Annotated in this window: 122 protein-coding genes, 1 tRNA gene, 1 rRNA gene and 5 pseudogenes; 115 read left to right on the top strand and 14 right to left on the bottom strand. The window is 54.0% G+C overall.

Annotated features, from left to right (window positions below; all coding sequences use genetic code 11):
- Nucleotides 1–98 precede the first annotated feature (98 nt).
- The 7 genes from rrf (at nt 99) to DXA70_RS06720 (ending at nt 5563) form a co-directional block, all read left to right on the top strand.
- A 5S ribosomal RNA gene (gene rrf / locus DXA70_RS06750) occupies nt 99–214 on the top strand.
- A gap of 64 nt (nt 215–278) precedes the next feature.
- A complete protein-coding gene (locus DXA70_RS06745; RefSeq protein WP_128118005.1) occupies nt 279–797 on the top strand; it encodes a GrpB family protein in 519 nt (172 codons plus the stop codon).
- A gap of 108 nt (nt 798–905) precedes the next feature.
- A complete protein-coding gene (locus tag DXA70_RS06740; protein WP_128118004.1) occupies nt 906–1694 on the top strand; it encodes a helix-turn-helix transcriptional regulator in 789 nt (262 codons plus the stop codon).
- 90 nt (nt 1695–1784) lie between these two features.
- Nucleotides 1785–2522, top strand: a complete 738-nt coding sequence (locus DXA70_RS06735; protein ID WP_128118003.1) for a YkgJ family cysteine cluster protein — start codon at nt 1785–1787, stop codon at nt 2520–2522.
- A gap of 166 nt (nt 2523–2688) precedes the next feature.
- The gene (locus DXA70_RS06730) at nt 2689–3720 is read left to right on the top strand and encodes an ABC transporter substrate-binding protein (protein WP_128118002.1); all 1032 of its coding nucleotides are present in this window, start codon (nt 2689–2691) and stop codon (nt 3718–3720) included.
- A 108-nt stretch (nt 3721–3828) separates the two neighbouring features.
- Complete coding sequence (locus tag DXA70_RS06725; RefSeq protein ID WP_128118001.1) at nt 3829–4776, top strand: ABC transporter permease; 948 nt, start codon at nt 3829–3831, stop codon at nt 4774–4776.
- Nucleotides 4769–5563, top strand: a complete 795-nt coding sequence (locus tag DXA70_RS06720; RefSeq protein WP_128118000.1) for an ABC transporter ATP-binding protein — start codon at nt 4769–4771, stop codon at nt 5561–5563. Before DXA70_RS06725 ends, DXA70_RS06720 begins: the two co-directional genes overlap by 8 nt.
- Nucleotides 5564–5644: 81 nt before the next feature.
- Here the strand turns inward: DXA70_RS06720 and DXA70_RS06715 are convergent.
- Nucleotides 5645–6732, bottom strand: a pseudogene (locus DXA70_RS06715) (sugar kinase).
- Between the two features lie 174 nt (nt 6733–6906).
- Nucleotides 6907–7827 (bottom strand): radical SAM protein, encoded by a 921-nt coding sequence (locus tag DXA70_RS06710; protein WP_128117999.1) that lies wholly within the window; start codon nt 7825–7827, stop codon nt 6907–6909.
- Between the two features lie 138 nt (nt 7828–7965).
- Between DXA70_RS06710 and DXA70_RS06705 the strand changes: the two genes are divergently transcribed.
- From DXA70_RS06705 to DXA70_RS06695, 3 genes are all read left to right on the top strand, one after another.
- The gene (locus tag DXA70_RS06705; RefSeq protein ID WP_128117998.1) at nt 7966–9972 is read left to right on the top strand and encodes a fructose-1,6-bisphosphatase; all 2007 of its coding nucleotides are present in this window, start codon (nt 7966–7968) and stop codon (nt 9970–9972) included.
- Between the two features lie 302 nt (nt 9973–10274).
- On the top strand, nt 10275–11558 hold the full coding sequence (locus tag DXA70_RS06700; RefSeq protein WP_128117997.1) for a UDP-N-acetylglucosamine 1-carboxyvinyltransferase: 1284 nt from the start codon (nt 10275–10277) through the stop codon (nt 11556–11558).
- 6 nt (nt 11559–11564) lie between these two features.
- On the top strand, nt 11565–12353 hold the full coding sequence (locus tag DXA70_RS06695; RefSeq protein ID WP_128117996.1) for an MBL fold metallo-hydrolase: 789 nt from the start codon (nt 11565–11567) through the stop codon (nt 12351–12353).
- Between the two features lie 89 nt (nt 12354–12442).
- Here the strand turns inward: DXA70_RS06695 and DXA70_RS14295 are convergent, their stop codons facing one another.
- The 5 genes from DXA70_RS14295 to DXA70_RS06675 form a co-directional block, all read right to left on the bottom strand.
- On the bottom strand, nt 12443–12865 hold the full coding sequence (locus DXA70_RS14295; RefSeq protein ID WP_243001187.1) for an ATP-binding protein: 423 nt from the start codon (nt 12863–12865) through the stop codon (nt 12443–12445).
- Nucleotides 12865–13416, bottom strand: coding sequence for a hypothetical protein (locus DXA70_RS14290; RefSeq protein WP_243001185.1), 552 nt, complete (start codon nt 13414–13416; stop codon nt 12865–12867). Before DXA70_RS14290 ends, DXA70_RS14295 begins: the two co-directional genes overlap by 1 nt.
- A 21-nt stretch (nt 13417–13437) precedes the next feature.
- A complete protein-coding gene (locus DXA70_RS06685; RefSeq protein ID WP_128117995.1) occupies nt 13438–14364 on the bottom strand; it encodes a DnaD domain protein in 927 nt (308 codons plus the stop codon).
- A 16-nt stretch (nt 14365–14380) separates the two neighbouring features.
- Nucleotides 14381–14755, bottom strand: a complete 375-nt coding sequence (locus DXA70_RS06680) for a hypothetical protein (RefSeq protein ID WP_112147540.1) — start codon at nt 14753–14755, stop codon at nt 14381–14383.
- 67 nt (nt 14756–14822) lie between these two features.
- Nucleotides 14823–14898, bottom strand: a tRNA-Gly gene (locus tag DXA70_RS06675).
- A 161-nt stretch (nt 14899–15059) separates the two neighbouring features.
- Between DXA70_RS06675 and DXA70_RS06670 the strand changes: the two genes are divergently transcribed.
- The 5 genes and pseudogenes from DXA70_RS06670 (at nt 15060) to DXA70_RS06655 (ending at nt 19800) form a co-directional block, all read left to right on the top strand.
- Entirely contained in the window at nt 15060–15908 is an 849-nt protein-coding gene (locus tag DXA70_RS06670) for a PHP domain-containing protein (RefSeq protein ID WP_128117994.1), read from the top strand.
- 112 nt (nt 15909–16020) lie between these two features.
- Nucleotides 16021–16281, top strand: coding sequence for a TIGR03905 family TSCPD domain-containing protein (locus DXA70_RS06665; protein WP_128117993.1), 261 nt, complete (start codon nt 16021–16023; stop codon nt 16279–16281).
- Nucleotides 16282–16376: 95 nt separating this feature from the next.
- Nucleotides 16377–17627, top strand: a pseudogene (locus tag DXA70_RS14285) (ATP-dependent Clp protease ATP-binding subunit); the annotation flags it as partial.
- 281 nt (nt 17628–17908) lie between these two features.
- Nucleotides 17909–18730: an AAA family ATPase gene (locus tag DXA70_RS14280; RefSeq protein ID WP_243001184.1), complete on the top strand. Its 822-nt coding sequence runs from the start codon at nt 17909–17911 to the stop codon at nt 18728–18730.
- A 71-nt stretch (nt 18731–18801) separates the two neighbouring features.
- On the top strand, nt 18802–19800 hold the full coding sequence (locus DXA70_RS06655) for a diacylglycerol kinase family protein (RefSeq protein ID WP_128117992.1): 999 nt from the start codon (nt 18802–18804) through the stop codon (nt 19798–19800).
- Nucleotides 19801–20064: 264 nt separating this feature from the next.
- Here DXA70_RS06655 and DXA70_RS06650 read toward each other — a convergent pair whose 3' ends face one another.
- Nucleotides 20065–21303, bottom strand: a complete 1239-nt coding sequence (locus tag DXA70_RS06650) for a tyrosine-type recombinase/integrase (protein WP_128117991.1) — start codon at nt 21301–21303, stop codon at nt 20065–20067.
- Nucleotides 21304–21573: 270 nt separating this feature from the next.
- Here DXA70_RS06650 and DXA70_RS06645 point away from each other — a divergent pair, with 270 nt between their 5' ends.
- From DXA70_RS06645 to DXA70_RS14265, 61 genes and pseudogenes are all read left to right on the top strand, one after another.
- Nucleotides 21574–21822 carry a hypothetical protein gene (locus tag DXA70_RS06645; RefSeq protein WP_128117990.1) on the top strand — a complete coding sequence of 83 codons (249 nt, stop codon included), beginning with the start codon at nt 21574–21576 and terminating at the stop codon, nt 21820–21822.
- Nucleotides 21819–22268, top strand: a complete 450-nt coding sequence (locus DXA70_RS06640) for a hypothetical protein (protein ID WP_128117989.1) — start codon at nt 21819–21821, stop codon at nt 22266–22268. Before DXA70_RS06645 ends, DXA70_RS06640 begins: the two co-directional genes overlap by 4 nt.
- A 447-nt stretch (nt 22269–22715) precedes the next feature.
- The gene (locus DXA70_RS06635) at nt 22716–22946 is read left to right on the top strand and encodes a hypothetical protein (RefSeq protein ID WP_128117988.1); all 231 of its coding nucleotides are present in this window, start codon (nt 22716–22718) and stop codon (nt 22944–22946) included.
- A gap of 98 nt (nt 22947–23044) precedes the next feature.
- Nucleotides 23045–23281 carry a hypothetical protein gene (locus DXA70_RS06630; RefSeq protein WP_128117987.1) on the top strand — a complete coding sequence of 79 codons (237 nt, stop codon included), beginning with the start codon at nt 23045–23047 and terminating at the stop codon, nt 23279–23281.
- Nucleotides 23282–23335: 54 nt separating this feature from the next.
- Complete coding sequence (locus DXA70_RS06625; protein WP_128117986.1) at nt 23336–23740, top strand: hypothetical protein; 405 nt, start codon at nt 23336–23338, stop codon at nt 23738–23740.
- A gap of 52 nt (nt 23741–23792) precedes the next feature.
- The gene (locus tag DXA70_RS06620) at nt 23793–24155 is read left to right on the top strand and encodes a hypothetical protein (RefSeq protein ID WP_128117985.1); all 363 of its coding nucleotides are present in this window, start codon (nt 23793–23795) and stop codon (nt 24153–24155) included.
- A 55-nt stretch (nt 24156–24210) separates the two neighbouring features.
- Complete coding sequence (locus DXA70_RS13620; protein ID WP_158565143.1) at nt 24211–24348, top strand: hypothetical protein; 138 nt, start codon at nt 24211–24213, stop codon at nt 24346–24348.
- A 148-nt stretch (nt 24349–24496) separates the two neighbouring features.
- Nucleotides 24497–24682 (top strand): hypothetical protein, encoded by a 186-nt coding sequence (locus DXA70_RS06615; RefSeq protein WP_128117984.1) that lies wholly within the window; start codon nt 24497–24499, stop codon nt 24680–24682.
- A gap of 193 nt (nt 24683–24875) precedes the next feature.
- A complete protein-coding gene (locus DXA70_RS06610; RefSeq protein ID WP_128117983.1) occupies nt 24876–25103 on the top strand; it encodes a hypothetical protein in 228 nt (75 codons plus the stop codon).
- A 65-nt stretch (nt 25104–25168) separates the two neighbouring features.
- Nucleotides 25169–25390: a hypothetical protein gene (locus DXA70_RS06605; RefSeq protein ID WP_128117982.1), complete on the top strand. Its 222-nt coding sequence runs from the start codon at nt 25169–25171 to the stop codon at nt 25388–25390.
- Nucleotides 25391–25454: 64 nt separating this feature from the next.
- The gene (locus DXA70_RS06600; protein WP_128117981.1) at nt 25455–26276 is read left to right on the top strand and encodes a DUF6353 family protein; all 822 of its coding nucleotides are present in this window, start codon (nt 25455–25457) and stop codon (nt 26274–26276) included.
- Complete coding sequence (locus DXA70_RS13615) at nt 26273–26437, top strand: hypothetical protein (RefSeq protein WP_158565142.1); 165 nt, start codon at nt 26273–26275, stop codon at nt 26435–26437. Before DXA70_RS06600 ends, DXA70_RS13615 begins: the two co-directional genes overlap by 4 nt.
- A 67-nt stretch (nt 26438–26504) precedes the next feature.
- Entirely contained in the window at nt 26505–26729 is a 225-nt protein-coding gene (locus tag DXA70_RS06595) for a hypothetical protein (RefSeq protein WP_128117980.1), read from the top strand.
- 60 nt (nt 26730–26789) lie between these two features.
- Nucleotides 26790–27575 carry a DUF6353 family protein gene (locus tag DXA70_RS06590; protein ID WP_128117979.1) on the top strand — a complete coding sequence of 262 codons (786 nt, stop codon included), beginning with the start codon at nt 26790–26792 and terminating at the stop codon, nt 27573–27575.
- Between the two features lie 98 nt (nt 27576–27673).
- Nucleotides 27674–28000, top strand: a complete 327-nt coding sequence (locus DXA70_RS06585) for a hypothetical protein (RefSeq protein WP_128117978.1) — start codon at nt 27674–27676, stop codon at nt 27998–28000.
- A 68-nt stretch (nt 28001–28068) separates the two neighbouring features.
- The gene (locus DXA70_RS06580; protein WP_128117977.1) at nt 28069–28677 is read left to right on the top strand and encodes a hypothetical protein; all 609 of its coding nucleotides are present in this window, start codon (nt 28069–28071) and stop codon (nt 28675–28677) included.
- Nucleotides 28678–28697: 20 nt separating this feature from the next.
- Nucleotides 28698–29378, top strand: coding sequence for a DUF6353 family protein (locus tag DXA70_RS06575; RefSeq protein WP_128117976.1), 681 nt, complete (start codon nt 28698–28700; stop codon nt 29376–29378).
- Nucleotides 29321–29683 (top strand): annotated as a pseudogene (locus tag DXA70_RS06570) (DUF6353 family protein); the annotation flags it as partial. The gene DXA70_RS06575 and the pseudogene DXA70_RS06570, both read left to right, overlap by 58 nt.
- 123 nt (nt 29684–29806) lie before the next feature.
- Nucleotides 29807–29974: a histidine kinase gene (locus DXA70_RS06565; protein WP_128117974.1), complete on the top strand. Its 168-nt coding sequence runs from the start codon at nt 29807–29809 to the stop codon at nt 29972–29974.
- A complete protein-coding gene (locus DXA70_RS06560) occupies nt 29955–30470 on the top strand; it encodes a hypothetical protein (RefSeq protein WP_128117973.1) in 516 nt (171 codons plus the stop codon). Before DXA70_RS06565 ends, DXA70_RS06560 begins: the two co-directional genes overlap by 20 nt.
- Nucleotides 30467–31018 (top strand): hypothetical protein, encoded by a 552-nt coding sequence (locus tag DXA70_RS06555; RefSeq protein WP_128117972.1) that lies wholly within the window; start codon nt 30467–30469, stop codon nt 31016–31018. The genes DXA70_RS06560 and DXA70_RS06555 overlap by 4 nt, the downstream gene beginning before the upstream one ends.
- A 156-nt stretch (nt 31019–31174) precedes the next feature.
- Complete coding sequence (locus tag DXA70_RS06550; protein WP_128117971.1) at nt 31175–31555, top strand: hypothetical protein; 381 nt, start codon at nt 31175–31177, stop codon at nt 31553–31555.
- A 29-nt stretch (nt 31556–31584) separates the two neighbouring features.
- On the top strand, nt 31585–33504 hold the full coding sequence (locus tag DXA70_RS15375) for a DUF5906 domain-containing protein (RefSeq protein WP_347553509.1): 1920 nt from the start codon (nt 31585–31587) through the stop codon (nt 33502–33504).
- 41 nt (nt 33505–33545) lie between these two features.
- Complete coding sequence (locus DXA70_RS15370; protein WP_347553508.1) at nt 33546–35591, top strand: hypothetical protein; 2046 nt, start codon at nt 33546–33548, stop codon at nt 35589–35591.
- A 5-nt stretch (nt 35592–35596) separates the two neighbouring features.
- Nucleotides 35597–36247, top strand: coding sequence for a hypothetical protein (locus tag DXA70_RS06540; protein ID WP_128117970.1), 651 nt, complete (start codon nt 35597–35599; stop codon nt 36245–36247).
- A gap of 15 nt (nt 36248–36262) precedes the next feature.
- Complete coding sequence (locus DXA70_RS06535; RefSeq protein WP_128117969.1) at nt 36263–36802, top strand: hypothetical protein; 540 nt, start codon at nt 36263–36265, stop codon at nt 36800–36802.
- 13 nt (nt 36803–36815) lie between these two features.
- Nucleotides 36816–37199, top strand: coding sequence for a hypothetical protein (locus DXA70_RS06530; RefSeq protein WP_128117968.1), 384 nt, complete (start codon nt 36816–36818; stop codon nt 37197–37199).
- Between the two features lie 125 nt (nt 37200–37324).
- Nucleotides 37325–37735: a DUF3846 domain-containing protein gene (locus DXA70_RS06525; protein WP_128117967.1), complete on the top strand. Its 411-nt coding sequence runs from the start codon at nt 37325–37327 to the stop codon at nt 37733–37735.
- A gap of 565 nt (nt 37736–38300) precedes the next feature.
- Entirely contained in the window at nt 38301–39515 is a 1215-nt protein-coding gene (locus tag DXA70_RS06520) for a hypothetical protein (protein WP_128117966.1), read from the top strand.
- Nucleotides 39516–39520: 5 nt separating this feature from the next.
- Nucleotides 39521–39808 (top strand): hypothetical protein, encoded by a 288-nt coding sequence (locus DXA70_RS06515; RefSeq protein ID WP_128117965.1) that lies wholly within the window; start codon nt 39521–39523, stop codon nt 39806–39808.
- Entirely contained in the window at nt 39792–40070 is a 279-nt protein-coding gene (locus tag DXA70_RS06510) for a hypothetical protein (protein ID WP_128117964.1), read from the top strand. Before DXA70_RS06515 ends, DXA70_RS06510 begins: the two co-directional genes overlap by 17 nt.
- 88 nt (nt 40071–40158) lie before the next feature.
- Nucleotides 40159–40368 carry a hypothetical protein gene (locus tag DXA70_RS06505; protein WP_128117963.1) on the top strand — a complete coding sequence of 70 codons (210 nt, stop codon included), beginning with the start codon at nt 40159–40161 and terminating at the stop codon, nt 40366–40368.
- A complete protein-coding gene (locus tag DXA70_RS06500) occupies nt 40365–40598 on the top strand; it encodes a hypothetical protein (RefSeq protein ID WP_128117962.1) in 234 nt (77 codons plus the stop codon). Before DXA70_RS06505 ends, DXA70_RS06500 begins: the two co-directional genes overlap by 4 nt.
- Nucleotides 40595–40891 (top strand): hypothetical protein, encoded by a 297-nt coding sequence (locus DXA70_RS06495; protein ID WP_128117961.1) that lies wholly within the window; start codon nt 40595–40597, stop codon nt 40889–40891. The genes DXA70_RS06500 and DXA70_RS06495 overlap by 4 nt, the downstream gene beginning before the upstream one ends.
- A gap of 264 nt (nt 40892–41155) precedes the next feature.
- Entirely contained in the window at nt 41156–41887 is a 732-nt protein-coding gene (locus tag DXA70_RS13755; RefSeq protein ID WP_199522858.1) for a dATP/dGTP diphosphohydrolase domain-containing protein, read from the top strand.
- Nucleotides 41884–42051, top strand: coding sequence for a hypothetical protein (locus DXA70_RS13610; RefSeq protein ID WP_158565141.1), 168 nt, complete (start codon nt 41884–41886; stop codon nt 42049–42051). Before DXA70_RS13755 ends, DXA70_RS13610 begins: the two co-directional genes overlap by 4 nt.
- Nucleotides 42052–42118: 67 nt before the next feature.
- Nucleotides 42119–42337: a hypothetical protein gene (locus DXA70_RS06485; protein ID WP_128117960.1), complete on the top strand. Its 219-nt coding sequence runs from the start codon at nt 42119–42121 to the stop codon at nt 42335–42337.
- Nucleotides 42338–42610: 273 nt separating this feature from the next.
- Nucleotides 42611–42892, top strand: a complete 282-nt coding sequence (locus tag DXA70_RS06480; protein ID WP_128117959.1) for a hypothetical protein — start codon at nt 42611–42613, stop codon at nt 42890–42892.
- Nucleotides 42889–43134, top strand: a complete 246-nt coding sequence (locus DXA70_RS06475; protein WP_128117958.1) for a hypothetical protein — start codon at nt 42889–42891, stop codon at nt 43132–43134. The genes DXA70_RS06480 and DXA70_RS06475 overlap by 4 nt, the downstream gene beginning before the upstream one ends.
- A 1-nt stretch (nt 43135) precedes the next feature.
- Entirely contained in the window at nt 43136–43285 is a 150-nt protein-coding gene (locus tag DXA70_RS13605; RefSeq protein WP_158565140.1) for a hypothetical protein, read from the top strand.
- Between the two features lie 5 nt (nt 43286–43290).
- Nucleotides 43291–43755, top strand: a complete 465-nt coding sequence (locus tag DXA70_RS06470; protein WP_128117957.1) for a hypothetical protein — start codon at nt 43291–43293, stop codon at nt 43753–43755.
- Nucleotides 43752–43934 carry a hypothetical protein gene (locus tag DXA70_RS06465; protein ID WP_128117956.1) on the top strand — a complete coding sequence of 61 codons (183 nt, stop codon included), beginning with the start codon at nt 43752–43754 and terminating at the stop codon, nt 43932–43934. Before DXA70_RS06470 ends, DXA70_RS06465 begins: the two co-directional genes overlap by 4 nt.
- Nucleotides 43931–44191 carry a hypothetical protein gene (locus tag DXA70_RS06460; protein WP_128117955.1) on the top strand — a complete coding sequence of 87 codons (261 nt, stop codon included), beginning with the start codon at nt 43931–43933 and terminating at the stop codon, nt 44189–44191. Before DXA70_RS06465 ends, DXA70_RS06460 begins: the two co-directional genes overlap by 4 nt.
- Nucleotides 44188–44931, top strand: a complete 744-nt coding sequence (gene thyX, locus DXA70_RS06455; RefSeq protein ID WP_128117954.1) for an FAD-dependent thymidylate synthase — start codon at nt 44188–44190, stop codon at nt 44929–44931. Before DXA70_RS06460 ends, thyX begins: the two co-directional genes overlap by 4 nt.
- A gap of 2 nt (nt 44932–44933) precedes the next feature.
- Complete coding sequence (locus DXA70_RS06450) at nt 44934–45188, top strand: hypothetical protein (RefSeq protein WP_199522857.1); 255 nt, start codon at nt 44934–44936, stop codon at nt 45186–45188.
- A 25-nt stretch (nt 45189–45213) separates the two neighbouring features.
- Nucleotides 45214–45555: a hypothetical protein gene (locus tag DXA70_RS06445; protein ID WP_128117953.1), complete on the top strand. Its 342-nt coding sequence runs from the start codon at nt 45214–45216 to the stop codon at nt 45553–45555.
- Nucleotides 45548–45943: a hypothetical protein gene (locus tag DXA70_RS06440; protein ID WP_128117952.1), complete on the top strand. Its 396-nt coding sequence runs from the start codon at nt 45548–45550 to the stop codon at nt 45941–45943. Before DXA70_RS06445 ends, DXA70_RS06440 begins: the two co-directional genes overlap by 8 nt.
- A 143-nt stretch (nt 45944–46086) precedes the next feature.
- Nucleotides 46087–46407 carry a TFIIB-type zinc ribbon-containing protein gene (locus tag DXA70_RS06435; RefSeq protein ID WP_128117951.1) on the top strand — a complete coding sequence of 107 codons (321 nt, stop codon included), beginning with the start codon at nt 46087–46089 and terminating at the stop codon, nt 46405–46407.
- A gap of 871 nt (nt 46408–47278) precedes the next feature.
- On the top strand, nt 47279–47599 hold the full coding sequence (locus tag DXA70_RS06430; RefSeq protein WP_128117950.1) for a hypothetical protein: 321 nt from the start codon (nt 47279–47281) through the stop codon (nt 47597–47599).
- The gene (locus DXA70_RS06425; protein WP_128117949.1) at nt 47541–48101 is read left to right on the top strand and encodes a hypothetical protein; all 561 of its coding nucleotides are present in this window, start codon (nt 47541–47543) and stop codon (nt 48099–48101) included. The genes DXA70_RS06430 and DXA70_RS06425 overlap by 59 nt, the downstream gene beginning before the upstream one ends.
- A complete protein-coding gene (locus tag DXA70_RS14275; RefSeq protein ID WP_243001182.1) occupies nt 48098–48916 on the top strand; it encodes a hypothetical protein in 819 nt (272 codons plus the stop codon). Before DXA70_RS06425 ends, DXA70_RS14275 begins: the two co-directional genes overlap by 4 nt.
- Entirely contained in the window at nt 48898–50862 is a 1965-nt protein-coding gene (locus tag DXA70_RS06420) for a helix-turn-helix domain-containing protein (RefSeq protein ID WP_243001180.1), read from the top strand. The genes DXA70_RS14275 and DXA70_RS06420 overlap by 19 nt, the downstream gene beginning before the upstream one ends.
- 29 nt (nt 50863–50891) lie before the next feature.
- Nucleotides 50892–51161 carry a hypothetical protein gene (locus DXA70_RS06415; protein WP_243001178.1) on the top strand — a complete coding sequence of 90 codons (270 nt, stop codon included), beginning with the start codon at nt 50892–50894 and terminating at the stop codon, nt 51159–51161.
- A gap of 352 nt (nt 51162–51513) precedes the next feature.
- A complete protein-coding gene (locus DXA70_RS06410) occupies nt 51514–51861 on the top strand; it encodes a hypothetical protein (protein ID WP_243001176.1) in 348 nt (115 codons plus the stop codon).
- On the top strand, nt 51848–52048 hold the full coding sequence (locus DXA70_RS06405; RefSeq protein ID WP_128117947.1) for a hypothetical protein: 201 nt from the start codon (nt 51848–51850) through the stop codon (nt 52046–52048). The genes DXA70_RS06410 and DXA70_RS06405 overlap by 14 nt, the downstream gene beginning before the upstream one ends.
- A gap of 182 nt (nt 52049–52230) precedes the next feature.
- Complete coding sequence (locus tag DXA70_RS06400) at nt 52231–52674, top strand: hypothetical protein (protein ID WP_128117946.1); 444 nt, start codon at nt 52231–52233, stop codon at nt 52672–52674.
- A gap of 1 nt (nt 52675) precedes the next feature.
- On the top strand, nt 52676–52906 hold the full coding sequence (locus tag DXA70_RS06395; protein ID WP_128117945.1) for a hypothetical protein: 231 nt from the start codon (nt 52676–52678) through the stop codon (nt 52904–52906).
- Nucleotides 52884–53489: a hypothetical protein gene (locus DXA70_RS06390; RefSeq protein WP_128117944.1), complete on the top strand. Its 606-nt coding sequence runs from the start codon at nt 52884–52886 to the stop codon at nt 53487–53489. The genes DXA70_RS06395 and DXA70_RS06390 overlap by 23 nt, the downstream gene beginning before the upstream one ends.
- Nucleotides 53422–53775: a hypothetical protein gene (locus DXA70_RS06385; protein ID WP_128117943.1), complete on the top strand. Its 354-nt coding sequence runs from the start codon at nt 53422–53424 to the stop codon at nt 53773–53775. Before DXA70_RS06390 ends, DXA70_RS06385 begins: the two co-directional genes overlap by 68 nt.
- Nucleotides 53776–53960: 185 nt before the next feature.
- Nucleotides 53961–54821: a hypothetical protein gene (locus tag DXA70_RS14270; RefSeq protein WP_243001174.1), complete on the top strand. Its 861-nt coding sequence runs from the start codon at nt 53961–53963 to the stop codon at nt 54819–54821.
- Nucleotides 54758–55705 carry a terminase TerL endonuclease subunit gene (locus DXA70_RS14265; RefSeq protein ID WP_243001172.1) on the top strand — a complete coding sequence of 316 codons (948 nt, stop codon included), beginning with the start codon at nt 54758–54760 and terminating at the stop codon, nt 55703–55705. The genes DXA70_RS14270 and DXA70_RS14265 overlap by 64 nt, the downstream gene beginning before the upstream one ends.
- A gap of 3 nt (nt 55706–55708) precedes the next feature.
- Here DXA70_RS14265 and DXA70_RS06375 read toward each other — a convergent pair whose 3' ends face one another.
- Both DXA70_RS06375 and DXA70_RS06370 read right to left on the bottom strand, forming a co-directional pair.
- Nucleotides 55709–56074, bottom strand: a complete 366-nt coding sequence (locus DXA70_RS06375) for a hypothetical protein (RefSeq protein WP_128117942.1) — start codon at nt 56072–56074, stop codon at nt 55709–55711.
- A 23-nt stretch (nt 56075–56097) separates the two neighbouring features.
- Nucleotides 56098–57150 (bottom strand): hypothetical protein, encoded by a 1053-nt coding sequence (locus DXA70_RS06370; RefSeq protein ID WP_128117941.1) that lies wholly within the window; start codon nt 57148–57150, stop codon nt 56098–56100.
- A 121-nt stretch (nt 57151–57271) separates the two neighbouring features.
- On the opposite strand from DXA70_RS06370, the gene DXA70_RS06365 reads away from it, so the two are divergent.
- The 33 genes and pseudogenes from DXA70_RS06365 (at nt 57272) to DXA70_RS06215 (ending at nt 92696) form a co-directional block, all read left to right on the top strand.
- On the top strand, nt 57272–57892 hold the full coding sequence (locus DXA70_RS06365) for a hypothetical protein (protein WP_128117940.1): 621 nt from the start codon (nt 57272–57274) through the stop codon (nt 57890–57892).
- Nucleotides 57893–58020: 128 nt separating this feature from the next.
- Entirely contained in the window at nt 58021–59172 is a 1152-nt protein-coding gene (locus DXA70_RS06360; protein WP_347553507.1) for a phage portal protein, read from the top strand.
- Entirely contained in the window at nt 59165–60928 is a 1764-nt protein-coding gene (locus tag DXA70_RS06355; protein WP_128117938.1) for a phage major capsid protein, read from the top strand. The genes DXA70_RS06360 and DXA70_RS06355 overlap by 8 nt, the downstream gene beginning before the upstream one ends.
- A 104-nt stretch (nt 60929–61032) precedes the next feature.
- Nucleotides 61033–61248, top strand: coding sequence for a hypothetical protein (locus DXA70_RS06350; RefSeq protein WP_128117937.1), 216 nt, complete (start codon nt 61033–61035; stop codon nt 61246–61248).
- A 101-nt stretch (nt 61249–61349) separates the two neighbouring features.
- Nucleotides 61350–61973 (top strand): hypothetical protein, encoded by a 624-nt coding sequence (locus DXA70_RS06345; RefSeq protein ID WP_128117936.1) that lies wholly within the window; start codon nt 61350–61352, stop codon nt 61971–61973.
- Nucleotides 61974–61984: 11 nt separating this feature from the next.
- Nucleotides 61985–62650, top strand: coding sequence for a hypothetical protein (locus DXA70_RS06340; protein ID WP_128117935.1), 666 nt, complete (start codon nt 61985–61987; stop codon nt 62648–62650).
- Between the two features lie 28 nt (nt 62651–62678).
- The gene (locus DXA70_RS06335) at nt 62679–63140 is read left to right on the top strand and encodes a hypothetical protein (RefSeq protein ID WP_199522856.1); all 462 of its coding nucleotides are present in this window, start codon (nt 62679–62681) and stop codon (nt 63138–63140) included.
- Between the two features lie 58 nt (nt 63141–63198).
- Nucleotides 63199–63792: a hypothetical protein gene (locus tag DXA70_RS06330; RefSeq protein ID WP_128117934.1), complete on the top strand. Its 594-nt coding sequence runs from the start codon at nt 63199–63201 to the stop codon at nt 63790–63792.
- Between the two features lie 9 nt (nt 63793–63801).
- On the top strand, nt 63802–64188 hold the full coding sequence (locus tag DXA70_RS06325; RefSeq protein ID WP_347553506.1) for an HK97 gp10 family phage protein: 387 nt from the start codon (nt 63802–63804) through the stop codon (nt 64186–64188).
- Nucleotides 64185–66059, top strand: coding sequence for a hypothetical protein (locus DXA70_RS06320; RefSeq protein ID WP_128117933.1), 1875 nt, complete (start codon nt 64185–64187; stop codon nt 66057–66059). The genes DXA70_RS06325 and DXA70_RS06320 overlap by 4 nt, the downstream gene beginning before the upstream one ends.
- A 134-nt stretch (nt 66060–66193) precedes the next feature.
- On the top strand, nt 66194–70573 hold the full coding sequence (locus DXA70_RS06315; RefSeq protein WP_128117932.1) for a hypothetical protein: 4380 nt from the start codon (nt 66194–66196) through the stop codon (nt 70571–70573).
- On the top strand, nt 70549–71466 hold the full coding sequence (locus tag DXA70_RS06310) for a hypothetical protein (protein ID WP_128117931.1): 918 nt from the start codon (nt 70549–70551) through the stop codon (nt 71464–71466). The genes DXA70_RS06315 and DXA70_RS06310 overlap by 25 nt, the downstream gene beginning before the upstream one ends.
- A gap of 105 nt (nt 71467–71571) precedes the next feature.
- Nucleotides 71572–71934 (top strand): hypothetical protein, encoded by a 363-nt coding sequence (locus DXA70_RS06305; RefSeq protein WP_128117930.1) that lies wholly within the window; start codon nt 71572–71574, stop codon nt 71932–71934.
- Nucleotides 71931–72089 (top strand): hypothetical protein, encoded by a 159-nt coding sequence (locus DXA70_RS13600; protein WP_158565139.1) that lies wholly within the window; start codon nt 71931–71933, stop codon nt 72087–72089. Before DXA70_RS06305 ends, DXA70_RS13600 begins: the two co-directional genes overlap by 4 nt.
- 31 nt (nt 72090–72120) lie before the next feature.
- A complete protein-coding gene (locus tag DXA70_RS06300; protein WP_128117929.1) occupies nt 72121–72936 on the top strand; it encodes a hypothetical protein in 816 nt (271 codons plus the stop codon).
- 133 nt (nt 72937–73069) lie between these two features.
- Nucleotides 73070–74356: a phage tail protein gene (locus tag DXA70_RS06295; RefSeq protein ID WP_128117928.1), complete on the top strand. Its 1287-nt coding sequence runs from the start codon at nt 73070–73072 to the stop codon at nt 74354–74356.
- Between the two features lie 10 nt (nt 74357–74366).
- The gene (locus DXA70_RS06290) at nt 74367–75482 is read left to right on the top strand and encodes a hypothetical protein (RefSeq protein ID WP_128117927.1); all 1116 of its coding nucleotides are present in this window, start codon (nt 74367–74369) and stop codon (nt 75480–75482) included.
- A gap of 91 nt (nt 75483–75573) precedes the next feature.
- The gene (locus DXA70_RS06285; RefSeq protein WP_128117926.1) at nt 75574–78297 is read left to right on the top strand and encodes a hypothetical protein; all 2724 of its coding nucleotides are present in this window, start codon (nt 75574–75576) and stop codon (nt 78295–78297) included.
- 84 nt (nt 78298–78381) lie between these two features.
- Nucleotides 78382–78891, top strand: a complete 510-nt coding sequence (locus DXA70_RS06280) for a hypothetical protein (protein WP_128117925.1) — start codon at nt 78382–78384, stop codon at nt 78889–78891.
- Between the two features lie 81 nt (nt 78892–78972).
- Nucleotides 78973–79635: a hypothetical protein gene (locus DXA70_RS06275; protein WP_128117924.1), complete on the top strand. Its 663-nt coding sequence runs from the start codon at nt 78973–78975 to the stop codon at nt 79633–79635.
- 245 nt (nt 79636–79880) lie between these two features.
- Entirely contained in the window at nt 79881–80135 is a 255-nt protein-coding gene (locus tag DXA70_RS15365) for a hypothetical protein (RefSeq protein ID WP_347553505.1), read from the top strand.
- A 75-nt stretch (nt 80136–80210) separates the two neighbouring features.
- Nucleotides 80211–80669: a hypothetical protein gene (locus tag DXA70_RS06265; RefSeq protein WP_128117923.1), complete on the top strand. Its 459-nt coding sequence runs from the start codon at nt 80211–80213 to the stop codon at nt 80667–80669.
- A gap of 6 nt (nt 80670–80675) precedes the next feature.
- Nucleotides 80676–81089, top strand: a complete 414-nt coding sequence (locus DXA70_RS06260) for a D-Ala-D-Ala carboxypeptidase family metallohydrolase (RefSeq protein ID WP_128117922.1) — start codon at nt 80676–80678, stop codon at nt 81087–81089.
- Nucleotides 81090–81093: 4 nt separating this feature from the next.
- Nucleotides 81094–81411 (top strand): hypothetical protein, encoded by a 318-nt coding sequence (locus DXA70_RS06255; protein WP_128117921.1) that lies wholly within the window; start codon nt 81094–81096, stop codon nt 81409–81411.
- A gap of 12 nt (nt 81412–81423) precedes the next feature.
- Complete coding sequence (locus DXA70_RS06250) at nt 81424–81699, top strand: phage holin (RefSeq protein WP_128117920.1); 276 nt, start codon at nt 81424–81426, stop codon at nt 81697–81699.
- Nucleotides 81700–82242: 543 nt separating this feature from the next.
- On the top strand, nt 82243–82530 hold the full coding sequence (locus DXA70_RS06245) for a co-chaperone GroES (protein WP_022256782.1): 288 nt from the start codon (nt 82243–82245) through the stop codon (nt 82528–82530).
- 57 nt (nt 82531–82587) lie between these two features.
- Nucleotides 82588–84228: a chaperonin GroEL gene (gene groL / locus DXA70_RS06240; protein ID WP_128117919.1), complete on the top strand. Its 1641-nt coding sequence runs from the start codon at nt 82588–82590 to the stop codon at nt 84226–84228.
- A 166-nt stretch (nt 84229–84394) separates the two neighbouring features.
- Nucleotides 84395–85993 carry a penicillin-binding protein 2 gene (locus DXA70_RS06235; RefSeq protein WP_128118007.1) on the top strand — a complete coding sequence of 533 codons (1599 nt, stop codon included), beginning with the start codon at nt 84395–84397 and terminating at the stop codon, nt 85991–85993.
- 101 nt (nt 85994–86094) lie between these two features.
- Nucleotides 86095–86343, top strand: coding sequence for a preprotein translocase subunit SecG (secG, locus tag DXA70_RS06230; RefSeq protein WP_022257266.1), 249 nt, complete (start codon nt 86095–86097; stop codon nt 86341–86343).
- A gap of 199 nt (nt 86344–86542) precedes the next feature.
- Nucleotides 86543–86860 (top strand): annotated as a pseudogene (locus DXA70_RS15360) (ribonuclease R); the annotation flags it as partial.
- Between the two features lie 215 nt (nt 86861–87075).
- Complete coding sequence (locus DXA70_RS06225) at nt 87076–88659, top strand: VacB/RNase II family 3'-5' exoribonuclease (protein ID WP_243001170.1); 1584 nt, start codon at nt 87076–87078, stop codon at nt 88657–88659.
- 226 nt (nt 88660–88885) lie between these two features.
- A pseudogene (locus DXA70_RS06220) lies at nt 88886–90657 on the top strand (oleate hydratase).
- Between the two features lie 266 nt (nt 90658–90923).
- Nucleotides 90924–92696 (top strand): bifunctional UDP-sugar hydrolase/5'-nucleotidase, encoded by a 1773-nt coding sequence (locus DXA70_RS06215; RefSeq protein WP_128117918.1) that lies wholly within the window; start codon nt 90924–90926, stop codon nt 92694–92696.
- A gap of 94 nt (nt 92697–92790) precedes the next feature.
- On the opposite strand, the gene DXA70_RS06210 is transcribed toward DXA70_RS06215, so the two are convergent.
- From DXA70_RS06210 to rpmB, 4 genes are all read right to left on the bottom strand, one after another.
- Nucleotides 92791–93627, bottom strand: a complete 837-nt coding sequence (locus tag DXA70_RS06210; protein WP_128117917.1) for a sugar phosphate isomerase/epimerase — start codon at nt 93625–93627, stop codon at nt 92791–92793.
- 29 nt (nt 93628–93656) lie between these two features.
- The gene (locus tag DXA70_RS06205; protein ID WP_128117916.1) at nt 93657–94445 is read right to left on the bottom strand and encodes a hypothetical protein; all 789 of its coding nucleotides are present in this window, start codon (nt 94443–94445) and stop codon (nt 93657–93659) included.
- Nucleotides 94446–94460: 15 nt separating this feature from the next.
- Nucleotides 94461–94637 (bottom strand): DUF4250 domain-containing protein, encoded by a 177-nt coding sequence (locus DXA70_RS06200; RefSeq protein WP_022257260.1) that lies wholly within the window; start codon nt 94635–94637, stop codon nt 94461–94463.
- A 74-nt stretch (nt 94638–94711) separates the two neighbouring features.
- Complete coding sequence (gene rpmB, locus DXA70_RS06195) at nt 94712–94900, bottom strand: 50S ribosomal protein L28 (RefSeq protein ID WP_005932647.1); 189 nt, start codon at nt 94898–94900, stop codon at nt 94712–94714.
- Between the two features lie 195 nt (nt 94901–95095).
- Between rpmB and DXA70_RS06190 the strand changes: the two genes are divergently transcribed.
- From DXA70_RS06190 to DXA70_RS06165, 6 genes are all read left to right on the top strand, one after another.
- Entirely contained in the window at nt 95096–95674 is a 579-nt protein-coding gene (locus DXA70_RS06190) for a site-2 protease family protein (protein WP_243001169.1), read from the top strand.
- 94 nt (nt 95675–95768) lie between these two features.
- Nucleotides 95769–96494 (top strand): segregation/condensation protein A, encoded by a 726-nt coding sequence (locus DXA70_RS06185; protein ID WP_128117915.1) that lies wholly within the window; start codon nt 95769–95771, stop codon nt 96492–96494.
- Complete coding sequence (gene scpB / locus DXA70_RS06180; protein WP_128117914.1) at nt 96491–97039, top strand: SMC-Scp complex subunit ScpB; 549 nt, start codon at nt 96491–96493, stop codon at nt 97037–97039. Before DXA70_RS06185 ends, scpB begins: the two co-directional genes overlap by 4 nt.
- On the top strand, nt 97036–97770 hold the full coding sequence (locus tag DXA70_RS06175) for a DUF2953 domain-containing protein (protein ID WP_243001167.1): 735 nt from the start codon (nt 97036–97038) through the stop codon (nt 97768–97770). Before scpB ends, DXA70_RS06175 begins: the two co-directional genes overlap by 4 nt.
- A gap of 112 nt (nt 97771–97882) precedes the next feature.
- Nucleotides 97883–98293: a GerW family sporulation protein gene (gene ytfJ, locus DXA70_RS06170; protein WP_022257255.1), complete on the top strand. Its 411-nt coding sequence runs from the start codon at nt 97883–97885 to the stop codon at nt 98291–98293.
- 123 nt (nt 98294–98416) lie between these two features.
- Nucleotides 98417–99206, top strand: a 790-nt coding sequence (locus tag DXA70_RS06165) for a pseudouridine synthase (protein WP_147341636.1), incomplete at its 3' end; no start/stop codon positions are given.

The raw sequence follows: 99206 nt of genomic DNA, 5'->3' as shown, positions 1-99206 counted from the left end.
AAAAAATGTGAGCAGTGATTATTCAGTTTTGAAGGCACGTCCTTCTAAGAAACACTGGACAAACAGTAGACCGTATGGGATACTGAGCCAGTCATATGGTCGGTGACGATGACGGTGAGGTTCCACCTGTTCCCATTCCGAACACAGAAGTTAAGCTCACTCGTGCCCAAGATAGTTGCTGGAAACGGCGCGTGAAAATAGGTAGTCGCCGACTTATAGGAAGCCCCTGAGGAAGAAATTCTTCAGGGGTTTGTTTTTGCAGAGAAAGGGATGAAGATATGAGAACGACACATGTTGTGGTACTGCCCTACGACCCTGCGTGGAAGGCGGATTTTGCGGCCATCCGGCAGGAACTCGCGTCTGCCCTCGACGGGCTAGCCATTGCCATTGAGCATGTTGGCAGCACTTCGGTGGAGGGACTTTCCGCTAAGCCCTGCATCGACATTGATGTGGTGATGCCGGATCGCGCTGTCTTTCCGCAGATCGTGGAGCGGCTGGCGGCCATCGGTTACACCCATGAGGGAGATCTTGGCATCCCGGACCGGGAGGCGTTCTGCTACACCGGCAAGCCCCATTTGCGGCTGCACCATCTGTACGTTTGCCCGGCAGATTCCGAGGAGCTGCACCGCCATCTGGTGTTTCGGGATTTTCTGCGCACCCACCCGGAGGCTGTGGCGCGCTACAGCGCCTGTAAGGAGGACGCTGCGCGCCGTTTCCCGGAGGATATCGAGGGCTATATGGCGTGCAAAGGCCCCTGCATCGAGGCACTTTACAAGCTGTGCGGCTTGAGCGAGTGACCGTGAAAATCCGGCGTAAGAGAGCGGATTCTACTCCCCGTCGGTTGCACAATGGGCGGGGGTGCGGTACACTCAGGGTGCCGAAGGGCAGAAAGAGAGGACACCGATATGAGCGAAACGACGGAAGTGAACCGCGCAGCCTTTGGACAGTTTTTGAACCAGCTGCGCCGGGAGAAGGGCTGGACCCAGAAAGACCTTGCCGAGCGGCTCTATGTCTCCGATAAGGCGGTCAGCAAGTGGGAGCGGGGCCTCAGCCTGCCGGACGTGGCCTTACTGCTGCCGCTGGCAGGGGCATTGGGCGTGTCGGTAACAGAACTGCTGGAGGGGCGCCGGGCCGTGCAGGAGCAGCGCTACAGTGCCGCAGAGGTGGAGGCGCTCATCCGCAGGGCGCTGGCGTTCCCGGTGGAGCCGCCCGAGCGCCAACAGGCCCGGGTGAAGCGGTATCTGCCCGTATACCTCATCTGCTGCGTGCTGGGCGTGGCAGAGGCGCTGGCGGTCTGGCTGCTGGGGCTGGCTCCCACCGAGATGGGGCAGACCTGCCTCGTGCTGGGCGTGGGGTTTGGCGTGATCTACGGGGCGTATGCCTTTTTCTGGATGGCGGAGACCCTGCCCCGCTACTATGATGAAAACCGCATTGCCCAGTTTGCACAGGGGGCTATGCACATCCACATCCCGGGCGTCTACTACAACAACCGCAACTGGCGGTATGTGCTGCGGGCGTTCCGTGTCTGGTCTATGGCGTCTATGCTGCTGCTGCCGCCATCTCTGGCGGTGGCGGGGCAGCTGGACCCGCACTTGGGCGGCAAGGCGACCGTTGCAGCATTTGCAGTGTACATCCTGAGCCTGTTCGGATGCATCGTCGTGCCCGCCAAGCGGCATGAAAAAGACGAAGAATGATCCAAAAACGAAGGGAGCGGAAACGCTCTCTTTTTTGCTGGCCTTTTTTGTGCTACAATGGAGCAAAACCATTGGAAAAGAGGAAACACCATGCTCAAAGATTCCCAGATCGACCTGTGCGGACAGGTGGATTTTACCCGCACGCAGCCACTCCTTGCCCGGGACGAGGCGTTTTCCTTTGCTTGCAATGGCTGCGGGAACTGCTGCCGTGGGCGGGAGGATATCGTCCTCTCCGGGTTTGATCTGTGGCGGATCGCGGCCCGTCTCCGTCTGCCGCCCCGCATTGTAGCGCATGGCTACTGCCGGGAGAGCATCGGGCAGGTGAGCCGTCTGCCGGTTCTCCGGTTGGCCCCGTTGAAAGCACAGCACAACAACTGCCCGTTTTTAACGGAGAACCACTGCGCCATCCACGATGCCGAGCCGCTGGTCTGTGCCCTTTATCCGCTGGCGCAGGAGATCAGCCGGGCAGGGGAGGTGAGCTATTTCTTGCAGCCGACCTCCTGCGGCGGGCCGATGTTTTCTGCCAAGGTCGAGGATTATCTTGCCCGATACGATGTCCCTGCCCGGGAGGCTGTGGATGTCTGCTGGGCACAGACCTGCATGACGCTGGAGGACACTGTGGAGGAGCTGAATACGATCCTCTCGCCGGTATTGGCGCGGCGGCTGGAAGCAAAGCTCTGGCAGGCGCTTTATTACGATTATGAATTTGCCCAGCCATTTCTGCCCCAGCTGGAGCGGAATCTCCGCTGGCTGGAGGGGGAGTGCGCCAAACTCCGGGGGTATCAGGAGCAGCTGAACACAAAATGTATCGAAAAAAATGATAGATAAATTCGTTTTGATTGATAATTGGGGCCGAACACGGGTTGTTTTTGAGAGTAAAGTGTGCTATACTTCACGCATGTGAAGCGGAGCTCGCACAGCCCGCTTCCTCAAACGCAAGCAAGCGCGGCAACCTGTTGAGCCGCGGAATTTAAATTGAGGGAGAGAATCTATCATGCGTAAAATTTCTCGTCGTTCGTTCCTGGCTGGCGCTGCGCTCTGCGGCGCGGCTGCTGCCCTGACCGCCTGCGGCGGCTCCTCTGCATCCTCCACGGCTGCTTCTTCTGTGGCCGCCTCCTCCGCGGCAGCTGGTTCTGCTGCTGCCGCTGGCGACAGCTACACCGTTGGCATCTGCCAGCTGGTGGAGCACGCTGCACTGGATGCCGCTACCCAGGGCTTTGAGGATGCTCTGAGCGCGGAATTCGGCGAGAATGTCACGTTCGATTTCCAGAACGCACAGAACGATTCCGCTACCTGCGCTACCATCGCCAACGGCTTTGTTTCCGCAGGCGTAGACCTCATCATGGCCAATGCAACGCCCGCTCTGCAGGCGGCACAGGCTGCTACCAATGAGATCCCCATTCTGGGCACCTCTGTTACCGAGTACGGCGTGGCGCTGGGCCTGACTGATTTCACCGGCACTGTGGGCGGCAATGTTTCTGGTACTTCTGACCTGGCTCCGCTGGATCAGCAGGCTGAGATGATCACGGAGTGGCTGCCGGAGGCTACCAAGGTCGGCCTGCTGTACTGCTCCGCTGAGGCAAACAGTCAGTATCAGGTCGATGAAGTCAAGAAGTATCTGGAGGACAAGGGCATCACTGCTACCCAATACTCTTTCTCTGACTCCAACGATCTGGCTTCTGTCTGCCAGAAAGCTGCTGACGAGAACGACGCCGTGTATGTTCCCACCGATAATACCGTTGCGGCCAACACCGGCATTGTGGACGGTATCTGCCGCCCGGCCAAGAAGCCTGTCTTCGCGGGGGAGGAGGGCATCTGCTCCGGCTGCGGTGTGGCTACCCTGTCCATCAGCTACTACGATCTGGGCTACACCACCGGTGAGATGGCGGTCAAGATCCTGAAAGGCGAGGCCGATATTGCTACCATGCCCATTGAGTACACCACTGTGACCAAGAAGTACAACAAGACCCTCTGCGATGATCTGGGCCTGACGGTTCCCGAGGGATACGAAGCAATCGAGGGCTAACCTCTTACTGAAATGAGAAATATGGCGGAGGAGGGCTGAAAAGGCTTTTCTCCGCTTTTCCCGTATAAAACGGGATGTGAAAAAAGTGCACGTTTAGGAGGAATTATTTTGGAAACACTTGCAAGACTGGCAAACCTGCCCGGTGCGCTGCCCGGCGCCTGTGCGCAGGGCCTTATCTGGGGCATTATGGCCATTGGCGTTTACCTGACCTATCGCATCCTGGATGTGGCGGACCTGACCGTGGATGGCTCCTTTGGCACGGGCGGCGCGGTTTGCGTCATGTGCCTGCTCTCGGGCCAGAACGTCTGGGTCTCTCTGCTGGCGGCTCTGGTGGCAGGCCTGGCAACGGGCTTTGTCACCGGCCTGCTCCACACTTTCATGGGAATCCCGGCCATCCTGGCAGGCATCCTGACCCAGCTGGCCCTCTACTCCATCAACCTGAAGATCATGGGCAAGGCAAACCAGTCCATCAATGTGGATAAATATGACCTTCTCATCTCCCTGCGCTGGGTCAAAGAGACTGCCCTCCACAACCCCATCATTATGGTGCTCATCGTCACGGCCGTGGTCATCGGCATCCTGTATTGGTTCTTCGGTACCGAGCTGGGCTGCGGCATCCGCGCCACCGGCTCCAACCCCGCAATGTCCCGGGCACAGGGCATCAACACCAACTTTAACGTCGTGCTGGGCCTGGCCGTTTCCAATGGTCTGGTGGCCCTGTCCGGCGCGCTGCTGAGCCAGTATCAGGGCTTCTCGGATGTCAGCATGGGTCGTGGTGCCATCGTCATTGGTCTGGCTGCTGTCATCATCGGCGAGGCGCTGTTTGGCCGTATCTTCCACAACTTTGCCCTTAAGCTATTCGCAGTCTCGCTGGGTGCCATCATCTATTACATCGTCATCCAGCTGGTGCTGACCCTTGGCTTTGACGCAAACCTGCTCAAACTGCTCAGCGCTTCCGTCGTTGCCATCTTCCTGGCGGTGCCGTATTGGAAAGGTAAATACTTTGCAAAACCCGCAGCCAAGAAAGCACAGAAAGAGGGTGCCAAGAATGCTTGAGATCCAGAATGTTTCCAAAACCTTTAATGCCGGGACCGTCAATGAGAAGACTGCACTGAACGGCCTGAACCTGAAATTGAACGAGGGCGATTTTGTCACCGTCATCGGCGGCAATGGTGCCGGTAAATCCACCATGCTGAACGCTGTGGCCGGTGTCTGGCCCGTGGACGAGGGCAAGATCCTCATTGACGGCGTGGACGTCACCAAACTGGGCGAGCATCAGCGCGCTGCCTACATCGGCCGCGTGTTCCAGGACCCCATGACCGGCACGGCGGCCACCATGCAGATCGAAGAGAATCTGGCACTGGCTGCCCGCCGCGGCAAGCACCGCACCCTCCGCATCGGCATCACCAAGGCGGAGCGGGAGCAGTACCGTGAGCTGCTCAAGACGCTGGATCTTGGCCTGGAAGACCGCCTCACGGCCCGCGTAGGCCTGCTCTCCGGCGGCCAGCGTCAGGCGCTGACCCTTCTCATGGCTACGATGAACAATCCCAAGCTCCTGCTGCTGGATGAGCACACCGCTGCGCTGGACCCCAAGACGGCCCTCAAAGTGCTGACCCTCTCGGCCAGGATCGTGGAGGAAAACCACCTGACCACCATGATGATCACCCACAACATGAAAGACGCCATCAAGTACGGCAACCGTCTGATCATGATGCACGAGGGCCATATCATCTATGATGTGGCAGGGGAGGAGAAGAAGAACCTCCACGTCTCGGATCTGCTGGCCAAGTTCCAGATCGCATCCGGTGGCGAGTTTGCCAACGACCGGATGATCCTCTCTTAAAAAATTCTGATGCATAACAGAAAAGCTCCTGCCCGGCCGGACAGGAGCTTTTCTCGTATCAGTTATCGTACACCAAAAGCATCAGCGTTTGATGTCGTAGTTCATGTTCATCAGGTTGCGGATGGAGCTCACATCGTCGGTGATGTTGGCATCGCCGTGGATGGTGTGCTTAATGGCGCTGCTGGCTACGGCAAAGTTGATCATATCCATGGCACGGTAGTTGTGGAGCATGGCGTAGATCAGGCCGCTGGCAAAAGCGTCACCGCCGCCCACACGGTCCAGGATGTTAAAGGTGAACAGCTTGCTCTCAAAGGTGTGGCCGTCGTACCACATAAAGGCTTTCAGGCTGTTCTCGCTGCCGCTGTGGGCATAGCGGACATGGCGGGCGATGCACTTCAGGTTGGGGTAACGCTCGATGAAGTGCTGGAAGATCTCATCCTGCTGCTCGTAGCTGGGCTGCAGGGGCACGCCGTCTTTCCAGTCGCCCTTGGAGTGGTCGTTCTCGTCTTTCCACAGGTGGTAAGGCTCAATGCCCAGCAGCACGTCCACATAGGCAGGCACTCGGTGCAGAAATCCCGGGCCTCGTTCCAGGTCCACATGGTGCTGCGGAAATTGCCGTCAAAGCTGACGGTCAGGCCCTTTTTCTTGGCCACTTTCAGCATATCGATGACGAGGCCGCGGCAGTTGGGAGCCAGGGCCGGGGTAATGCCGCTCAGGTGCAGCCAGTCAAAACCGTCCAGCAGAGCATTCAGATCCACCTGAGAAAAATCGTACTCGGTAATGGCGCTGTGTTTGCGGTCGTAGATGACCTTGGAGGGGCGGATGCCGTAGCCCGTCTCCAGATAATAAGTACCCAGACGGTTCGAAGGGGTCTCATCCGGCTCGGTGAGGATCATCGGGGTGCAGTGCACATCGTTGGAGCGCAGCCAGCGCACGGCGCTCTTGCCCAGGCTGTTGTTGGGCACCACGCTGAAGAACGTGCTGTCCACGCCCAGGTTTGCCAGTGCCAGCGCGATGTTGGCCTCGCTGCCGCCGTAGCTGGCCTCAAAGTTGGAAGCCATGCGCAGCTTTTCGTAGTTCGGCGGGGTCAGGCGCAGCATGATCTCGCCGCAGGTGATAAACTTCTGTCCGGCGGTCTCCTTGCCAAGGATCGGATTGAAATGTTCCATAACGCTCCTCCTAAAAGACGGTTTTGGATCAAGGGCCCGGACAGCTTCTTCACGGGAAAGCTCTCTGAGCACACATTGTTGTATCCATTATAGCGCGATTCCCGTCGGAATGCAAGTTGAAACCAGAAGTTGCGAGAGAAAATAACAGAAGATTTTTGTGCACGTTGCTAATGCTTATACTCCGGTCAAGTCAAAGCTGGGTGTATACTCCTCTTTTGCACTGCTCTTCTGCTGCATGTAGCCAGCCGTCAGCCCCTTGTCCATGGCGTAATTGACCACCCGGCGGTACTCGTAGGTGGTAATGCGCCGCCCGATGCCGTGCTCTGCTGCCTTGTAGAACGGCGTGTACTGGCTCATGACGCTGGGCAGGAAACACCCGGGGTCAGCGGTGTTCCAGGCGGCCATCTGGTCCAGCACCGCAAAACTGTCGTCGATATGGCCGGGCAGGGCCAGGTGCCGCAGGATGACACCCTTTTGCAGGATGCCCTCTTCGTCAAAGACCGGGTGCCCGGCCTGGGCCATCATGGCTTCGATGGCAGGTTTGGCCTGGGCAAAGTAGTCCGGCGCGGCAGAGAGCTCTGCCGAGAGGGCAGAGGAAACGTATTTCAGGTCGGCTAGCCAGATATCGATATAGCCTTTCCAGGCCTCCACACTCTCCACCGTCTCGTAGCCTCCGGTGTTGCAGACGATGGGCAGCCGCAGGCCCTCAGCCCGGGCCAGATCCAGCGCGGTAATGATCCAGGGCCGCCATTGCCCGGGGGTGACCAGATTGATGTTGTGGGCTCCCTGGGCCTGTAAGTTGAGGAAAATTTCAGCCAGATGCTCCACGGTGATCTCCTTGCCCAGCCCCTCGGCGCTGATGGGATAGTTCTGGCAGAAGCAGCACTTGAGGGTGCAGCCGGAGAAAAAGACGGTGCCGCTGCCTTTGGTGCCGCTGATGCAGGGCTCTTCCCAGAAATGCAGGGCCGCCCGGGCGACTTTTAAAGTATTGCCTGCCCCACAGAAACCGCATTGTCCGGCGGCGCGGTCGGCTTTGCACCGCCGGGGGCAGAGAGTGCAGGCGTCCGGCGGGGTGACAACGATGTTTTTGGGCATATTATCCAAGTCCTTTGCAAAATCTTTTACGCTTTTCTAAACGCTATTATACCATTTCCAGAAGCAAAAGTGGTATACTAAGAGATAATATTGCATGTGATGCAAGAATACTACATATTTGGACATCTGGAGGACATCATGCGTACCGAAACCGAAGAGATCCGGGACAATCTGAAATATTTATCCCTGCTTGCACGGGATTACCCCTCGCAGGCTGCGGCGGCCAGCGAGATCATCAGCACCGAGGCTCTGCTCAAGCTGCCCAAGGGTACCGAGCATTTTATGAGCGATCTGCACGGCGAAAACGAAGCCTTTGTACATATCCTGAACTCTGCCTCCGGCGTCATCCGCGAAAAAGTGGATATCGTGCTGGGGGATACGGTCCCTGAGTCTGACCGTGCCGAGCTGGCAACGCTGATCTATTACCCCAATGAGAAACTGCCCCAGCTCAAGGCCAAGTGCGCGGACGAGGAGGCGCTGGAGCAGTGGTATACCGAGACGCTGCTCCGCCTCATTGATCTCTGCCGTCTGGTTTCTTCCAAGCACACCCGGGAGCATGTGCGTGCCTGCCTGCCCTCCAGCTGCGGTTATATTCTGGACGAGCTGCTCCACGCCCATTTTGAGGACCACGATAAAGACCTCTATTATGGCCAGATCGTGGGCAGTATTATTGAAAATGGCCGCGCAGACCGTTTCATTGTCCGCCTGTGTGAGCTCATCAAGCGGCTGGCCGTGGATAAGCTGCACATTGTGGGCGACCTGTTTGACCGCGGCCCCCGCCCGGATATCATCCTGGACCTGCTCATGCGCCATCACAATGTGGATATCCAGTGGGGCAACCATGATGTGGTCTGGATGGGCGCCGCCGCCGGCAGCCCCATCTGCATCTGCACGGTCCTCAAGACCACGCTGGCCTACCACAACCATGCCATGCTGGAGGACTGCTATGGCATCAACCTGCGCCATCTGCAGCGGATGGCCGAGCAGTTCTACGGCAACGACGACCTGACCATCTGGATGCCCCACACCGATGCGGCCCGCGGCCCCTACACGGAGGGAATGCTCCACCGGTGCGCGGTCATGCACAAGGCTGTCACCATCCTGATGCTCAAGATGGAGTGCAAGGTCATTGACCGCAACCCGGATTTCAAGATGCAGGGCCGCGATTACCTCCGCTGCATCGACTGGGAGAAGAAGACCGTCCGGATCGGGGACAAGGAGTATCCCCTGCGGGACACTTCGTTCCCCACGGTGGACCCCAAAGACCCCGCCGCCCTCAACGACGATGAGCGGCTGGTGCTGCACAAACTGGTGGAGTCGTTTCGCCAGAGCCAGAAGCTGCAGGAGCATGTGGAGTTCCTCTACGCCAAGGGCAGCGTTTACCACATTGAAAACGGCAACCTGCTCTACCATGGGGTGGTGCCCATGACCCAGAAAGGCACCTTTGCGGTGGAGCGGTTCGAGGGGCACCCCTATTCCGGCCGGGCCCTCATGGATTACTGCGATGAGCGGGCCCGCCGCGGCTACTTTGCCCCGGAGGGAAGCGCCGCCCGCCGCAGCGGACAGGACTTTTTGTGGTACCTGTGGTGCGGCAAGCTTTCGCCGCTGTTTGGCCGCAGTGCCATGACGACATTCGAGCGGCTGTATGTGGAGGATAAAAGCACCCACACCGAAAAGAAAGACCCCTATTATACATGGTATAATGAGGAAGCCGTCTGCCGCCGCATTCTGGCGGAGTTTGGCCTGCCCGGCACCAGCCACATCGTCAACGGCCATGTCCCCGTGCAGGAGAAAAACGGTGAGAGCCCCATCAAGGGCGGGGGACGTCTCGTGGTCATCGACGGCGGCTTCTGCCGCGCCTATCATGAGAAGACGGGCATTGCGGGCTATACACTGGTCTACTCCAGCCGCACCATGTCCCTGCGTACCCATCAGCCGTTCGTCAGCGCGGAAAAGGCCGTGAATGAGAACATCGACATCATCTCCCAGAAGAACATTCTGGAAACGGAGAATCATCGCATCCTCGTGGAGGAGACCGATGAGGGAGAAAACCTCCGGGAGCGGGTGCACGACCTCAAACAGCTGGTCCGCGCCTACCAGCTGGGCTGGATCAAGGAGACCCGCAGCGAGGATCAGGTCTGGTAAAACGCAGTCTCTGTCCGGCGGAACCGGCCCGGGAAATTGTAAAATTTTTGAAAAAAGAGACAAAAAAACGGAATATCTTCATAGATTCTGGGCAAAACAGAAAATAACGGACAGAATGGCGCGGGGGCTTTGCTTTTTCCGTATTCTCGTGTATAATAGGGTAGCTGCAGTTGTTGCGGCTTTATTTTCCTGCCTGAAAACTCGCGGCACGCGGGTCCACGCAAGAAACTGCGGCATGTACTTTGGAAATGCACCTTATAGGGCCTGTCACGAAGCGGGCCCACGACAAGGAGATCATAAAATTGGAAAAATTTGTTGTTACGGGCGGCAAAGCCCTGCATGGTGAGGTTACCATCTCCGGCGCAAAGAACGCGGCAGTGGGCATCCTGCCCGCCACCATTCTGGCAGCCGATGTCTGCGTCATTGAAAACCTGCCGGATATCAGCGATGTGGCCGTCAGCCTCAAGATCCTGAGCACCCTGGGCGCACAGGTCAAGATGCTGAACAAGAACACCTATGAGATCGATACCACCCACCTGACGAGCACCAATGTCCCGGATGACCTGTCCCGCCAGATGCGCGCCAGCTATTACTTCCTGGGTGCACTGCTGTCCCGTTTCGGCAAGGCACAGGTGGCCATGCCCGGCGGCTGCAACCTGGGCCCCCGCCCCATCGACCAGCACCTGAAAGTTTTCAGCGCCCTGGGCGCAGAGGACAGCGTGGATTACGGCATGATCACCGTCCGTGCCAAGGAGCTCAACGGAGCGCATATCTTCTTTGATAAGGTCAGCGTGGGCGCTACCATGAACGGGATGCTCTCCGCTGTCATGGCCAAAGGCCAGACCATTCTGGAAAACTGCGCCAAGGAGCCCCATGTGGTCGATCTGGCCAACTTCCTGAATATGTGCGGTGCGGATATCCGTGGCGCCGGTACCGATGTCATCAAGGTGCGCGGCGTGGAGAAGATGCACGGCTGCACCTACAGCATCATCCCGGATCAGATCGAGGCCGGCAGCTATATGGTGGCTGCCGCTGCCACCGGCGGCGATGTCCTCATCAAGAACGTCACTCCCAAGCATCTGGAGCCGATCACCGCAAAGCTCCGCCGTGCAGGCGTGGAAGTGGAGGAATTTGACGATTCCGTCCGCGTCCGCCGCACCGGCGATATCCTGCCTTTGAAGATCAACACCATGCCGCACCCCGGTTTCCCCACCGACATGCAGCCGCTCATGGGCGTGCTGCTCAGCGTGGCTAAGGGAACTTCTACCGTGACGGAAAGTGTCTGGGACAACCGCTTCCGCTATGTGGACGAGCTGCGCAAGATGGGCGCGAATGTCCAGGTGGATGGCCAGGTGGCCGTGTTTGAGGGTGTCGAGAAGCTCAGCCCGGCCCCCCTCCGTGCGACCGACCTGCGCGCGGGCGCTGCCATGGTGGTGGCTGCCCTGATGGCCGACGGCACCAGCGAGGTGGAAGAGATCGGCTATATCGAGCGCGGCTACGAGAATATCGTGGAAAAGCTGCGCGCGCTGGGTGCTGATATCGAGAAAGTGGAGCGGGTGCCCGCTGCACTGGAACAGGCCATGTGATCCGCAATGTCTGAATTTATCTCGTTGTATTCCGGCTCTTCCGGCAACAGTAGCGTGGTGCGCTGCGGCGACCATTACCTTATCATTGATATGGGCAAAGGCGTGCGCACCACCGGCGCTGCCCTCAAATCGCTGGGGCTGAACATTGCGGACTGTGACGGCATCCTCGTCACCCACGAGCACAGTGACCACGTCAAGGGCCTTTCCACGTTCCTCAAAAAGAATCCGCTCCCGGTCTACGGCGGTGCGGATACACTGGATTTTCTGGACGCCAACGGCATCGTCCCGCCCACCTGTGAGCTGAACACCCTGTCCAGCCGGGAAGAGGACATTGGTGCCTTTGGGGTGCAGGCATTCCCCACCAGCCACGATGTGCCCTGTGTGGGCTACCGCATCCATACCCCGGACGGAAAGACCATGACCATTGCTACCGACCTGGGCGTCCTGACGCCACCGGTGCATGAGGCGCTGTCCGGCTGTGACCTGGTTGCACTGGAGAGCAATTACGATCTCCACATGCTCCGCAGCGGCCCGTATCCCTATTACTTACGCGCCCGGATCGAATCGGCCCGGGGGCACCTCTCCAACGATGAGTGCTCCGCCAAGCTGTTGGAGCTCGTTCAGGAGGGCTGCAAAAAGTTTGCCCTGTGTCATCTCTCGCAGGAGAACAACACCCCGATGCTGGCGCTGCAGACCGTTTTCAACACCCTTGGTGCCGCGGGTGTCGTGCCCGAAAAAGACTGTGTTGTGCAGGCCCAGCGCCGCAATGAAGTCAGCCCGGTGCTGGAGTTTTAAATGGGATCAAAGAACCCCGCCAAAGCAGGTTTTACACTTGCCGTGGCGGGGTTTTCTGCATCTTGTTTGTCCGGGAGTTTGTGCCGGAATTACTCGCTGGCTTTCTGCGCACGGATGTCTTCGCCCACAAAGTTGAACGGGACAAAGGCGGACAGGCGGCTGGAGATCTTCTCGGTGTAACGCTTTTCCAGCAGGGAACCGTCGGTGATATTGGTCGTCACAATGGTAGGCAGGCCTGCCCCCAGGCGGTTGTTGAGCAGGCTGTAAAATGTGGTGATGAAATAGGGTGTGACAAACTCGGTGCCCAGATCATCCAGGATCAATAAATCGGCAGTGGCGGCGGTGCGCAACAGGGTATCGGCATCGCCGGAGGGGTCAAAGCGGGAAGCCTCCATCTTGCCAAAAAAGTCCGGGCTGGAAACATAAATGACATCGTAGCCCTTGTCCAGCACGATGCCGGCAATGGCAAGAGCCGCGTGTGTTTTGCCAAGGCCTGCATTGCCCACCAGCATCAGGCTTCATTCTCAGCAGGAGAGAAGTCCTCCGCATAATTTTTCAGGCCTGCCAGCAGCTGGCCCATGTAAGTACGGACATTCAGCCCCAGAGCGGGGTCAATGACATTGGGGTAATAGCTCAGCTTCATGGTATCAAAGCTGGAAATGGACAGGCTGGAAAGCCCTTCGATCTCTTTCCGGCGGAGGGCCTGCATCACCTTGTGGACACAGCTGCAGGTGCGCCCGTCTACCACGCCAGTGTCCTGGCACTTTTTGCAGGTGAATCTTGGCTCCAGCGCATCGGCCGGGCGTCCGCTGGCGGCCAGCAAGGCGGCCAGTTTCTGCTTTGCCTCCGTCAGGGCGGCGTTGGCGGCGGTGCGGTCTTTGCCGGAAGCACCGGCCAGCGCACAGCGGATGCCGCGCACCCGCACTTCTTCCTCCGCATGGCGCAAAGCCGGGATCACGGCTTCCGTCTCCGCGCGGGCGTCTTCCGCCAGTGCCCGGGCGGTCTGCCGCCGGGCTGCAATGGTGCGCAGGGCTTCCTGATACAGTTCGTTTTTGGTACGCATAGAGTGACCTCGTTTCCGCGCTTACGGCGTGGATTTCTTTTTCAGGCGGTTGAGCGACGCGGTGAGGGAAGAGTTCTTGAGAAAATCGTTTCCGCTGGGGGCGGTACGGTCCACCCGGATGTTCCGGCTGGCACCGATCTCCGCCACCGGGCCGCGCACATCGTGAATGGTGCGCAGACCTTTGGCATTCCAGGTCTTGAGGATGCTGTTCCAGTACCACAGGTCCCGCTTGGGGCCGGCCTGCACGGCCACTTCCTGCACCATGGCGTCATCGTAGCCGTAGACCTCATACCAGCGGGCAATGGCTTTCCGTCCGCCCAGGGTGAGCTCGCTGTCCGGGATGCCCAGCAATCCGCTGACATACTGCTCCCGCTGGGCCCGGAGGGCCAGCAGTTTCAGGTGAGCATCCGCCTGTTCGCCGGTCTCCACGCCCTCAGCCCGCCAGACTTTCAGCTCGTGGGTCACAGCGGCCATCGTCCGCTTGCCCTTGCTGGCCACATAGGCCACGCAGAGCATGACGGTTTCCGGGGCAAAGCCATCCTGCAAATACAGGTGGACGATCTTTTCCATCTCGCTGTGGGTCAGCGGCCGGGCAAAGCCGGTCTGTGCACAGTCGATGAGGCTGGAGATCATCGGGTCGGTGCGGGAAGCCGCGGCGATCTCCTGCCAGGTCATGGGGGCGGGGGCGCTGGGCTCCTCGCCCGGGGCAGCGTTCTCCTCGTACCGTTCCAGCAGGCCGGCACCCGCCCAGAATGAAAGGGCGCTCTCTGCCGTCATCCGGCTGCGGAGCTTCAGGTCCGCACACAGCTTGTCCGGGTCTGTGATACCCGTTGCCAGCACATACAGCGCCACGCGGACATTATATTCCTCCGCGATGCCCAGCTTGGAAAATACCAGCTGCGGCACCGGAATGGTATCGCCTTTGAGCTCTTTTAAACGATAGATCATGGGTCCCTCACAGTCATCAGGATTGGCCGGAGGCTTCTTCCTCCGGTGTCGGCGGCGTCCAGGGTTCACAGTCCAGCAGAGAGGGGTGCTGCTTCCAGCGCTCCAGGTCGGCTTCGTAAGTCTCTGCCAGGTATTTGGCTGCCGCAGCCCGGCCCTCGTCGGAGAGAGGGTAGACCTCCCGGCGGCGGAGGGCAGGGTCGGTGAATTCCAGCGCCCAGGGGTCCGGCCAGACGTCCACCGTGAGGATGCTCTCTTCTTTTTCGGCTCCCTCGCCGCCCTCCGGGTCCGGTACCTTGCGCTTGCCGGGGGTCAGCAGGTAGCGCATCCCATCCTCGTTGCCGCTGAACGAGTTTTTGTTTTTAAAGTAGTGCAGCAGAGGAACAAAAATCATACAAAACGCCTTTCCGCGAAATGCCAAAAAGAAAACCGCGCTGTTCAACACGAATCAGCGCGGTGATTGGAGCAGGATACGGGACTCGAACCCGCCGCCTACTGCTTGGGAAGCAGTCGCTCTACCGGATGAGCTAACCCTGCGAGTGCTTATTTAGTTTAGCAAAGCACAGCGGATTTGTCAACTGTTTTTCCGCTCGATTTTTGTCAGCAGGAAAAACTCTTGCACTTTTGGGTGCAAACGGGTATGATATGGGGTGAACAAAAGAACCGAATTTGTAGGCTTCTTTAAAGGAGTGGAAAACATGCCTGGCGATCTTCACAATCATTCAACCTGTTCGGATGGCTCGGTGCCCATCCACCGCCTGCCCCTTATGGCAGCACGGGTGGGGCTGGACACCATGGCTATTTCGGACCACGATACCCTCCTCAGCGTCCAGTACTGCTACGACCATCCCACACAGGATGGCGTGCGGCTCATCCCGGCCACGGAGCTGACGGGCTACGACTACGAGCGCAGCCACCGGGTGCACCTGTTGGCGTTCTGGCCCGACCCGGAGAGCAAAGCCCTGCGGGAACACTGCGATATCATGCGCCAGCGCCGCAACGAGTGCTGCCTGCAGAGCGCTCGGGAGATCGAGGCGCTTTACCCGCAGTTCCGCACCGAGCAGGCGTTGGAGTACGCCAAGGACAGCGGCGTGCTCTACAAGAGCGGCATCATGCAGGCCCTGCATGAGCTGGGCCTGTGTGACGGGATCTATACCAGCCTGTACCACTATCTCTTCGGGTGGAACCCCCGGGGCATCGTGCTCCACTCGCCGGAATACCGCCCGGTGCGGGATGTACTGGCTACGGCCAAAGCAGCCGGGGCAGTCGTCGTTTTTGCTCACCCGACGGTCTATCAGAGTATGCCGCTGGTGCGGGAGCTGGTCAAAGAGGGGATGATCGATGGCATTGAGGTGGAGCACCCCCGCAACAGCCCGGAGGACAAAGCCGAGTGCGCCGCCCTCTGTGAACAGTACGGCCTCATCCACACCGGTGGCAGCGATTTCCATGGAGCCAACCACGGCCATCCAAACCCTGTGGGGGCCTGCATCACATCCGATGACCAGATCGCCCGCATTGAGGAGCTGGCCCATCAGAGAAAAAAATAACGCTCGGGGAGCTGGTTGTTGACCTTTTTAGCGGCTTATAGTATACTACTTTGTAAACGACACCATGGCAGGGTCAAGCCATGTGGATTTGAAAAAGAGAGGATATTTTGCAATGAGCAAATCGTTTCACTTCCCCAACGTGGGCACCTGTTCCAAGCAGACCAACATCGTCCTGAACGACGACCACACCATTGAGTCCGTCGAGGTCGTTGGCGGCTGCAACGGCAACCTGAAAGGCATCAGCCGCCTGCTCAAGGGCATGAAAGCAGAAGACGCCATCGCCCGTATGGAGGGCACTACCTGCGGCCCCCGTCCCACCAGCTGCCCGGATCAGATTGCCAAGAATCTGAAAAAGGCTCTGGCCGAGATGTGATCTCAAATTTTCATCAATGTATGAACGCACCGTGCACTTGCTGCATGGTGCGTTTTTTGCTGTTACGACAGGAATGACTGATTTTTTCTCTGGAAATGGGGCTATACTTCTGCTGGATACCAAAATGGAGGCAGAGGGAGCACATGAGCATTTGGGAAGCATTCGGCAAGGGCAGATACAAAGGGTTCTCCCGGGAGGCAGGGCTGCTGCTGGACGAGGCGGTAGAGCTGGCCGGGGGGCTTGGCTGCAAAAAAGCGGATACTGGCCATCTGCTGCTGGCAATGCTCCAGACCGACCACGGCCCGGCGGCGAAGTTCCTGGCCGGGAAAAATATCTCGGAGCTGGCCGTCCGGCGTCAGCTGGGGGCCGACCGGGAGGGCCCGGCGCTGCATCTGGACCGCAAAGCGCTGGCGCCAGACCTCAAACGCGCCATGGATTACGCGCTCATCGGGGCACAGAATGCTCATCTGGCGAAAGCGGAACCGGAGCACCTGCTCTGCGCCATGTTGGAGGATACCGATTGCGCGGCCGGGGTGCTGCTGGCTTCCATGGGGGTCCAGCTTGCGGAGGCGGTGCGGGAATGCCGCCAGCTGTCCGGCCAGTTCATCCTGCCTCTGCAGCCTCGCGCGGCTTCGGCCATGCCGCGGGGCAGCCGCGCCAGCGATAAATACTGCCGTGACCTGACCCGCCGGGCGGCAGATGGGGAGCTGGACCCGGTGTTCTGCCGGGAAAAAGAGCTGGACCGGATGGTGGAGATCCTGTGCCGCCGCCAGAAAAATAACCCCTGCCTCGTGGGGGAGCCCGGCGTGGGGAAGACTGCGCTGGCAGAGGGGCTGGCCCAGCGCATTGCCAACAAAAATGTGCCCCGGATGCTGCAGGGGAGGCGGCTGCTGGCGCTGGATATGGCCAGCCTGGTGGCAGGCACCAAGTACCGGGGCGATTTTGAAGAGCGCTTTAAAAACCTGCTGGAAGAACTTGTCCGGGATGGCAGCGCGATTCTGTTTGTGGACGAGTTCCACACCATCGTGGGGGCAGGAGCTGCCGAGGGAGCCATTGATGCGGCCAGCATCCTGAAACCGGTGCTGGCCCGGGGCGAGCTGCAGCTCATCGGGGCCACCACCAATCAGGAATTTCGCACCCATATCCAGAAAGACGCCGCCCTCGAACGCCGCTTTGGAAAGGTGCAGATCGAAGAGCCTACTCCGGAGCAGGCTGTTGGCATTCTGGAGGGGCTGGCACCCCGCTATGAGCGGTATCACAGTGTCAAGCTGCCGCCTGAGACCCTGCGGGAAGCCGTGGAGCTCTCCGTGCGGTATCTGCCGGGGCGCTGCCTGCCGGATAAGGCCATTGACCTTGTGGATGAGGCCTGCGCTGCCGCCCGCATCCGGGCAGAACGGGAGCACCAACCGGCCCGGTGCTTACCCGGGAAGAGGTGGCCCTGGTGGTGGCACGGGCCAGCGGCATCCCCGCCGAGCGGGTGGGCGAGAAAGAACGGGAGCGCCTTGCCCGGCTGGAAGCCCGACTCAATGAGGAAATCGTGGGCCAGCAGCGGGCTGTGGCCGCCGTGGCCGGAGCCATCCGCCGTAGCCGCACCGGGCTGGGGGAGCCGGGCCGCCCCATCGGAGCCATGCTGTTTCTGGGGCCCACCGGCGTGGGCAAAACAGCCCTTGCCAAGGCACTGGCTTCCAGCTGGTTTGGCAGCGAGAAAGCGCTCCTCAAGTTCGATATGTCAGAGTATCAGGAGCAGCACACCGTGGCCCGCCTGCTGGGCGCGCCTCCGGGCTATCTGGGCCACGACGAAGGCGGACAGCTGACCGAGGCCGTCCGCCGACGCCCCTACAGCGTCGTGCTGTTTGATGAAATCGAAAAGGCACACCCGGATATCCAGAATATCCTGCTGCAATTGCTGGAAGATGGCCAGCTGACCGACTCCATGGGCCGCAAGGCGGATTTCCGGAATACCATCGTGCTGCTGACTTCCAACCTTGGTGCACGCTTTCTGGCCGGGCAGAGCGCGCCGCTGGGTTTTGCGGCGGGGAGTGAGGCAGCCTTTGAAAAGCAGTCGGAGCAGGCCGTGGCAGAGGCAAAAAAGTGGTTCCGCCCGGAGCTCATCGGGCGGCTGGATGAGATCATCGTGTTCCGCCCTCTGGGAGAAGACAGTCTGTGCACCATTGCGGAAAAGCTGCTGGGCCAGCTGGAGACCCGTGCGGCCCGCAGCGGCTATCAGTTGACCCATACCGCCCGGGTAGGCCCGGCGCTGGCGGCAAAAGCCCGCTCACCCTACGGAGCGCGAGAGCTGCGGCGGCAGGTGGACCGGGCAGTGGAACAGGCCCTTGCCAACGAGATCGCCTCGGGAACAGCAGCTCCTGGCCAGCACTGGACGGCGGACTGTACCGCTGATGGCTGTGTAACTCTTCAGGAAACGGATCCCGTGAGTGCGGTTTTGTAAAGGCTGCCTCTTGCAATTGTGTGCGGTTTTGGCTATCATAAAAGAAGCTTTTACGCACACAGGAGGAAGCCATGCGTTATCTGTTTATCTTGAATCCTGCCGCTGGGAAGCAGGACTGTACCGTCCAGCTCATTCCGCAATTGCAGCAGGCTGCTGTCCGGGCAGGCATCCCGGTGGATGCGGTTGCCACCTGCAAAACAGAGTATGCAGGCCATGCCAAGGCACTGGCTCGCGCCGCGGCTGAAGAGGCCGCGAAAGCAGGGGAGCAGCTGCACATCTGGACGGCAGGCGGCGATGGTACTCTGGTGGAGGCACTGACAGGCGTGCAGGGCTTTGCCAACGCCGCCGTGGGCTGCCTGCCCTACGGCAGCGGCAACGACTTCCTGCGCACCTACGGCACCCGGGAGGAGTTTACCGACCTCGACGCCCAGCTGGAGGGCGGGGAAGTGACCATCGACACGATGCAGACCAATCTGGGCCTTTCCGCCACCATCTGCGCGGCGGGGCTGGACGCCCAGGTGGCCTATGGCATCCCGAAGTTCCGGCGTATCCCCCTGTGCGGCGGCGAGATGGCCTACGCTCTCTCCATTGTGGAGCAGCTCTGTGGGCAGATTGGCCGCAAGATCGAGTATGATATCGACGGCGAAAAACTGACCGTCGATTGCCTCATGTGCGCGATCTGCAATGGCAAGGCCTACGGCGGCGGTTTCCTTGCGGCCCCGGAGGCCGTCCCGGACGACGGTTGGATGGATGTCGTCATCATCCGCAAGGTGGGGCGGCTGACCATTGCAAAGCTGCTGGGGATGTATAAGCGGGGCGGGCATTTCGTCCACGGCCAGCTCACCGAGCAGGCAAAGCCCTATTTCATCTACCGCCGGGCAAAACAGGTGACCCTCCGCCCTGTGGATGGCCGCGGGCCCATCGTTGCCACCGCCGACGGTGAGTGCGCCCCCTGTGACCGGGTGGAGATCGCCCTCCACCCGCAGAGCGCCCGCATCCTGCTGCCCAAAGCAGCGTATGAGCGGTTCTGTGCTCAGAGAGAAAACGCTGCCTCGGCGGTAACGCGGTAAAGCGTTCCGAAAGAAAATAGAGAACAGTCCCTGTCCTGCGGAAAAGAACTTTCTGCCAGGACGGGGACTGATTTTTTACGCTGAAAAGCAGCTTTTTGAGAGGACACAAAAACTTAACCCTGAATATTAGTGCATTGGATAAACGTAATTAACATTAACACGTTGATTTGAAAGCCAATGGACTGGATAAATGAGCGACAAACTTGTGCAACTCATACACTAACTGTACATGAACCGAACCACTGATTTTTGGGAGAGTGCTAATCAGGGAATCTTTTCGAGCTCCGTTCTGAGCCATTCGATGCTGCGGTCTGTGTAAACGCGCTCTGTAAGGTCTTGAATCCGATGACCGACGAGACGCTTGATGGCGTATTCATCAACCCCGGCTTCTTTGGCATGTGTAACAAATGTTTTACGGCAGTCATGAGAGTGATGCGGCGCGATACCGAGGGCCTTAACAGTTTGATTAAAGTGGCGAGCATAGAATTCATAGCGGGGGTAGCGATAAGAACCATCAGCGCTGGGAAGATAGAATGGATATTCATAATGGTTGGTTTTAGCATTAAGGTATCGTTTTTGCACGATGCCAAAAATCCGAGGATGAATAGGAACGATGCGATTTTGGCCTGCTTCGGTTTTGGAGCCTCCGACCATGGTTCGGTTTTCAAGGTCGATATCTGAGAATTTGATATGTAAAAGTTCCGAAGCACGCCATCCACAATAGCATTGCACCAGCATAAGTTCTACTGTAGGGTCAGATCCGAGAGCATTCCAGAGAACCTGCATCTCCTCATCCGTGAAGCTGACATGGGGGATGACATGGTTGACTTTTTCTTGGAAAGCCTCACCTGGAATTTTAAAAAGGCGGGCATAGTTTTTGTCGGTCAATTCATTTTCAACGGCAAAGTCAAATAGAAGATTAAGCGTTTTTTTCAAAGTGTTTTGTGTAGACGGGGTTGTGATGTGCCTTTTTCCACTTTTGTCTACGAACTGACCGTTAACGATAACGTTTTTCAACTGGGGGATACGAACTTCCCGGACAGTTATGTTATAGATGGAGTGAGCATATTTCCAGGCACTTCGGGTCGTTATGACATTTCCACTGCATACTTTTTTGGAGTAGGAGACCATCCATTTGTCATAAAGAGCCTGCATGGTAATGGATTTATCAAGGTCAAATGGATTCTTGTTGTAATCGAGCAGTGCCTGGTATGCGTCGTTATAGGTTTCAAAATAGGCCTGCGGTTGGAGCAGTTTACAGATAGGTTTTCCCTCATCTGTTTTAGCAATGGTGACCATAGCACGGAATGGTCTGCGGAGATTGCGATTCTTGATCTCGGTGATTTGACCGAAGCCATTTGGGAGACGGCGGCGCTTGTTACGCTTTCGAGGCTTTAGGGTGGAAGTTGTCTCTTGCTGTGTTTGGAGTGGAAAACCACAATGAGGGCAGGCAAGAGCTTTATCTGAAACCTGTAGCTGACACTCAGGGCAGGCGACTAACATATTTATCACATTCCTTTCTTAATGATTATAAGATTGTATAAGTACAATAAAATGTATTTTTGAATAAAAACTGCATTAAAAAGCTCGGGAAACCGGGCTTTTTTGCTTTTTAATTCTATTCTAGATTAAACGATTCACTTTACCTTGTCAATGGTTCATGTATAGAAAAAATAAAAGCATGACGCAGACGTCTATTTTTTCCACTAACATCCTTGTAGTGCCAAGATGTGACAAAAAGTACTTGGAAATTCTAAAAAGGAGTTGGAACAAATGGATAAACCTAAATTAGGAACTGGATCGGTGCCTGTACGAGTGGCGGCCATGGCATACGGGAAAGAGGCATCGTGGATAAGAGCCGGAATTATTGCTGGCTGGTTGCCGATTGGAGAGGCGACACGGAATGGCGTCAAAATCACTAGCATCGAACAGATGAATTCTAAGTATGGACGAATAAACTATTATATTTCGCCCAAGCTCTTATACGAACAGACCGGGTACGTATGGGAGGGTAAGAAATGAGGCATGAGAAGCCGGAGTTGTCTCCCAAAAATCCCTACCATCTTTCCCGGCACCGTTACTACGAGCTAAAACATTTCTGCTTCCAGTATAAGGAGTGGAAGAAAGCACTGGCTCTGCTGGACGGCTGGCAGTCGCACGGAGATGAGGTAGGAGGCATTATCAAAGGGAACATGCCCTCCGATCCAACAGAGCACTATGCCATGCTCCGGGCATACTACTCCCAGCACATCGAGCTCATCAACGACTGTCTGGCGATGCTGGAACCTGCCATTGCACCGTACATTTTGAAAGGCGTAACGGAGGGCCTCTCGTACAATCAACTCCGGGCACGCGGGTGCCCTGCGGCTCCGAGATGTACTACCAGCTCTATCATAAATTCTTCTGGCTTCTCAGCAAAGAACGTGGGTGACGCGAAAAATACAGGCTCCTTTATGGAGGTGAGATAAATGGCAGCGATAGATTGGAGCAAAGTGGATTGGACCAATAACGAAGACAATAATCTTATCCGTACATTTCTTGCAGATTCTGATAATATCATGAATTGCAGCCAATGCCCGTATAAGATGAAGTATCCGAGTTGGGACGCACTGCCTTGTGGACAATACCATTGTTGGGTTGAGTTGTCTTGCTAAAGGAGAGAGCCGTGGAGAAATCTGCGGCTCTTACTTTTTGTCCGGGCGCGAAAAATACAGCTCCCTTTATGAGAAAGGTGGTAGATTTTATGTTTAGTCTGATTATCGCAATTCGGGCTGGTGTTCAATGAAAACATTTGACCGGAAAACGGGCTCAAGGAAACTTGGGCTCTTTCTTTTTCTATTCTAGGTTAGACGCGAAAAACTTTGCCTGCTTTATGGAAGAGATGTCTTCCGAACAACGAAAGGAGATTGATATTTATGACGAAAACTGTGAAGAGAAGATATGACAGAGGTTATGTCGATGCTACGGATAAGTTGAGGGTGTTTATCGAGAGCCGGAGCAAAGTGATGTTTGTTGAACATGACTACGCTTCGAGCGAGACGGCACGCTCTGCTTACAACCAGGCAATCGACCGAATCCGCTGCCGTGGAATAGTACGGGTGATCGTATCGAATGGCGAACTCTTTATGATTCGCAAAGACATCTGAGAAGCGGAGAGCTTACGAGCAATCGTGGGCTCTTTTCTTTTTTCCAGAACGCAGACGACCGTTTTCATCACTACAGTATTATAAAGGAGAAATGAACTATGAACTGGTACTTTGCTTATCTGATTTTTGCGATGCTTGTCGGGGTCCTTGTGGGGATGACCATCTGCTGGCACGCGGGCGACCGCAACCATGCCGTGGGCGAGCTGATCATTGGGGAGCCGGACAGCGAGGATTGGCCTTACCTTTCCTTGAGCCTGGACGAGGAGGTGAAAGACTTTGAAGAAGAGGAGTACGTGGTGCTGAAAGTGAACAAGCTTGACCTGACGCGAAAATAACGGCCCCTATCATGGAGGAAACTCCAGATTTACTTTGTAAAGGAGAAATTCAAAATGGAAAACTACGAAAACAAGGAATTGCTGAAAGACGCGGCGAAGAAATCGCTGGAGAGTCTCAAAGATTTAAAGCCTGGCACAGAAGACTACGACAAGGCGGCAAACATGGCGTTGAAGCTGTATGATATGCAGCTCAAGGATGAGGCGCAGGAAAACGACAAAAACCTGAAAGAGGACGAAGAAGTGCGGAAAGTGCACGAAATGGAACTCAACAAGGAAAATTCGGAGAAAGCGCGCAGACTTGACTGGGCAAAGATCGGCGTAAAGGCGCTGACGGGTGTCGTCACGGTTGGTATGACGGTATACTGGTCGATCTGCGAGGCTGGCGGCGTAACGCAGCTGTCGAGAGCAATTGGTGAGGGAGTACGTGAATTGAAGCGAGGCTTTACGGAAAAAGAGTAAAGGAGGAACCGAGGAGGGTTCGTAGCGAAAGCTGCGGACTCTCTTTATTTTTATGCGATATCACGAGATACCACCCGAAGAGTGGACGAGCTATTACGGGAGCGTCTACCGCTGCAACCACCCGGTCTACCGCGTCTGCACGCTTTACAAGGAGCATGACAGGGGATTGTGCGTGATCCAGCAGCGATACAACGAGAAGACCAAGGCGACCTACTGGAGCGCCATTGACCCGTGGCTGACCGATAAAATTTACCTGCATGACGGTTTCAAGGAATATTTTGACAGCCACGCCAAACGGAAAAATCAAAATGGCGAATATCCCACCGTTACCGTCCGGCAGATCATGTGGGCGCTGCGGATGAAACCCATCAAGCGGGAACGCTGGGAGACAGTGTTTGACAGAAGCTTGATTTGACGCGAAAAAAACTCATTGCCTTATGGGAGAAAGCCCAAGAAAAGGAGTAAAGAGTATGAACGAATCTATTTTTAAGAAAATTTGGAACTATTCGATTACGGTTGGGCAGATGATCATGGCAGCTGCTGCAATGGCAATTGTAACCATTGTGGTGTGGCTGTTGTGTCGGGCGTTCCGACCGTCGAAAGACTGAACTTTGACGATAGGCCGGACAAACACAACTTAGGTGGGCGCTATCCCGGAGAAGAGCTGATGCGAAAGCATGGGCTCTTTCTTTTCGGCGCGAAAAATACAGCTCCCTTTATGGAGGTAAGAGGGCTTACATTGAAAGGAGAAAAACTATGATGAAAGCTATTAAGAACTTTATGAACAAACCTTGGACTTGGGGAACTTATTTTAAGCTCTGCGGAGTTGCAATGGGATTGTGGACAGCAATCGCCGGCGCATACATCGCATGGGCAAAATGGAACCAGAAAAAGGCATTGGACAAAATGATAGAGAGCAATCTGGAAGAGGACAATATCTGAAAGATCAAGCCCTCTTATCTTTTTCTCGTGAAAGGGACATCATGACAAAGACAAATAAAGAAAAATTTTATCAGGCTCAGAGACTCGTACAGGATTTGTGTCTGACCGAGGATGATACTGAAATCCAGCATTACTTAAAAGTAATAAACACATATATTTGGAAAATTATCTGGAAGTTACAGGAGGCAAAGTAATGGAGGACATTATGCACATCCAGTCGGCATTTCTGCGCAATGTAATCTCGCAGGTGATTCTGAAAGCTCTGCGAAAGAAGGGGTATCAGAGCGCAGACGTGGAGCTCAATGATATTTTCGTCAAGTACAGCGAAAATGAGAAAAAAGTACGTGTTCATTTGGACATTGATGCATTGGTGAGCAGAGGGGACCTGATGGCAATTTTGAAGCAGGCCGGAGTGCTGTGACGCGAAATTTTCAGTGTGCTTTATGAGATGGTTAGTCTCAGAATTATATTTTGGAGGTACGAACTATGAAGAAATTGATTGGAGCAATTACGGGTTGCATTGCAGCTTATTATGTGATCGACGCACTCGCCGTGGTATCTATGGCGTGTGTATGGTCCGATTTGGTACAAATGGGGCATACGCAGGCTGCAAACGAACTGAACGATACGTTTCACAAAAAGTATTGCAAGCGCGACCAAAAAGTGTTTGATTTCTTTACGGATAAGTATCTGGAAAATAAGCACTAATCATTAAGGCAAGAGCTTACGAGAAATCGTGGGCTCTTTTATTTTTCAAAATGGAGGTTGAACAATGAAACTAACGAAAACATGCGCGAAATTCCTGCGCAAGCATGGCGGAACCATCCTGGCAGTGGCGGCATCCGTAGGTGTGGTAGCAACGGCCATCGAGACCGGGCGAGCAACAACGAAGGCGCAGCACATCCTTGAAATTGACAAGGAGCTGACCAAATTCAACGAAGATGAATTTGGCGTGGTGGAAGGGCCTCCGACAAAGAGGCAAATCGTTCTGATGTGCTGGAAAGCATACGTTCCTGCGGCAATTCTGGGCGGCGGCACCATCGCCTGCATCCTGGGCTCCAATGCACTGAATAAGAAGCAGCTGGCGAGCATGACCGCGGCTTACATGGCGCTGGGAAAGACCTATCAGGAATACCGCAGGCAGGTGGCGGAGCGCTGGGGGACTGATGCCGAAAAGGACGTCTGGAAAGACGCACAGAGCGTCACAAAAGAACCGACTTCTGACATGAAGACGGAAAAACTGCTCTGCTATGAACCCATCTCGAAACGGTATTTTCATGCCACGGAAGCGGAATTGACCGATGCATTTTACACGATAAACCGCAGCTTTGCGGTGGATGGAGAGGTGTCTCTCAATGACTTCTACAGCTGCCTCGGACTGGAATATCTGCCAAATGGGGATACAACGGGCTGGTCTGCAGACTATCTGGCAAATGAGTGGGAGTATTATTGGATCGACTTCCAGTATTACAAGCAGACTACTGATGACGGCCTGGAAGTATATTATGTGGACTCGTTCCAGCCGCCTATCGAAAATTATATCGACTATGACCCCTATGCAGAATACTGTGATAAAAAGGAGAAGCAATTATGAAACACATCAACTGGTGGAGTGTGGCAAGCGTGGCACTGATGGCTGCAAGTGCGATCCTGAGCTTTGGACATGACCTGATCGAGCAGCAGAAGACCGATGAAGAGCTGCATGACATGGTGCAGGAAGAGGTACGGCGTCAGCTGGAGGAAAAGAACCAGTAAACGCGAAAAATACAGTCCCCCTTATGGAAGAGATATCCAAACTGACAAACGAAGGAGATTGGTATTTATGTACGATCACGACTATTATGCAATGTTGGACAAGGTAATGGTACGCATACTGAAGGAAGTTGCACATTCAGTGAAATACGGCTTTATGGGGCTGTATTGCTATCTGAAGAAGCAGCCGACCAGACTGTACGAATATATCTGTTACCAGATCCAACTGGAACGCGATGATCAGCGTGATACAGAAATTCGGTTTCGGAATTTGAAACGGAATGGTCGAATCTGAAAGGTAAGAGCTGTAGAGAAATCTATAGCTCTTTCTTTTATATTTCAGGGAGGTACGAACATGAAACTTAAAACGGTTACCCGGGCTGCCGGGCGGATGCTGAACAAGAATGCATCCAAGATCCTGTTGGGCTTCGGCATCGCGGGCGCATTTATGGCGGTCGGCTTTGCCGTGGAAGCAACCCCGAAGGCGATGATCCTGCTGGAGAACAAGAAAAAAGAGCTTGGCGTCGAAAAGCTGGACGTGAAGACCATCGTGAAGACGGCAGGCCCTGTTTATATTCCGACTGCAGTGAGCCTTGGCATCTCGACCGTGTGCGCGGTGGGGGCTCTAAAGGTAGAGAACAAGCAGAACGCTGCGCTTGCGGCGGCCTGCACACTCTCGGAGACGGCATTGCGGACGTATCAGGACAAAGTTCTGGAGACCATCGGCCCGGTGAAAGAACAGCAGATCCGGGAGGCCGTGACCCTCGACAAGATGGCAAAAACGCCGGAACCTGCGGTAATCCCCCATGCGAAAGGAATCAATCTGGATGCGAGTGAGGCATACGGCAAGACGATCAAGTGCTGGGAAAGCCTTTCCGGGAGGCCTTTCTGGTCAACGCAGAACGCAATCGAGAAAGCCATCAACGGCGCAAACAAGCAGCTGTTGAGCGATTCCTGTCTGACGGAGAACGATCTGTTTGACTATCTCGGTATCGAGCATAACCACAACGGCGATCTGCTGGGCTGGGATACCGATACTACACTGGGCATCGAAACATTCTACTCTTCCAAGTTGGATGACGACGGGATGCCCTGCCTGGTGCTGGATTATCGCACTCCGCCCAAGTGGCTGGGGTATTGATATTTTCGATACCCCGTGTAGGCGCGAAAAATACAGCTCCCCTTATGGAGGTAATACTCCGACATTATAAACTTTAAGAAAAGAAAGAGGTAACTATTATGGACGAAATGAACATGAACGAGACTACTGTTATGGAGAACGAGAACTCTGTTGAGGTCGTTCCGGAGGAGAATGTTCAGATGATCGAAAACGAGGAGACTTCGGGTATGAATCTGAAGCTTGCGATTGGCGTGGCTGCAATTGCCGGTGCCGCTGTGATTGGCGGGATCAAGCACTTGAAGAACAAGAAGAGCAAGACGGAAGAGGACAAGCCGAAGACCAAGAAGAAGATTCATCTGCGTGCTCCCTGGACGGTGGAAGAGGTCGTTGAGCCTGACGTGGAGAACGTTTCTGAGAACGTCGAGGAGACTTCTGAGGAAGAATAATGTTTGATGAAGCGAGAGCTTACGAGAAATCGTGGGCTCTTACTTTTTGTTTTTGAAAGGATGACAACATGGCACAAGTAGATATGCCGAAATCCAGCATTGGGCAAAAGCCTGCAGAACCGCAGAAGAAGTTCCAGAAGGTGGTCAAGGGAAAAGTGACCGTTAAGGAACAGAACGACATCCAGAAGCTGGCGAGCGATTTCCTGGCAGAGGACCTGAAGACCGTGAAAGACCGTATCATCGCGGATTATCTGCTGCCGATGCTGAAAAATGGCATCTGGAGTATTTTTAATTCGGCAGTCAGCATCGCGCTCTGGGGCGAAGACCGCTCCCGTGGCAGCTCCACGAACTATTCCGGCTCCCGCACCCAGCGCAACAGCTACGATGGGTATTACCAGGGAAGCCGTGGCCCGCAGAGCCCGAACCAGCCGACACGCAGGAGCTTACAGAATCTCGATTTTGAAAATCGGGGCGATGCAGACGACACGCTGAACCAGATGTACGGCTCGATCCGGGAATATGACCGGGTATCCGTCGGCGACCTGTGGGACCTGATGGGCGTTACCCCCGACAACACGGACTACAATTACGGCTGGCATAACCTTGATGGTGCTTACATCAAGGGCATCCCGGGAGGGTACCGCCTGATCCTGCCCCGGCCCGTACCGCTGCACTAAATAGAAAGGATTGATATTTTATGAAGTTTCTTAAAAAGATCGACAAAAGTGAACTCATGGGCAAAGTGACCCGTGCGGCATCCAAATACGGCTACAAGCTGAAGAAAGCAAGCCCGACTATCATGATTGTGGGGGCTGCTGTGGGCGGTGTGACCGCTACCGTGCTGGCATGCAAGGCGACCATCAAGGCGCAGGATATTCTGAAAGAGCACAATGCTGCGGTCCAGACCATCCACGATACCAAGGCCAAGATCGACAGCGGGGAACTCGTGCTGGGTGAAGGGGAAACCTACACCGAGAATGAGTTCAAAAACGATATTACGACTGCCTACGTCCATACCGGCGTGGCACTGGCCAAGGTCTATGCCCCTGCAGTGGGCCTGGGCGTTGCATCGCTCGGCTGCATGTTTGGCTCCCACCACATCATGACCAAGCGGAACGCCAGCCTGACTGCCGCTTACATCGCGCTGGACAAGGCGTTTGAGGAATACCGAACCCGTGTGACGGACCGTTTCGGTGACCGTGTGCAGCAGGAACTGGAGCACAACGTGAAAGCCGTGGAGATCGAGAACAAAAAGACCGACGAGAACGGCGTGGAAGAGACCATCAAGCAGTACACGGACGTGGCGATGGCGCACACCAGCCTTACACCTGCATCTTTGATGAGACGGTGGACACCTGGCAGGCTGACAACCAGCTGAACCGCAACTACCTTTTCCTGATGGAGCAGGCGGCAAACAAGCGGCTGCGCATCCAGGGGCACCTGTTCCTGAACGACGTTCTGAGCAGCATCGGCACGCACGGCGGTGTGACCATGAAGACCCCGGAAGGGCAGATCGTGGGCTGGATCTATGACCCGAACGATGAGACCCGACAGAACCACGTGGATTTCGGTGTGACGAACTACGTGGAGGGAGACGACGCGCTGAACAGCTTTATCAGAGGCGATGAGCGGAGCGTGATGCTGCGGTTCAACTGCGACGGTCCCATCATCGACAAGATCTGAGACTGATATTTTGGAGGGATACGCTATGACCAGATTCGTTAAGAGACTGTCTTACCTGTTTGCTGCCATGGCCGGAGTCTGTTTCGTCTCTGGTCTGGCGGTCCTTTCGGAGTGAGGTGGCCTATGGACAGTTTGGAAAGCATGTTTCTATTTCTGGACTATCTGACCGATACCAAACGCAAGCGCCATGTGGTGGGAGGCATTCTGATGAGTGTCTCCCTTTTCTTTGGCGGGATGGCTTTTACGATGCTGAGCATCAAAGGAGAAGAAAATGAACAAGACCATTCGTGATATTTTGATCTTCGCGGCAGGCTTTGCCGGAGGCGCATATTTTATGCACACGATGCTGCTGAAAAAGTATCAGGAGTATGCGGACACCCAGATCGAGGACGTCCGGGAGCACTACGCACAGAAAGAGGCCGACATGGACAAAACCATTGAAGAAAAGGCTACCCTGAAGAGCTTTGAGCAGCTGACAGGGAAGTACCGCACTGAGTCTGACCCGGAGCCTGTTGCACATGCTGCGATCGAGATCATCCAGCCGGATGACTTTGGCTCCGAGGACGACTACGAGACGAGCTTCATGACGTACTATGCGGATGGCAAGCTGGTATTTGATGGAGAAAATGAACCGCTGGATGTGGATGATATTTCCAAAACCATCGGCAGCGAAGCACTGAAGCATTTCGGCGAGTACATGCCCAGCGCCGTCCACGTCCGCAACAACAACTATCACAAGGATTATGAAATCATCCAGTCCAGACAGAACTGGGAGGAGGAAGAATGATTTTTTCGGAGACTGCAGAGCAGTATCATGACTGGCTCTACAAAATTGTATGCGGGGAATGGGAGCCTCGGAATCTCTCATTTCACCGCCTGCTGACGTTTTTGTTCAACAAAAATTATATTCCGGCCTGCGAGATGGACGGCTGCAGAGCTACTGACGGTATCAATCTGCGGTACCGCTTTGCCACAGAGAGTAATATCCCGTATGGAAAGATCGACGCAGCATTTCAGGGGATTCCGTGCAGCATGCTGGAGATGATGGTGGCGTTGGCCATCCGCACCGAAGAGCACATCATGGAGGATTCCAACGCGGGAAACCGTGTGGGCCAGTGGTTTTGGAACATGGTGGTGAGCCTGGGGCTTGCTGCCATGGACGACAGTCGCTTCCACGAGGAACGCGCTGACTCCGTCATCGACCGCTTTATGTGCAGAGACTACCAGCCGAACGGTGCCGGTGGCCTGTTCACGCTGAACCATCCGACCAAAGACATGCGCCAGATTGATATTTGGTATCAGCTGATGAACTGGTTGAATGAGAATGAGTGTTGATGACATATGTATCAAAAATTTGCATCTCGATGGAGGGAGTAGTCGAACAAGCGATAGATGAATCCCACGTCCTGATACGAATCACATCATGCCGAGATAGTTCACACATTGGGCGGCTGATATTAGTTGACCCTAAATATTGGAGGAAAAAAGATCATGGATATGACAAATGTTATGTACGAACTGGCCGAAAGCAAAGCCTCTCTGCAGATTGCGGACGGCATGATCGAGGCCATGAACCAGCGGGTGAGGAAGCTGAATAACAAGTGCATCCGTAAGAACCTGCTCATTGGCGGTCTGATTTGGTTCGGTGCCACCACCTGCAAGATGCTGGGCGAGAGCGACAAGAAGCGCAAGGAAGCGGAAGAGGCAGCGCGCAACCTCCATGCAGAGCTGGTGTACGTCCATCAGGCACTGGATGAGGCAAACCGCAAGAACGCCGAACAGTTCTGGGCAGAAAACAGTGCGGCTGAACCGGAACCCGAAAAAGATATCTGCTGCGATGGTAAGGCGACCATTACCAAAAAGCCGGAATAAATGCATGGAAAGGAGGAAGTCAGTTCGTCATGATTGATTTCCTGATGATCGCGACCCGGACAGGAAAGCGGGGTGTGATCGAGATTTATCCCAAGTTTATCATCAAAAAATCGAAAGATTTGATGATTCGGGGTTCTGATTTCTATGCAGTCTGGCTGGAAGAACGAGGCCTTTGGAGCACCGATGAACAGGATGCACTGCAGCTTATCGACCGGGAGCTTGATCTGTATGTGCAGGAGCATAAGCAGACCATGACGGATGGATTCCGCGTGCTGCATATGTGGGATGCGGAGTCCGGTATGATTGATAACTGGCACAAATACTGTCAGCGGCAGATGCGGGACAGCTTCCACATGCTCGATGACTCCTTGATATTTGCGAACACCACGGTCAAAAAAGACAGCTATGCATCCAAACGGCTGCCGTATCCGCTGGAAGAGGGGAGTATCAGCGCCTATGACGAGCTCATGGGCACTTTATATTCCAAAGAAGAGCGCATGAAGATCGAATGGGCGATCGGAGCCATCGTGAACGGCGACTCCAAGAAGCTCCAGAAGTTCTTGGTGCTCTACGGCCCTCCAGGAAGCGGCAAATCCACGGTGCTGAACATCGTACAGAAGCTGTTTGACGGATATTGGTCTGTTTTCGATTCTAAGGCACTGGGGTCTGCATCAAATGCGTTTGCGCTGGAAGCGTTCAAATCGAACCCGTTGATCGCGATCCAACACGATGGCGACCTCTCGCGTATCGAGGACAACACAAGGCTGAACTCTCTGGTTTCCCACGAAACGATGATGGTCAACGAGAAGTTCCGAAGCGCTTATGCGAACCAGTTCAAGTGCTTTATGTTTCTGGGCACCAATAAGCCGGTCAAGATCACCGATGCAAAATCAGGTCTGATCCGGCGACTCATCGACGTGGAACCCAGTGGGGAGAAGATCCCGGCAAAAAAGTACCGCGACCTGGTGGCCAAAGTGGATTTCGAGCTGGGCGGCATCGCATGGTACTGCAAACAGGTATACGAAAAGAACAAGCATCTCTACGACGATTATGTTCCGACCCGTATGCTGGGCGCGTCCAATGATTTCTACAACTTTATGCTCGACTCCTATTATATTTTCAAGAAAGAGGACGGGGTTTCCCTGAAACGAGCCTGGGCGATGTACGACACCTACAACCAGGAGGCAAAGGTGGCGTATCCTTACTCGCGTAGAGCGTTTCGAGAGGAACTCATGAACTACTTCTCGGATTATAAGGAGCGGGCTGAAGATGTGAACGGAGAACGGGTGCGCAGCTACTACAGTGGTTTCAAGTACGAAAAGTTCAAAGAGTTTTTGGATACCCCGGAGAAAGCAGAAGAACCCGCTGCGGACTCCGGGGCGTCCTGGATTGAGTTCAAAGAGCGGCATTCTCTCTTTGATGATATTTGCAAGGATTGTCCGGCGCAATATGCGAACGAAAATGGCACTCCTACGCAAAAGTGGGAGAATGTCCGAAGCAAATTGTCCGGGCTGGACACTTCGAGGCTACACTATGTGAAAGTCCCGGAGAACCATATTGTCATTGACTTTGATATTCCGGGGTCAGATGGAGCAAAGAGTTTTGAGCGAAACCTTGAAGCTGCTTCCCAATGGCCCCGGACCTATGCGGAACTGAGTAAATCGGGTGCCGGCATCCACCTGCATTATATTTACACGGGCGACGCGACAAAGCTGAGCAGGATCTATGACGAGAACATTGAGATCAAGGTGTTCTCGGGGAAATCCTCGCTGCGGCGAAAGTTGTCAAAGTGCAATGACATTCCCATCGCGAACATCAGCAGTGGCCTGCCATTAAAGGGAGAAAAAGCAATGGTTGATACAAAGCAGATTCAGGATGAGCGGCACCTGCGTGTCCTCATCAAAAAAGCCCTCGCCAAAGAGATCAGCCTTATACCAAGCCCAGCGTAGACTTTATTGCTCACATCATGGATGAGGCCTATGAGGGAAATGTGCGGTATAACGTCGATGATATGCGAAACGCGATCCTCAGTTTTGCCGCCAGCAGCACGAATCAGGCAGAGGCGTGCCTGAAGATCGTGTCCAAGATGCATTTTAAATCCAAAGACGACTTGGAGGCAGAAGCGCCTACAGGGGACGAAAAACCCATCATCTTTCTGGACTGTGAGGTCTTCCCCAACCTGCTGCTCGTAAACTGGAAGTTTGCCAAGCAGGAAAAGGTCTACCGCATGATTAACCCGGCGCCTGCAGAAATTGAGAATCTGACGAAGTATCGTATCATCGGCTTCAATAACCGTAAGTACGATAACCATATTCTCTGGGCACGGATGATCGGAATGTCCATCGAGCAGATCTATGCACTGTCGAATCAGATCGTCAACCAGCATACGGGCTTCTTCGGAGAGGCGTACAACCTCTCGTACACTGATATTTACGATTTCTCGTCGAAAAAACAGAGCCTGAAGAAGTTTGAGATCGAGCTGGGCATTCACCACCAGGAATTGGGCCTTCCGTGGGATCAGCCGGTACCGAAGAGCCTGTGGGATAAAGTTGCGGAATACTGTGACAATGACGTGATCGCAACAGAAGCGCTGTTTTATTCCAAAGACCGTCAGGCAGATTTCGTGGCACGTGAGATTCTGGCAGACCTGGCTGGGATGACGGTCAATGACACGACGAACAGCCTTACTACACGGATCATCTTTGGTAAGGAAAAGCACCCCAAGCTGGTCTACACCGACCTGGCCACAGGTAAATCTGATGAGGTGGTGGAAGTAGAGCCTGATATTTTGACGGACCACAACATCATCAATGCGTTTCCGGGGTATGAGTTCGTACGCGGCGATGATGGAAAGATGCACAATATGTTCCGTGGTACCGATTTGGGCATGGGCGGCTATGTGTATGCAGAACCAAACATGTACTACAATGTGGCACTGCTGGATGTTGCCTCCCTGCATCCACATTCTGCAGTGGCCATGAACTACTTTGGAGACTACACCAAGCATTTCAACGACCTGATGGATGTACGTATCTATGTGAAACATGGAGAATATGACAAGGCCAAGACATTGTTTGGCGGCAAGCTGGCCAAGTATCTGGATGACCCCGGGCAGGCAAAAGCATTGGCTCAGGCACTGAAAATCGCCATCAATTCGGTTTATGGCCTGACGTCGGCCACTTTTGATAATCCGTTCCGCAACCCCAAGAACGCCAACAACATTGTGGCGCTTCGAGGGGCTTTATTTATGCGCACCCTGCAGGATGAAGTTGCTAACCGCGGCTTCGCAGTAGCGCATATCAAGACGGATTCCATCAAGATTCCCGGTGCAACACCTGAGATCATCGACTTCTGCATGAAATTTGCAACCAAGTACGGCTATACCTTTGAGCACGAGGCCACCTACGAGAAGATGTGCCTGGTGAACAATGCGGTTTATATTGCCAAGTACATGGATGCAGACAAATGCAAGGACCAATACGGGTATATCCCGGAGAAAAACGAGAAGAAAGGCGGAAAATGGACGGCCACGGGCACACAGTTCCAGATCCCGTATGTCTTCAAGACGCTGTTCTCGAAGGACCCCATCGTCTTCAACGACCTGTGCGAGACAAAAAGTGTCTCCAAGGGTGCCATCTATCTCGACAAGAACGAGGATCTGCCCGAGGGCGAACACGATTATATTTTTGTGGGCCGCGTTGGGCAGTTCTGTCCGATCATGCCTGGCGCAGGTGGTGCACTGCTTCTGCGTGAAACCGGGGTTGATGATGCCGGCGAGCGAAAGTATGCTTCTGTGACCGGAGCGAAGGACTACCGATGGCTGGAAAGCGAGATGGTGTATCAGCTTCACATGGAGGAGTCCATCAACAAGGACTACTTCAACAAGGAAGTAAACGATGCCGTTAAGGAAATCTCGAAATATGGAGACTTCGAGTGGTTCGTCGCAGATGATTCGGGTGAATCGCCCTGGCAAAAGCCTGATATTCCGTGGGATGACGTGCAGGAAGAAGCTGCACAGAATTTTGATAGGAGATGAGATTTATGGGATACGGAAGACTGTTTAGCTCGGATGGCAAATATATGGACCAGGTTTCTAATTTTTACCGCAAAGTTGATGATAACAAAATGTACATCGAAACGGACAATGGGCGCAGCTTGACTTTCAATCCCGGCGATTTGCTGCGAGACAAACAAGGCGACTGGCATATTAGGAGTATGCCCGACTTTTATAGCCTCGCTGATATTGTTGATGCGAACTTCAAGAGAGAAGTAAAGAGGGAGACTGCTATGAACGCTGGTTCGATCAAAAATGTTATCTTTAACCCTCCGGCCACGGTTGTCTACTGGACGGATGGCACCAAGACCGTTGTGAAGTGCAACGAGAATGATATTTTCGACCCGGAAAAGGGGCTGGCACTGGCCGTTGCAAAGCGCTGCGCTGGCAACCATGGTGCATATTACACTGAGATCCGGAATTGGGTCGAGAAATGCTGGAAGGGCAACCCCAACAAGCCCTGCACGGCGGAACACTCCGCCAATCTCGACGCCGTAAAGGCCTCCATCGAAAAGATGAATCGCATTTTCGATGAGATCATCGATGGGACTGTTGCGGGCAATCCGGCCAGGTTTATGAAGAAACTGTGCGAGATGAAGGCTAACCTTGCCGTGATGGAACAGGAACTGTATAAGTAAAGGAGAATGATATTTATGTATACCAAGCGTCAGAAAGTCAATATCGACGATACTCGTTTTATTTTTAATACCAACTTCTCGGGTGACCCGAGCCGCGACCGCTTTGGCTCCAGCACCCGGCGTGTCAATGTGGTGATCCCGACTCGGGAGCTTGCAGACCATCTGGTGTCGCTGGGTGTCAAAGTCAAGGAAACCCACCCGAACCCGGAGCGCACCTATGATGAGCCCTATGTGCCGACGCTGTACGTCCCGGTCAATGTCAATATGGATTCCAAGTGGCCGCCGCGCGTCTATTGGATCACCACCTCCGGCAAGCGGCTTCTCTGCAATGCGGAAACGGTCGGCCAGCTCGACTTTATCCGCGTCAAGAATGTCTGCCTGCAGGCTAATCTCGTGGAGAAGAAGAACTTCCCCGGGGAGTACAGCCTGTATGCGGATGTGATGTATGTTGAGCAGGATGCTGATGCTGATCCGTATGCAGAGCGCTATGCCCGCTATGCAGCACCGGAAGCAGATATGGCCGAGCCGAACGACCCTAATGATATTCCGTTCTAAGGAGGTTTCTCTTATGGAAAAATTATTTATCAGCTGCCCGATGCGTGGGCGGACCGAAGAACAGATTCGTAAGTCGATGGAGCAGATGCACAAAATTGCAGAAGCTATCTTTGACGAAAAATTTGAGGTGATCGACACCTGGATTGCTGACAAAGCACCCGCCTGTAACCGTGAGCAGCTGTGGTACTTGGGTAAGTCCATCGAGATGCTGTCTCAGGCAGACGCCTTTATCGGTGTCTATGACGACCAGAAAGGCTTCGACGGATGCATTGTCGAGAACTACACCGCAAAACTTTATGGCATTCCGCAGTATCTGGTGAATCTGTCCTACGTTGCACCGGATGTCATTGAGCGGCGGCTTATTGACCAGAGAGTAGACAATCTTGAAATCTACTAATTGATATTTCGAGTGCCGGGGTCAGTCCTCGGTTGAATGCTCCAGCCGGTGAGTGCCCACGTCGCAAATGGCGTTCTCAGCAGGAGACAGCTCGATTTATATTTTAACTTTGGAGGTTGAACATCATGAAACGGATCAAAGTTTTGAGAATCAAGCCCCATTGCATTCCCGAAATTGTTCGGATTCCGCTTGGTTTGGAGTCTCTCCAAAAAGAAGTTGGAGGAACTATTCAGGTAACGTATCCCTGGGATGATCCTGTGGCGCTGATATGCAATGAAGAGGGAAAACTTCTTGGATTTGGCATTGATAATTTCAACCGAACCCTCCTGACCGATGATGGCACACCAATTGATGTTATTGCTGGAACATTTTTGATTACAGGTTTGACAGAGGATGACTTTGGCTCGCTGAGTCCTGAACTTTTGGCAAAATACGAAAAAATGTTCCACTGCCCTGAACGATTCTGGCGCACCATCGACGAACATGGGAGAACGCATTTAAAGATTGATTATGAACCGGAGAATACCGTAAAATAATCTGTTTTCTTTACAATACGAGAGCTTCAGAGAAATCTGAGGCTCTTTTTATTTGAGTCATTAGCATGGGCTGTACGGTGGGTTCGATTCCCGCATGACTCGCAACTGGGCAGAAACCCGAGCATAAAGCATTGGAGGATTGATATTTATGGGTAACCACTACGGAGGCACAAGGACAAACAAGCCCTGCCAGAAATGCGGCAGGATGATGTACAACGTTCCGATTGCGCGGAAATACTGCAACATGTGCAAGTGCGGATTCCCTTGTGCAGACGAGGATAGACCACCGAAACCACAACGGAAAGGTCCTACGTTGGAGGAAATCATGCATGAAGCGGATAAGGAGGGCTTACAATATACGTCCTACTGCAAAAAGCACGGACTCTACTAATCACCAACAGCGACTTTGGAAAGTCTTTTATAAGGATGGAAAAGAGCTTTTCAGATACACAGCCAAAGAAGAGGGAGAGGACGAGGAAGAGGCAACGATTGCGCTGCTTGCTTACGAGAACCACTGCAGGAAGTGCTCAATTCATACTCATTTGGAATGGAGGTAATTACCCTGATGGCAGGAGTTATGCTCTACGACTACCAGTTGGATGCGGTCAAACGGATGAAAATTGGCTGCATCCTATGTGGTGGTGTCGGGAGCGGAAAATCGAGAACGAGTTTGGCGTTCTATTACAAACTTTACGATGGGGAGGTGAATACGGAGAATTATGTTCGTATGACAGAGCCCCCGGATCTTTACATCATCACGACTGCCCGGAAAAGGGATACAGGCGAATGGGACGAAGAGCTGGCTCATTTCTATATGGGGACGGCCCCGGAGCATGATATTTACGAGCACAAGGTCGTGGTGGATTCCTGGAACAATATCGGAAAGTACGTTGGCGTAAAGAATGCGTTCTTTATATTTGATGAGCAGCGTGTCGTCGGCAGCGGCAAGTGGGTTAAATCGTTCCTGAAAATCACGAAAGAAAACGAGTGGATTTTGCTCAGTGCCACTCCAGGGGACTGCTGGACAGATTATATCCCGGTGTTCATCGCCAATGGATTTTTTCGGAACCGCACAGAGTTTAATAACCAACATGTCGTTTACAGCCGCTTCTCAAAGTACCCTAAAATCGACCGCTACCTGAACACGCAGCGCTTGGTAAGGCTGCGGGAACGGATTCTGGTTGATATGGATTTTGAACGCGAAACCGTATCGCATCATGAGAATGTCTTTGTGGACTACGATAAAGCGCAATATCTGCAAATTTGTAGGACCCGCTGGAATCCGTGGGAGGACAAGCCTATCGAGACAGCAAGTGAGTTTTGCTATTCGTTGCGGAAACTGGTCAACTCGGATCGGAGCCGCCAACAGGAAGTCCGTGATATTTGCATGAGCAGGCCGCGAGTCATCATCTTCTACAATTTCGATTATGAGCTGGATATTTTGCTCGGATTGAATTATGGAGAAGGCGTTGAAGTTGCACAATGGAATGGGCATAAGCACCAGCCGATTCCCGATGGCGATAAGTGGGTTTATCTCGTGCAGTACAACGCAGGAGCCGAGGGCTGGAACTGCATCAAGACCGATACGATTATATTCTACAGTCAGAATTACTCCTACAAAATCATGGAGCAAGCTGCAGGACGGATCGACCGGCTGAACACCCCGTACAAGAATCTATGGTACTACCATCTGAAGTCGAGAGCGGGGATCGACCTTGCGATTTCGAGGGCACTGAGCTCGAAGAAAGCGTTTAACGAGAGGAAATTTTATGGAGAGTAACAACTATGGCTTATAAAAAATGTCCAGGTTACATGGAAAATGGTATATGTTCAGGAAACGGTCAAGCCTGCCATGCCACAGAAGAAGGCATCCAAACTTGGTTTGATGAAACATTCAAATCATGCAATCTTATTGACACATGTCAGAATCGATCCTTCTTTGGAAATAGTTTTTTTGTGATAACTGACGAAGACATTGAGGCGTTGAAGCATGGAAAGGTTCTGTTTGCAAGATGGAAGTATGGACTTTTTCTGAAATATGATGGAGGCGCTTTTGATGAGCACAATTCATGACATCAGAATCTGTAGCACAGAAATCGAAAAATCAATCATACTGGAACTCCAGGCAAATTATCATGAGGTGAAAATAACGGCCATTAAGTATGGTCCGAATGTACCTAAGCGATATAAAGGTTCTGTTAAACTCTATATGCCGAATACTTGTAAGGATGGTAACGGCAAAGAATTACAAGGTGTCGCTGTATTTTTCGATGAATCAAATCACATCCAAGAAGTTATTACGGTTGAGAAAAAATCAAAGGAGGAAGACAAATGATTAAAGATTCTGGAGATCGCACCAAGGTACTACCAGCTAAAGTCGATGGCACTGAACTCGAAAAAGGCGTTTAACGAGAGGAAATTTTATGGAGAGTAATGATATTCGAGAACTGTTTTCCAAGGAAATCGTAGAAAAAGCCAACAAAGAAATGACTGATTACGCAGTTTCTGATGAGTTGGCACTCAAAATGATGCTTCGCGCCACCCAGGATGCTGCTTTTCAGAATTTCCTTGGAAATTATATTATTGCCGCGATTGGTAAAATTATTGAAAAGTTGGAGGCGGAAAACGGATGACACTGTTTCATGGAATTTACAAGTGCCGCTTGTGTGGAGAATTATTTGAGCCTGTTGCGACTGCTAGTGAAAATACGGCAATTGAATCCGCTTCGGGTGCAGCCTATGATGGTAAATGGTATCCGAAAGGCTGTGGGATTGGTGCACATGTACGTGACGTTCACCGTTGCAAAGATGGAAGCTTTGGGATAGGAGACTTTCAAGGATTCAAAAAGGAGGAAGACAAATGATCAAAGATTCTGGAGATTACACGGAGTTTGAAACTGGTGCCAAGCATGATATTTATGATTATTTAAAGTTTATTGCGACGGCCTGTGAGCAAATATCAGATGTCTTAAATGCAATTGGAGAATGCTTCGAGAAAGTAAAGGCTTGTCTCATGGACTTGACTGAAGAAATCGAGAGGCAATCATGGAAGATGATTCTTCAGAAGCTACGTCCTGACTACAAGGACAAGTGCAAAATCCGGTGGCTGGATATTCCCAACAAGGTTATGCAGGGAAGAATCAGGAGGTTCTGCTAATGGGAAATATTTCACGAAAAAGCAAGAAAAAACTTATTCAGAAGATGAAGACGACGTATCATGAGATTCAACTTATAAAAATCATGTATACTGAAGAAGCATTGCCTCGCTACAAAGTTCCCACAAAATTGTACTGCCGCAACGATAGACGAGATAATTACCCGCATATTGTAATGTTCTTTGGAAAAAAGAACCATCCGCGAGATGTTGTTGAGGTTCACCAGCATCATGTGAATCTCATTAAGTAAGAAAGGATTGATATTTGTGATCAAAGATTCTGGAGATCGCACCGAATTTGAAACTGGTGCCAAGCGTGATATGCACGCAGGGAAAGGGCGGATGGACCTTCTGCCTTGGTACGGCATCATGGAGGTCAGCAAACACTGCGAGGAGGGTGCGCTGAAGTACGGTGAGCATAACGTGGATAAGGGGATTCCGCTGCATTCGCTGCTGGACAGCGCTTCCCGCCATTTAGCAAAGTACATGGTCGGAATGGACGACGAGGACCACCTGCGCGCTGCCTGCTGGAATTTGCTGTGGGCTTTGAACCAGCGGGAGACCCATCCGGAGTTGGATGATAGGTTTAATTTGTCGCCGACTGTAACTGAGCGAGACCGTGATTATTGGGTGTCTCGCAACGGTAAATGCAAACACTGCGGAAAGCACTGGGCTAGAGCTACTGGAAAACGGATGGGCGAACATGAAGTTATATTTAAATGTCCACTTTGCGGTGGCGATAATCCGTGGGTTCTTCCGCCTGATCCTGAAGAAGAGAAACCTAGTGAAAGCCCTGATGACGAGTCAGATGAGGATATTCATTGCGATTGTGGAGTGATTTTAGGAAGAATTGTCCATAACGGATTGAAACCGTTTTATCCTGATAGGATGCGGTTTTCCAATGATAAAGAATTATATTTGGAATGTCCTAAATGCGGCAAAGAGCTTATGGTTCTTTATCCGGTTTGGAAAGAAATGGGAGGAGTCATTGTCGTATGAATAACTGGATGCGCGAAGTGGACTATGCGACCTACTGCCCGAAGTGCGAGAACTTCAAGGTGCCGGAGACGGACGAGCCCTGCAATGAGTGCCTGACGGAGTGTGCACGGGAGGGGACTGTGAAGCCTGTGAAGTTCAAGGATAAAAGGGAGAAAGCTAAGTAAGGCGCGAAAAATGCGACCTCTATTATGAGATGGTTAGTCTCAGAATTATATTTTGGAGGTACGAACTATGATTGTTCTGAACATCAAATGCAAGAATCCTGAGGAAATGGCTAAATTTCGTGACCGTATGTGCGAGGCTTTGGTAGGCTCACCTGCATTTGTTAATAATGAAATTGCAGTGTGTGACTTTACAGACCTTGATAAGGCGTTTTCGATATTTATTGGCAATTCCAATGACCATGATGTGGAATATGACTTGGTAGATAAAGACTTTATGGAACGATAATACGAACTAATCATTAAGGCGGGAGCCGTGGAGAAATCTGCGGCTCTTTATTTTTTATAAAAGGAGTGAAATACATGCGAGGCAGACCACCTAAAGAGATTGTGAGAAATGTAGCAGTTAAAATTCGACTGACCCCAGAAGAAAATACTCTGCTTGCCAATGTTTGTGAACGTACAGGACAAACAAAATCTGAGGTGATTCGCAACGCCTTGAACGAGTATTCGAGATTGGTCGCAACGAAAGTAATTGATATCAACGAACGGAGGTGCAGAAATGCTGCGAAAAATCGCTGAGTTTATCAAGATATTCTGGACGGAACCAATCAAATGGCTTCTCGGAATTAAATCTCCAACAGAAGAATGGGCTCGTTGGTTGGGAATCCCAGAATGTGAAGCTCGAATTGGTGCAATCCATAAATATTGTAACCCTCTACAAGAATTGGAAATTGCTAAGAACCACTTTGAGAACTGTGACCCGGAGTTTATTACGGCTGCTATTTTTGAGCTTAACGCTGCGGAGAGCCGTCTGGATGCTGCAAGGAGGTGTGTGGTATGAGCATGGTGTACAACCAAATCTACAAATGCCGAAAGTGTGGCGCAGAATTTTGCCCGGTGACGACACATGGAAGAGCTGCTGCGGGCAAGGACATGAACGAGTTTATAAGGCGTGCGAATGGAACCCCAAAGTACATATCTGAACGAATGGCACTGGTTCCGAAATTGTACGCACAGCATAACTGTGATAACGGCAATATTGGTGTTGCTGACTTTATCGGATATGAGAAACAGGAGCTTTAATATGAATGAAGAAAAGAAACCTCTCGGTGCCCGCATTGGTGACATCATGGGCCAGGTCATGGCAACGACGATGGTAATTTGCGCTTGGCTTATTATCATTGCGTTTACGCTGAAGTGTCTGTGGTTTATTATTTTTCGGTTTCTGGAGTGATACATATGATGTATGGTAATATTCATTGGATAGCCAATCTGGTAGATACAGGGAAAATCACAGTTGACCAGGCAAGAGAGATAGTAAACGCCGAAACGATTGAAATTTTATATGCAAATGATGAGCCGTGCATCATTTTTATTTGCAATGCCGGCGAACCAATGAAAGAGATCGGGCTATATTCTGAGGATTACGAAACTCATAAGCTGGAAATGGTAAAAGTCAACGCTACGATGCAAGATGTAATTGAGCGATGCATTTACGGTGAAATCAGCTATCAGGATGCTCATCTATGGTGTTTGTCAAATGATATTCCGTTTCGCAAATTTGACCGACAGCTGTACTATGCACTGCGGGATCAAGGAAGAGATATTCCGTCAGAGCCTGAGTATTGGCTGCACCGACTCGCTTTATTTTTTAAGCGGTGTTTTGATTGGTTGCTCAACTCGATTCTGGAGGTTTTTACATGACTGCATATACATTTTGGTTTGAGTGTACAGACAATGGTGGCGGGCATCAGGGTTTTGTGGTCAAAGCAGAAAATAAGCAGGAGGCCATTAAGAAAGGCATGGCGTTTGCAAAGAAGCATGCTTCGGGTGATATCTGTGGGGATTGGACTTGCAGATTGGTACAGGAGGATCCTTTATGAGATGTTGTCCTATGTGCTATTGTAAAGCATATTTGAAAAATACAGGTGCGATGACCTGTGGTACAACTATGAAACTCCGATATGAGATTTCCTGTTCTAATTGTGGACTCGGTCCAGCTAAAACAGGTGAGGTTTTAATGACATATAATGAACACAACATGCAGGGCGTAATTGATGATTCAAATCTGAAGCAGCTTATTGCAGAGTGGGACTCTATTTTGCGAGATCCCGAAAGAGAAAGGATTGCTAACATATGAAAATCGTTGAACCCAAATACGAAATCCTCACTGATATTTCTGAGGGTGGCATCAAAGAGCTCCAGCAGATCGAGCGGGTGGCCCGGGTCTGCTACAAGAGCGAGGACAAGATCACGCCGGATGGTGAGTCGGCAAAGAAACTGGTGGGCTTTCTGGTGAAGCAGGGGCATGAGGCGATGTTGGAGCATTCTCAGCTGTCCGTGCTGTTTACCTGTGACCGGGCCATTGCCAATGAGCTGGTGCGGCACCGCATCGCGAGCTTTGCACAGGAGAGCACCCGGTACTGCAACTACTCGACGGAGAAGTTTGGCGGGGAGCTGAGCTTTATTCGGCCGTATTACATCCCTTGCGAACCTACAGAAAAAGCAATTAAAGCAGCCAGTTCGAGTGAGGACTTTATAAAACTCGAAACGGACTATCAAATCCACAATGCGTGGTATTGGAGTTGTGACGATGCTGAAAAAAGATATAAAATTCTCATTACCAATGGTCTCCGTCCCGAACAGGCTCGATGCGTGCTGCCTTTGTGCCTGAAAACCGAGATCGTGGTGACGGCCAACTACCGTGAGTGGCGCAACATCTTCAAGCTGCGTACTCCTGCGGCGGCCCATCCTCAGATGAGAGAACTCATGTGCCCGCTGCTGCATGAACTGCAGAAGAAGATCCCGGTGGTGTTCGATGATATTCAAACACTCTGGCCGGCAGACGATCAGACTCGGAAGGGAAGTATGGTGAAGTAACTATGAAAAATCGTATTATTTGTGTTGTTGCATGTCTGATGATGCTTGTTGGCTGCCTCGGGTTATGCGGTTGTGGAAACTATAAGGTGTTTAATACAACATTTACCTATTCCTGGGCACAGATTAAGTTGCCCGACGGAACTATTATTCAAGGCAAAGTGGACAACTGGACTGACTACGAAGGCGATCAGCTGCAAATCACGATTGACGGTACCACATATCTGGTTCATGCAGCAAATGCTACTATGAAAACCTGAGTGGGAAAGGATGTGGTGAACGAGAATGCAGCAAAGAACGTATGATTTTCTCGCTAAGTTGAAGGTTCCCATGCTGACCTTTGGTGGAGAACTGATTGGCGAAGCAGTGGAGCTTACGATGGAAGACCTGCGGCACCATCAGTTTATCTCGCTGGCGGATATCGAGAGCATGCTGGCGGATCGGTTTCATTGTAGTCCTGGTGCGGCGGATCGACGTTTGCGCAGGGCGATGGATATGACTGAGTTTCGAGCAGGCGAGTATCCGAATCCCGAGCTGGAGAAGCTGCGTGTTCAGTATCGGGTGGATGTATGGTCTGTGAAAAAATTTATTTACGCAGCAGCAAGGAGTTTGATGAAAAATGAGTAAGAATCGTATCGCTTGTTTGATTATGTGTCTGCTGATGCTGTTGGGATGCATTTGGCTTTGCGGGTGCAGTGAGGCGGATAAGGTGAATGCAAACATCTCGAAGCAGGCCGACTACTTTGAGACGGAGCGGAGGATCACGGTTTACAATGCTAGAACGGATAAGATCATTCTGGAGGCAGAAGGTCTTATGGCCATCAGCAACAATTCTGAAAACGAGTTGGTGTGCACCGTGAAGACAGGGCCGAGTACGTACAAGAAGAATTATATTTACCTGAACGACTACACGATGTACGTAGTGGAAGATATTACGGGCACGACCACTGACCCGTACCACTATAAAATGTATTTCCACACGGATGTTCTGCCGGATGTGGACGTGAGGAGCTAATAATCAAGGGCCGTGGAAATTTCTGCGGCTCTTATTTTTATAACGACTAAGATATGATGTATATTTGGATACGTGCTCCCTAATAGGTTGACCTTTCGACTCCTACATGATATTCTTGACTCAACATTAAGGAGGTGCTGATTATGGCACGGACGGTAAAATGCCCCAGTTGCGGCGGTGAGCTCACGGTAAAGGATGAGAACCGCGATTTTATGTTCTGCGAGTATTGTGGGACTAAGGTTATGCTCGATGATTACCGGGAGACTCATCGGTTCGTGGATGAAGCACGAATCCAGGAGTCTAAGGATGCCAAGGAGCTCGAACTGAAGAAGATGGAATTTGAGGAGCGGAAGAGGCACGAAGAAAACGCCAATGCTTCTAAAACAATCAAAACTTGCTTAATCATTATAATCGTTTGCTTTGCGATTCTGATGATAGGCGGGTTTTTGGGCTTCTTCCATTAGAATTCACGCTTTGTTCTTTTTGAACTAGCGCCCGCTTCTGCCCATTTTTATTTGCCGCTTTTTGTGAATTTTTGTGATAAAGCGTTGAAAAGCATGGATTTCGTGGCCAAAAACCCACTTTGTGGCCAAAAATTTTTGAAAAAATGGCCACAACTTTTAACGTAGATACGTTAAAAATATGCAGTGTGGCCAAAAACCCACTTTTATTTCTTATTTAGTAAAAATTTTTAAAATTTATATATAGTAATAGGAGAGAAAAAATGGGCTTTTGGCCACAGCGAGTTTTTGGCTTGAAAAAAGCATGTAAGATGATGTATCATAGAACCACAGTGTACGAACGTAACGCTTCTGATTCTACGAGGTGAAAATATGGCTTTCGAGGAATGGTGGACAACTGATCGCGACGGCAATCATGTAGACTGTCGAGCAAATCAATTCGTGGAACTTCATGTTAAGGCACCTGTGTGCGAATGCGGTCATCATATGAAGAAAGTTGGCCCGGAAACATGGAGATGTGACCAATGTGAAATAGAGTATTCGTTTGATGACCTCTATAGAAACCATGGCCCGGAAGCATACGATTATGATTGCGACGCAGGTAGCATTCAGGATGACTACGGCGAGCGAAAGTACGAAAAACTCCCTATGTGCTGCGGTCCAGAAGAACTATTCAATAGATATAGATATTGAGCCTAAAAACCAAATGCCTCTGCATGAAAATTGCAGGGGCTTTTTCTTTTCCCATTTTTCACGAAAATACACAAAAATTCACACTTTCACACAAAAACCCCCGCGATAAAAACATCCCCTTTTATGAGGGGAATAGAATGCGTCTCAAACGCACTATTCCTTTCATTTTGGAGGTTGTACTATGCTCGAAAACAAATTCAAGACAGGATTGGTGAAAGAAATCAAAGAACGCTTTCCTGGCTGCAAGGTAGTTCATCTCGACCCCAACGAGATTCAGGGCATTCCGGATCTCTTGGTTTTGTATGGCTCAACATGGGCAGCATTAGAGGGAAAGAAGTCTGCAAATGCATCTCATCGTCCGAATCAGGACTATTACGTCCGGCAGATGAACGAGATGAGCTTTGCTGCTTTCATCTATCCCGAAAACAAGGAGGAGATACTCAATGCAATGGAACGATCATTCCAGGCTCACGGGGCAGCATGCATTCCTGGGAGCCAGTAAGTATCATTGGCTGAACTATGACGCGCAGCGCCTGGCCGATGCATTCATGAACTTCCAGGCCAAAGAGCGAGGCACCCGACTCCATGCATTTGCAGCCGAGTGCATCAATCTGAACCAGAAGCTGCCGAAGAGCAAGAAGACGCTCAATGCATACGTAAATGATGCAATCGGATTCCGCATGACGCCGGAGCAGGTGCTGTTTTACAGCGAGAACTGCTTTGGTACTGCAGATGCTATTTCTTTTGAGAACAATTTTCTTCGTATTCATGATCTTAAAACCGGGGCTGTTCCTGCACATATGGAACAGCTCTTTATTTATGATGCTTTATTCTGCATGGAGTACCACATTCATCCGAAAGATATTCGGATTGAGAATCGAATTTACCAGAACGATGATATTTTGGTCGAAACTCCTACTTTTGAGGAAATTGACCCTATCGTCGCCAAAATCAAAGAGTTCGATAACGTGATTGCAGAGTTGAAGTTAGGAGCAGTAGCATGAATCCGATTGAGAAAGATATTCGTTCGTATTATGGCATCAGCACCAGCGAAAACATGCTGGAGCATTATGGTACCAAACGCCATTCTGGCCGCTATCCCTGGGGCTCTGGCGATAACCCGTATCAGCATTCCGGTGATTTTCTGTCTCGTATTGAGACGTTGAAGAAAAAAGGGCTGTCCGAAAAGGATATCATCAACGCCATAAACGACACGCTCCCCAAGGAGTATCAGCTGAGCCCTACTGAGTTCCGTGTTGCAAGAAGTAAGGCCATCAGTTTGAGGAAGCAGTCTGAATACGAGCAGATTAAAGACCTGAAAGACAACAAGGGACTTGGTTGGACGGAGATTGCAAACCAACTCGGGATGAGCGAATCGAGCGTTCGGTCAAAATATGCCGGAAACATCGACAAAAAAGCCAAACGTGCTGAAAATATTGCCGACATCTTGAAAAAAGAAGTTGACAAGAAAGGCATGATTGATATTTCCGAGGCGCCAATCAGGTGCTCGGTGTCTCAGAGTCTGAGCTTGATAAAGCTGCTTACACCTTGGAGGCAGAATACGGTTACAAGCGCTATGGCGTTGGTATTCGCCAGCCGACCAATATTCGGCAGCAGACCAACATTACGGTGCTGGCAAAGCCCGAGTTTGACCAGAAGTATGCCTATCAGCATCAGGAACAGATCGACTCTCTGGGCGACTATCATTCTGATGATGGTGGTGACACTTTTACGAAGCTGCAGCGCCCGTCCAGTCTGGACTCAAGCCGCGTTGCCATTCGCTATGGCGATGAGGGCGGTTTGGACAAAGACGGCGTGATGGAAATTCGTCGTGGCGTTCCTGACCTGGATCTCGGCAAAAGCCATTATGCGCAGGTTCGTATTTTGGTAGATGGAGACCATTATCTGAAAGGCATGGCCGTCTATTCGGATGATCTTCCTGATGGTGTGGATGTCATGTTCAACACCAATAAACCCTCTGGCACGCCTAAGATGAAAGTCTTGAAAGAAGCAAAAGCTGACCCGGACAATCCGTTTGGTGCAGCCATTAAGGCGAATGGCCAGAGCATGTACATTGGTGCCGATGGTAAAGAGCATCTTTCTCCTATCAATAAGCTGAAAGAAGAGGGCGATTGGGATACTATGTCCCGAAACGTTTCCTCGCAGTTCCTGTCCAAGCAGCCCAAAAAGCTGATTGAGAACCAGCTGAAGCTGACGGTTGCGGACTATCAAGCGCAGTATGATGAAATCATGCACTATGATAACCCGACGGTCAAAAAGAAGCTGCTGAACGACTTTGCGGACACCTGTGAGGGCACGTCGATGACATTGAAAGCATCGGCATTTCCCGGGCAATCGACTAAGGTTATCCTGCCGATCAACAAAATCAAGGAGAACGAAGCCTACTGCCCGACTTATGAGAACGGCACTCAGCTTGCACTGATTCGTTTTCCCCATGCAGGCACTTTTGAAATTCCTATTGTTACGGTAAACAATAAGAATCTGCATGGCAAGCGCAATCTCGGGCAGATCCAGGATGCAATCGGTATCAATGCAAAGGTTGCAGAGCGCCTGTCTGGCGCCGACTTCGACGGCGATACCGTTATGATCATCCCTATCAGCGATAAGGTGCCCATCAAATCTACGCGGCCGCTAAAAGCACTTGAGGGGTTTGATCCTAAGACTGCTTATGCTGTGCCCGAGGGAAACCCTAATCATGTGCGCCTCATGAAGAAAGAGGAAAAGCAGCGCGAGATGGGCGTGATCTCTAACCTCATCACGGATATGACCCTGCGCGGTGCATCCGAAGATGAGCTGGCTCGCGCCGTTAAGCACTCTATGGTCGTCATTGATGCCGAGAAGCACAAGCTGGACTACAAGCGCTCTGAGAAAGAGAATGGTATCCAGGAACTGAAAGAGAAGTGGCAGGTGCGCGTTGACGAGGATGGCAATACCAAGTATGGTGGCGCATCCACCCTGCTGTCCCGCCGTAAGCAGACGGTTCGTGTTCCCGAGCGTCGTGGCAGCGTCCGTGTTGACAAGGATACAGGCGAGTTTATTTACAAAGAGAGTGGACGAACCTTTACCGATCCTAAGACGGGTAAAGAACGTATCGCTGAGGATACGGTAAGCCTTATCTCTGAGACTAAGGATGCCCGCACTCTGTCTTCTGGCACGATCCAGGAGAACCTGTACGCAGACTTTTCCAATAAGCTCAAAGCCATGGCTAACCAGGCTCGCAAAGAGGCTGCTAACATGAAAGGCATCCAGCGGAACCCGGAAGCAGCCAAAACCTATGCTGCAGAAGTTGCTTCTTTGAAAGAAAAGTACAACAACATGGTAGCTAATAAACCTAAAGAGCGTAAGGCTATGCTGATTGCAAATGCCAATATCAAGGCTAAGATTCAGGAACAGGGACTTAACCCGACGATTGACAAGAAAGAAATCAAGAAGATTTCTTCTGTCGAAATGCAGCGTGCACGCGATTCCGTGGGAGCTAGTGGACGTAAGTCCAAGGTTACCTTTACGGATAAAGAATGGAAAGCTGTTCAGGCTGGTGCAATTTCGGACAATATGTTGACGAAGTTTCTTAATTCTTCTGATTCTGACGAAATTGTAAAACGTGCAATGCCGAAAACTGCAACTGTCATGTCTTCTGCAAAGATGAGCAAGGCAAAAGCGATGCTTCGCAGTGGTTACACCTATAAGGACATTGCACAGGCTTGTGGCGTTCCAGAATCAACCGTCTATAGCGCTCTGAACTAGTAAATTACGAACAAGAAAGGCTTAGAATTATGGTTCGATGCTTTCTGACTACGTTCGATAACCCATACAGTCCGTATGAGCAGTTTGAACAGTGGTATCAGTATGACACGGATCACGGTTATAACTCTTCTGGTCTGCTTATGCGCCTTGCACATACTTCTTCTCAGTTCACAGACAATGAAAATGCCTATGAAATTGAGAAAGCAATTGATCAGATCGTTGCTGCTGATCCGTTAAACGTTTACAAGAAGCTCAAAATTGAGATCAAAGACGATCCAGCTCTGGCTGAAAGCGCGTAAACCATAGGGAGGGGGTCTCAAAAATGGCACCCCCTCTCAAATCGCGCCGGTCTTTGATATTTCCCCGGAGGGAAAATTGATATTTGGGCTTTAACAATAACAAAGAATATCGCCGAGGTATGGGGTGTAGACCATGCTTCGGCGGTTTTTGCAAGGGCTCATGGGAGAAGACACCACCGTAGAAAAACGTTTCCTCCTATGACACGGGTTTCGGGTTCACCACATGATGTTCAACCTCCAAAATTGTACATCTTTCTTCTCCTTTCAAGAGCAGGCTACAGGTACTTTATGCGCCTCCCATGAACCCTTGCAAAAGCAAATACATTGACAAAAAGAAAAGAGGACGGTAAGAATGCGGCCGAAGAAAAACGCGCCAGGGGAGATGGCTGCGGCTTCGGCCCGGCCTGCCTCGACCCCAGAAGCACAAGAGCAATATATGATAAACCTTGCCATGACGCTGGTGGAAAAGCGGCTGCGGGAGGGAACTGCCTCCAGTGCAGAAACAACGCATTTCCTGAAACTGGCGACCATGAAAGCGGACCTTGAGAAAAAGAAGCTGGAAGAAGAGAACAAGTTGCTGCGTGCCAAGACCGAGACGCTGGAATCTGCCAAGGACAGCAAGGAAATGTACGAACACGTACTGAAAGCTATGGCAAAATACAACGGTGTGGGAGAGGACGACGAGTATGACTTTAACTGAGTTGGCATTTGTTATGTTCTGGCTTGTCGTTATTGTTTTTGGCTCGGTGTTCTTTGCGGAGTGGGCAGAGAAACACACGCAGAGTTATGCAATGGAACTCTTTGCGCACTTCGGGATGCCTGCATTGCTATGGTGCGGAATGCTGATTTTGTATGCGGCATTCCAGCAGAAGGGTCTGCTGAGGTGAGTTGATAAAATGGTGGACTATAAGACGGCGTTAGCTGTGCTATGGTTTTGCAGCCTTACTATCTTTTTGGGAGCCGTATACTTTGGACGTCACCCCGAAAATGCAGTCAGTACGACTATGCTGTATATTCTTGGGGTGCTGTCTGCGATGATTGCACTCTGCGAGATATTGGAGCTGTTTGTATGAAAACCTACACAGAGCTATGCACCCTGCCGACCTACGAGGAGCGGCTGGAGTATTTGCAGCTGCATGGGGAAGTGGGGAGAGACACCTTTGGGTTTGACCGATGGCTGAACCAAGACTTCTACCAATCGAGAGAGTGGCGGCAGTTCCGGGACAGGATCATTGCCCGGGACATGGGTTGTGACCTGGGGTGCAAAGACCATCCCATCACAGACTGGGTGCTGCGGGATGGAAGACCCGTGCGGCCACGCATCAGCATCCACCATTTGAATCCGATCACGAAAGAAGATGTGATTCGGCACAGCGAAAAGCTGCTGGACCCGGAGAACGCCATTTGTGTTTCGGCGGTGACACACAAGGCCATCCATTACGGGACGGGGAAAAAGCCGCAGCTGCCGGATGGAGAGCGAAAGCCGGGCGACACCTGCCCATGGAGGAAGTAATATGAACTGGACGAGTGCATGGATCAGTATGAAGCAGGGCCTGAAAGTAAGGCGGCACCACTGGAAAGGCTACTGGCGAATTGCCGGGGGAGAGCTTATTATCCACACGGCACAAGGAAATGACATTAACTTCCGGGAAGTGAGCGACTTTGGTATGAACCTGTGTCAGATGTGTTGCGATGACTGGGAAGTTGTGGAGGAAAACGAAAATGTATCCGAAGAAAGCGTTTAGCACCCGGGAGCAGGATTACAGCGCCCTCCTGAGGAAAAAGCTGGAAGAGGCCGAAGTGATGCTCCGGCAGTTGAACCCGAGCATGGAAAGAGGCCTGGCACTGACAAAGCTGGACGAATGCCTGCTGTGGGCGAACGTTTCGATTGCCGGAACGGGCATCAGCAAGTATTGGCGTGTACCGCATGAGAGGCCCGCACAGGGTTATCTTGTTCCCGAGGTTCATAGCGTTGACCCCGGGTTTTATGACTATGACTTTCAATTAAGGATGGCTGATGCCGTGCAGTCATCAATCCAGCGCGAGACGACCTTTGAAACAGATGCTGAAATGACTTACATGAATACTGCAAAAAATGCTGAAAGTGTGAAAGCAGCAGGAGGGTATATTGCGGTACGGAAAGCAGATACCACAGCCCATGAACTTGAAAAGCTGAAAAGCATGGTATCCGCAGCCAATGCTCTTAGCAGTGCAATTGACAAGTGGAATGAAGAGAAAAAGTCATGGGAGGTACATCAAAATGAGCGAGAGCATCCTGACCAGTGTAAAGAAACTGTTGGGGGTGGCGGAAGAGTGCACGGACTTTGACCCGGACATTGTGATGTACCTGAACAGCGTGTTTCTGGTACTGACCCAGATGGGGGTAGGGCCCAAAGAGGGGTTCTTCATCACGGGAACCGGGGAGACGTGGGAACAGTTTCTGCCGGACCCGATAAAAGTGGCAGCCGTCAAGGCGTATGCAGCAGTAAAAGTGCGGCTGCTGGGGTTCGATGTGCCCCAAAGCAGCACCACCATGGAAGCGCTGAAAAATACCGCCTCCGAGATGGAATGGCGGCTGAACGTGGAGCACGACGTGCCGGAAGAAAACACATGAGCTTTCTGAAAGTCGTTCAGGAGTGGGCGATGGAGCACCAAAAGAAAGCAGAGCGCCCGGAAAACTCGTATGCGCTCTGCGAAAGTTGTGCCAAATGCGGGACCATGCGCTGCCCGAACAGCAGTTTGTGTTTAGCGTTGGAAAGCAAGCCGTATTATCAGGCAAAACGGTAAGGAGAAGAAAATATGGCACTCTCAAACACGGCCACGCCGATCTACTACGGCCGGTTTCGGGAGGCCGTGATGCGTGGGGAGATCCCGGTTTGCAGGGAAATCTCCATGGAGATGAACCGCATTGACGATCTCATTGCAAACCCCGGCATCTGGTACGACGACAAGGCAGTGAACGGCTTCATCGCGTTTTGCGAGGATGAACTGACCTTGACCGACGGCGGTGACGTGAAGATGCTGGACAGCTTTAAACTATGGGCCGAAGAGATCTTTGGCTGGTATTACTTTGTGGAGCGCAGCGTGTTTGTGCCAAACCCCCACGGAGGCGGCGGGCACTACGAGACCAAGCGGATCAAAAAGCGGCTGATCAAGAAGCAATACCTCATCATTACCCGCGCGGCCGCAAAGACCATGTACCTGGAGTTTTTGCAGGCCTACTTCATGACCGCAAACACCAACACCACCCAGCAGTTGACCACGGCACCGACCATGAAGCAGGCCGAGGAGGTGCTGGCACCATTTCGCACAGCTTTAGCACGAGCCAAAGGCCCCGTGATGAAGTTTATGACGGAGGGCAGCCTGCAGAACACCACCGGCAGCAAAGCCGACCGAGTGAAGATGGCCAGCACCAAGAAAGGCATCGAGAACTTTTTGACCAACAGCCTGCTGGAAGTGCGGCCCATGACCATTGAAAAGCTGCAGGGACGGCGTGACACGGTGGCGACCGTGGACGAGTGGCTGAGCTGCGACATCCGGGAAGACCCCATTGGCGCCATTGAACAGGGCGCAGCAAGAATGAGAACTATCTCATTGTGGCAGCTTCCTCCGAGGGCACCGTGCGCAATGGCTGCGGCGACGACATCAAAATGGAATTGATGCAGATCCTGAAAGGGGAGTACATCAACCCGCATGTGTCCATCTGGTACTACAAGCTGGACTCCCTGGACGAGGTGGGCCAGCCGGAAATGTGGCTGAAGGCCAACCCAAACCTGGGCAAGACCGTGAGCTACGAGACCTACCAACTGGACGTGGAACGTGCCGAGAAATCGCCCAGTGCACGAAACGACATTCTGGCAAAGCGCTTCAACCTACCGATGGAGGGATACACCTATTTCTTCCCATACGATGAAACGCTGTGCCACCGCCACCGGGATTACTGGCAGATGCCCTGCGCCATGGGAGCAGACCTCAGCATGGGGGACGACTTCTGTGCTTTTACCTTCCTGTTTCCGCTGACAAACGGATATTTTGGGGTAAAGACGCGGGACTACATTACCAGCTACACCCTGAGCCAGCTGCCCGTGAGCCGACGGCAGCAGTATGAGCAGTTTATGCAGGAGGGGACGCTGTTCGTCTTTGATGGCACCGTGCTGGACATGATGCAGGTGTACGACGACCTGGACAACTTTATCCAGCAGAATGAATACGACGTGCGGGCTTTTGGCTACGACCCTTACAACGCAAAAGAGTTTGTGGAGCGGTGGGGCATCGAGAACGGCACCTTTGGCATCACGAAAGTGATCCAGGGCGCCAAGACCGAGAGCGTACCGCTGGGAGAGCTGAAGAAACTGAGCGAACAGCGGAAGCTGATTTTTGACGAGCAGCTGATGCAATTTGCCATGGGCAACTGCATCACACTGGTGGACACCAACGGCAACCGCAAGCTCTACAAACAGCGGCAGGACCAGAAGATCGACGCCGTGGCGGCCATGATGGACGCTTACGTGGCATGGAAACAGAACCGGGATGCGTTTGAGTGAGAATTATGCCACCTGAATAATCGTGATTGCGAGACAGACGGCAAGAAGTGTGCCCCAGATACCTTCAATGATGCCTTGTGCTAGAAAAAGAGCAGCACGAGGTTCATGCGGGCTATCAAGATATTTCCCGAGAAAGACCAACACAAGAGATCTGACACCAAGAAACGGCACAAGTGCATCATGCTTTATTGCTTCCGTCAGAAGCTCATCCAGAGATAGTCCATCTTTCTTGATCTTACTCAACAAAAAGTTCCCGAAGAGGAATACTGCGTAAATGATCGCAAATTCTACCGAGACTGTCCCATGGAACAGTGATAAAACAAAAGCATAAAGAACTGATGAACGAATAAGTCCAATGAAAAACCACATGATTAACTCCTTCTTGATACAGCTTAAAGATGCTGATATACAGAACCGTCGGCAGCAAGATAGAGTTCAGATGCTTTCATAGGTGCTTTCAAGGCGCTATCAATGACTGCAATAAGTGGGTGATGGACCTGATTTGTGAGAGCATCGGATATCTTTAGAGTTTTTTCTTCTAATGGACTAAGGGGCGTAGGGTTCTTCTTGAACTTTGTTTCCTTATGTACGTCTCGGATATCTTTGACACAAGGGCTAATGGCATCCGAAATTCTGTTTTTTGTGTGCCCTAACAGTAACTCTGCTTCTTCGCATATGTTTTTCAGATAGGCAGCATTCCAGTTTTGTGCATAATAGGATTCCATGATAGAACTGATCGCATAGAGCTGAGATGCTAAATCGAGATTCTGTTTTGCATTCAGAACTGGTTGCAGATTCTTTTTGACATCTTTAGCGTTAACTCGGTGTTCTAATTCGGTTGTATAAAAATCGACATCAGCAACTGCACGAATTTTGGAGCGCTGAATATTTGTCAGTGTCGCTATGCGCTGGGGCTCACTTAGCATAATGGTTGCATAATTTTTTACTGCATATTTTACAAAAGTTAGTTCCGACAGGAGTTCAGTCCGTTTGGAATCCTCCAAAAATGTCAGCACATCATCAATCTTTCGATTGATTTCGGACATTTTCGAGGAGATATCCCGTAGAAAATACTGCCCGGTTACAAAAGAGGTAACACTAAAAACGTTGAATAACGCTACAGATGCTGGGTCAACCGGGTGCAGGGAGGCGGTTCCACTGAAATGTGAGGTGGAATCTACCATAGTCGTTGCATATCCACCTTGACGAAGATGCAAAAGCGTTCCCTGAACACCTTCCGGGAATTTCAGGATATAGGTCTTTGAGGCAACATCCGATGCAGCCGAGGCAGGAAGAAGCTGAAGCAAACTGTTTGCAGTAAAACCAGCCTGCTCTGGAAACTCGATTTTTCGGAAGCGTGATGTATCGCCAAAATCAAAAGAAACATCGCTCGTTGTTACTTCATAGTTCGGATTCTGAGTGGAAAGCAGTTCACAATCAGCCATGGTGGGGAGCCTCCTCATATTTGGTGACTCTATCATACCGCAGGAACCGATTGTTTGCAACAAATTTTGCGAAAGGAATACAGAATGTACGTGCGTTTTTTATTTGTAAAGGAGGTAAAGTGTGACCGTTTATAATGACGAACTGTACCATTGGGGTATCAAAGGCATGAAGTGGGGTGTGCGGCGATACCAGAACCCGGATGGTACTTTGACATCCGCTGGGAAAAAACGATACTCTTCAGATGACTATAAAAACGGCATCAAGAAAGCCGGAAATGTTGTCAAACAGCTTCTGAAGGATACTGCTCATCCGATGGACAAGGATGGCTGGACAAATCGGCCGAAGTCTGATCCTAACCTTTTGTATGGAAGCCAAAGAAAAGTTGCAGAAAAGCTTGAACGCCATTCGACGAAGGCTCGTTCCAATAATCCCAAAAAGATGACCGATGAAGAGTTGAATCAGAGAATTTCCAGAATGCAGAAAGAAAAGCAGTATCTGGAGCTGAAGAAGAGCACGTCGCCAGGAAAAGCATATGTAACTGAACTGCTGAAAACTGCTGGCAACAAAATCGTTGGCGGCGCAGCAGGCGCGATCGGTGGCGTGGCGGGCAAGGTGGCTGTGGATGCAGTGCTGAATCACTATGGCGATATCGCTGTGGCTGCCGTAAATGCGACTGGGAGTGATACTTTGAAAAAAGCCGTTGTAACGGCCGCAATGGCTTCGGCTGTAAAGAAGTCCTGATCTGGAGGAAATTCAAAATGGCATCACAGACCTTTGGCTCCAGACTGAGACACGCCTGGAATGCATTTTTGAACCGGGACCCTCCCGGGAAAAACTATTATGGCGGATACGGTTACCGGCCCGACCGAGTGCGACTGAACCGCGGGAATGACCGCACCATCCTGACCGCCATTCTCAGCCGCATTGCGATGGATGCGGCCAGCATCACCATCAATCACGTAAGGCTCGATGAAAACGGACGCTACAGCGAAACCGTTGATTCGGGCCTTAATTCTTGCCTGAACATCTCCGCCAACAAAGACCAGACCGGGCGGGCGCTGCGGTACGACATGTTCCTCTCGGTGCTTGACGAGGGCGTGATCGCGCTGGTGCCCGTGGACGTGGATGCGGATGTGCAGACAGGTGAGGAAAGCATCGAATCCATGCGAGTTGGTAAGGTGAAGGAATGGTACCCGGACGATGTGCGGCTGGAACTGTACAACGACCGAACGGGCCAGCGGGAAGAGCTCACCCTGCCGAAAAGCCGGGTAGCCCTGATCGAGAACCCGTTCTACGCCGTGATGAACGAGCCCAACGGCACCATCCAGCGGCTCGTCCGTAAGCTGAACCTGATGGACGTGATCGACGAACAGGTGGGCAGCGGCAAGCTGGATCTCATTATCCAGCTGCCATATGTTGTAAAGAGCGAGACTCGGAAACAGCAAGCCCTGGAGCGCCGCAAGGAAGTTGAAGACCAGCTGGCAGGCTCGAAATACGGCGTCGCCTATACCGATAGCACGGAACACATTACGCAGTTGAATCGCTCGCTCGAAAACAACCTTCTGAAAAGCGTGGAATACCTGACGAACATGGCACACAGTCAGTTGGGAATCACGCCGGAGATCATGAACGGTACTGCAGACGACAAGGTGATGACCAACTACGAAAACCGTACCATCGAGCCTTTGGTGGCGGCTGCTGTGGACGAGATGAGACGAAAGTTTCTGACCAAAGAACAGCGGGAAGAGGACCGGGAGAGCATCCTGTTCTTCCGCGACCCGTTCAAGCTGGCACCTGTTTCCATGGTGGCGGAGATGGCCGACAAGTTTACCCGCAACGAGATTATGACGAGCAACGAGTTCCGACAGGTGATCGGGATGAAACCCTCGAAGGACCCGAAGGCGGACGAGCTGCGAAACTCGAACATTTCGGCTTCCAAAGAAGAGATCACGGCCCAGAATCAGACCATTACGAATGGGAGAGAGGCCGTAGAAAGGAGCATTGCAAATCAAAATGGCTAAATTCGACTATGATTGCAGCGGCTGGGCGACGAAAGCGAACGTCCAGTGCTACGACGGCCTGACCATTGCACAGGATGCTTTCCGTGAGTGCGACGGCCGCATGGTGCCGATGGTGTACAACCATGACCACGGCGACATTGGAAACGTGATCGGCCACTGCCTGCTGGAAAACCGCCCCGGCGGCGTGTACTGCTACGCCAAGTTCAACGACACGGACACCGGACGGACGGCCCGAAAGTGCGTGGAAAGCGGCGACCTGAACGCGTTTTCCATTTTTGCCAACGGCCTGCAGAAGGTGGGCAAGACCGTAAAGCACGGCTTTATCCAGGAGGTAAGCCTTGTGCTGGGGGGCTGCAACCCCGGAGCCCTGATCGACGAGGTGATCAAGCACAGCGCCGATGAGGACTACGAGGGCGGCGAAGCGTTTATCTACAACGACCCGGGCCTGAGCCTGACCCACGGTATGGACCCGAACGGCAACCCGCTGGAGGAGCTGGAACACAGCGCCGATGGCGGCAAAACACAGGAGGAAGCCAAAATGGCGGACGAAAATCAGAACGACGACAAGACGCTGAAAGAGGTGTACGAGAGTATGACCCCTGAACAGCAGGAGTGCTGCCACACACTTGTTGGCATGGCCATTAAGAAAGTGGACGGCGGCGAAGACAACGGTGAGGAGGATGAAACCGTGAAGCATAATGTTTTCGACAAAGATACCAACGCAACCGTGCTGAAGCACAGCATCGAAGAGATCAACAATGTGGTCAAGACCGCAAAGAGCCACGGCACCATGAAGACCGCCTTTGAGGATGCCGGCATGGACAGTGACGAGCTGGCCCACAGCATCGACAACATCGACTGGTTGTTCCCTGAGGATCACCTGCTGGACACCACGCCCCGCATCATTGATAAGCCCGACGACTGGGTGAGCGTGGTCATGGGCGCTGTGCACCACATTCCTTTCAGCCGGTTCAAGAGCATGTTTGCCGACCTGACCGAGGACGACGCCCGCGCTAAGGGTTACATCAAGGGCAACTTCAAGAAGGAAGAGGTCTTTGGCCTGCTGCGCCGCTCCACCAGCCCTACCACCGTGTACAAGAAGCAGAAGCTGGACCGCGACGACGTGATCGACATTACCAGCTTTGACGTTGTGGCATGGCTGAAGCAGGAGATGCGCCTGAAGCTGAACCGTGAGCTGGCTCTGGCTTACCTGCTGGGCGACGGCCGTCTGGCTGCCTCTGAGGACAAGATCGACGAGAACTGCATCCGTCCTGTGTTCAACGACGCAGACCTGTTTACCATCAAGGTCCAGTGCAAGACCACCGGCCTGACCACCGTGGAGGACAAGTACAAGGCCCTGATCAAGCAGATCCTGCGCAGCCGCAAGGAGTACCGCGGTTCCGGCACCCCCACCATGTTCACCACGGAGGACGCTCTGACCGAGATGCTCCTGCTGGAGGACAGCATCGGCCACCCGCTGTATGCTGACGAGGCTGCTCTGGCCCGCAAGCTGCGCGTGAAGAACATTGTGACCATCCCCGAGATGGAGGGCCGCAAGGGTGCCAAGGGCGGTGACCTGGTCTGCCTGATCGTGAACCTGGCCGACTACACCGTGGGCGCAGACAAGGGCGGCGCTGTTTCCATGTTCGACGACTTCGACATCGACTTCAACGCCCAGAAGTACCTGATCGAGACCCGCTGCTCTGGCGCTCTGACCACCCCGTTCAGCGCCATGGCTGTTGAGTGGGCTGCTTAAACCATATCAAATGTAAACCTCTCGCCGCTTCGGTCTCGCCGATGGCGAGCGCCTTGCGGAGCTCCCATACTGGGGGAGCCAAGAATCAATGAAAGGATAGAACTATGCTGAACACCATCTACGAAACCGGCTATGACCTGCACGTGGCAAATTACATTGCCTACCTGCACACCGACAAGGCCCTGTATGAGGAAGAGGACCACAAGACCAAAGCCAAGAAGGCGGACGTGGAGCGGGCCTTTAAGCTGGGCCGCCTGCTGGTTGTGGCTGCCGACAAGACCTACCTGCCATTGCTCTGCTGGCAGCCGGTGTTGTGGTGACCGATGGCACCACCGCCACCACCTGCACGGCTGTGGCAGACGAGGCTGATTTGGTTGGCCCTGTGGTTAGCATTAACTAATCAAAATGGAGGAACAAACCGATGAAATGGAGCGGGAAGATCGGGTTTGCGGAGGACACGGACGAATCGGCCCCCAGCGTATTTGCAGAGCGAATCGTAGAGCGGAGCTATTATGGCGACGTGCTGGAGTTTGGGCGGCAGATGCAGGGGAGCGACCAGGTCAACGAAGACATCCAGCTTGGAAACCAGCTGAGTGTAGTGGCCGACCCATTTGCATCGGCGAACCTCTACAACCTGCGGTATGCAACATTCATGGGCCAGCGGTGGAAAGTGAGCGCTGTGAAGGTGCAGCTGCCCCGACTGGTGTTGACGTTGGGAGGCTCTGGAATGGAAACACGCCGAAACCTTGACACGAAACTGCGTGAAGTGCTGCGGCAGGCAACCGGGAAAGAGAACCTTTATTTCCAGCCGCCTGCCGGTTACAAGCTGAAATACCCCTGTATCGTGTACAGCGAGAGCCGGAGGCAGAACCGCCACGCAAACAACGGAGTTTATGCACAGCACCTGTTTTACACAGTGACGGTGATCGACTCCGACCCAGACTCGAAACTGAAAGTGGCCGTAAGCGTATTGCCGAAATGCGCCTACGACCGCTCTTTTGTTTCTGACAACTTATACCACACGACCTTTACCATTTACCAATAAGGAGGAATACCATGGCAAGACTGATTTGGGATGCCGTAGGCGAGAAGTTCTACGAAATGGGCACCAAGATGGGTGTGCTCTACCCCATGAACAACGAGGGCAGCTACGACAATGGCGTGGCCTGGAACGGCCTGACCGCTGTGACCGAGAGCCCCTCCGGCGCGGAGGAGACCAAGCTCTACGCAGATGACATCAAGTATGCAAGCCTGCGCTCTGCCGAGGAGTACGCCTACACCATTGAGGCTTACACCTACCCCGAGGAGTGGGAGCCCTGCGACGGCTCTGCCCACGTGGCAGCCGGCGTGACCATCGGCCAGCAGAAGCGCAAGGCATTCGGCTTCAGCTGGGTGACCACCAAGGGCAACGACGTTTCCGACGAGGTGGGCCAGAAGATCCACGTGGCCTGGAACAGCACGGCTTCTCCCTCCGAGAAGAGCTATGCGACCATCAACGACAGCCCGGACGCCATCACCTTTAGCTGGGAGTGCAGTGCATCCCCCGTGAACGTGACTGGCCACCGTCCCAGCTGCCACATGGAGATCGACTGCTCCAAGCTGAAAGAGAAGACCGTGCAGGCCATCCAGGACAAGCTCTGGGGCAACACAAGCGCCGAGGCCACTCTGCCCAGCCCGGACGAGCTGATCCAGCTGATCACTACCAGCGAGGCAGCCGAGTAAACCTCTTATCGAAAAAGGAGAAGAAACTATGTACAAGAAAACGATGGAGACCATCGACTTTGGCGGTACCAAGCGCGTGGAGGACTATTACTTCAACCTGACGGCAGCCGAGCTGATGGAGATGCAGCTTTCCACCGAGGGCGGCTTTAAGGAAATGATCGAGCGGATCGTGAACGCCCAGAACCAGACCGAGATGACCGAGCTCTTTAAGAAAATGATCTGCAAGAGTTACGGTGTGCTGAGCCCGGACGGCCGGAAGTTCATCAAGAACCAGGCGGTGCTGGAGGATTTCCTGGCCACGCAGGCCTACAGCGACCTGTATATGGAAATGCTGACCAGCACCGAGGCCGCTACCGAGTTCTTCAACAACGTGATTCCCCAGGACCTGGAAAAGAAGGCCGCTGCTGCCCAGTCTGCACAGCCGGGCCTGAGCATTGTTGACGCTGCAAAGCCCGTGCTTGATGCAGCCCGCGCAGACGGAAACCTGTAAGTACGAAACCTGACGCCCACGGAGGGCACCTATTTAACACCCCAGGGAGGGAAGAGAAATGCTGGTACTGAAAATTCCTGCACGACAGGTATGGGACCCAAACCGGGAGGAGTTCCTGTATATCCGGGAAACGACTCTGCGGCTGGAGCACTCTCTGCTCTCCCTGGCTAAATGGGAAAGCAAGTGGCATATCCCGTTTTTCTCGTCCGGCGGTAGCATGAGCCGCGAACAGCAGCTGGATTATTTGCGCTGCATGACACTGGACAAGGGCGTTGACCCGAAGGTGTACCAGTTTTTGACGAGAGAACAGCTGAATGCCATTAACACATATATGGACGACCCCATGACCGCGACCTGGTTTCATGGGGAGCCAAAACCGAACGAGCCAAGAGACCCGGCAAAAAGACCTCGGCAGAAAGCACCGCCGCGAAGAAGCGGAACGGTGACGACGGCCGAGGTTTTGTATTGCCAGATGTTCCAGCTGGGCATCTCGAAAGAGTGCGAAAAATGGCACTTGAACCGACTTTTGACGCTGCTGCGGGTGTGCAGCGAAGCCCAGACACCGCCCAAGAAGATGAGCCGTGGCGAGGCAATGGCCCAGCAGCGGGCTCTGAACGCCCAGCGAAAGGCAAAACTGCATACGAGGGGATAATTTTTCAAAATGCCGAAGATCATCGTATTCAAGCAGAAAGGCAACTTTAAGAAGACACGAAAATTTTTGAAGCGATGCTCGAACTTACAGCTGGACGATCTTTTGGACCAGTACGGGAAAGAGGGCGTGGAGGCACTGGCACGGGCCACGCCGAAAGATACAGGTAAGACCGCTGCCAGCTGGAGCTATGCCGTGCACAAGAGCGACGGACGGATCACCATTACGTGGTCCAACTCTAACATTGTGGATGGCGTGCCCATTGCAGTGATCCTGCAATATGGCCACGGTACCCGGAACGGCGGGTATGTAGAGGGTGTGGATTACATCAACCCGGCCATGCGGCCGATATTTGAACGAATTGCACAGCGGGCTTGGGGTGAGGTGAGGACCGAATGAGCCGGGAAGTAGACCAGCGCGTTGTTGAGATGCAATTCAACAATGCGGACTTTGAGAAAAACACAAAGAAGACCATTGGCCTAATCGACAAGTTGATGGAAAAGCTCCAGTTCAAAGGGGCCGAAAAGGGCTTTGAAAAGCTGGACGCCGCTGCGGAAAAAGTAGACTTTGATACCATGTCCCGCTCGTTGGACGACTTGCAGAGCAAGTTTTCGGCGCTGGACATCATAGCCGCCACGGCACTGGTGAACATTACCAACAAGGCCGTGAACGCAGGCGAGAAACTGGTAAAAAGCCTCTCGGTGGACCAGATTGCCAGCGGATGGGACAAGTACACGGAGAAGACCTCCAACGTACAGACCATCATGAACGCCACCGGTAAGAGCATCGACCAGGTGAACGGCTACCTGAACAAGCTGATGTGGTACTCGGATGAGACGAGCTACAGTTTCAACGAGATGACCAGCGCTTTGAGCCAGATGACGGCAGCGGGCGGCAACATTGACAAGATGATCCCCATGATCATGGGCATCGCCAATGCCACCGCAGATGCGGGTAAGACGGGATTTGCTTTCCAGAGCACCATTCGTAACCTGACCCAGAGCTACAGCGCAGGCCATCTGCAATTGCAGGACTGGAAGAGCCTGAACCTGATGGGTACCGCCACGAAAGCCCTGAAGCAGGAGCTGATCGACACGGCAGTGGAGCTTGGCAAGATCAAAGAAGGCGATGTGACCATTGCCAGCTTTGAATCGAGCCTTTCCAAAAAGTGGGCCGACACTCAGGTGATGGAGAAGACCTTTGAAAAGTACGCCTCCATGATGACGGCTGCCTATGACATGGTGCAGCAGACTCCGGGGCTTACCACTTCTGAAGCACTGGAAAAATTGAGTGGACAGTACGGTGAGCTGGCAGAGCGTGCGGCCTTGGCAGCCCAGCAGGCAACGAGTTTTGCGCAGGCCATTGATTCCACGAAGGATGCAGTAAGTTCTTCCTGGATGAAAGTATTTGAGACTCTCTTTGGCAACAAGGAGGAGGCTACTGAGACCTGGACAGAACTTTCAGAGCGGCTTTACGATATTTTTGTGCCTAGAATTGAGGCCCTAAATGGTCGCTTAAAACAGGGGTTGAATTCTGGCTGGCAGCAACTGCGTGATACGATGGGCGACGGAATGGATGCCTATGAGTATACCCTGCAGAAAATGGCGTTAGCAAGCGGAGAACTCACAGACGAGCAGATTGAAGAAGCTGGAGGATTTGATAAGGCTCTGCAAAAAAATGGAGTCAGCGCAGAACTACTGATCGCGAGTTTGCGACGAACAGAAGCTGAACTGAAAAAACTCCAGGGGATGAGCGACCAGCAGCTAAATGCACTGGGGTTTGACCGGGACACGGTTGAAAAGCAGGTGGCATTGTTTGAACAGCTCGACGAAAAAGTGCAAAATGGAACCATTCAGCTGGGAGAGTTTTCCAAGAAAATGGGAGAAGTCTCGGGTCGGGAGCATCTTGTTCAGGCACTATGGAACGTGTGGGACGGCATTGCTAGCGTGATGGCCCCGGTGAAAAAGGGCTTCAATGCCATATTCAAGGGTATGAGCGGAAGTCAGGTGTACCAGTTTGCAGAGATGCTGGATACTATGACAGCAAAACTGACCCTGAGCAAAGAGACGACGGATAAGCTGTACCGGACATTCAAAGGCTTATTTAGCGTGCTGGGGCTGGGAAAAGATATTCTACTGACAGTGGCTGAGTATCTTGGAAAAGCGGTTACTGCGGTGCTTCCGCTTGGAAACGGTATCATGAGCGTGACCGCCGCCATCGGAGATGCGCTGACCAAGTTTACCAAGGCAGCAAAAAGAGCAAAGCATTAAAAACCGTTCTGGATGGACTGAACTGGGGAATCAATGAGGTCGCTGGAGCCTTTGAGACATTTTCAGATATTTTGGAGAAAGTCTCCGGCAACGTTTCCGTTGTATTTCATCCGTTGGAGACGCTTGGAAATGCCTTGACGACCTTTATCAACACCATTGCACCTGGACTTTACGAGTTTGGCAAGACGGCTGACGTCACATTTAAAGAATTTGGCGAAGGAGCCGTGGCAGCTTTTAACAGCCTAGATATGAACAAGGTGGCCCAGTTCCTGAGCACAGGGCTGCTGGCAGGGGTATTGACCGGATTAAAAGGGTTCCTGAAAACACTGAAAGGCGTAACAGGAGATGTGGGCGATATTATCGGCAGCCTGAAAGAGACACTGAGTTCTCTCGGAAGTGCCGTGGACGCATGGCGTGAAGGCAAAAAAGCGGAGACTCTGATGACCATTGCGAAAGCTGTGGCTATCATGGCTGGCTCTCTAACGGCGCTATCCCTCATTAAACCCGAGCGGCTGGTTTCTGCCATCGGCGGGCTGACCATGATATTTGGTGAGCTCGTTGGTTCGTTTTACGCCATCCAGAAGCTGCTTGGAACCGTAAAAGCCGGAAAGCTGAATGGTATTGCGCTTGCCATGGTGAGTGTTTCGGCTGCTGTACTGATTCTGTCCAGTGCTGTCAAGAAACTTGGCGGGCTGGATATGGCAAGCCTTGCGAAGGGTTTGATTGGCGTTGGTGCCCTGTTGGCAGAACTCGTGGGAGCTGCTACGCTGCTCTCCAACGGAACAGAGCGTTTTACAAAAGGTGCACTGGGAATGATTGCCTTTGCGGAGGCCATCAATATTCTGGCAAATGCTGTCGGGAAACTCGGCAACCTGAAAACGGAAGAGTTGATCAAGGGACTCGCAGGCGTGGGGGCGCTACTTGCAGAAATAACTGCATTCAGTAAGTTTGCGACTTTAGGTGACATTGGCATCCGAACTGGGGCTGGTATGGTACTGCTGGCAAGCTCCCTTTTGATTCTGCAGAAAGCCGTTGCCGGATTTGGCGGGATGAAGTGGGATGAGATCGGAAAAGGACTGATTGCGGTTGGTGGAGCCCTTGCTGAATTTGCTGCTTTTGGATTTGGGGCTTCTTTCTCGAAGCACATCATTTCCAGTGCAGTGGCCGTGGGCATCCTTTCCGGGAGCATGAATCTGCTGGCCAGTGCTATGGCCACTATGGGGGCCCTTGACTGGGAGAGTATCGGGAAAGCACTGGCCACGATGGGTGGTGCGCTGACCGAATTTACTATTGCCCTGAATCTGACGAAAGGTACTTTAGGTGCTGCCGCATCTCTGACGTTAATGGCAGCAGCTATCAATCTACTGGTACCTGCCTTGACTGGACTTGGTAGTCTGAGCCTTGCAGAGATTGGTAAAGGTCTGCTGGCAATCGCCGGATCTTTTGCTGTGGTTGGTGCTGCTGCGATGATTTTGACTCCTGTTACACCAGTGATTGTTGCGCTGAGTGTTGCCATGGGAGCATTGGCCGCTGGTCTTGGTGCATTGATGGCCATGGCTTCAGCTTCGCAGTTCATCGGTAATTTGGCAAGCAGTCTGAGTATGCTGAATGGCCTGAATTTCCAAGTGGCATTGAATGGGCTGAAAAGCCTGGCCTGGCTGTTGGTTGAGTTTGTGGCGGGTATCTTCAAGGGCTTAGCAGCTATTGCGGAAAGTCTTGTTACTTCCATTGCAACCATCATCAAATCCATATGCGACGCCATCGTTCTTGCAGCACCATCCATTGGAAATGCTATTTCGACGCTAATCGTAACTTTATGTGGTGTGATCCAGCAGACGGCTCCGACGATTGCGGATACAGCAGTTGTAGTGATCGAAGCTATCGCCTCGGCGCTATGCACATTATTGGGCGATTTGTTCACCAAACTTTCTCCCGGACTAGAAAAGTTCTGGAATGACATAGTTGTGTGGATTAGTTCAAAATGGGAAGCTCTAAAGAGTTTGATTGCTGGGTTCTTCGGGCCGATTGGAGAATTCTTTGCCGGGTTGCCTGGCTGGGCCTCTAATGTTGGAAAAGCCGGAGGTGAATTGGTTGATTCCTGGAATTCTGTGTGGAGCGACTCTACCAGTGCAGAGGACGCTTCTGTAGCGGGAGAACAGGTTGCTGAGGGATATGCGAACGGCATCGAAAATGGGAAGAAATCTGTAACCGACCGCATTGCCGAAGTAGCGCAGGCTGCCGCGAATGCCTGGAATACGTTCTGGGGAATTGCTTCTCCGAGCAAAGAAGCAACGGAAAGCGGCGATTACATTGGTCAGGGATATGCAAATGGCATCTGGGGGAGTCTTGGCGGGGTAGAGGCCGCGATGCTGGGCCTTGCCGATGGAGTCCACAGCGTTTTTACAGACTACTGGCAGATTCACTCTCCTAGCAAGACCGCAGAAGAGGACGCGGGGTATATCCCGGACGGTTTCCGACGTGCATTGGAAGACAGCCAGAAGCAGCAAGAATTAGAGGACGCTTCCTATGCCATGGCGAAAAAACTGGAAGAGGGTGCCTCAAAGGGATTAGACGAAGCAGCGACAACTGTTTCTGAGAAAGTAAATCATATTTATGGTCTGCTGGGTGGTGAAAAATGGGATGCCGCTCAAGCTGGACAAAATGTGAAAAACGGATTGTCGAAGCTAGCAGGCGGAATTACTGGTAATGGTGTTCTGCCCGGCGTAAATGCACAGGGTAGCAGCTGGGCAGATGGTGCCGATTTCCTGAAACAAGCGCAGGATACCATAACAGACGCCGCAAACGCTGCCGGCGGAAAAACCAAGGGTGGCTCCAAAACTAAAACCAAGGGCAAGACGGCTGCAGAGCTGATGGCTGAGGAGTACACCAAAAAGCTGAAGGCTAACAAGTATTTGCAGGATGCCCTCTCGAAAGAGACGACCCTGTGGGAGCTGCAGAGCGAAGACAGCGTGACTAATGAAGAACTGCTGGCAAAGCGGACCGAAGTGGTGACGCAGCAGATCGAGCTGCAGGCCGACCGGGTGGCCATTGCACAGGAGCAGTACGATAAGCTTTTGGCCAAAGCCGGAAAGGACAACGACAAGACCAAAGACGCTTACGCCACCTTGTTGGACGAGCAGGCGTCCTTGGAAAAGCTGAAAGCCAGCCGCTACGACGACATCTGGGAAGATGTGCTGAAGCGGTATGAAAACGACTCCAAGACCGCCGAAGACGAATACAACCTGTGGGCCTCCCTCTACGAAGACACTGCCTCGGTGACCGAAGCGGCGAACAAGAAGATGGAGCAGATCAACAAAAAGATCGCTTCGCAGGCAAAAGTAGTGACGGCAGCGGAGGAGGAGTACACCCAGCTGAAAGCGGAATTTGGCGAGCAGAGCCAGAAGACGCAGGAAGCTTACCGCAAGTATCTGGAAGAGCAGAAGAACCAGCAGGACCTCATCAACGAGCTGGAAAAGGCCCAGCTGGAGCAGTTTGACAACCAGATCGCCCGATATCAGAGAGAAGCCAAGATCGTGCAGAACCGGCAGCAGATGCTGGCGAAGATCTACGCAGACGGCGACCTCTCGGGCCGGGAAGACGCCTACACCAGCGCCGTGGAGAAATACGGCGAAGGCTCGAAACAGGCACGGCAGGCCGCGCTGCAGGGGACCATGAGTTCCCTCATCAGTGTGGGAACCGCCATGACCAACATGAGCTCGTCCCTCAAGCAGCTGACCGAGTACCAGAAGACATACGACTACTACGTGGCCAAGGGCGAACAGAACAGCGACGATGCGCTGGATGCGCTCTCGGCTTTACAGAGCGAACAGTACAACTTTGTGGGCTTTGCGGAAAACCTGGCCGATGCCTTTGACATGACCGACAACGGCAAGAAGGCCATGATGCAGCTGGGATACACCATCTCCAAGAACTGGAAGCCCATTCAAAACGGCTTCAACAAAGTATGGAGCCGGGTGCAGCAGAACTTCCCCGAGACGGCGAAGAAGCTGACCGCCACCCTAAACCTTGCTATGAGCGAGGGCGCAGCGGAGACGGCATCCAGCTTTATGCAGACCATTGTGGCGGCCATGAGTGGAGACTACGCTACGGCCATCGTCTCCGGCCTGAACACGGTGCTGAGCTTCATGAACACGGAGTTTGGCAAGGCCGTGCTGCAGGGGCTGGCAGGCGTTTTCGCGAAAGCGATGACGGGGCTTTCCACGGGCGGATTCATTACGAAGCTGCTGGGAAAACTGTTTGGCTTCAAGGGCGTGGCTTCTGCCGTGGCACAGACCGCACAGGTGGCTGCGCAAACGGCGCAGATCGCCCAGAGCACCGCAGCCGTTGCCGAGACGGTGACGGGCACGAACGGCATCGTGACCCAGACGGCGAAGCTTGCCGGAAACGGTGGATTCCTTGCCAAGATCCTCGGGTTCCTCGGAAAAGCTGGTACGGCCGCCAAGGTCGGACTTGGAAAAGCCGTAGGCTTGTGGGAGCAAAGTTTGCGGCGCTGACTGCCACCGGCGGACCCCTTGCTGGCATTGCAGCTGCACTGAGCAGCACCGGCCCGATCGGCATTGCAGTGGCAGCATTGGCAGCAGGCGGCGGACTGGTGATTGCCAACTGGAGCAAGGTGAAACAGTGGTTCTCGAACTTCGGCAGCTGGATGAAGGACAAGTTCTCTGCACTTTGGAGCGGAGCCAAGAGCGTCGTGGGCGGCGCGGTGAAGGTGGGCAAGAACATCCTGGGCGGCCTGTGGAAGGGCGTGAAGACCGTGGCAGGCGGCTTATGGAACGGCATCAAGAGCATCGGCAAGGGGATCATCAACGGCTTCAAATCGCTGTTTGGCATCCACTCGCCCTCGACAGTATTTGCCAAGATCGGCCGGTATATGATGCTGGGGCTTCAAAATGGCATTAGCAACAACGCACAGGGCGTGAACCGAACGCTGGAGGACGTCTCGAAAGGGGCGCTGGGCGTGGCCATGGACTGCTCCAAGCGTTTGCTGGCAGCCACGGACGAAGCCATGGAATACCAGCCCACCATCCAGCCGCTGGTAGACCTCTCCAACGTGCAGGCGGGCGCAGCATGGCTGGACGAGAACCTCTCGGACGGGGTACGGCGGGTCGGCTTTGACCTGGACCGCAGTGCCCAGCTGGCCAACATCGTTTCCCGCCGCGACGAAGCCCGGAAAGCGGCGCTCTGGCAGAAAGACGAACCAAAGACCGAAGAAATGTCCAACAAGGACATCGTGGAGGCCATTGGGACGCTGGGCGGACGCATTGACAGCGTGGCGGAGGCCGTGAGCCGGATGAAGCTGAGCATCAACGGCAAGAAGTTTGTGGGCGGCATCATCAACGACGTGGACGAGGGACTGGGGAAGATCGCCAGCAGGAACAGGAGATGACGCTATGATCGTCAACGGATTCACTCATTTGGGCGAGGCCGAGATCAGCCGGCACGAGCTGAGTTTCCAGGGCTTGGACCTGCGGGGAAACATCATCCGGGGAGCGTGCTCTGGACGACGGAGCTTGGACTCATCCCGGCAGGGCCTTTAACCATTGCGCCCTTTGAGGAGGCGACCCAGTTTGATGACGTTCCCTCCTACCACGGGCAGCTGGAAAACGCCCTTTATGCCGAGGCCCACACCTACTCGAACAGTACGGGAAGCTGGGACTTCTATTTTACGCATGATGGCAAGAACCGCTCCCCCTGGGACCAGTGCGCGGCAAGCGGCTGTGTAGGGGGAGAGGCCATTGCCACCGAATATGGGCAGGGCATCTATCATCTGGAATACAGCCAGAAAGCGCTGGAAACTACCCGGGCTGGTATGTGCGGGCCTGGACGTTTTCGGGCGAGATGCGCAAGCTCATGAGCATGTTACAGGGACGGCGGGTACAGGTGACCATGCCGGACGAAAGGACTTACCGCGGCAGATGCTGGGTAAGCAAGTTTGACACCGACGACAGCGGGCGGATGACCGTGACCATCTCGTATGATCTGGTTCCACCCGCTAATTATCCGAATTAACCCTCGTTAGATGAAACAGGAGGAACACATCATGTCACTTTTGACGGGACACGACATCCAGATCGGAGCGTACCACTCCGCGCGGGATTTTCATCTGATCCCGGCCAAAAAGTGCGTGGTGCAGCCTCCCAGTGAAAAAGTCATCTCTCTGGACGTGCCGGGGATGAACGGCCAGGCAGACCTCTCCCACTCCATCACGGGATATCCCGTATTTTACGAGCGGGAGGGCGCCTGGGAGTTTTACTCCGACCTGGGCTTCAACCGGGTATGGACTGCGTACCGGGACATCAAGCAGAAGCTGGCACTCCAATGCCAGACGAGCGCAAAGATTATCCTGGACGACGAGCCTACCTTTTATTATAAGGGAAAAGTGTGGATGGGCGACCAGCCGACCCAGACGGGCCAGAACACGAAGTTTACGCTGAACTATCGGCTGTATCCGTTCAAGTATCTGGTGAAACCTTTGGAAGAGGACTGGCTGTGGGATGACTTTAACTTTGAAACAGACCTCGCGCCGCAAAAGCTCGGGGATATCATATTGACAGCAGACAGCCCCAGCACCGTGGTGCGCCTGCCGCCCACGGACAAGCCCGCACTGCTGACCCTGAAAGGCTCCGGCTCGGGTGCACGCTATGTACTGCGGTACAACAACGAGAACGGGGAGGTCATCAGCCAGGGATCGCTGTTTAAATTGGGGCTGTTCCAGTGGCAGGTGAAGATATTACTCAAACCCGCCGCTTCCACCAATGGTGGAATGCTGAATATTTATTATTTGCAGCTGACCAAAGAAGCAGGAGACGAAGCCACGTGCGTGGGACGTATGAGCCGGGGTATTTGTAAGGAATAAACCTCTCAGTCTCGCTTCGCTCGCCAGCTCTCCTGCTAGGAGAGCCCTTGGCAGGCCGGGCAACGGCACCAGACCGCTTGGGTTTCTATTTATTTCAAAATGGAGGGCCCTGTGGCCTTTCGTAGGAGGACATATGGGTTACCGTGTCACGATAGGCGAGATCAAGTCAGACCTCCACGGGATGTACTGGGGCCAGAACTATTGTATTTACGACTCTCAGGGAGACTCTATTGAGGGAGCCGAGGACAAGCCTTGGGCGAAAGACCAGAGCTTGCAGCTGACAAAAAACCAGATTGGGAGCTATGAATGCACCGTGCCCTACATGCTCTGGCACGTCAAATATGGCCTGAAAAAAGACGACTTTGTGGAGCGGCAGGTATGCTGCATGGTTGAGCAGGATGACGACATCCTCTTTATGGGCTACCTGACGAACAAGAACCTGACGTTTGACCGGGGACTTTATCTCTGCTTTACGGAATGTCTGGGCGTTTATGACGAGAATGATATGCTGCTGGAACCGCAGGAGTATGTGCTGACCTGCGAGACGGACGGCTCCCACTGGGACGACTTTGAACAGGGCGAGGGGACACCAAGCCTGTGGTTTAAAATCTTCCACGACGCGAACGCGAACGGGGAGCTGGCAGGCATGGGCGCGGAAGCCCCGACGGTACAGCGGGGTGTGAAAAAAGACCTCTCTGACGAGGGCCAGCAGGTGGGCACGGCATGGTCGTTCTGGCAGAAATACTTTCTGGACGAATACGACGGGTATATGTATGTGAAGTATGTCCGAAAAGACAACGGGTACTTTGACATCACGCTCTGCTATGAGCTGGACATCACAACGACGACCAAACAGACTGTAGAATACGGCAAGAATCTGCTCGACCTGGAAGTGGAGGAAAAGCTGCCCAGCGATTTCTGCAACTATGTGATCGCCTGGGGCACCAACACCACGACCAAGGGTTGGTGGATCTTTAAGAAGACCAAGACCAGCAAGGTGCTTGGCAGCGCGCTGAACTACGAATCCAGCAACAAATACGGCTCGATCTGCCGTTACCTTCTGGTAGACGGGAACTCGACAAAAGAATCTCTTGACAAGCTGGCCCAGGAAGAGCTGGATACTCACGAGCAGTGGGCCGAAGTTTCCATCACGCTGACCGCCTTTGACCGGGCGGATATTGGCGAAGTAACAGACCGACTGGGGTATATGAAGAAGACAAAAGTCATCTCCGGGCCCCACGAGGTGGACGGCTGGTACGTGTGCACGAAGATCGACCTCGACCCTGCCAGCCCGGCCAGCACCCAGTTTACCTTTGGAAACCCGCCCAAGAAGCTGACCGACCAGCAGAACAAGGTGAAAACCCAGCTGGCGGGCACTGCCGTGATGGTGGGCGGCATGATGGGATACCTGAATATGTGAGGATTTCAAAATGGCATTTAATATTCAAGACATCGCCAAGGGCGTGCGGCAGGCGCTGTACGGGCGGGAAGTGCGCGAGTGGATCGCGCAGATGGGCGAGTGGGTTTACAACTGGATGAACGAGCAGATGGCTATTGTCAAACGCTATTTCGACCAGATGAAAGAGTTGAAGGACCAAGCTTCCGCCAGTGCAGATGCCAGCGAGAAGAGCGCCCAGAACTCCAAAGCCAGCGCGGACGCCTCGGCCTCCAGTGCAAAGGCAAGTGCTTCCAGTGCAGGGGACAGTGCCAATAGCGCAAAGGCCAGTGCGGCCAGCGCGGCAGCGAGTGCCACCAGTGCCAGTCACGCCAAGGACAGCGAGAACTCGGCCAAGCGATACTCGGAGAATGCGAAAGACGCCATTGCCACGGCCAAGAGCGAATACAGCGGCGGCTACTACAAGACTTACAACCTCGTGGCACCGAAAGCGGGCTGGAAGACCCTGACCCCGGCAAAGGGCGTCTACGGCTACTACTGCGACATTCCGGTGCAGGACCTGACCGACCGCTACTCGCCCTTTTGCGCAACGGCACTGGAAAGCTATGCCGTGGCAACGGTAGCAGGAGTGGCAACGGCAGTGGAAACCCGGACAGGGGCACTGCGGCTGTTTGCCCGGAACATCCCGACGGATGATATCGAGCTGGTACTGACATTGTTTGGCGTTGGTACGCTGAGTTTTAATCTGACGCTCCCCACGACAGAATGGAAGCGGCTGGGAACGGCCATCGGCCCAAACCAATATTACTGCGACATCGAGGTGCCGGGATGCCTTTCGACCCTGACGCCTCTGGCCACCACTGACCTCGAGCACTTTGAGGCGGCAGCGCCTGCGGGCCTTGCCAGCGTGGTGGAGACCTTTGACGGCTACGTGCGGTTTTATGCCGTGCGCCCGCCTGAGGAGAACATTGACGTGATCCTGGCTCTCATCAAGAAAGAAGACCCGGTGAACAAGCCGGCCACACGGACGGAGCTGGGTCTGGTGATGATCGGTGACGGCGTGGACGTGAACAGCGCGGGCACCATCTCGACGAGAGCGGCCACGGATGCCGAGTTTACGGCGATGATGAACACCATCTTTCATGAGTGATGGCCTTGGCAGGTCTGTTAACGGCACCTGACCGAATGAGATTTTACGAATTTCAAAATGGAGGGCCCTGCGACAGAGGGCAGGTGAATCAATGGCACAAGAAATGATTTTGGCCAAGCTCAGCCAGCTGCAGGGATTTGGCGAGAAGTTTATTGAAACGATCCTCGACGTGAGCAACCGGGTGAAGACACTGGAAGCAGTGGGCGCCCAGGCGAACCTCATTGAGCGAATCCTCGTGAACGGCGACCCGCTGAGCGTCGGTGAAAACAAGACCGTGAACATCCCGGTGCCGACACGGGTGAATCAGCTGGAAAACGATGCCTCCTACCAGGAGAACGTGATCGAGCGCATTCAGGTGAACGGCGTGACGCAAGGCATCACGGGCAAGACCGTGAATGTCCACATGCCCACGGCTGTGAGCGAGCTGACCAACGATGAAAACTACCAGACGAACGTACTGGAGGGCGTAAAGGTCAACGGAACGGCCCTGACGGTAGACGCGGAAAAGAACGTGAATGTCAGCGTACCGACGAAAGTTTCCCAGCTGACCAACGACAAGACCTATCAGACCAAAACGGAAGTGGAGAACACCGTCAAGACGGCCGTGGCGGGGAGCAAGCACACCAGCTTCCAGAAAGTGAGCAGTGTACCTGCAGCGGCGGACGCCAAAGAGGACATCATGTACCTCGTGATGAACTCCGTGACGAAACATTATGACATCTATGCGAAGATCGCGGACGATGCCGGAAATTTCAAAATGGAGCTGCTGGACGATACCACGGTGGACCTCTCCGGCTATGTGCAGAAAGAAGCGGGGAAAGGCCTCTCCCACAACGACTTTACCGACGCCCTGCTGGCAAAGCTGAACGGCATTGCGGAGAAAGCGAACCTCTACATCCACCCAGGGCACACGGCCTATGCCGAGGGACTGTACAAAGTGACCGTGGACGCCCTGGGCCATGTGACAAAAGCGGTTGGGGTGACCAAAGCGGACATCACGGGCCTTGGCATCCCCGGGCAGGACACCCACGACTGGGCCAGCATCACAGGGAAACCCACCAGTTACCCGCCCAGCGGACACACCCATGATGACCGGTATTACACCGAGAGCGAGCTGGACATTAAGCTGGCGGGGAAGAGCGCCACGGGGCATAAGCACCTGTGGGCGGATATCACCAACAAGCCGAGCACCTTTACACCGAGCGCCCACAAGCATGTGAAAGCGGATATTACTGACTTTCCTACCAGTATGCCGGCAAGTGATGTCTCGGCTTGGGCAAAGGCTGACACAAAGCCGAGCTATGCGTGGAGTGAAATTACCGGAAAACCAAGTACGTTTGCGCCGAGTGCGCACACCCACGATGCGAGTGCACTCATCAACGCCCTTGGCACCGGAACCGCATCGCCAGCAGATGGGGACTATATCATTACGCAGTGGGCCGGGACTGGAACAGAAGAAGAAAAACAGCGGTGGATCCGCCGCCCTGCCAGTGCATTCTGGGCTTACATCAAAGGCAAGACGGATACACTGTACCAGGCAAAAGGCAACTATGCAGCCGCCAGCCATATCCATGATGACCGCTACTACACGGAAAGCGAGATCGACGAGAAGCTCTCCGGCCTGCCAACCAGCGGACACACCCATGCATGGGGCGACATTACGGGGAAACCCAGCACCTTTACACCCAGCGCGCACAAGCATGTAAAAGCGGATATTACGGATTTCCCGACCAGTATGCCTGCGAGTGATGTTGCGGCGTGGGCGAAAGCTGCAAGCAAACCGAGTTACGCATGGAATGAAATAACTGGAAAGCCTAGCACATTCACCCCTGTATCTCACACTCATGATGACCGGTATTACACCGAGAGCGAGCTGGATGCAAAGCTTATCAAGAAAGCAGACACCCACTCCCACCCGTATCTGCCTACCGCAGGCGGAAATATGGGCGGAACTGCAATGATCGCATGGCCGGACAGCGGAAACTGGAGCAATAAAAACGACGGCGTGACATTTCCGGTAAAGCGCGGAGGCCTGTCTTGGTCAGGACAGAGTGATGGCATCCAGCTCTTTGCGGAAGAGACTGGCAATGATAACCTGGAGCTCGTTCTGCAATTTGCGGATGATAACTCCAATGGATTGACCATCCGTAACAAATCTGGCGATGCAGTTTCCCGTCTCGACGCAAATGGTGGGTTCAGCGGTTCTGTAGCATGGGGAAAAATCACAGGGAAGCCCAGTACGTTTACTCCGGCTACGCATAGCCATGCATGGGGTGATATTACTGGAAAGCCCTCCACCTTTGCACCGAGCGCCCACAAGCATGTCAAGGCGGATATCACTGACTTTCCGACGAGTCTTCCTGCCAGTGATGTAAAAGCATGGGCAAAAGCAGCCAATAAGCCGAGCTATAGCTGGGGAGAGATCACCAGCAAACCCAGCACCTTTACCCCCGCAGGGCATAAGCATGTAAAAGCCGACATAACCGATTTCCCGACGCTTGGCACGGCGGCTGCAAAGAACGTGGACGATTTTGCAGCGGCATCTCACAGTCACAGCTGGGATTCTGTGACAGGCAAGCCGACTACGTTTGCACCCAGTTCTCACAACCACGATGACCGCTACTATACGGAAAGCGAGATGGACACGAAGCTCAGCGGCAAAGCCAACAGCAGCCATACCCACAACTATGCGGGTTCTTCGAGTGCAGGCGGCACGGCGGCCAGCGTGAACGGCTTTACCTTTGGGGCGCAGACCAGCGACCCGGGCGCGAACAGCAGCCTGACGACGAACAAATTTTTGTTTGTGTATGAGTAAGAGCACTATACCGTTAAAGACCTCTCAGGCGCTTTGCGCCAGCTCCCCTTGAAAGGGAAAGCTTAAGAGGAAAGGAGATTAAAAATGGCATTTGGGCCTATGAGCGTGGGCAGTGACGGCAGCCTGATGCTGGTGACCGACCCCACGCTGCGCCAGGAAAACATGTCCGCCGACGCAAAAGCGGTTGGCGATGCACTTGACAAAAAGCTTGACAAGACTGGTGGCACCGTGAGCGGGGACATTGCGTTCCCGGCCATCGGGGACGTGGCGAAATCGAAAAAGATCAGCTTTTCCGGCTCCACGGACGGGGCGGAAATTTACTACCAGACCACGGCGTCTGACCAGGGAAACCTGGTACTGAACCTGCTGGATGACGCGAACTGCTTTTTGCGCATTGCGCTGAACGGGGTGTTCAAGAGCTATTTCTCGTCCAGCGACGGCAATTTTCACGGAAACGTGAACGGCACGGCAGACTACGCAACCAATGCCGGGAAAGCCAACAATGTGCAGGGGTACGTGATCGCCAGCCAGAGCAGCGACCCGGGAGCGGGGAGTGCATTGGAGAGCGGCAAGGTGCTGCTGGTATATGAATAAGGAATAAACTGCTCAGTCTCGCTTAGGTTTCGAGAAAATTCAAAATGGAGGGTCCTGTCGCCCTCGTCAGGAGGATAGAACATGGAACTGATTCAGCCAGGTTACACTGCCCCGGTGGAAGAGGGGGAGAACTTTGCCACCTACGACGCCATCAGCAAAACGGTGGAGGAGCACAACCAGAATGCGGCCCCGGGCGAGAAATACTGGGGCATCAGCATCGAAAACAGCACCTACACGGTGTACGAGTACGGCGAAGTGCCCACCCCGCCCACCGAGGAAGAGCAGATGGAAACACTGCGGGCGAAAAAGCTGGAGGAAGCCTCCGACGCTTGCGAAGCTGCCATCACGGCGGGCATCGACGTGCTGTTCGGGGACGGGACGCAGGAGCATTTCTCACTGGAAGTGCCTGACCAATCCAACATCGACGGCGTGTTCAACGCTGTGATGCTGGGGGCCACGGCCTACCCCTACCACGCAGACGGAAAGCAGTGCAAGCTGTACTCCGCAGCTGACATCGTGACGCTGTACACGGCAAAACAGAGCGCCATCACCCAGCAGACCACCTATAACAACGCTTTGCGGCGGTGGATCGGCCGGGAGACGAGCCTTGAGGTGCTGAAGGGCATCTCCTATGGCGTGGAGCTGCCGGAGGACCTGAAAGCCGAGGTGGCGGACATCTTGCAGAAGGCAAAAGAGCAGGTGGAGGCCATTGCGAAGAAGCTGGAGACCTCTCAGTCTCGCTGACGCTCGCCAGCTCTCCCAAAGGGCGAGCCCTTGGCAAAGAGGGAAGGCTTGCGCAAAAAATTCAAAATGGAGCAATGGAGCGATGAAACGGGAATTTGTGAAACTATCCATCTTAGCGGCGCTGGGCGGGATGCTCTACATGGGGGTGGAGCTGCTCTGGCGGGGCCGCACCCACTGACCATGGGCATCGTGGGCGGGGTGTGCTTTGTGCTCATCGGGGGCTTAAACAACTACCTGCCTGGGAAATGCCCATCTGGAAGCAGGCGGTCTGCGGTAGCGCCCTGGTGACAGCCGTGGAGCTAGTAGCGGGGGTCATCCTGAATTTATATCTGGGCCTCGGCATTTGGGACTACTCGGGCCTGCCCTGCAACCTGCTGGGACAGATCTGCCTGCCGTTCAGCCTGCTGTGGGCGGCGCTGAGTGTGATCTGCATCTTTGTGGACGACGCGCTGCGGTGGAGGCTGTTCCACGAGGAGAAGCCGCATTACCGATGGATTTGACCTGAAACAAAGAAAAAATTTGAATGAGAGTCTACGAGAAATCGTAGGCTCTTTTTCTTTTTGGGAGAAATCAAAATGGGAAAGAATTTACTCGTGGGCGTGGGCAGCAAGGCCCGCAAAGTGAAAGCCCTGTATGTCGGCGTGGGCGGAAAGGCGAGAAAAGTCAAGAAAGCGTACGTCGGCGTTGGCGGCAAGGCCAGGCTGGTGTACCAGAGCTATGTGGCGGTGACGGGGATTGCTTTTGATCATTTGAACAGTTCCAATTACAATGATCTTTGGATCTATTTTAAGCTTACACCAACAAATGCCACGAATCGGTCAGTTACGTTCACTAAGAACAGCGGCCAAATAAGATTTACGTCATCAACAACCATGATTGCCGACAGTAATGGGTATGTTTATATACGAGCCACTGTTAGTGGAGCATTTAACACCTCCGTATGGATAACTGTTACTGCTACTGCAGCAGATGGTAAGAGCGACTACATAAAAGTAACGTTGACGAATAGAAAATGGGAAACGACATGGAGGTGAAAAACCATGAGAATCGAAAGCTATTCTCTCGCCAAGGACGGCGAGAAGAAACTGAGCGCCAACTTTAGGGTAAGAGAGTTTGCCTGCAAGGATGGCTCCAACACGATCTTCGTGTGCGATGAACTGGTGCAGCTGCTGCAGAACATCCGGGACCATTTCAACCGTCCGGTGACCATTACCAGCGCCTACCGCACGGTGACCCACAACAAGAAAGTAGGCGGCAGCCCGAAGAGCCAGCACCTGTACGGCACCGCGGCAGACATCCAGGTGAAGGACACCCCGCCTGAGTTTGTGGCCCAGTACGTCGAGACTCTGCTGCCGAACACCGGCGGCATCGGCCTGTACCCGAAGAAGAGCGGCCGGGCCAAGGGCTGGGTGCATGTGGACGTACGGAAGGCAAAAGCGCGCTGGAAAATGTGAGGGGGTGAAAGACACGCAGACATTTATCTTGGAGCACCTGGGCGAACTGGCATTCAGCGGGCTGGCCGCTGTGCTGGGGTGGCTGGGGAAGACCGTCTGGGACACTGTAAAAGAACAGAAGAACATGAAAAAGGCCATCAAGGCGCTGCTGCATGACCGACTGTACCAGAGCTCCCATTTTTACCTCAAGCAGGAATGGGTGGACATGGAGGGGCTGACGAACGTGGGCTACATCTATGAAAGCTACCACGAGCTGGGCGGCAACGGCACCGGGACGGCACTGTACAACAAGATCAAGGAACTGCCCATCCGGGACAGTTAAGAATTTTTCAAAATGGAGGAAAATGACCATGACGAAGAATATTTCGACGGGCACCATGTGCGCACGCTGTGTCTGATTCTGGCACTGGCCAACCAGCTGCTGAGTGCTTTTGGCAAGAGCCCGCTGCCCATTGATAACGCTCAGCTGGAACAGCTGGTGACGGGGCTCATCACTGTAGTGGCAGCGCTGGTGAACTGGTGGGAGAACAACTCCTTTACCCAGGAAGCGCTGGCGGCGGACGAGCTGTACAAGACGCTGCGGGAGAAGAACGCAAAGAGCGTGCATTGATATTTTAATGAAGTCTCGACGCAACAGCACACCCCCATAGGATTGACAGACGGCCCTGTAGGCTGAATCAGAGAGAAATCAAAATGGAGGGTAAATGTTGCATGAGAATGCTGGACTCTGACCGGGAATGATATTTTGCGAGCAGCAGAATGCATGGTAGATGTTGGACGGGAAGAGAATAGCAAAACGGCAAAGGCCCCTGCCAGAAACGCTGCAAAAGCGAATCTGACAGGGACTTTTGTTTTTTGACGTGGGAGAGTGCTAAAACTTTGTGAGAGGTGGAAAAGAACGGATTAACGGGGAATAAAAAGATGCTATTTATACATTTTTGAACAATAAATAGCGATAGTACGTTGATTCAATGGAACGTACACAAAAACTTAACAAAAAAATGCCCCAAACCTCTTGATTTTTACCCCGGAGATGAGTACAATACACTTAGCACTCAGAGAAATGGAGTGCTAAAGAACCGGACGACATGCAAAGAAGCGCCCGGAGTGCTAAATTGTTTTCATTATATTTTACTATAGGAGGGCAAGAACTATGAAGATCATTCCTCTTGCAGACCGCGTTGTTATCAAGACTGTTGAGGCCGAGGAGACCACCAAGAGCGGCATCATCCTGACCGGTAGTGCCAAAGAGAAGCCCCAGGTGGCTGAGGTCGTTGCGGTTGGCCCCGGCGGCGTCGTGGATGGCAAGGAAGTCAAGATGACTGTCAAGGTGGGCGATAAGGTGCTCACCAGCAAGTACTCCGGTACTGAGGTCAAGGTGGACGGCGAGGAGTGCACCATCGTGCGCCAGGGCGATATCCTGGCCGTGGTGGAAGACTGAGCAGTTTCCCCTCATCAATAAAAGAAATTCGAGCTTTATAAAAGGAGCGATTTGATTATGGCTAAGCAGATTAAGCAGGGCGAGGATGCCCGCAAGGCACTGTGCGCTGGCATTGATACGCTGGCAAACACCGTGAAGATCACCCTGGGCCCCAAGGGCCGCAACGTGGTGTTGAGCAAGAAGTTTGGCGCCCCGGTCATCACCAATGATGGCGTGACCATTGCAAAAGAGATCGAGCTGAAAGACGAGTTCGAGAACATGGGTGCACAGCTGGTGCGTGAGGTCGCTACCAAGACCAACGACGCGGCAGGCGACGGTACCACTACTGCAACCGTTCTGGCACAGGCGATGGTCACCGAGGGCATGAAGAATGTCACCGCCGGTGCAAACCCGATGGACATCCGCCGCGGCATGAGCAAGGCTGTTGCCAAGGCTGTTGAGACCATCAAGGCACACAGCCAGAAAGTCAAGGATGCCAACGACATCGCTCGTGTCGGCACCATTTCTGCTGGCGACCCTGAGATCGGCCGCCTGATCGCTGAGGCAATGGAGAAAGTCACCTCCGATGGCGTCATCACCATTGAGGAGAACAAGACCACCGCTGAGACCTACAACGAGATCGTCGAGGGTATGCAGTTTGACCGCGGCTACCTGACCCCGTATATGGTTACCGATACCGAGAAGATGGAGGCTGTCCTGGATGACGCCGCTGTCCTCATCACCGATAAGAAGATCAGCGTCATTCAGGATCTGCTGCCCCTGCTGGAGCAGGTGGTTCAGAACGGCATGAAGCTGCTCATCATTGCAGAGGACATCGAGGGCGAGGCCCTGTCCACCCTGATCGTCAACCGTCTGCGTGGCACCTTTACCGTGGTTGCTGTCAAGGCTCCCGGCTTCGGTGACCGCCGCAAGGAGATGCTGCAGGATATCGCAACCCTGACCGGCGGCACCGTCATCTCCTCTGATTTGGGCTATGAGCTGAAAGATGCAACCCTGCAGATGCTGGGCCATGCACGTCAGGTCAAGGTCACCAAGGAGAACACCACCATTGTCGGCGGTGCAGGCGACAAAGAAGCCATCCACAACCGTGTGGCTCAGATCCGCAACCAGATCGAGGCTGCTACCAGCGATTTCGACCGTGAGAAGCTGCAGGAGCGTCTGGCAAAGCTGGCCGGCGGTGTGGCTGTCATCAAGGTCGGTGCTGCTACCGAAGTCGAGATGAAAGATAAGAAGCTCCGCATTGAGGACGCTCTGAACGCAACCAAGGCTGCTGTTCAGGAAGGCGTTGTGGCCGGCGGCGGTACCGCTCCCATCAACGCCATCCCCGCTGTCCGTGAGCTGTGTGATACCCTGGAGGGTGACGAGCGCACCGGTGCCCGCATCGTCCTCAAGGCTCTGGAAGCTCCTCTGCGCCAGATCGCCAAGAACGCCGGCCTCGAGGGCAGCGTCATCATCGACAAGATCATCACTGCCAACAAGCCCAACTACGGCTTCGACGCTCAGAACGAGGTCTTCGTGGACGATATGATCGCCGCTGGCATTGTGGACCCGACCAAGGTCACTCGTTCCGCTCTGGAGAACGCAGCCTCCGTTGCTGAGATGGTCCTGACCACTGAGAGCCTGGTCGCTGACCTGCCGGAACCCCCGGCACCCGCAGCACCTGCTGGTGATATGGGCGGCATGGGCGGCATGTACTAAGTCGCAGTCGCTCCCTAAAACTGCAAATACTGTTAAGCGCACTTTTGAGGCGGAGTCTCTTCGGAGGTTCCGCCTCTTTTGCGTCTTTCTTTAAGAGCTTGACGAATGCATTCTTTCTTTTTCGTCCATACTGTAACCGGATATGGAACGGGAGAGGGGGCTTTTGATGTCGGGCCGTCGGGTGCTGGTGCTATATGGCTCACTGCTGCTTGGCTTTGCAGTGGTGCTGTGCAGGCTGTTCTGGCTTTGCTCCAACACGGCCTATGCAGCCCGGGCGGAAGCGCAGAGCACAGCCACACTAACGTTCCCGGCCCGGCGGGGCAATTTTTACGATTGCAATGGTCACCTGCTCACCGGGCTTGGGGAGCAGTGGCTGGCGCTTAGTCTGCCCGGGGAGGGAAGCTACACAAAACTTTACCCGTATGCCAGCAAGGCCGGTCAGGCAATGCTCTACCAGAAACGGAACGCCTCCCGGCCGTTTCTGGTGGAGGTGACGCGGGATGTCTCTGCAATGGGCGCGTGGTGCTATGCCGTCCCGCGCCGCTATGGGGATGCACCTTTGGCGTCGGCCCTGCTGGGCTATCTCGATGGCGAGGGGCACGGCGTCGCAGGGCTGGAGGCAGCGCTGGAGGATCTGCTCTCCGGCACCGGGGCACAGGACAAGTTGGTCTGTGCGGTCAACGCACAGGGAAAGCTCCGGAGCGGGACAGAGCCGGAGCTCGTAAAATCGGACAGCGGCGCAGTGGGGGTTCAACTGACTCTCTCCCGGTCCATCCAGCGCGCGGCAGAAGCCGTGGCGGTCCAGACGATGCAGAGCGGTTGCATTCTGGTACTGGATGCGGCCAGTGCAAAAGTGCGGGCCTGTGCCAGTACACCGGGCTTTGACCCGGAAAATGTCTCCGCCAGCCTGAATGCTCCGGACAGCCCGCTTGTGAACCGGGCATTTCAGGCCTATGCGGTGGGTTCTGTTTTCAAGCCGGTATTGGCTGCCGCGGCGCTGGAAGCGGGGAAGACGGGCCTTGTGTGGGATTGCCCGGGCTATTGCGTTGTGGATGGGCAGGTGTTCCGCTGTGCCGGAGGTGTCCCTCACGGAGAAGTGGATCTGGCAGCCGCCCTGCAGAAAAGCTGCAACGGATATTTTATCCGGCTGGGGCAGGAGCTTGGCCCGGAGCGGGTGCGGGAAATGGCTGTCCGCCTCGGCTTTGGCCGGGCGCTGAATTTGGCAGACACCCTGAGCACGGCTGCAGGTCAGCTGCCGGAGGCGGAAACACTCACATCCAGCGGGGCTTTTGCCAATTTCTGCTTTGGGCAGGGGGAGCTGTTGGCTACACCGATCCAAATTGCCGCCATGATAAACACCATTGCGGCGGGCGGTATCTGGCGGGAGCCACTCTTTCTGGAATGCACTTTGGATGAAACGACCGGTGAACCGCTGACCGCACTGGCCCACCGCGGCGCCCGGCGGGTGTTCTCTGCACAGACTGCCCGGGCATTGCGGGAGCTGCTGGCAAGTGTTGTCACGGAGGGCACGGGCCATGAGGCGGCCCCCACAGAGGGCACCGCCGCCGGGAAGACGGGCACCGCCCAGACCGGCCAGTTTGCGGCGGGAAAAGAGCTGAAAAATTACTGGTTTGCAGGCTTCTATCCGGCCCGGAACCCACGCTATACCATTGTGGTGCTGCAGGACGGCCAGACAGGCCTGTCGCGGACCAGTGCGGCCATCTTCGCGCAGGTGTGTGACGCTTTGGACGCTGCAGGGGAGTAAAATTCAATTTTGCTTGCAATTTCACACGGAGTATGATACTATATACTTGTATTTGTATGGTTGATCTTAAATTTTTGATAAATCAAAGGAGCGTTTCATCCATGTCTGTCATTGAAATCGTCGGCGGCGTCATCCTGCTCATCGTTTCTGCCGCTATCGTGTTCCTCACTCTGATGCAGCACACCCATGGTCAGGGGCTGTCCGGCGCCATCAACGGGAGTGCCTACGGCGCGAACAATGCTCGCCTGACCCCGGCCGACCAGATGCTGGCAAAGGTGACCCGCATTGCAGGCATCGTCTTCTTTGTGGTGGCGATCCTGGCCTGTGTGTTTGCAAGCCGTCTGGCCTGAGCACGCGTATGCAGCCCCGTGTAGGACGGGGCTGTTTTTCTGCCCGGAAATACCCAAAATCATTTGATGACTCGTTAGGAGAAGCTGCTGCCTCGGGGATGTGCCGCGGGCGGCAGGAGGGAAGTGCGGGAGTGTGCCCGCTGTGTGAAAAGGCTCGCAGCCCGGTGGAGGCAGAGCCGTTGGAAGTAAGGAGAAAATTATGCCGTTACGCGATAAAATTGAACATGCGATCCAAAACCAGCCCTGCACCGTCAAGGATCTGAAAGCGAAGTTTGGCGGAGACCGCGGTGCGGACCGCAAGGTGATGGAAGCACTGGACCAGCTGGTGCATGAGGCGGTCATCTGCCAGAAGCAGGGCGTGTTCTTCACCGTCCGCTCGGGCCGCGCGGAGAAAGCCCTGCTGTGCAAGGTGGTCAAGCTGGGGAAGAACTTTGCCTTTGTTATGCTGGACGATGGCACCAGTGATATCTTTATTCCGGGCCGCTTTACCCGCGGTGCCATGCCGGGCGATGAGGTGCTGGTGGAGAAGTTTGCCCACCCCCGTGTGGAGGGAAGTGATGAGGGCGAGATCCTTGCCATCCTCACCGAGAAAAATGACCTGGTTGGCACGGCCCGCCGGGTGGATGGCCGTTTGAAATTCGTCCCGGACGACTGCCCGGCCATTTCCATGCAGCTCATGCGGGATTGCGAGGCGGTGCCAAGGACGGCGACAAGGTCGCTGTGGAGATCCTCATGCGCGGCAACCGTCAGGAAGACCACCGCGTGGGTGTTGCCATGCGGTTTGGCAGCTCGGACGAGGCCAAGCGCTGCGCCAAGGCTCTGCTCTACGCCAAGGACATCCGCAGCCGTTTCCCGGATAAGGTGCGGGAAGAAGCCAAAAAGTTTGAGGACATGGCGGTTTCCGAGGCCGACTGTGAGGGCCGCATGGACCTGCGTGCCCTGCCCATCTTCACCATCGACAGCGCCGAGACCAAGGACATCGACGATGCCATCAGCCTGACCAAGACTTCTGACGGCGGCTTTGAGCTGGGCGTCCACATTGCGGATGTTTCCAATTATGTCAAGCCTGGCAGTGAGCTGGACAATGAAGCATTCAGCCGTGCTACCAGTGTTTACTATGCCGACCAGGTCGTCCCCATGCTGCCGAAGCAGCTCTCCAATGGTATCTGCTCTCTGAATGAGAAAGAGCTGCGTCTGGCGTTCTCCTGCCTCATGCGGCTGGATCAAGACGGCAACCTGACCGATTACCGTTTTGTCAAGTCCATCATCTGCAGCCGGGTCAAGGGCGTGTACTCTGAGATCAATGCCCTGCTGGCCGGGACCGCGGATGCTGAGATCAAGGCCAAGTATGCCGAGGTGCTGAACCAGCTGCCTGCCATGAAAGAGCTGTACGGTCACCGTGCCCGCCTGCGCAAGGAGCGCGGATGCATGGACATTGAGAGCGGTGAAGTCAAGCTCATCCTTGACGAGGACGGCCACTGCATCGACGTCAAGAAGCGCACCTCCGGTGAGAGCGAGTCCATGATCGAGGAATTCATGCTGCTGGCCAACCAGTGCGCGGCCCACTTTGCCCGCGTCAAGCAGATTCCCTTTGTCTACCGTGTGCACGAGGAGCCCAACGCCGAGAAGCTGGAGCGTCTGCACGCTCTGCTGCAGGCCTGCGGGATCAATGACCACTTTGCAAAAGAGGTGCCCACCCCCAAGGAGCTGAGCGCCATCCTCGAGGGCGTGCGCGGCACTCCCTATGAGCAGATCATCAACACCGGAATGCTCCGCTGCATATCCAAGGCTGTGTACGAGGAAAAGCCCAAGGGCCACTATGGTCTGGTCCTCAAGGACTACGCCCACTTTACCAGCCCCATCCGCCGTTACCCTGATCTGGCCATCCATCGCATCATGACGGATCTGCTGCAGGGCACGGACAAAGAGACCATGATCCTCCGCTACAGCGATTTTGCGGAGAAAGCCAGCAAGCAGTCCAGCGAGCGGGAGATCATTGCCATGCAGATCGAGCGCAAGGCCGAGGATTGCTATAAGGCTGAATATGCCCGCCGCCATCTGGGCGAGTGCTATGAGGGCACCATTTCCGGCGTGACCCAGCGCGGCCTGTTTGTGGAGCTGGAAAATGGTGTGGAGGGCTTTGTGCCTGCTTCCAGCCTGACCCCCTCCGGCACCAACCTCACCGAGGGCATCCGCCTCTCGGATCCCGTCTCCGGCAAGAGCTGGAGCCTGGGCGACAGCATGATGATCACCATTGTGCGTGCCGATGTCAACCTGGGCAAGGTCGATTTTGAGGTCGCTCCGGAAAAGAAATAATTACAGAAACCATCAAACACGATCAAGTGGTAAAAGCATCGGTTCCCGGCAGCACGGGAGCCGGTGCTTTTTTACTATCAAAGGCGGCGGAATGTAAAAAATTCTTACACTGCCGCCCTTTTGTTTGTTGTAGGGCGGCCCTGAGCCGGGTATACTAAGGCCACAACGATGGTGCGCGTACCGGAGAAGAGCGCACAGTTCCTACCATGCTCAGGAGGTTGATCTGATGTATTATTCCAGTGGCAATTATGAGGCATTCGCGCATCCGCGCAAACCGGAGGGGGTCGATCATAAATCGGCCTATCTTATTGGCTCGGGCCTGGCCGCTCTGACCGCGGCCTGCTATCTGGTGCGGGATGGCCAGATGAAAGGCGAGCGCATCCACATCTTTGAAAAAGACCCCATCCCAGGCGGTGCCTGCGATGGCTATAAATATGATATCGGCTATGTCATGCGGGGCGGCCGCGAGATGGACAACCACTTTGAGGTCATGTGGGATCTGCTTCGCTCTATCCCGTCGCTGGAAACCGAGGGTGCCAGCGTGCTGGATGAATATTACTGGCTGAACAAGGCGGACCCCAATTCCTCCCTTTGCCGCGCGACGGAAAAACAGGGCCAGGACGCCCACACGGATGGCAAATTTGCCATCTCGGATCAGGGCGCGCTGGAGATCATGAAACTCTTCTTCACCCCGGACGAGCAATTGCAGGATAAAAAGATCACCGATGTTTTTGACGAGGAGGTTTTCTCCTCCAACTTCTGGCTTTACTGGCGCACCATGTTTGCCTTTGAAAACTGGCACAGCGCTCTGGAAATGAAACTCTACCTCAAGCGGTATATCCACCACATCGGCGGTCTGCCGGATTTCACGGCCCTGCGTTTTACCCGGTATAACCAGTATGAGTCCATCATCCTGCCCATGACCTGTTACCTGAAAGACCACGGCGTCCAGTTCTTTTATGAGACAAAGGTAACGGATGTGCAGTTCAACATTGAGATCGGCCGCAAGCAGGCCAGCTCCATCACGGTAGACCATAAGGCCAGGTGGAGACCATCGACCTGACCGAGAACGACCTGCTTTTCATTACCAACGGCGGCTGTGTAGAAAGCTGTACCGTGGGTGCGCAGGACAAGGCGGCGGGCTTTGACCCCACCATCAAACCGGGCAATGGCTGGGATCTCTGGCGGCGGGTCGCGGCGCAGGACCCCTCGTTCGGCAACCCGGATAAGTTCTGCTCCAAACCCGAGGAATCCAACTGGGAGAGTGCGACCATCACCACGCTGGACGATACCATCCCGCAGTATATCGAAAAAATTTGCAAGCGGGATCCGTTCAGCGGCCATACCGTCACGGGCGGCATCGTCACGGTCAAGGATTCCAGCTGGCTCCTCAGCTGGACTCTCAATCGCCAACAGCAGTTCCGGGATCAGCCCAAAAACCAGCTCTGTGTCTGGGTCTACGGCCTGTTCAGCGATAAGCCCGGCGATTACGTCAAGAAATCCATGAGGGATTGCACCGGCAAGGAGATCTGCATGGAGTGGCTGTACCATCTGGGCGTGCCGACGGACAAGATCGAGGAATTGGCCGAGCACAGCGCCAACACAGTGCCGGTCATGATGCCCTATATTGATGCGTTCTTCATGCCCCGCGCCATTGGTGACCGGCCCGACGTGGTGCCGAAAGACGCTGTAAACTTCGCATTTTTGGGCCAGTTTGCCGAGACGCCGCGGGATACCATCTTCACCACGGAGTATTCCATGCGCACCGGTATGGTGGCGGTGTACAGCCTGCTCAGCATTGACCGCGGCGTGCCCGAGGTCTGGGGCAGCACCTACGATGTCCGCTGCCTGATTGATGCCGCGGTCAAGCTCCGGGACGGCAGAAAGCTCACGGATATGGAGCTGCCGTTTGTAAAGAAACTTGCCCTGAAAGAAGCGCTGCGGAAGATCGAGGGCACCGACCTTGAAAAATTCCTCAAGAAATATAACGCGATCTGATGTTTCCCAGACCTGTTTTGGGTCGTTCCTCTTTTCGGAAAAACCGGGTTCTACTCTCCTGAGGCAGGAGGCAGGGCCCGGCTTTTCTTTGCTTTTTCGAGAAAGCTTCTAAAAAGAATGTCTTTTTGTGAATGAATTTTACGCATATTTGACATTTTGCTCTTGCCGGAAGCTGCATTTTGTGTTAAGCTTAACTCAACAGTGCAGCGCAGGGGAAAGAGCCCGTCGCTGCCAAAACCGGAAAAAACAAAAGGAGGTCGTTCTTCGTGAAACGATTTATCTCTCGCCGCAGCTTTTTGAAAACCGCTGGTGTCACTACGGCTGCCGCCGCTGTGGCCGTAGGAGCTCCCTCGGCGTCTGCCTGCTTTGGCAAAGGCAAGCTGCCGGAAATCACCATCCTTTATACCAACGATGTCCATACTTACATCGACCACAAATCCCCGGAGCTGACCTATGCTTCCATCGCAGCCCTCAAGAAGAGCTATGAGGAGCAGGGCAAGAATGTGCTGCTGGTGGATGCTGGCGACCATATCCAGGGCACGGCATACGGCTCCATGGACGATGGCGCCACCATCATCCGGCTGATGAATGAGGCAGGCTATGATCTGGCCACGCCGGGCAACCATGAGTTTGACTACGGCATGGACCGCGCAAAAATGGTCCTCAAGGAAGCGGATTTTCCGTACGTTTCCTGCAACTGGATCGATCGGCGTAGCGGTCTGCGGGTCCTGCCCAGCATCAAGCTTTTCAATATCAAGGGTGCCTTTGTGGCCTTTGTGGGCATTACCACACCGGAAACCTTTACCAAGTCCACTCCGGCCTACTTCATGAACGCCAAGCAGACCCGTTATATCTATGATATCCTCGGCGGTGACGACGGTGCCAAGCTGTACGATGCCGTCCAGAAAGCCATCGACAAGGCAAAGACCCTTGGCGCGGATTATATCATCGGCCTGGGCCATCTGGGTGTCGATCCCTCGTCCGCTCCCTGGACCAGCAAGGATGTCATTGCCCACACCACCGGCTTCAACGCGTTCATCGACGGCCATTCCCACACGGTGATGGCGGGTGAGACGGTTGCCGATGCCGCAGGTACCCCTGTGTTACTGACCCAGACCGGCTCCTACTTTAAGAATATCGGCTGTATGACCATCAACCCAGAGAGTGCTGTAGGCACCATTACCACCACGCTCATCTCCACCTATGAGGGCGCGGACCCGGTGGTGGATGCCATTGCCAAAGAGTGGGTCGCCGATGTGGACGATATGCTGGGCGAGGAAATCGCAGTGGGCGACGGCGAGTTCTATATCAGCGATGCAGAGACCGGCAAGCGCCGCATCCGCTCGGCAGAGACCAACCTCGGCGACTTTGTGGCCGACGGCATCTACGCCTACTTCAATGAGATCGAAGAGCTGCACTGCGATATCGCGGTCATGAACGGCGGCGGCATCCGTGCCGATGTCCCGGCAGGTGCCTGGAGCTTCAAGACCTGCAAGACGGTCAGCCCCTTTGGCAACGTGGCCTGTCTGATGTCCGTGACGGGCAAGCAGATCCAGGACGCTCTGGAGTTTGCCGCCCGCTTTGCAGGCTCCGGCCAGGAGAACGGCGGTTTCCTGCATGTGGCAGGCGCGACCTATGAGATCCACACCGAGATCCCCAATACCGTCCCCACCGACGAGAAGAACGTCTGGATGGGCAGCGCCACCGGCACGCCGCGCGTCCAGAACGTCAAGATCTATGACAAGGTCCTGGGTGATTATGTCCCGTTGGATCCGGAGCGGAAATACGCTCTGGCCGGCATGAACTACACTCTGCGCAATCTGGGCGACGGTTTTGCCATGTTTGATGGCGCAGAGCTCATCAAGGACTATGTCTCCGAGGATTATCTGGTCATGTCCAGCTATGCCATGATGTTTGGCGGCGCGGATGGCGATGGTTTGCCGCACCTCACCAGCGCCAACAGCCCGCTGGCCGATTACCCGGGCTACCTGCTGGATTATGAGAATCCCTATGGTGCAGGCCGCATCACGATCCTCTGAGCCTCTGTAAAATCAGAAAATTCAAGATAAGATAGCATAAGGCCCCTGCTTCCGCGAAACCGGAGGCAGGGGCCTTTGCATGTGCAGGTTGGATTTAGGAGACGAACTGCTTCATAAATGCAATATCGCTGGCCGCGCGGGCAGGTACGGCTTCCTCCCGCAGTACCGGGAGCGATGCCTGCGGCATCTGGCGCAGCATTTCAAAACCGCCTGCATAGTCCACGCAGGAGTCTTCGAGGCTGGTGGAGTAGAGGGTGCCGTCCGGCTGGAAATTCTGGCCCTTGAAATGGACCGCCACGATTTTATCGCCATACCAGCTGCCCACTTTGTCCCACAGGCGGCGCTGGGCGTCCACGGAAGCATTCTCCGGGCCGACATAGTTGGCAAAATCGCAGATGACCCGCAGGTTGGGGCTTGCCATCGTGTCCAGCACCATCTTGACGGCCTCCGGGGTGTTCATGGCATGGTAGTAAACGCACTCCACGGCAAACAGCACGCCCTGTTCTTCGCAGGCTGGCAGAATCTCACCCAGGCTCCGCAGCAGCGCTTCCTGGGCCTCTTTCCGGCTGATACCCGGCTGTTTTGCCATATTGGTGGTCTCGCTGCCCATGCAGCCAGCGCCCAGTGCTTTTGCTACGGGGATCTGGCTCAACACTTTGGCCACTTCCGCTTTGCGTTTATCCTCATCGGCATAGCTCAGCTCCACATAGGTGCCGTCTACAGCAATGCCGACGTTGGAAGCTTTGGATGCCACACGGGCAGTCTCTACCAGGGAGGGGGTCACATCGGCATAGCTTTTAACGCCCTCAATGGCCTTGGTAAACGCCAGCTGTGTGCAGCGGAAACCTGCCTGCCCGATGGCAGAAAACAGCGCTTCCGGGGTCTGACGGCCAAAATCATGGCCGCGTGCTCCAATGATAAATTCCGGCATGGTCGTTCCTCCTTAACAGGGTGTTCTGCTTACCCAAAAATACGCTGGGCAAACATGCCCAGCTCTTTGCCCCACCAGTACCAGTCGTGGGAGACATCATTGCCCCACAGCTCTACATGGCAGGGGAGGACGGCAGCTTCCAGCGCGGCCTGCAGCGCTTTGGTGTCCGCGCGAGCATCGTCTTCGTAAGCGCCCTGCCCGGCACAGAGCAACAGGCTGTTTTCCTCAGCCTTGGAAAGGGCAGCGGCGTTGTAAATGCCCTTTTCAGCCAGTGCGTTCAGCGGGCTGTTGCGCAGGATGAGGTCATCGGCCTCACTGCCCATAAAACGGCTCATGTCATACAGGCCGGAGAGGCCGATGGCACCCGCAAACAGCTCCGGGCGGCGCAGACGGCAGTTGATGGCCTGATAAGCGCCCGTGTCCACGCCTGCGCACCAGAGCACCGGGGTGGATGCGGCCTTAGCCGCTTTCTCGTCCGCTTCTGTCTTGGGTTCGTCGGCGGTCAGGGCCAGGATGTGGGGAGCCAGCTCGGTGGTCAGGTAGAGGAAATACTTCTCCTGCATCTCGGCCCGGCGGCGGGGAGTGGAATTCCCGGCCAGCAGGCTCTCGCCGTCAATGCTGTCGGCACAAAAAAGCTGTACCTTGCCCGCGTGGAGCAGGCTGGCCACGGCTTCGGGCATCCCGTTGTTCTCCCAATCGTAAAAGCGGCCGCCCCGGGCAGGCAGTGCCAGCACCGGCACGCCGCTGTGGCCGTAGCGCTTAAACTCCATGGCGCGGTCCAGCACCGCGCTCCATTCCTTATAATAAATACCATCCATGGTGGCATCCTCCTGTTACACAAACTGATTCCGCGCTGCGTCGTATTCGTACCCCACAGCGGCAAGGCTGGCGCAGAGCGCTGTCTGATCCGCATCCAGGTCGTCACACAGCGCATCCAGGCTGGGGTAAAAATCCCGCAGTTTCAAATTGACCACGCTCAACAGCATGATGGGGTCGCTGGGCAATGCCATTTGGTGTCCCTCCCTGTAAAAATTAGAACAAAAAAGCCGGCCACTCGACAAAGTGACCGGCAACATGCATCAACTTAGACAGCGCGGGTAACTTTGCCAGCGCGCAGGCAGCGGGAGCATGCGTAGATATACTTGGGAGAACCCTCCACGACCGCCTTGACACGACGGACATTCGGCTTCCAGGTACGGTTGGAACGGCGATGGGAGTGGGAAACCTTGATACCAAAGGTAACGCCCTTGCCGCAGCATTCACATTTTGCCATGGTAGTTGCACCTCCTAGCAGTGAAATAAGGAATTCAAAATAATCAGCTTGACTATTTTACCAGAGAACGCCGCAAAAAGCAAGTCCCTTTTTGATTTTTTTGCGGCTTTTTTTCAAGAGGCTCCAAATGCTTGCCGAAACGGCAAAAAAATAGTACAATAAAACTGTATATTATTTTGCTGATTGGAGAAAGACATGACGGCACAGGGACTCTATTACCTCATCCGTACACTGGTGGCGTTGGTGGCCATCCCGTTCCACGAGGCCGGACACGCACTGGCGGCCTGGCTGCTGGGGGATGATACTGCCAAGCGGGAGGGGCGGCTCTCGCTCAACCCGCTCAAACATTTTGACCTGCTGGGCACGCTGTGCATGGTGTTTGCCGGAGTGGGCTGGGCAAAGCCCGTTTCTACCGACCCGCGCAATTTTAAAAATCCGAAGTGGGGCATGGCTCTTACCGCGCTGGCCGGCCCGGTGGCAAATCTGCTGCTGGCGTATCTGGCCATGGTGGCCTGGAAGCTTCTGTATTATTGGGCCCCGATCACGGAAGGAACGGTTCTCGTGGCACGCTTCCTCCAATACTTGGTGTATATGGATGTAGGGCTGGCCGTGTTCAACCTCATTCCGGTGCCTCCGCTGGATGGCAGCCGCATCCTGCTGGCAGTACTGCCTCAGCGCGTTTATTTTGGGGTGATGAAGTATGAGCGGGTCATCCTTATCATTGTGCTGGCCGCCGTGTGGGGCGTTTTCTGGACGGCCCTCTCAGTGTGCTGAACGATCTGGTCTGGAACCTGCTGGACCTGGGCACATTCTACATTGACCGCATCGCATACGCCGCTTATTATGCCAGCCTTGGGGCGGTGATCTGATGGCCGACGAACTGACGTTCCACCTCGAAGATTTCGATGGCCCGCTGGAGCTGCTGCTGGCACTGGTGGCCAAGCACAAGATGGACCTGCACCATATTCCGATCCTGACCCTCATTGACCAGTACACCCGCACGGTAGAAGCAGCACAGGCGGCTGACCCGGAGATCGCCAGCGCGTTCATTGAGATGGCGGCCCATCTGGTGGAGATGAAAAGCTATCTGCTCCTGCCCCGCAGCGAAGAGGGTGAGCGGATGAAGCAGGAGCTTACCGGGCAGCTCATTGAGTACGAGCAGTGCCGCCGGATGGCCGCGCGGCTGCGGGAGCGGGGAGAGGCAGCTCCGGTCTTTGTCCGCTGCCCGGTCCAGCTGGAGTGGGACCAGACCTACCTGCTGCATCACTCTCCGCAGGTGCTGGCAGACTGCTGGCAGGCCCTGATGGGGCGTACCGCTCTGCGCCGGATGCCCACGCGGGAGCAGTTTGAACCGCTGGTGTCCGCGCCGCAGGTGTCGGTCAGCAGCCGGGTGGTGTATATCCTGCGCCAGCTCATTGCGGGCGGCGCGGCAAGGATGAACCAGCTGTTCTCCCGCCGCCAGACCCGCGGCACCAACGTGGCAACCTTTCTGGCCCTGCTGGAACTGGTGCGCGGCGGGCGGGTACAGCTGGGCCCGACGGGCGAAATGACCATGCACCGCGGCCATCTGAGCCGCAAAAAGGAGATTAAATGAACCAGAAACAGATCCGGGCGGCAGTAGAGGCCATGCTGTTTGCAGCAGCTGATCCCATCAGCGCGGACAAACTGGCACAGGCAGTGCAGCTGCCTCAGGCCAGTGTGGAAGCGGCACTGGAAGACCTGCGCACCCGTTACCAGCGGGAGGACAGCGGCTTGTGCCTGCTCCATCTGGATACCCGCTGGCAGCTCTCGACCAAAGCGGAGTGGGCCGATTGCATCCGCCGCCTGTTGGATGCCCGCCGCGCGGTACCGCTGGGGCCCGCCGCAATGGAAGCTCTGACCGTCATTGCCTATAACCAGCCTGTCTCTCGTGCATTCATCGAGCAGGTGCGCGGCGTGGATTCATCGTCCAGCGTGACCAGCCTGCTGGAAAAGGGCCTGATCGAAGAGGCAGGCCGTCTGGACCTGCCGGGCCGCCCGGTCAGCTTCCGTACGACCGATGTCTTCCTACGGTGCTTTGGCCTGTCCAGCCTGGCGGACCTGCCTCCGGTGCACAGCGCGGAGGATGAAACAACAAAAACAGAGGAGGCAAACGAATGAGTGTGCTGCTGGCGCTCTTTTCCGCACTGGGGGCGGTGCTGCTTTTTCTATTAAAGTTGGTTGGCATCCTGCTGCTGATCGGGATGGTTTTATTGGCGCTGGTACTGTTCTGCCCGTTCTGTGCCGATGTGCAGTGGGAGCAGGGCGTCTTCACCGTAAAAGCAGGGGCACTGGGCCTTGCATTTCCGGTGTTCCAGTATCCGAAGCCCGAGCCTGCCGAACCAGAAGAACCCAAGGGCCCGCTTGGTAAACTGAAAGCAAAATTCCGCGCCTGGCGTGCGGAACGCAAAGCGAAAAAGGCGGCGGCAAAAGCAGCAAAACCCGCAAAGCCGAAAAAAGAAACGCCTCCCCGCAAAAAGGCAAAACTCACCCTCAACATCATCTGTACGATGCTGCGGGGAGCCGGGCGGCTGACCCGGGCGATCTTCGGGGCGCTGCGGCTTACCAAAATCCGCATCTGCCTTGGTGTCCGGGGAGAAGACCCCGCGCAGGCGGCCCGCACCTATGGCAAGCTGAACGCCTGGCTCTACACCTCACTGGGTGTTCTGGATCGCTTTATCTTCCTGGATTTTGAGGAGCTGCGCCTCCTGCCGGATTTCGGCAGTGCGGAGCCCACCGTGGAAGACCGGGTCTCGTTCCGGGTATCGGCGCGGCTGTTTTTCATCGTTTGTGCCGCTGTGCGCGTTCTTTACGAGTTCTGGCGCGAAAAAGTGCTGGACGTGTTCATCTGATTTATGTTACAATAGCACTGTATGGTGAATACTGTAGGGTGCATTTGTTCCCGTGCACTGCCGCAGGCGGGGCAGGGGAGAGATCCCACAAAAATAAGAGGAGGCCGATTTTATGGCTGAGCATCCGATTCAAGGTTTAATGAACGTGACGATGGATAAGATCCGCCAGATGGCAGATTCCAACACCATCATCGGCAAACCCATCCAGACCGAGGATGGCACCACCATCCTCCCGGTGTCCAAGGTGTCGTTTGGCTTTGCTTCCGCAGGAACGGATTTTGACGGCAAGAATGCCGCGAACAAGGATCTGTTTGGCGGCGGAGCCGGTGCGGGCGTCAACATCCAGCCCGTGGCGTTCCTCATCGTCAAGGATGGCTGCGTCCGCACCATCCAGCTGTCCGATGGCACCAATACTGTGGACCGCGCCTTGACCATGATCCCCGAGCTGGTGGAAAAGGTCAGCGCTCTGCTGAAGAAAGACGAAGTGCCCGCTGCAGCAGAAGAAACCAAACCGGCACAGTAACCCGCCGTGCCTGCGGAGATTTCCTGATGATAGAAATGATAGGAACCCCCCGCAGCCGTAACCACCGCGCACTCGCAGCAGAGTGCGCTTTTGAGCGCCGGGAGGCGCACAAGGAGAACTACTATGGCAGAAGAACGTATTCAGAAGATCATGAGCGAGCAGGGGCTGTGCTCCCGCCGTGCGGCCGAGCAGATCATTGCCGAGGGCCGCGTCAAGGTCAACGGCCACCCCGTCAAGGTGGGCGACAAGATGGACCCCAACCGTGATGTGCTGCATGTGGATGATGAGCGCATCTACATCCAGAAAAATCAGCAGCTCTATTATCTGGCCCTGTACAAGCCCCGCGGCTATGTCACCACCGCCAGCGATGAGCTGGGCCGCAAGACCGTCATGGAGCTGGTGAGCGATATCCCGGCCCGCCTGTACCCGGTGGGCCGCCTGGATAAGGACAGCGAGGGCCTGCTGTTGATGACCAACGACGGTGCCTTTGCACAGGCGGTCACCCACCCTTCGGGCGGCATCTCCAAGCTGTACCGCGTGACCGTCCAGCCCCGCGCCGATGAGGCGCAGCTCCTGAAAATGAGCTCCGGCGTCGTGCTGGACGATGGCACCAAGACCATGCCCTGTGCCATCAATGTCGTCACCGATGAGCCGGGCCGCACCGTCATGGAAATGACCCTGAAAGAGGGCAAAAACCGTGAGATCCGCCGGATGTGCGAGGCTGTGGGCCTTGAGGTCGTCCGCCTCAAGCGGAACGCCGAGGGCGTTGTCAAGCTGGGAATGCTCAAGCCGGGCACTTACCGTGAGCTGACCAAGGCGGAAGTCAACGGCCTGCGTGCCGCAGCGGCCAAGGGCCGTGCCCAGACCCGCTCGGCTGCCCTGCAGTCCAGAGCCGCAGAGCGCCGCCCCCGCG

This window comes from Faecalibacterium sp. OF04-11AC, assembly GCF_003460645.1.
GTDB classification, from domain to species: domain Bacteria; phylum Bacillota; class Clostridia; order Oscillospirales; family Ruminococcaceae; genus Faecalibacterium; species Faecalibacterium prausnitzii_I.
Note: the sequence above shows the minus strand (reverse complement) of the source record. Positions and strands in the feature narration are given on the sequence as shown.

Excerpts from the sequence above, each read along its gene's own strand:
- DXA70_RS06665 (WP_128117993.1), top strand. The coding sequence starts at position 16,021 with ATGAGCAAATCGTTTCACTTCCCCAACGTGGGCACCTGTTCCAAGCAG.
- secG (WP_022257266.1), top strand. The coding sequence starts at position 86,095 with ATGTCTGTCATTGAAATCGTCGGCGGCGTCATCCTGCTCATCGTTTCT.
- DXA70_RS06190 (WP_243001169.1), top strand. The coding sequence starts at position 95,096 with ATGACGGCACAGGGACTCTATTACCTCATCCGTACACTGGTGGCGTTG.
- DXA70_RS06485 (WP_128117960.1), top strand. The coding sequence starts at position 42,119 with ATGATTGTTCTGAACATCAAATGCAAGAATCCTGAGGAAATGGCTAAA.
- DXA70_RS06295 (WP_128117928.1), top strand. The coding sequence starts at position 73,070 with ATGGGTTACCGTGTCACGATAGGCGAGATCAAGTCAGACCTCCACGGG.
- DXA70_RS06605 (WP_128117982.1), top strand. The coding sequence starts at position 25,169 with ATGAAGAAATTGATTGGAGCAATTACGGGTTGCATTGCAGCTTATTAT.
- DXA70_RS06615 (WP_128117984.1), top strand. The coding sequence starts at position 24,497 with ATGATGAAAGCTATTAAGAACTTTATGAACAAACCTTGGACTTGGGGA.
- DXA70_RS06390 (WP_128117944.1), top strand. The coding sequence starts at position 52,884 with ATGTATCCGAAGAAAGCGTTTAGCACCCGGGAGCAGGATTACAGCGCC.
- DXA70_RS06535 (WP_128117969.1), top strand. The coding sequence starts at position 36,263 with ATGTATACCAAGCGTCAGAAAGTCAATATCGACGATACTCGTTTTATT.
- DXA70_RS06625 (WP_128117986.1), top strand. The coding sequence starts at position 23,336 with ATGGAAAACTACGAAAACAAGGAATTGCTGAAAGACGCGGCGAAGAAA.
- DXA70_RS06580 (WP_128117977.1), top strand. The coding sequence starts at position 28,069 with ATGGCACAAGTAGATATGCCGAAATCCAGCATTGGGCAAAAGCCTGCA.
- DXA70_RS14290 (WP_243001185.1), bottom strand. The coding sequence starts at position 13,416 with ATGCGTACCAAAAACGAACTGTATCAGGAAGCCCTGCGCACCATTGCA.
- DXA70_RS06505 (WP_128117963.1), top strand. The coding sequence starts at position 40,159 with ATGGAGAGTAATGATATTCGAGAACTGTTTTCCAAGGAAATCGTAGAA.
- DXA70_RS06345 (WP_128117936.1), top strand. The coding sequence starts at position 61,350 with ATGAAATGGAGCGGGAAGATCGGGTTTGCGGAGGACACGGACGAATCG.
- DXA70_RS06705 (WP_128117998.1), top strand. The coding sequence starts at position 7,966 with ATGCGTACCGAAACCGAAGAGATCCGGGACAATCTGAAATATTTATCC.
- DXA70_RS06405 (WP_128117947.1), top strand. The coding sequence starts at position 51,848 with ATGACTTTAACTGAGTTGGCATTTGTTATGTTCTGGCTTGTCGTTATT.
- DXA70_RS06585 (WP_128117978.1), top strand. The coding sequence starts at position 27,674 with ATGGACGAAATGAACATGAACGAGACTACTGTTATGGAGAACGAGAAC.
- DXA70_RS13615 (WP_158565142.1), top strand. The coding sequence starts at position 26,273 with ATGAAACACATCAACTGGTGGAGTGTGGCAAGCGTGGCACTGATGGCT.
- DXA70_RS06530 (WP_128117968.1), top strand. The coding sequence starts at position 36,816 with ATGGAAAAATTATTTATCAGCTGCCCGATGCGTGGGCGGACCGAAGAA.
- DXA70_RS06245 (WP_022256782.1), top strand. The coding sequence starts at position 82,243 with ATGAAGATCATTCCTCTTGCAGACCGCGTTGTTATCAAGACTGTTGAG.
- DXA70_RS06595 (WP_128117980.1), top strand. The coding sequence starts at position 26,505 with ATGTACGATCACGACTATTATGCAATGTTGGACAAGGTAATGGTACGC.
- DXA70_RS06275 (WP_128117924.1), top strand. The coding sequence starts at position 78,973 with ATGGAACTGATTCAGCCAGGTTACACTGCCCCGGTGGAAGAGGGGGAG.
- DXA70_RS06740 (WP_128118004.1), top strand. The coding sequence starts at position 906 with ATGAGCGAAACGACGGAAGTGAACCGCGCAGCCTTTGGACAGTTTTTG.
- DXA70_RS06320 (WP_128117933.1), top strand. The coding sequence starts at position 64,185 with ATGAGCCGGGAAGTAGACCAGCGCGTTGTTGAGATGCAATTCAACAAT.
- DXA70_RS06575 (WP_128117976.1), top strand. The coding sequence starts at position 28,698 with ATGAAGTTTCTTAAAAAGATCGACAAAAGTGAACTCATGGGCAAAGTG.
- DXA70_RS06415 (WP_243001178.1), top strand. The coding sequence starts at position 50,892 with ATGGTTCGATGCTTTCTGACTACGTTCGATAACCCATACAGTCCGTAT.
- DXA70_RS06440 (WP_128117952.1), top strand. The coding sequence starts at position 45,548 with ATGAGTAAGAATCGTATCGCTTGTTTGATTATGTGTCTGCTGATGCTG.
- rpmB (WP_005932647.1), bottom strand. The coding sequence starts at position 94,900 with ATGGCAAAATGTGAATGCTGCGGCAAGGGCGTTACCTTTGGTATCAAG.
- DXA70_RS06610 (WP_128117983.1), top strand. The coding sequence starts at position 24,876 with ATGGAGGACATTATGCACATCCAGTCGGCATTTCTGCGCAATGTAATC.
- DXA70_RS06395 (WP_128117945.1), top strand. The coding sequence starts at position 52,676 with ATGAACTGGACGAGTGCATGGATCAGTATGAAGCAGGGCCTGAAAGTA.
- DXA70_RS13600 (WP_158565139.1), top strand. The coding sequence starts at position 71,931 with ATGAGCATGTTACAGGGACGGCGGGTACAGGTGACCATGCCGGACGAA.
- DXA70_RS06695 (WP_128117996.1), top strand. The coding sequence starts at position 11,565 with ATGTCTGAATTTATCTCGTTGTATTCCGGCTCTTCCGGCAACAGTAGC.
- scpB (WP_128117914.1), top strand. The coding sequence starts at position 96,491 with ATGAACCAGAAACAGATCCGGGCGGCAGTAGAGGCCATGCTGTTTGCA.
- DXA70_RS06335 (WP_199522856.1), top strand. The coding sequence starts at position 62,679 with ATGTACAAGAAAACGATGGAGACCATCGACTTTGGCGGTACCAAGCGC.
- DXA70_RS06355 (WP_128117938.1), top strand. The coding sequence starts at position 59,165 with ATGGCTAAATTCGACTATGATTGCAGCGGCTGGGCGACGAAAGCGAAC.
- DXA70_RS06680 (WP_112147540.1), bottom strand. The coding sequence starts at position 14,755 with ATGATTTTTGTTCCTCTGCTGCACTACTTTAAAAACAAAAACTCGTTC.
- DXA70_RS06655 (WP_128117992.1), top strand. The coding sequence starts at position 18,802 with ATGCGTTATCTGTTTATCTTGAATCCTGCCGCTGGGAAGCAGGACTGT.
- DXA70_RS06435 (WP_128117951.1), top strand. The coding sequence starts at position 46,087 with ATGGCACGGACGGTAAAATGCCCCAGTTGCGGCGGTGAGCTCACGGTA.
- DXA70_RS06370 (WP_128117941.1), bottom strand. The coding sequence starts at position 57,150 with ATGGCTGATTGTGAACTGCTTTCCACTCAGAATCCGAACTATGAAGTA.
- DXA70_RS06205 (WP_128117916.1), bottom strand. The coding sequence starts at position 94,445 with ATGGATGGTATTTATTATAAGGAATGGAGCGCGGTGCTGGACCGCGCC.
- groL (WP_128117919.1), top strand. The coding sequence starts at position 82,588 with ATGGCTAAGCAGATTAAGCAGGGCGAGGATGCCCGCAAGGCACTGTGC.
- DXA70_RS06225 (WP_243001170.1), top strand. The coding sequence starts at position 87,076 with ATGCGCGGCAACCGTCAGGAAGACCACCGCGTGGGTGTTGCCATGCGG.
- DXA70_RS06385 (WP_128117943.1), top strand. The coding sequence starts at position 53,422 with ATGAGCGAGAGCATCCTGACCAGTGTAAAGAAACTGTTGGGGGTGGCG.
- DXA70_RS06520 (WP_128117966.1), top strand. The coding sequence starts at position 38,301 with ATGGCAGGAGTTATGCTCTACGACTACCAGTTGGATGCGGTCAAACGG.
- DXA70_RS06425 (WP_128117949.1), top strand. The coding sequence starts at position 47,541 with ATGCAATGGAACGATCATTCCAGGCTCACGGGGCAGCATGCATTCCTG.
- DXA70_RS06250 (WP_128117920.1), top strand. The coding sequence starts at position 81,424 with ATGGAGGAAAATGACCATGACGAAGAATATTTCGACGGGCACCATGTG.
- DXA70_RS06325 (WP_347553506.1), top strand. The coding sequence starts at position 63,802 with ATGCCGAAGATCATCGTATTCAAGCAGAAAGGCAACTTTAAGAAGACA.
- DXA70_RS06185 (WP_128117915.1), top strand. The coding sequence starts at position 95,769 with ATGGCCGACGAACTGACGTTCCACCTCGAAGATTTCGATGGCCCGCTG.
- DXA70_RS06515 (WP_128117965.1), top strand. The coding sequence starts at position 39,521 with ATGGCTTATAAAAAATGTCCAGGTTACATGGAAAATGGTATATGTTCA.
- DXA70_RS06730 (WP_128118002.1), top strand. The coding sequence starts at position 2,689 with ATGCGTAAAATTTCTCGTCGTTCGTTCCTGGCTGGCGCTGCGCTCTGC.
- DXA70_RS14270 (WP_243001174.1), top strand. The coding sequence starts at position 53,961 with ATGGCACTCTCAAACACGGCCACGCCGATCTACTACGGCCGGTTTCGG.
- DXA70_RS06620 (WP_128117985.1), top strand. The coding sequence starts at position 23,793 with ATGCGATATCACGAGATACCACCCGAAGAGTGGACGAGCTATTACGGG.
- DXA70_RS06285 (WP_128117926.1), top strand. The coding sequence starts at position 75,574 with ATGGCACAAGAAATGATTTTGGCCAAGCTCAGCCAGCTGCAGGGATTT.
- DXA70_RS06685 (WP_128117995.1), bottom strand. The coding sequence starts at position 14,364 with ATGATCTATCGTTTAAAAGAGCTCAAAGGCGATACCATTCCGGTGCCG.
- DXA70_RS15375 (WP_347553509.1), top strand. The coding sequence starts at position 31,585 with ATGATTGATTTCCTGATGATCGCGACCCGGACAGGAAAGCGGGGTGTG.
- DXA70_RS06450 (WP_199522857.1), top strand. The coding sequence starts at position 44,934 with ATGAAAAATCGTATTATTTGTGTTGTTGCATGTCTGATGATGCTTGTT.
- DXA70_RS06525 (WP_128117967.1), top strand. The coding sequence starts at position 37,325 with ATGAAACGGATCAAAGTTTTGAGAATCAAGCCCCATTGCATTCCCGAA.
- DXA70_RS06200 (WP_022257260.1), bottom strand. The coding sequence starts at position 94,637 with ATGGCATTGCCCAGCGACCCCATCATGCTGTTGAGCGTGGTCAATTTG.
- DXA70_RS06710 (WP_128117999.1), bottom strand. The coding sequence starts at position 7,827 with ATGCCCAAAAACATCGTTGTCACCCCGCCGGACGCCTGCACTCTCTGC.
- DXA70_RS06465 (WP_128117956.1), top strand. The coding sequence starts at position 43,752 with ATGACTGCATATACATTTTGGTTTGAGTGTACAGACAATGGTGGCGGG.
- DXA70_RS06350 (WP_128117937.1), top strand. The coding sequence starts at position 61,033 with ATGCTGAACACCATCTACGAAACCGGCTATGACCTGCACGTGGCAAAT.
- DXA70_RS06300 (WP_128117929.1), top strand. The coding sequence starts at position 72,121 with ATGTCACTTTTGACGGGACACGACATCCAGATCGGAGCGTACCACTCC.
- DXA70_RS06745 (WP_128118005.1), top strand. The coding sequence starts at position 279 with ATGAGAACGACACATGTTGTGGTACTGCCCTACGACCCTGCGTGGAAG.
- DXA70_RS06280 (WP_128117925.1), top strand. The coding sequence starts at position 78,382 with ATGGCATTTGGGCCTATGAGCGTGGGCAGTGACGGCAGCCTGATGCTG.
- DXA70_RS06735 (WP_128118003.1), top strand. The coding sequence starts at position 1,785 with ATGCTCAAAGATTCCCAGATCGACCTGTGCGGACAGGTGGATTTTACC.
- DXA70_RS06340 (WP_128117935.1), top strand. The coding sequence starts at position 61,985 with ATGGCAAGACTGATTTGGGATGCCGTAGGCGAGAAGTTCTACGAAATG.
- DXA70_RS06600 (WP_128117981.1), top strand. The coding sequence starts at position 25,455 with ATGAAACTAACGAAAACATGCGCGAAATTCCTGCGCAAGCATGGCGGA.
- DXA70_RS06330 (WP_128117934.1), top strand. The coding sequence starts at position 63,199 with ATGCTGGTACTGAAAATTCCTGCACGACAGGTATGGGACCCAAACCGG.
- DXA70_RS06430 (WP_128117950.1), top strand. The coding sequence starts at position 47,279 with ATGCTCGAAAACAAATTCAAGACAGGATTGGTGAAAGAAATCAAAGAA.
- DXA70_RS06510 (WP_128117964.1), top strand. The coding sequence starts at position 39,792 with ATGAGCACAATTCATGACATCAGAATCTGTAGCACAGAAATCGAAAAA.
- DXA70_RS06550 (WP_128117971.1), top strand. The coding sequence starts at position 31,175 with ATGGATATGACAAATGTTATGTACGAACTGGCCGAAAGCAAAGCCTCT.
- DXA70_RS06590 (WP_128117979.1), top strand. The coding sequence starts at position 26,790 with ATGAAACTTAAAACGGTTACCCGGGCTGCCGGGCGGATGCTGAACAAG.
- DXA70_RS06540 (WP_128117970.1), top strand. The coding sequence starts at position 35,597 with ATGGGATACGGAAGACTGTTTAGCTCGGATGGCAAATATATGGACCAG.
- DXA70_RS06555 (WP_128117972.1), top strand. The coding sequence starts at position 30,467 with ATGATTTTTTCGGAGACTGCAGAGCAGTATCATGACTGGCTCTACAAA.
- DXA70_RS14275 (WP_243001182.1), top strand. The coding sequence starts at position 48,098 with ATGAATCCGATTGAGAAAGATATTCGTTCGTATTATGGCATCAGCACC.
- DXA70_RS06400 (WP_128117946.1), top strand. The coding sequence starts at position 52,231 with ATGAAAACCTACACAGAGCTATGCACCCTGCCGACCTACGAGGAGCGG.
- DXA70_RS13605 (WP_158565140.1), top strand. The coding sequence starts at position 43,136 with ATGAATGAAGAAAAGAAACCTCTCGGTGCCCGCATTGGTGACATCATG.
- DXA70_RS06460 (WP_128117955.1), top strand. The coding sequence starts at position 43,931 with ATGAGATGTTGTCCTATGTGCTATTGTAAAGCATATTTGAAAAATACA.
- DXA70_RS06495 (WP_128117961.1), top strand. The coding sequence starts at position 40,595 with ATGATCAAAGATTCTGGAGATTACACGGAGTTTGAAACTGGTGCCAAG.
- DXA70_RS06645 (WP_128117990.1), top strand. The coding sequence starts at position 21,574 with ATGGATAAACCTAAATTAGGAACTGGATCGGTGCCTGTACGAGTGGCG.
- DXA70_RS06375 (WP_128117942.1), bottom strand. The coding sequence starts at position 56,074 with ATGTGGTTTTTCATTGGACTTATTCGTTCATCAGTTCTTTATGCTTTT.
- DXA70_RS06175 (WP_243001167.1), top strand. The coding sequence starts at position 97,036 with ATGAGTGTGCTGCTGGCGCTCTTTTCCGCACTGGGGGCGGTGCTGCTT.
- DXA70_RS06670 (WP_128117994.1), top strand. The coding sequence starts at position 15,060 with ATGCCTGGCGATCTTCACAATCATTCAACCTGTTCGGATGGCTCGGTG.
- DXA70_RS06265 (WP_128117923.1), top strand. The coding sequence starts at position 80,211 with ATGGGAAAGAATTTACTCGTGGGCGTGGGCAGCAAGGCCCGCAAAGTG.
- DXA70_RS06630 (WP_128117987.1), top strand. The coding sequence starts at position 23,045 with ATGAACTGGTACTTTGCTTATCTGATTTTTGCGATGCTTGTCGGGGTC.
- ytfJ (WP_022257255.1), top strand. The coding sequence starts at position 97,883 with ATGGCTGAGCATCCGATTCAAGGTTTAATGAACGTGACGATGGATAAG.
- DXA70_RS06290 (WP_128117927.1), top strand. The coding sequence starts at position 74,367 with ATGGCATTTAATATTCAAGACATCGCCAAGGGCGTGCGGCAGGCGCTG.
- DXA70_RS06650 (WP_128117991.1), bottom strand. The coding sequence starts at position 21,303 with ATGTTAGTCGCCTGCCCTGAGTGTCAGCTACAGGTTTCAGATAAAGCT.
- DXA70_RS13620 (WP_158565143.1), top strand. The coding sequence starts at position 24,211 with ATGAACGAATCTATTTTTAAGAAAATTTGGAACTATTCGATTACGGTT.
- DXA70_RS06635 (WP_128117988.1), top strand. The coding sequence starts at position 22,716 with ATGACGAAAACTGTGAAGAGAAGATATGACAGAGGTTATGTCGATGCT.
- DXA70_RS06565 (WP_128117974.1), top strand. The coding sequence starts at position 29,807 with ATGGACAGTTTGGAAAGCATGTTTCTATTTCTGGACTATCTGACCGAT.
- DXA70_RS13610 (WP_158565141.1), top strand. The coding sequence starts at position 41,884 with ATGAATAACTGGATGCGCGAAGTGGACTATGCGACCTACTGCCCGAAG.
- DXA70_RS06560 (WP_128117973.1), top strand. The coding sequence starts at position 29,955 with ATGAACAAGACCATTCGTGATATTTTGATCTTCGCGGCAGGCTTTGCC.
- DXA70_RS14295 (WP_243001187.1), bottom strand. The coding sequence starts at position 12,865 with ATGCTGGTGGGCAATGCAGGCCTTGGCAAAACACACGCGGCTCTTGCC.
- DXA70_RS06260 (WP_128117922.1), top strand. The coding sequence starts at position 80,676 with ATGAGAATCGAAAGCTATTCTCTCGCCAAGGACGGCGAGAAGAAACTG.
- DXA70_RS06235 (WP_128118007.1), top strand. The coding sequence starts at position 84,395 with ATGTCGGGCCGTCGGGTGCTGGTGCTATATGGCTCACTGCTGCTTGGC.
- DXA70_RS06720 (WP_128118000.1), top strand. The coding sequence starts at position 4,769 with ATGCTTGAGATCCAGAATGTTTCCAAAACCTTTAATGCCGGGACCGTC.
- DXA70_RS06500 (WP_128117962.1), top strand. The coding sequence starts at position 40,365 with ATGACACTGTTTCATGGAATTTACAAGTGCCGCTTGTGTGGAGAATTA.
- DXA70_RS06475 (WP_128117958.1), top strand. The coding sequence starts at position 42,889 with ATGAGCATGGTGTACAACCAAATCTACAAATGCCGAAAGTGTGGCGCA.
- thyX (WP_128117954.1), top strand. The coding sequence starts at position 44,188 with ATGAAAATCGTTGAACCCAAATACGAAATCCTCACTGATATTTCTGAG.
- DXA70_RS06445 (WP_128117953.1), top strand. The coding sequence starts at position 45,214 with ATGCAGCAAAGAACGTATGATTTTCTCGCTAAGTTGAAGGTTCCCATG.
- DXA70_RS06410 (WP_243001176.1), top strand. The coding sequence starts at position 51,514 with ATGCGGCCGAAGAAAAACGCGCCAGGGGAGATGGCTGCGGCTTCGGCC.
- DXA70_RS06640 (WP_128117989.1), top strand. The coding sequence starts at position 21,819 with ATGAGGCATGAGAAGCCGGAGTTGTCTCCCAAAAATCCCTACCATCTT.
- DXA70_RS06470 (WP_128117957.1), top strand. The coding sequence starts at position 43,291 with ATGATGTATGGTAATATTCATTGGATAGCCAATCTGGTAGATACAGGG.
- DXA70_RS15365 (WP_347553505.1), top strand. The coding sequence starts at position 79,881 with ATGCCCATCTGGAAGCAGGCGGTCTGCGGTAGCGCCCTGGTGACAGCC.
- DXA70_RS06210 (WP_128117917.1), bottom strand. The coding sequence starts at position 93,627 with ATGCCGGAATTTATCATTGGAGCACGCGGCCATGATTTTGGCCGTCAG.
- DXA70_RS14280 (WP_243001184.1), top strand. The coding sequence starts at position 17,909 with ATGCTGTTTCTGGGGCCCACCGGCGTGGGCAAAACAGCCCTTGCCAAG.
- DXA70_RS06480 (WP_128117959.1), top strand. The coding sequence starts at position 42,611 with ATGCTGCGAAAAATCGCTGAGTTTATCAAGATATTCTGGACGGAACCA.